101 protein-coding genes are annotated in these 109,412 nt (G+C 64.8%); 73 read left to right on the forward strand and 28 right to left on the reverse strand.

Features of this window, described 5'->3' with window-relative positions; genetic code table 11:
* Positions 1-129: 129 nt before the first annotated feature.
* The 4 genes from ACREB4_RS10155 to ACREB4_RS10170 all read right to left on the reverse strand — a co-directional run bounded on the left by ACREB4_RS10155 (position 130) and on the right by ACREB4_RS10170 (position 3,319).
* The gene (locus ACREB4_RS10155; protein WP_431588095.1) at positions 130-573 is read right to left on the reverse strand and encodes an OsmC family peroxiredoxin; all 444 of its coding nucleotides are present in this window, start codon (positions 571-573) and stop codon (positions 130-132) included.
* Positions 574-615: 42 nt separating this feature from the next.
* On the reverse strand, positions 616-1,686 hold the full coding sequence (locus ACREB4_RS10160; protein ID WP_431588096.1) for a flavodoxin family protein: 1,071 nt from the start codon (positions 1,684-1,686) through the stop codon (positions 616-618).
* A 119-nt stretch (positions 1,687-1,805) separates the two neighbouring features.
* Positions 1,806-2,510 (reverse strand): 4'-phosphopantetheinyl transferase family protein, encoded by a 705-nt coding sequence (locus ACREB4_RS10165; protein ID WP_431588097.1) that lies wholly within the window; start codon positions 2,508-2,510, stop codon positions 1,806-1,808.
* 8 nt (positions 2,511-2,518) lie between these two features.
* Complete coding sequence (locus ACREB4_RS10170) at positions 2,519-3,319, reverse strand: methyltransferase, TIGR04325 family (RefSeq protein ID WP_431588098.1); 801 nt, start codon at positions 3,317-3,319, stop codon at positions 2,519-2,521.
* A gap of 97 nt (positions 3,320-3,416) precedes the next feature.
* On the opposite strand from ACREB4_RS10170, the gene ACREB4_RS10175 reads away from it, so the two are divergent.
* Complete coding sequence (locus tag ACREB4_RS10175; protein ID WP_431588099.1) at positions 3,417-4,514, forward strand: SGNH/GDSL hydrolase family protein; 1,098 nt, start codon at positions 3,417-3,419, stop codon at positions 4,512-4,514.
* 15 nt (positions 4,515-4,529) lie between these two features.
* Here ACREB4_RS10175 and ACREB4_RS10180 read toward each other — a convergent pair whose 3' ends face one another.
* The 5 genes from ACREB4_RS10180 to ACREB4_RS10200 form a co-directional block, all read right to left on the reverse strand.
* On the reverse strand, positions 4,530-5,399 hold the full coding sequence (locus tag ACREB4_RS10180) for a cupin-like domain-containing protein (RefSeq protein WP_431588100.1): 870 nt from the start codon (positions 5,397-5,399) through the stop codon (positions 4,530-4,532).
* Positions 5,400-5,406: 7 nt separating this feature from the next.
* Positions 5,407-6,240: an alpha/beta fold hydrolase gene (locus tag ACREB4_RS10185; RefSeq protein WP_431588101.1), complete on the reverse strand. Its 834-nt coding sequence runs from the start codon at positions 6,238-6,240 to the stop codon at positions 5,407-5,409.
* Positions 6,237-7,040, reverse strand: a complete 804-nt coding sequence (locus ACREB4_RS10190) for a serine aminopeptidase domain-containing protein (protein ID WP_431588102.1) — start codon at positions 7,038-7,040, stop codon at positions 6,237-6,239. Before ACREB4_RS10190 ends, ACREB4_RS10185 begins: the two co-directional genes overlap by 4 nt.
* A 21-nt stretch (positions 7,041-7,061) precedes the next feature.
* Complete coding sequence (locus ACREB4_RS10195) at positions 7,062-19,550, reverse strand: amino acid adenylation domain-containing protein (RefSeq protein WP_431588103.1); 12,489 nt, start codon at positions 19,548-19,550, stop codon at positions 7,062-7,064.
* A 187-nt stretch (positions 19,551-19,737) separates the two neighbouring features.
* Entirely contained in the window at positions 19,738-20,619 is an 882-nt protein-coding gene (locus tag ACREB4_RS10200; protein WP_431588104.1) for an alpha/beta hydrolase, read from the reverse strand.
* A gap of 16 nt (positions 20,620-20,635) precedes the next feature.
* Here ACREB4_RS10200 and ACREB4_RS10205 point away from each other — a divergent pair, with 16 nt between their 5' ends.
* The 10 genes from ACREB4_RS10205 (at position 20,636) to ACREB4_RS10250 (ending at position 29,782) form a co-directional block, all read left to right on the forward strand.
* Positions 20,636-21,328 (forward strand): CerR family C-terminal domain-containing protein, encoded by a 693-nt coding sequence (locus ACREB4_RS10205; RefSeq protein ID WP_431588105.1) that lies wholly within the window; start codon positions 20,636-20,638, stop codon positions 21,326-21,328.
* A gap of 21 nt (positions 21,329-21,349) precedes the next feature.
* Entirely contained in the window at positions 21,350-22,501 is a 1,152-nt protein-coding gene (locus ACREB4_RS10210; RefSeq protein ID WP_431588106.1) for an efflux RND transporter periplasmic adaptor subunit, read from the forward strand.
* Positions 22,498-25,599: an efflux RND transporter permease subunit gene (locus ACREB4_RS10215; protein ID WP_431588107.1), complete on the forward strand. Its 3,102-nt coding sequence runs from the start codon at positions 22,498-22,500 to the stop codon at positions 25,597-25,599. The genes ACREB4_RS10210 and ACREB4_RS10215 overlap by 4 nt, the downstream gene beginning before the upstream one ends.
* Before the next feature lie 12 nt (positions 25,600-25,611).
* Positions 25,612-26,850: a DUF2252 family protein gene (locus ACREB4_RS10220; protein WP_431588108.1), complete on the forward strand. Its 1,239-nt coding sequence runs from the start codon at positions 25,612-25,614 to the stop codon at positions 26,848-26,850.
* A gap of 4 nt (positions 26,851-26,854) precedes the next feature.
* Positions 26,855-27,253 carry a VOC family protein gene (locus ACREB4_RS10225; protein WP_431588109.1) on the forward strand — a complete coding sequence of 133 codons (399 nt, stop codon included), beginning with the start codon at positions 26,855-26,857 and terminating at the stop codon, positions 27,251-27,253.
* 45 nt (positions 27,254-27,298) lie between these two features.
* On the forward strand, positions 27,299-27,862 hold the full coding sequence (locus ACREB4_RS10230) for a hypothetical protein (protein WP_431588110.1): 564 nt from the start codon (positions 27,299-27,301) through the stop codon (positions 27,860-27,862).
* A gap of 108 nt (positions 27,863-27,970) precedes the next feature.
* Positions 27,971-28,468 carry a hypothetical protein gene (locus ACREB4_RS10235; RefSeq protein ID WP_431588111.1) on the forward strand — a complete coding sequence of 166 codons (498 nt, stop codon included), beginning with the start codon at positions 27,971-27,973 and terminating at the stop codon, positions 28,466-28,468.
* A 29-nt stretch (positions 28,469-28,497) separates the two neighbouring features.
* Positions 28,498-28,836 carry a tRNA-binding protein gene (locus tag ACREB4_RS10240; protein ID WP_431588191.1) on the forward strand — a complete coding sequence of 113 codons (339 nt, stop codon included), beginning with the start codon at positions 28,498-28,500 and terminating at the stop codon, positions 28,834-28,836.
* A gap of 10 nt (positions 28,837-28,846) precedes the next feature.
* A complete protein-coding gene (locus ACREB4_RS10245) occupies positions 28,847-29,251 on the forward strand; it encodes a GFA family protein (RefSeq protein ID WP_431588112.1) in 405 nt (134 codons plus the stop codon).
* Positions 29,252-29,374: 123 nt separating this feature from the next.
* Positions 29,375-29,782, forward strand: coding sequence for a PaaI family thioesterase (locus ACREB4_RS10250; protein ID WP_431588113.1), 408 nt, complete (start codon positions 29,375-29,377; stop codon positions 29,780-29,782).
* 4 nt (positions 29,783-29,786) lie between these two features.
* On the opposite strand, the gene ACREB4_RS10255 is transcribed toward ACREB4_RS10250, so the two are convergent.
* Complete coding sequence (locus tag ACREB4_RS10255; RefSeq protein ID WP_431588114.1) at positions 29,787-30,635, reverse strand: class I SAM-dependent methyltransferase; 849 nt, start codon at positions 30,633-30,635, stop codon at positions 29,787-29,789.
* 60 nt (positions 30,636-30,695) lie between these two features.
* Between ACREB4_RS10255 and ACREB4_RS10260 the strand changes: the two genes are divergently transcribed.
* The 3 genes from ACREB4_RS10260 (at position 30,696) to ACREB4_RS10270 (ending at position 32,119) form a co-directional block, all read left to right on the forward strand.
* Entirely contained in the window at positions 30,696-31,133 is a 438-nt protein-coding gene (locus ACREB4_RS10260) for a helix-turn-helix domain-containing protein (RefSeq protein WP_431588115.1), read from the forward strand.
* 119 nt (positions 31,134-31,252) lie between these two features.
* Positions 31,253-31,702 (forward strand): SRPBCC family protein, encoded by a 450-nt coding sequence (locus ACREB4_RS10265; RefSeq protein WP_431588116.1) that lies wholly within the window; start codon positions 31,253-31,255, stop codon positions 31,700-31,702.
* An 81-nt stretch (positions 31,703-31,783) separates the two neighbouring features.
* Complete coding sequence (locus tag ACREB4_RS10270; RefSeq protein WP_431588117.1) at positions 31,784-32,119, forward strand: TfoX/Sxy family protein; 336 nt, start codon at positions 31,784-31,786, stop codon at positions 32,117-32,119.
* 67 nt (positions 32,120-32,186) lie between these two features.
* On the opposite strand, the gene ACREB4_RS10275 is transcribed toward ACREB4_RS10270, so the two are convergent.
* Positions 32,187-33,371 (reverse strand): acetyl-CoA C-acyltransferase family protein, encoded by a 1,185-nt coding sequence (locus ACREB4_RS10275; RefSeq protein ID WP_431588118.1) that lies wholly within the window; start codon positions 33,369-33,371, stop codon positions 32,187-32,189.
* 89 nt (positions 33,372-33,460) lie between these two features.
* A complete protein-coding gene (locus tag ACREB4_RS10280) occupies positions 33,461-34,405 on the reverse strand; it encodes a LysR family transcriptional regulator (RefSeq protein WP_431588119.1) in 945 nt (314 codons plus the stop codon).
* A gap of 119 nt (positions 34,406-34,524) precedes the next feature.
* Here ACREB4_RS10280 and ACREB4_RS10285 point away from each other — a divergent pair, with 119 nt between their 5' ends.
* From ACREB4_RS10285 to ACREB4_RS10315, 7 genes are read left to right on the forward strand one after another with little or no spacing between them, the layout of a single operon-like run.
* Positions 34,525-36,009 (forward strand): form I ribulose bisphosphate carboxylase large subunit, encoded by a 1,485-nt coding sequence (locus tag ACREB4_RS10285; RefSeq protein ID WP_431588120.1) that lies wholly within the window; start codon positions 34,525-34,527, stop codon positions 36,007-36,009.
* Between the two features lie 20 nt (positions 36,010-36,029).
* Positions 36,030-36,473 (forward strand): ribulose bisphosphate carboxylase small subunit, encoded by a 444-nt coding sequence (locus tag ACREB4_RS10290; RefSeq protein WP_431588121.1) that lies wholly within the window; start codon positions 36,030-36,032, stop codon positions 36,471-36,473.
* A gap of 25 nt (positions 36,474-36,498) precedes the next feature.
* The gene (gene cbbX / locus ACREB4_RS10295) at positions 36,499-37,488 is read left to right on the forward strand and encodes a CbbX protein (RefSeq protein ID WP_431588122.1); all 990 of its coding nucleotides are present in this window, start codon (positions 36,499-36,501) and stop codon (positions 37,486-37,488) included.
* A 54-nt stretch (positions 37,489-37,542) separates the two neighbouring features.
* Positions 37,543-38,664, forward strand: coding sequence for a class 1 fructose-bisphosphatase (locus ACREB4_RS10300; protein WP_431588123.1), 1,122 nt, complete (start codon positions 37,543-37,545; stop codon positions 38,662-38,664).
* A 12-nt stretch (positions 38,665-38,676) separates the two neighbouring features.
* Positions 38,677-39,552: a phosphoribulokinase gene (locus ACREB4_RS10305; protein ID WP_431588124.1), complete on the forward strand. Its 876-nt coding sequence runs from the start codon at positions 38,677-38,679 to the stop codon at positions 39,550-39,552.
* A gap of 16 nt (positions 39,553-39,568) precedes the next feature.
* Positions 39,569-40,261 (forward strand): phosphoglycolate phosphatase, encoded by a 693-nt coding sequence (gene gph, locus ACREB4_RS10310; protein ID WP_431588125.1) that lies wholly within the window; start codon positions 39,569-39,571, stop codon positions 40,259-40,261.
* Between the two features lie 34 nt (positions 40,262-40,295).
* Complete coding sequence (locus tag ACREB4_RS10315; RefSeq protein ID WP_431588126.1) at positions 40,296-40,889, forward strand: thioredoxin family protein; 594 nt, start codon at positions 40,296-40,298, stop codon at positions 40,887-40,889.
* A 7-nt stretch (positions 40,890-40,896) separates the two neighbouring features.
* Here the strand turns inward: ACREB4_RS10315 and ACREB4_RS10320 are convergent, their stop codons facing one another.
* Positions 40,897-41,178, reverse strand: a complete 282-nt coding sequence (locus ACREB4_RS10320) for a DUF427 domain-containing protein (RefSeq protein ID WP_431588127.1) — start codon at positions 41,176-41,178, stop codon at positions 40,897-40,899.
* Between the two features lie 83 nt (positions 41,179-41,261).
* On the opposite strand from ACREB4_RS10320, the gene ACREB4_RS10325 reads away from it, so the two are divergent.
* Both ACREB4_RS10325 and egtD read left to right on the forward strand, forming a co-directional pair.
* Positions 41,262-42,602 carry an SUMF1/EgtB/PvdO family nonheme iron enzyme gene (locus ACREB4_RS10325; RefSeq protein ID WP_431588128.1) on the forward strand — a complete coding sequence of 447 codons (1,341 nt, stop codon included), beginning with the start codon at positions 41,262-41,264 and terminating at the stop codon, positions 42,600-42,602.
* Between the two features lie 23 nt (positions 42,603-42,625).
* Positions 42,626-43,594 carry an L-histidine N(alpha)-methyltransferase gene (gene egtD / locus ACREB4_RS10330; protein ID WP_431588129.1) on the forward strand — a complete coding sequence of 323 codons (969 nt, stop codon included), beginning with the start codon at positions 42,626-42,628 and terminating at the stop codon, positions 43,592-43,594.
* A gap of 19 nt (positions 43,595-43,613) precedes the next feature.
* Here egtD and ACREB4_RS10335 read toward each other — a convergent pair whose 3' ends face one another.
* Together ACREB4_RS10335 and edd are read right to left on the reverse strand one after the other, a co-directional pair.
* Positions 43,614-44,261, reverse strand: a complete 648-nt coding sequence (locus tag ACREB4_RS10335) for a bifunctional 4-hydroxy-2-oxoglutarate aldolase/2-dehydro-3-deoxy-phosphogluconate aldolase (protein ID WP_431588130.1) — start codon at positions 44,259-44,261, stop codon at positions 43,614-43,616.
* Entirely contained in the window at positions 44,258-46,099 is a 1,842-nt protein-coding gene (gene edd / locus ACREB4_RS10340; protein ID WP_431588131.1) for a phosphogluconate dehydratase, read from the reverse strand. The genes ACREB4_RS10335 and edd overlap by 4 nt, the downstream gene beginning before the upstream one ends.
* Before the next feature lie 65 nt (positions 46,100-46,164).
* Here edd and ACREB4_RS10345 point away from each other — a divergent pair, with 65 nt between their 5' ends.
* The 3 genes from ACREB4_RS10345 to ACREB4_RS10355 all read left to right on the forward strand — a co-directional run bounded on the left by ACREB4_RS10345 (position 46,165) and on the right by ACREB4_RS10355 (position 49,844).
* Positions 46,165-46,386, forward strand: coding sequence for a hypothetical protein (locus ACREB4_RS10345; RefSeq protein WP_431588132.1), 222 nt, complete (start codon positions 46,165-46,167; stop codon positions 46,384-46,386).
* Between the two features lie 4 nt (positions 46,387-46,390).
* Complete coding sequence (locus ACREB4_RS10350; protein ID WP_431588133.1) at positions 46,391-47,212, forward strand: hypothetical protein; 822 nt, start codon at positions 46,391-46,393, stop codon at positions 47,210-47,212.
* A gap of 154 nt (positions 47,213-47,366) precedes the next feature.
* Positions 47,367-49,844, forward strand: a complete 2,478-nt coding sequence (locus tag ACREB4_RS10355) for a DEAD/DEAH box helicase (RefSeq protein ID WP_431588192.1) — start codon at positions 47,367-47,369, stop codon at positions 49,842-49,844.
* Here ACREB4_RS10355 and ACREB4_RS10360 read toward each other — a convergent pair.
* Positions 49,801-50,643 carry a hypothetical protein gene (locus tag ACREB4_RS10360; RefSeq protein WP_431588134.1) on the reverse strand — a complete coding sequence of 281 codons (843 nt, stop codon included), beginning with the start codon at positions 50,641-50,643 and terminating at the stop codon, positions 49,801-49,803. The genes ACREB4_RS10355 and ACREB4_RS10360 overlap by 44 nt on opposite strands.
* Before the next feature lie 196 nt (positions 50,644-50,839).
* On the opposite strand from ACREB4_RS10360, the gene ACREB4_RS10365 reads away from it, so the two are divergent.
* The 3 genes from ACREB4_RS10365 (at position 50,840) to ACREB4_RS10375 (ending at position 56,664) form a co-directional block, all read left to right on the forward strand.
* Positions 50,840-54,940, forward strand: a complete 4,101-nt coding sequence (locus ACREB4_RS10365; RefSeq protein ID WP_431588135.1) for a hypothetical protein — start codon at positions 50,840-50,842, stop codon at positions 54,938-54,940.
* Positions 54,941-54,969: 29 nt separating this feature from the next.
* The gene (locus ACREB4_RS10370; protein WP_431588136.1) at positions 54,970-55,875 is read left to right on the forward strand and encodes a recombination-associated protein RdgC; all 906 of its coding nucleotides are present in this window, start codon (positions 54,970-54,972) and stop codon (positions 55,873-55,875) included.
* A 102-nt stretch (positions 55,876-55,977) separates the two neighbouring features.
* Positions 55,978-56,664 carry an OmpA family protein gene (locus tag ACREB4_RS10375; protein WP_431588137.1) on the forward strand — a complete coding sequence of 229 codons (687 nt, stop codon included), beginning with the start codon at positions 55,978-55,980 and terminating at the stop codon, positions 56,662-56,664.
* 128 nt (positions 56,665-56,792) lie between these two features.
* Here the strand turns inward: ACREB4_RS10375 and ACREB4_RS10380 are convergent, their stop codons facing one another.
* Positions 56,793-57,674 carry a metal-dependent hydrolase gene (locus tag ACREB4_RS10380; RefSeq protein ID WP_431588138.1) on the reverse strand — a complete coding sequence of 294 codons (882 nt, stop codon included), beginning with the start codon at positions 57,672-57,674 and terminating at the stop codon, positions 56,793-56,795.
* Between the two features lie 160 nt (positions 57,675-57,834).
* Between ACREB4_RS10380 and ACREB4_RS10385 the strand changes: the two genes are divergently transcribed.
* From ACREB4_RS10385 to ACREB4_RS10400, 4 genes are all read left to right on the forward strand, one after another.
* Positions 57,835-58,842: an AraC family transcriptional regulator ligand-binding domain-containing protein gene (locus tag ACREB4_RS10385; RefSeq protein ID WP_431588139.1), complete on the forward strand. Its 1,008-nt coding sequence runs from the start codon at positions 57,835-57,837 to the stop codon at positions 58,840-58,842.
* Between the two features lie 62 nt (positions 58,843-58,904).
* Complete coding sequence (locus ACREB4_RS10390) at positions 58,905-60,071, forward strand: HPP family protein (protein ID WP_431588140.1); 1,167 nt, start codon at positions 58,905-58,907, stop codon at positions 60,069-60,071.
* A gap of 58 nt (positions 60,072-60,129) precedes the next feature.
* Positions 60,130-60,552, forward strand: coding sequence for a MarR family winged helix-turn-helix transcriptional regulator (locus ACREB4_RS10395; RefSeq protein ID WP_431588141.1), 423 nt, complete (start codon positions 60,130-60,132; stop codon positions 60,550-60,552).
* Positions 60,552-62,312, forward strand: a complete 1,761-nt coding sequence (locus tag ACREB4_RS10400; protein WP_431588142.1) for a chloride channel protein — start codon at positions 60,552-60,554, stop codon at positions 62,310-62,312. Before ACREB4_RS10395 ends, ACREB4_RS10400 begins: the two co-directional genes overlap by 1 nt.
* 12 nt (positions 62,313-62,324) lie before the next feature.
* On the opposite strand, the gene ACREB4_RS10405 is transcribed toward ACREB4_RS10400, so the two are convergent.
* Complete coding sequence (locus ACREB4_RS10405; RefSeq protein WP_431588143.1) at positions 62,325-63,215, reverse strand: GAF domain-containing protein; 891 nt, start codon at positions 63,213-63,215, stop codon at positions 62,325-62,327.
* 46 nt (positions 63,216-63,261) lie between these two features.
* Here ACREB4_RS10405 and pgl point away from each other — a divergent pair, with 46 nt between their 5' ends.
* From pgl to ACREB4_RS10425, 4 genes are all read left to right on the forward strand, one after another.
* Positions 63,262-63,978, forward strand: coding sequence for a 6-phosphogluconolactonase (pgl, locus tag ACREB4_RS10410; RefSeq protein WP_431588144.1), 717 nt, complete (start codon positions 63,262-63,264; stop codon positions 63,976-63,978).
* 230 nt (positions 63,979-64,208) lie between these two features.
* Entirely contained in the window at positions 64,209-64,697 is a 489-nt protein-coding gene (locus tag ACREB4_RS10415) for a methyltransferase family protein (protein WP_431588145.1), read from the forward strand.
* A gap of 234 nt (positions 64,698-64,931) precedes the next feature.
* Positions 64,932-66,131: a tyrosine-type recombinase/integrase gene (locus ACREB4_RS10420; protein ID WP_431588146.1), complete on the forward strand. Its 1,200-nt coding sequence runs from the start codon at positions 64,932-64,934 to the stop codon at positions 66,129-66,131.
* A complete protein-coding gene (locus tag ACREB4_RS10425; RefSeq protein WP_431588147.1) occupies positions 66,128-67,192 on the forward strand; it encodes a PDDEXK nuclease domain-containing protein in 1,065 nt (354 codons plus the stop codon). The genes ACREB4_RS10420 and ACREB4_RS10425 overlap by 4 nt, the downstream gene beginning before the upstream one ends.
* An 87-nt stretch (positions 67,193-67,279) precedes the next feature.
* Here ACREB4_RS10425 and ACREB4_RS10430 read toward each other — a convergent pair whose 3' ends face one another.
* From ACREB4_RS10430 to ACREB4_RS10440, 3 genes are all read right to left on the reverse strand, one after another.
* Positions 67,280-67,888, reverse strand: coding sequence for a hypothetical protein (locus ACREB4_RS10430; RefSeq protein ID WP_431588148.1), 609 nt, complete (start codon positions 67,886-67,888; stop codon positions 67,280-67,282).
* Between the two features lie 22 nt (positions 67,889-67,910).
* Entirely contained in the window at positions 67,911-68,729 is an 819-nt protein-coding gene (locus ACREB4_RS10435) for a hypothetical protein (RefSeq protein WP_431588149.1), read from the reverse strand.
* Between the two features lie 82 nt (positions 68,730-68,811).
* The gene (locus ACREB4_RS10440) at positions 68,812-70,305 is read right to left on the reverse strand and encodes a glyoxalase superfamily protein (RefSeq protein ID WP_431588150.1); all 1,494 of its coding nucleotides are present in this window, start codon (positions 70,303-70,305) and stop codon (positions 68,812-68,814) included.
* 482 nt (positions 70,306-70,787) lie between these two features.
* On the opposite strand from ACREB4_RS10440, the gene ACREB4_RS10445 reads away from it, so the two are divergent.
* The 5 genes from ACREB4_RS10445 to ACREB4_RS10465 all read left to right on the forward strand — a co-directional run bounded on the left by ACREB4_RS10445 (position 70,788) and on the right by ACREB4_RS10465 (position 76,170).
* Entirely contained in the window at positions 70,788-71,135 is a 348-nt protein-coding gene (locus ACREB4_RS10445; RefSeq protein WP_431588151.1) for a DUF2958 domain-containing protein, read from the forward strand.
* A gap of 737 nt (positions 71,136-71,872) precedes the next feature.
* Positions 71,873-72,700 carry a DUF932 domain-containing protein gene (locus ACREB4_RS10450; RefSeq protein ID WP_431588152.1) on the forward strand — a complete coding sequence of 276 codons (828 nt, stop codon included), beginning with the start codon at positions 71,873-71,875 and terminating at the stop codon, positions 72,698-72,700.
* A gap of 79 nt (positions 72,701-72,779) precedes the next feature.
* Positions 72,780-74,822, forward strand: coding sequence for a ParB N-terminal domain-containing protein (locus ACREB4_RS10455; protein WP_431588153.1), 2,043 nt, complete (start codon positions 72,780-72,782; stop codon positions 74,820-74,822).
* 64 nt (positions 74,823-74,886) lie between these two features.
* On the forward strand, positions 74,887-75,099 hold the full coding sequence (locus ACREB4_RS10460) for a hypothetical protein (RefSeq protein ID WP_431588154.1): 213 nt from the start codon (positions 74,887-74,889) through the stop codon (positions 75,097-75,099).
* 756 nt (positions 75,100-75,855) lie between these two features.
* A complete protein-coding gene (locus ACREB4_RS10465) occupies positions 75,856-76,170 on the forward strand; it encodes a DUF736 domain-containing protein (RefSeq protein WP_431588155.1) in 315 nt (104 codons plus the stop codon).
* A 314-nt stretch (positions 76,171-76,484) separates the two neighbouring features.
* On the opposite strand, the gene ACREB4_RS10470 is transcribed toward ACREB4_RS10465, so the two are convergent.
* Positions 76,485-77,642, reverse strand: a complete 1,158-nt coding sequence (locus ACREB4_RS10470) for an epoxide hydrolase family protein (RefSeq protein ID WP_431588156.1) — start codon at positions 77,640-77,642, stop codon at positions 76,485-76,487.
* Positions 77,643-77,742: 100 nt separating this feature from the next.
* On the opposite strand from ACREB4_RS10470, the gene ACREB4_RS10475 reads away from it, so the two are divergent.
* Complete coding sequence (locus ACREB4_RS10475) at positions 77,743-78,339, forward strand: TetR/AcrR family transcriptional regulator (RefSeq protein ID WP_431588157.1); 597 nt, start codon at positions 77,743-77,745, stop codon at positions 78,337-78,339.
* 47 nt (positions 78,340-78,386) lie between these two features.
* On the opposite strand, the gene ACREB4_RS10480 is transcribed toward ACREB4_RS10475, so the two are convergent.
* On the reverse strand, positions 78,387-78,680 hold the full coding sequence (locus tag ACREB4_RS10480; RefSeq protein WP_431588158.1) for a helix-turn-helix domain-containing protein: 294 nt from the start codon (positions 78,678-78,680) through the stop codon (positions 78,387-78,389).
* Between the two features lie 317 nt (positions 78,681-78,997).
* Here ACREB4_RS10480 and ACREB4_RS10485 point away from each other — a divergent pair, with 317 nt between their 5' ends.
* From ACREB4_RS10485 to ACREB4_RS10500, 4 genes are all read left to right on the forward strand, one after another.
* Positions 78,998-79,348 carry a DUF2958 domain-containing protein gene (locus ACREB4_RS10485; RefSeq protein WP_431588159.1) on the forward strand — a complete coding sequence of 117 codons (351 nt, stop codon included), beginning with the start codon at positions 78,998-79,000 and terminating at the stop codon, positions 79,346-79,348.
* A gap of 352 nt (positions 79,349-79,700) precedes the next feature.
* A complete protein-coding gene (locus tag ACREB4_RS10490) occupies positions 79,701-80,456 on the forward strand; it encodes a DUF2285 domain-containing protein (protein WP_431588160.1) in 756 nt (251 codons plus the stop codon).
* A 125-nt stretch (positions 80,457-80,581) separates the two neighbouring features.
* The gene (locus tag ACREB4_RS10495) at positions 80,582-80,863 is read left to right on the forward strand and encodes a helix-turn-helix transcriptional regulator (protein ID WP_431588161.1); all 282 of its coding nucleotides are present in this window, start codon (positions 80,582-80,584) and stop codon (positions 80,861-80,863) included.
* 86 nt (positions 80,864-80,949) lie between these two features.
* Positions 80,950-81,723 carry a replication initiator protein A gene (locus ACREB4_RS10500; RefSeq protein WP_431588193.1) on the forward strand — a complete coding sequence of 258 codons (774 nt, stop codon included), beginning with the start codon at positions 80,950-80,952 and terminating at the stop codon, positions 81,721-81,723.
* Positions 81,724-81,885: 162 nt separating this feature from the next.
* Here ACREB4_RS10500 and ACREB4_RS10505 read toward each other — a convergent pair whose 3' ends face one another.
* The gene (locus tag ACREB4_RS10505) at positions 81,886-82,014 is read right to left on the reverse strand and encodes a hypothetical protein (RefSeq protein ID WP_431588162.1); all 129 of its coding nucleotides are present in this window, start codon (positions 82,012-82,014) and stop codon (positions 81,886-81,888) included.
* Here ACREB4_RS10505 and parA point away from each other — a divergent pair.
* The 5 genes from parA (at position 82,013) to ACREB4_RS10530 (ending at position 86,423) form a co-directional block, all read left to right on the forward strand.
* Positions 82,013-82,651, forward strand: a complete 639-nt coding sequence (parA, locus tag ACREB4_RS10510; protein ID WP_431588163.1) for a ParA family partition ATPase — start codon at positions 82,013-82,015, stop codon at positions 82,649-82,651. The genes ACREB4_RS10505 and parA overlap by 2 nt on opposite strands.
* The gene (locus tag ACREB4_RS10515; protein ID WP_431588164.1) at positions 82,648-82,899 is read left to right on the forward strand and encodes a chromosome partitioning protein ParB; all 252 of its coding nucleotides are present in this window, start codon (positions 82,648-82,650) and stop codon (positions 82,897-82,899) included. The genes parA and ACREB4_RS10515 overlap by 4 nt, the downstream gene beginning before the upstream one ends.
* Positions 82,896-83,441: a DUF2840 domain-containing protein gene (locus tag ACREB4_RS10520; RefSeq protein ID WP_431588165.1), complete on the forward strand. Its 546-nt coding sequence runs from the start codon at positions 82,896-82,898 to the stop codon at positions 83,439-83,441. Before ACREB4_RS10515 ends, ACREB4_RS10520 begins: the two co-directional genes overlap by 4 nt.
* The gene (locus ACREB4_RS10525) at positions 83,438-84,025 is read left to right on the forward strand and encodes a S26 family signal peptidase (protein ID WP_431588166.1); all 588 of its coding nucleotides are present in this window, start codon (positions 83,438-83,440) and stop codon (positions 84,023-84,025) included. The genes ACREB4_RS10520 and ACREB4_RS10525 overlap by 4 nt, the downstream gene beginning before the upstream one ends.
* Before the next feature lie 436 nt (positions 84,026-84,461).
* Positions 84,462-86,423 (forward strand): relaxase/mobilization nuclease domain-containing protein, encoded by a 1,962-nt coding sequence (locus ACREB4_RS10530; protein ID WP_431588167.1) that lies wholly within the window; start codon positions 84,462-84,464, stop codon positions 86,421-86,423.
* Positions 86,424-86,579: 156 nt separating this feature from the next.
* On the opposite strand, the gene ACREB4_RS10535 is transcribed toward ACREB4_RS10530, so the two are convergent.
* Entirely contained in the window at positions 86,580-86,954 is a 375-nt protein-coding gene (locus ACREB4_RS10535; RefSeq protein WP_431588168.1) for a winged helix-turn-helix transcriptional regulator, read from the reverse strand.
* Between the two features lie 165 nt (positions 86,955-87,119).
* Between ACREB4_RS10535 and ACREB4_RS10540 the strand changes: the two genes are divergently transcribed.
* A complete protein-coding gene (locus tag ACREB4_RS10540; RefSeq protein ID WP_431588169.1) occupies positions 87,120-88,058 on the forward strand; it encodes an alpha/beta hydrolase family protein in 939 nt (312 codons plus the stop codon).
* 268 nt (positions 88,059-88,326) lie between these two features.
* Here ACREB4_RS10540 and ACREB4_RS10545 read toward each other — a convergent pair whose 3' ends face one another.
* Both ACREB4_RS10545 and ACREB4_RS10550 read right to left on the reverse strand, forming a co-directional pair.
* Complete coding sequence (locus tag ACREB4_RS10545) at positions 88,327-88,695, reverse strand: TetR family transcriptional regulator C-terminal domain-containing protein (RefSeq protein WP_431588170.1); 369 nt, start codon at positions 88,693-88,695, stop codon at positions 88,327-88,329.
* Between the two features lie 21 nt (positions 88,696-88,716).
* The gene (locus ACREB4_RS10550) at positions 88,717-89,613 is read right to left on the reverse strand and encodes a LysR family transcriptional regulator (protein WP_431588171.1); all 897 of its coding nucleotides are present in this window, start codon (positions 89,611-89,613) and stop codon (positions 88,717-88,719) included.
* Between the two features lie 184 nt (positions 89,614-89,797).
* On the opposite strand from ACREB4_RS10550, the gene ACREB4_RS10555 reads away from it, so the two are divergent.
* Positions 89,798-90,715 (forward strand): SDR family NAD(P)-dependent oxidoreductase, encoded by a 918-nt coding sequence (locus tag ACREB4_RS10555; RefSeq protein WP_431588172.1) that lies wholly within the window; start codon positions 89,798-89,800, stop codon positions 90,713-90,715.
* A 563-nt stretch (positions 90,716-91,278) separates the two neighbouring features.
* Here ACREB4_RS10555 and ACREB4_RS10560 read toward each other — a convergent pair.
* Positions 91,279-91,602 carry a winged helix-turn-helix transcriptional regulator gene (locus ACREB4_RS10560; RefSeq protein WP_431588173.1) on the reverse strand — a complete coding sequence of 108 codons (324 nt, stop codon included), beginning with the start codon at positions 91,600-91,602 and terminating at the stop codon, positions 91,279-91,281.
* A gap of 176 nt (positions 91,603-91,778) precedes the next feature.
* Between ACREB4_RS10560 and ACREB4_RS10565 the strand changes: the two genes are divergently transcribed.
* From ACREB4_RS10565 to ACREB4_RS10655, 19 genes are all read left to right on the forward strand, one after another.
* Positions 91,779-92,456, forward strand: a complete 678-nt coding sequence (locus ACREB4_RS10565) for an FMN-dependent NADH-azoreductase (RefSeq protein ID WP_431588174.1) — start codon at positions 91,779-91,781, stop codon at positions 92,454-92,456.
* A 21-nt stretch (positions 92,457-92,477) separates the two neighbouring features.
* Positions 92,478-93,095 (forward strand): DsbA family oxidoreductase, encoded by a 618-nt coding sequence (locus ACREB4_RS10570; protein WP_431588175.1) that lies wholly within the window; start codon positions 92,478-92,480, stop codon positions 93,093-93,095.
* Positions 93,096-93,123: 28 nt separating this feature from the next.
* Positions 93,124-94,038: an SDR family oxidoreductase gene (locus tag ACREB4_RS10575; RefSeq protein WP_431588176.1), complete on the forward strand. Its 915-nt coding sequence runs from the start codon at positions 93,124-93,126 to the stop codon at positions 94,036-94,038.
* Between the two features lie 81 nt (positions 94,039-94,119).
* Positions 94,120-95,340: an MFS transporter gene (locus tag ACREB4_RS10580; RefSeq protein WP_431588177.1), complete on the forward strand. Its 1,221-nt coding sequence runs from the start codon at positions 94,120-94,122 to the stop codon at positions 95,338-95,340.
* Positions 95,341-95,471: 131 nt separating this feature from the next.
* On the forward strand, positions 95,472-96,416 hold the full coding sequence (locus ACREB4_RS10585) for a LysR family transcriptional regulator (RefSeq protein ID WP_431588178.1): 945 nt from the start codon (positions 95,472-95,474) through the stop codon (positions 96,414-96,416).
* Entirely contained in the window at positions 96,413-96,661 is a 249-nt protein-coding gene (locus tag ACREB4_RS10590) for an EexN family lipoprotein (protein ID WP_431588179.1), read from the forward strand. Before ACREB4_RS10585 ends, ACREB4_RS10590 begins: the two co-directional genes overlap by 4 nt.
* 220 nt (positions 96,662-96,881) lie before the next feature.
* Complete coding sequence (locus tag ACREB4_RS10595) at positions 96,882-98,885, forward strand: conjugal transfer protein TraG (RefSeq protein ID WP_431588180.1); 2,004 nt, start codon at positions 96,882-96,884, stop codon at positions 98,883-98,885.
* A complete protein-coding gene (locus ACREB4_RS10600) occupies positions 98,882-99,346 on the forward strand; it encodes a CopG family transcriptional regulator (RefSeq protein WP_431588181.1) in 465 nt (154 codons plus the stop codon). The genes ACREB4_RS10595 and ACREB4_RS10600 overlap by 4 nt, the downstream gene beginning before the upstream one ends.
* Positions 99,343-100,380 (forward strand): P-type conjugative transfer ATPase TrbB, encoded by a 1,038-nt coding sequence (trbB, locus tag ACREB4_RS10605; protein WP_431588182.1) that lies wholly within the window; start codon positions 99,343-99,345, stop codon positions 100,378-100,380. Before ACREB4_RS10600 ends, trbB begins: the two co-directional genes overlap by 4 nt.
* On the forward strand, positions 100,377-100,760 hold the full coding sequence (locus ACREB4_RS10610; RefSeq protein WP_431588183.1) for a TrbC/VirB2 family protein: 384 nt from the start codon (positions 100,377-100,379) through the stop codon (positions 100,758-100,760). The genes trbB and ACREB4_RS10610 overlap by 4 nt, the downstream gene beginning before the upstream one ends.
* Positions 100,757-101,026 (forward strand): VirB3 family type IV secretion system protein, encoded by a 270-nt coding sequence (locus ACREB4_RS10615; RefSeq protein ID WP_431588184.1) that lies wholly within the window; start codon positions 100,757-100,759, stop codon positions 101,024-101,026. The genes ACREB4_RS10610 and ACREB4_RS10615 overlap by 4 nt, the downstream gene beginning before the upstream one ends.
* Positions 101,027-101,038: 12 nt before the next feature.
* Complete coding sequence (trbE, locus tag ACREB4_RS10620) at positions 101,039-103,489, forward strand: conjugal transfer protein TrbE (RefSeq protein ID WP_431588185.1); 2,451 nt, start codon at positions 101,039-101,041, stop codon at positions 103,487-103,489.
* A complete protein-coding gene (trbJ, locus tag ACREB4_RS10625) occupies positions 103,486-104,214 on the forward strand; it encodes a P-type conjugative transfer protein TrbJ (protein WP_431588186.1) in 729 nt (242 codons plus the stop codon). Before trbE ends, trbJ begins: the two co-directional genes overlap by 4 nt.
* 11 nt (positions 104,215-104,225) lie before the next feature.
* Positions 104,226-104,519 (forward strand): hypothetical protein, encoded by a 294-nt coding sequence (locus tag ACREB4_RS10630; RefSeq protein WP_431588187.1) that lies wholly within the window; start codon positions 104,226-104,228, stop codon positions 104,517-104,519.
* Entirely contained in the window at positions 104,516-105,901 is a 1,386-nt protein-coding gene (gene trbL, locus ACREB4_RS10635) for a P-type conjugative transfer protein TrbL (RefSeq protein ID WP_177127009.1), read from the forward strand. Before ACREB4_RS10630 ends, trbL begins: the two co-directional genes overlap by 4 nt.
* Positions 105,902-105,913: 12 nt before the next feature.
* Positions 105,914-106,618: a conjugal transfer protein TrbF gene (trbF, locus tag ACREB4_RS10640; RefSeq protein WP_062794347.1), complete on the forward strand. Its 705-nt coding sequence runs from the start codon at positions 105,914-105,916 to the stop codon at positions 106,616-106,618.
* Complete coding sequence (trbG, locus tag ACREB4_RS10645) at positions 106,615-107,604, forward strand: P-type conjugative transfer protein TrbG (RefSeq protein ID WP_431588188.1); 990 nt, start codon at positions 106,615-106,617, stop codon at positions 107,602-107,604. The genes trbF and trbG overlap by 4 nt, the downstream gene beginning before the upstream one ends.
* A gap of 2 nt (positions 107,605-107,606) precedes the next feature.
* A complete protein-coding gene (locus ACREB4_RS10650; protein WP_431588189.1) occupies positions 107,607-108,890 on the forward strand; it encodes a TrbI/VirB10 family protein in 1,284 nt (427 codons plus the stop codon).
* Positions 108,887-109,132 carry a DUF2274 domain-containing protein gene (locus tag ACREB4_RS10655; protein WP_431588190.1) on the forward strand — a complete coding sequence of 82 codons (246 nt, stop codon included), beginning with the start codon at positions 108,887-108,889 and terminating at the stop codon, positions 109,130-109,132. Before ACREB4_RS10650 ends, ACREB4_RS10655 begins: the two co-directional genes overlap by 4 nt.
* The last annotated feature ends 280 nt before the right edge of the window (positions 109,133-109,412 follow it).

Genomic DNA, 109,412 nt, shown 5'->3' on the forward strand with positions numbered 1-109,412 from the left:
TGCGCCTGGACAGCGACGGTTCGCCGCGCCGGGTCTGGAGGACCCCGCCGCAGTGGCCCGTGCGTTGCTGCCGCGAGGAAGACCTGAAGATCCTGGAAATGGTCGACCCCGCGGTGGGGGCCATGGCGCCTAGGAGTGGACCAGGGTCGCTTTCAAACTGATCTCGGGCACGCTGGCCAGTGCCTTTGAAAGGGGGCAGTTGGCCTTGGCGGCCTGCGCGATCTGCTGGAATGCCGCCTCGTCCAGACCCGGTACGTCGGCGGTGAGTTGCAGGGCGATGCGGTCGATGATGAAGCCGTCGCCTTGCACCTTCAAATGCACATTGGCCTGGGTGTCCACTTTGGCGGTGGCGAAGCCGGCCTTGTCGCAAGCGAAAGAAAACGCCATCGTGAAACAGGCGGCATGGGCGGCGCCCAGCAGCTCTTCGGGATTGGTGCCGCTGCGGTCGTCGCCGAAACGGCTGGCGAAGCCGTAGGGGTAGTCCTTCAGCGCGTTGGTCTGGGGCGTGCTGATCTTGCCCAGGCCTTCCTTGCCCCGGCCCTCCCAATGAACGTTGGCGGTCTTGTCTGACATGGCGTCTCTCCTGTGATGGTGGATGAAGCCAGGCCAGTCTATCTATTTCGGGCGTGGCCTGTTCAGCGTGTGGTCGGGCTGGCTGAGTCGCCCGCCGCGCAGCTCGCCCACGGCATTCATCACCGCCCGGGCCACGTTGCGAACTTCTTCCTGCAAGGCGGTGTCCCGGTCGAGGGCTTCGTGGCTGTTCCAATAGGGTTCGTAGTAGCCGACGTAACGGTCGAGCTTGGCATGGGCGCCCGCGTCGATCAGGCCCATCCAGTCCAGCCAGTCGCTCAGGTTGCGGCGCTGCGATTCGATGCCGGCCACATCGCCGTGCACCACCAGGCCATAGACGCGGCCCGCCAAGTGTTTGGGAAAATCCCAACCGTCCTTTTCGATCTGTTTGGCTTGCGCCGCCTTCTTGCCATGCGTGCTGGAGGGGTCGGGGTTGCCGCCATCGGCGCACACCAGGCGGTCGATCATCAGCTTGAGCGGGCTGGGCGACTGGTACCAGTAGGTCGGGGCCAGGATGACCACGCCATGGGCAGACACCCACCGCTCGTAGATCTCGGCCATCCAGTCGTCGGCCTGGTCGAGGGCATGGTTGGGATAGCAGCTGCACGGCCAATGGCACAGGGGCATGGCGGTGCCCACACAGCCTTTGCAGGGGTGGATCGCCCGGCCGTACTCGCTGGTGATCAGGCTGAGGTCCAGCACGTCGGCGTGGGCGCCGGCTTGTTGCACCACGTCGCGCACCAGGGTGCTCAGGCGCCAGGTCTTGGACATCTCACCTGGGCAGGTGCCGTCGTTGCGCGCCCCGCCAGCGATGACGAGCACGCGCGACGGGTTGGAAGGCGCGTTCCAATGCGCTTGCGCGTCCTTCAGCCTCTGGCGGGTTTCCAGCCACTGAACCGACACTTCGTACGTGGGATCGGCGAAGCCCGGACCGGCGGCCCGCGTGATTGGGGCTTTTCGACCATCCTGGTAGGCCTGCCAGGCGATCTCTTCCAGCCGGGCAATGGCCTCGGCCTCGGCCGCGTAGGCCGGGTCCATGTAGCGGACCATGAAGCGTTCGTGGAAGACCTCGCGGCTCAGGTGTTCGCCGGTCTGGCCTTGGCGGATGTCGATCATGGCTGGGCCCCCACGCCGATTGGCTGCAAGGCCTTCAGTATCGGCAGGCGCGCTGACCTGGGCCGTCGGAAGGCGCCGCGATGTGGGTGGCGTGCCGTCCTACAGAGGCCGTTGGGGCTTCACATGGCCAAGGGGCTGTGGGCGTCGTCCAGCCTGGCGTAGGCGGCCAGGCCCGCGATGGGGAGTCCGATGCACCCTACGCGCATCCGGCAAGGCTGGCCGTCGACGGCGATGAAGGTGCCTTGTTCAAGTTGGCCCAGGCCTGCCTCGAACTCGCCAGGCTCGATCGACAGGCCACTGCCGAGGGCTTTCAGGCAGGCCTCCTTGCGGGTCCAGCAGCGGAAGAAAGCTTCCAGCTGTTGGTCGGGCGGGGTGTGTGCGAAGGCGGCGTACTCGGTCGCGCTGAAGTTGCGCTGGGCCAGCACCTCGGCATCGTCCATGGGCGTCACGATTTCGATGTCGATGCCAATGGGGTGGTCGGGGCACACGCCGATCAAAGCCCAGCCCGCGCTGTGGCTCATGTTGAATTGGGGCGCGCCCGCATGCACCAGGCGCGGCTTGCCGTGGGTCCCCTCGGTGAAAACCAGGCTGGCCGGGTCCAGGCCGGTGGCGTGGCCCAGGATCTGCCGCAAGGCCACGTGGCTGGCCCGGTAGCGCCGGGCATGCACGTCGAAGCGGAAGCGCGCGGCCCTGTCCTGCTCGCTGGCGTGGAGCACCGTGGTGTCCCAGTGGTTGGCGTCCGCGTCGAGGTCGACCAGCCACAGGGCGATGTCCAGCCCGGGGGGCGTGGGCAGGGCGACGATGCCAGGGCTGCTGACGTTCATGGCCAGGCTCACGCGCCCTTCAGTCGGAAATACAAGCCGCTGTAGGTGTCGAAGAAGTCCTCGTCGAAGCCCAGCGAGGTGAAGGTCCGTTCGGGCACGTCCCAGGCATCGACCTGTTCGTAGCCCTGCGCTTCGATGGCCGAGATGAAGGCCTGGCGGTTGAAAACATGGTGGGGCACGAAGGAGCCAAAGCCGATGTTCTGCGTCGAGACGAAGGCGGGGGCTTGCGTCAAAGGCAACTTGTTGAGCAAAAGGTGCCTGGGTTTGCGGCGAGCCCGCGCGAGCAAGGCCGGCAGGTTGTTGGTTTCCATGAACTCCAGCGCACCGGCGGCGATCCAGATGTCGCTGTCCAGCCAGTCAGAGGGCCAGTCGGCCGAGAAATGCAGATCGTGCACGTTGCGCGCCTTGGCGAGGTCCTGGCCCTCCTGGATGAAGGCCGGCAGTTCATGGACGCGCCATTGAAGCCCTTCGGGGTAGCTCAGGTAGCGCTTGTAAGCATAGAACTGGTTGCCGATGGACCCGCCAATGTCGAGGACCGTGCTGCTGCCTTGCTCGAATGCATCCCGAAGCCAGAAGATCACGGGGTAGTCGAAGGGCCAGATGCGGTGCGAACGTTCGTTCACGTACTCATCGGTGAACTGCTCGTGGCCGAACTCCGGTGAGGGTGGCAGCCAGTCGCGGGCTTGTGCGAAGCTGTCGAAATGGCCGCTGTGAAAACCGACGCCAGGTCTGGAGAAGTACTTGCGGATGGCACGCTTGCGCAGCCAGGAACGGAGCAGCGGCAATCGTTTGAGGGTGGCAAGTTGCATGGTTGATCAGGCCTGGTACTGCAGGTTCAGGGTTGAGGGATGAGGTACATTCCGAGCGCGCTGACGGGTGGGCCCGGCGCAGTCGGAGCGTGATGGCATGAAGAAATTCGTTGGGTGGGCACTGTTGGTGGTCGGCGTGGGTGCCAGCGCCCTGCTGCTGCCGGTGGACGAGTGGTGGCAGCGCCGAGGGGCATCGCCGCTGGCGCCTGGCGCCGTGAGCTTTGGCGTGCTGGGCGATTCCGACAGCCATGCGTACCACGACGACCTGAACTTCGCGGCCCAAAAGAGGGCGCGCGGCGGAGCCTTGAGGCAGCGCACCTGGCAGTGGACCGAAATATTGGCGCATTTGAGGTCCGGCCAACTGGACCCGGGGCCTTGGGGCACCTGGGGCACGCGTTGGCGCCGACTGTCCATCTTGCGTGACGCGCTGGGCCTGGATGGGCGGTTTCCGGTCAAGCAGGACTACCTCTACAACCAAGCCTATTCGGGTGCGGTTTGTGAACACCTCAATGCGCCACAGCATGACCAGACTGGGCGTTTGCTGACCGCCATGCACCGGGTGCCGGAGCGTTGGAAGGACGGCGTGGTGCTGATCCGCATCGGCACGAACGACTTTGGCGTGCAGGACAGCCTGGAGGCCTTGTCGCGCGACCCGGAAGCCCCGGAGCCTGTCGCCTTGATCGACGCTTGTGTGCGGGAGATCCGCACTTCGGTGGAACGCTTGCGCCGGTCTCATCCCACTGTGCGCATCGTGCTGGTCGGGATCTTCAACAACGCCGAGTGGGAGCGCTTCCACGCGCTGTGGCGGTCGCCGCAAGCCTTGGCCAACATCCACCAAGGCCTGGCGCGGTTTGACCGTGGCCTGCGGGCGATCGCTCAGGGTGATCCTCGCATCGCCTTCTTTGACGAGCAGGCCTGGTTCGCCGCCTTGTGGGGCAGCCGCATGCCTTCCGGCGACCCGGCCGCTTACAAGACCGTGCGTTTCGGTCCGCATTTCGAGGTCGTCAACACAGGTGGTGACGAACCTTGGCACGCCACCCTGGCCGATGGGCATGCTGGCACGGTGTGGAATGCCCTGTGGGCGCAGGCCCTCGTGTCGCAACTCAACGGCCAGTTCGGGCTGGCCGTCAAACCCTTGCAGACGGACGAACTGATCAACTTCGTCGATCCGGATGGGCGATTTGGTATGCGTTGACATGCCAGGCAGACGTCAACCCTCGAAGCCGCGCATCTGTCGGTAGCGTTGCCACATCGACGATTTCATGGCGTCTCGCCAGGCCGACTGGCCGACGCTGGCCGGCGTCAGGCTCACCTTGTTCAATTGCTTGCGGAGCACGTGGTTGAACGAGATCGCATTGCGCCAGCGGATGCTTTCGTCGGTGTTGAAGATGATGGACATCGAGATCGACACGTCCTCCGGGCCATTGCACACGTGGTGACCAGCGATGAACGGGATGTGCAGGGCCTCGCCAGGGCTGAACTGGAAGGCCGTCGAGAACTCGTCGATCCGGCTGGACCAGGGCAGCTTGGTTTTCTCCCGGACCACATAGGCTTCACGGTCTGGTTGCGACACCACGCGGTCGTCCCAGGGCATGCCCACCGTGACCGTCTTGCTGCCCCTGAACTGCATCAGGAAGGTGGAGTAGCGGTCGATGTGGAAGGGCGTGATGCTGTTGGGCGAGGCGATGAACAGGTAGAGCTGCGTGTCGATGGGGATCTGCCCGACGCCGCGTGCCCGCATCAGCGTGGCGACCTCGCCGCACAGCGCCTTGTACAGATCGGCAAAGGAGGGGTCAACCTCAGGCGAGCGGACCATGATGTAGGCGTCCGAGGTCCGGATGGAGTCGATGGTTTCCTCCAGCGTGCGGTCCCTGGGTTTTTTGCGGAAGGTCGACTCGAAGTCATCCGCCACGTCCAGCAAGCCTTTGGAATACATCACCTGTTGCTGCGGCAAGGTGGGCAGCACACGCGAGAGGTTCTCCAACGACAGCGCGGGATGCTCCAGCAACTGGTGGTGGAACTTGAACGGCTGCCGGTCCAGCAGTTCGCTCTTGATGTCTTCGGCAAAGCAATGGTTCATGGTGTCGTCAATCGAACTGGTTGGCGAAGCGGCTCACCGACTCGATGAGTTGGTGCTGTGCGGTCAGCGTCGAGGCTGTGTGGTCAACGTCGGGGAGCAATTCGTTCGGGACGCGCGCCACGGCGCCGTAAGGCTTGAACGCATCGCGCCATTGGGCGGGGTAGTTGTGACTCCAGAACACGCCGCCCGAATAAACGATTTGAAGCCTGACCTGCTTGGCGATCAACGACTGGATTTCCGCCGCGAACTCGGCCTTCGGCGGCTTGCCATAGGTTTCCTCGATCGATGGCACCGGGACCTGGCGGTTCTCCGCTTTCGTGGTCAGGCGGTTCACGATCTTCATGCCCCAGCGCCGCAGCGTGGGGCCGGGCTGCTGCCGCAGTTGGCGAATGGAACGGACCCAGTAAGTGCGGAGCGTGGGGTAGGTGTGCGTGTCCATCAGCCACAGCGCCGAGAGGCGTTCGTCTTGAAGCGCCGCCGCCACGCCGTGGTGGGCCCCGGAACAGATGCCGGCCAGGGCAAAGCGCTTGGCGGAGGTGATCCGTTGCAGGTGGTCCATGGCCGCCTGGAGGTCCAGGACCGCTTGCTGCTCGAACGATTGCGGGCTCTCGGCGTTCTGGCTGTCACCTTGGCCCGACAGGTCGATGCGCAGGACGGTGAAGCCCTGCGCCGCGAGGTGCCTGGCGAGCTTGACGTTGATGCGGTGTGGCCCCATGCGGTGAATCACACCTGCGTTCAGCAGCAGGATCGCCGTGGACTTCGCCGGGGCGGACGTGAGCGGGAGCGTCAAGGTGCCGGTCAGGCGGCCGCCATGGCCGAAGTTGAGGATGTTCTCGTTCATGCCAGGTTCCCCGTCGAGGCGGCCACGAGCTGTCGCAAAAGTTCGGGTGGTGCCAGCGCCGATCCGCCCGCTTCTTCGGTGTGCCAGGCGATGTCGGTGCTGGTGGGCCTGTGTTGCCATTGCGCGCCGCGCGCCCGGCAGGCCTCGGACAGGTGCGCGGTGCTGGTGGCATCTTCGGCCCGTGACAGCTGGATGCAGGCTTCCTTGCAAACGGGGTTCAGCTGATGGATGGACAGTTCGCCGAGCTGTTTCAGCCAGAGCTCACTCACGCCGAAGCCCAGGATCTCGTCCCGCACCGTCGTGGACGGCCGTTGGGTGTGCAGGAGCGGCGAGTAAAGCTCCCGCGCGTGCGCCTCGCCCAACTCCCGCAGGTAGGCGGGGCCGTCCAGGATTGGCTCCCAGAGGATCAGGCGATCCGGCGGCTGATCCTCGCAGCGCTCGGAGGCCAGGATGGCCAAGGTGGCGCCCAGGCGGGTGCCCAGCCAAGCGGTCCGTTGGGCACGGGTGCGCAGCTTCAATTCGCCATGGGCTACCAGGATGTCGTCGCGCCATTGGGTGAGGGTGGCGTCCTGGTCGGCGCCCGAGGATTCACCCGTGCCAAAGTAGTCGAAGCGCATCACGTGCACGCCCTGGCGGCTCAGGTGGTCGGCCAGCAGGCGGTGCAGGCGGTGCGTGCGCACGGCTTCCTGCCCGAAAGGGGGGCAAAGCAGCACCTGCGATGAGAGCCGTTGTGAGGCGGTGGGCGGGTGGTAGACACCATAAAGGCGGCGGGCCGGTGGGCCGAAGAAAAATGGGTTCATGTCAGGCTGTGAATGACGTCCTCACCGGCCCAGCAGGCGGTTGATCCAGCTGTTCTTGGCCGTGGCCGAGTCGCCACTGGTGGTGGGCGAAGAGGGCGTGCTGCCGTTGGCCAGGGCCGGTTTGGCGGTGGGCACGTCCTGTGCGATGGTGGCTTCCTGTGCGGCCAGTTGACCCAGGGTCTCGAAAATCAGGCGACGCACGCTCACGTTGACGCCGGTGCGGCGCCTGATTTCGGTGACGGCGCGCATGGCCAGCAGTGAATGCCCGCCCAGGTCGAAGAAGTTGTCGTCCAGGCCGATGTCGTCCTCGCCAATCAGTTCTTGCCACACTTGAGCGATCGCTTTTTCAAGCGCTGTGACGGGCAAGGGCTTGCTGGAGATGACGGGCCTGGTGTCCATCGATGCTTCGGTTTGTGTCGCTTGCTTCAAGCGGCCGAGGTGTTCCAGTTCGCCGTGCTCATGCCACTGCCCGAGGTCGCCGGTGCGGTACAGCCCGGCAGGGGCGGCGGTGTCGGTCAGGCCCGCACCACCGATGCAGATCTCGCCCGGCGTGCCGATGGCGCAGGCTTGTCCTTGGGCGTCCAGCACCTGGACCTGGGTGTTGGCGATGGGCTGGCCGATGCGGATGCCGCGTTCGGGGTGGACCACTGGCCAGCAGGTCGACCACACCGTGGTCTCCGCCAGCCCGTACAGGTTCCACAGGGCGGCGCTGCGGGTAAGCAGTTGCGATGCCAAAGGCGCCGGCAAGGACTCGCCACCCGAGAGGGCCACGAAGCGGGGGTGGCCCTGCCAGCCCGCGTCGACCAAGGCCTGCCATGTGCTGGGGGTGGCCTGCATGACGTCGATGTCGTCGTCGAGTTGGGCCTTCAGCAGGCGCGGGTCGCGCAACGCGTCCGCGGGGCACAGCGCGACTTCGGCCCCGACCAGCAAGGGCAGGAAGAGTTCGGGCACGGACAGGCCGGAACTCAGCGGGTTCACCGCCAACAGCCTTTGCCCGGGCTTCAAACCGAGCTTTTGCGCGAGGCTTTGAAGGAGGTTCGTGACGCCGCGGTGCCGCAGGGTCACGCGTCGCCTGGCCTGCCCGGTGGTGCCTGGTGTGAGGACGATGCAAACCGGATCGGTGTCGGTCGCATCATGGGCCTGGTCTGGCGCCAGTGGGGTGTCGGCTTGGGCCCGGAGCAGCCGCTCGTCCAGGTCCATCAGCAAGGTTTTGTCCCGGGGCCAGGACAGCGCCTGCACCGTGTCGGAGCGGCCGATGACCCAGCTCGGCTTGACATCCTGGAAGGTGCTGGCCAGTGGCTGGTCGGACTCCATCGGGTCGAGGGGCAGGTAGGCGGCTCCAGCCTGGAGAATGCCCAGGATGGCCGTCAGGAGCTCGGGGCGGCGTGGCATGCAGACGCCCACGAACTGGCCGCGGCCAATGCCCTGGGCGCGCAGGAAATGGCTCACCTGGTTGGCCTGGGCCCACAGCTCGGCATGGCTGAGTGGCCGTTCACCGGTCTGGCCGAGGGCGATGTCCTTGGACTGGACAGGCGCTTGCTGGCGCAGCAGATCGACCACATTGGTGACTGGGGCCGAAGGCGTTCCGCCGGTGCTGTCGGGCGACAAGTCGTAGTCGGCGAGAGGACGGTGGGGGTCGGTCACGATCTGCCGCAGCAGCTTTTCAAGGCTGGCCGCGAAGATGCCAACCGTGTCTTTCTCGAGGACATCGGCGTTGAACGTGAAGACGAATTCGATGTGGTTGCGCGTTTCGACGCACCACAAGGAGAGGTCTTGCGCGGCCCCCAGCATGGGGGTGGGCATGCGCTGGTGGTCGACATTGCCCCAGCGGGTGGTGCGCTCACGCACATCCTGGTAAGAGAAGGACACCTGGTGCACCGGTGGGCGGCTCAGGTCACGCGGCACCTGGAGTGCCTGGACCAAGTGATCGAAGGGCACGTCCGGGAAGGAGAAGGCATCGACGACCTTGCGGTGGACGGCGGCCAGCCAAGCTTGGAGCGACATGCCCGCCTGGGGTTGCATGCGCAGGGGCAGCATGTTGACGAAGAAGCCCATCAGAGGCTCCAGCGCGGGCTGCTCCCGGCCGCGCACGGGGGTGCCGATGACGAAGTCGTCTTGCTGGCTCACACGGTGCAGTGCCAGCGCGTAGGCCGCCAGCAAGGTGATGTAGAGCGTGCGGCCCTGGTGCTGGGCTTGAGCGCGCAGCGCATCGGTCACGTCCTTGGCCAGGTTGAACTGGAATGAGCCGCCCCGGCCCGACATGAAGTCGGGACGAGGATGGTCCAGGGGCAACTCGATGGCGGGGGGCAGGGGCGTCAGCTGTTCGCGCCAGTAGCCCAGTTGCCGTTGCAACTCGGGGCCACTCATCCAGTCGTTGTGCCAGGCGGCGAAGTCGCCGTAGCTCACGGTGATCGGGGGCAAGCTGGGCTCGCGGCCCTCGAGGCAAGCGCTGTACAGCTCAGGCAAGTCGACATAGAGCAGGTCGAAGGACCAGGCATCCCAGATCAGGTGGTGGGCCTGGAACAGCAGGCCGTGTTCTTCGGGTGCCAGCCGGAACAGCCTGGCGGTGAAGAGCGGGCCCTTTTCCACGTCGTAGGGGGTTTCGACCAGTTCGGCGATGACCTTGTTCATCGCCGGCTTGCGCTCGGCTTCAGGCAGGTGGCTGAAATCGTCGAAGGGCAAGAGGCTGAAGTCCAGGGTTGGCAGGATGCGCTGCACGTCGCCTTCGGGGGCGCGTTCGACGATGGTGCGCAACACGCTCTGGCGCTGGATCAACAGGTGCCAGGCGCGGTTGAACGCCTCCACGTTCAGCGGGCCCAGCAGGCGGTGGCCGGTCGGGATGCTGTGGACGACGGTGCCCGGGGTCACGTTCTCCAGGAACCACACGCGTTCCTGCATCTGCGACAGCGGCGCCGTGGATTGGTCGGCCCGGACGGGGATCGTGTCCGCGTTGCCACTGCCAGCCTTGGCCGTGGGGGCTTGCGCCTGTTTCAGGACCACCAAGGCCTGCGCCAGCTTGGCAGGTGTCGGGTGGTCGAAGATCATCCGAAGGCCGGGACGGTGCCCCAGCGCGGTGGCCAGGGCGGCGGACAACTTGGCGGCCATCAGTGAATGACCGCCTTGTTCAAAGAAGTGGTCGTGGTCCTGCAGGCGTTCGCGGCCCAGCAGCTTGCCCATTTCCTGGGCCACCGTGACCGTGGCTTCGGCGATGGGGCCCGAGGCCGTCGTGTAGGCCGGCGCTGTCGTGGGAGGCTGCACCGGCGGTGCGCTGGCCTTGGACACGGGCAAGGGCAAGGCCTTGCGGTCGATCTTGTTGTTGGGCAGCAGTGGCAGCTTGGGCAGGACCAGGATGGTGCGGGGCACCATGTAGTCCGGCAAGGTCTGGCGCAGGCTGGTCCTCAAGGCGGCGCTGTCCAGCGCGGCATTGGTTTGCGGCACCACGTAGCCGATGAGGGCCACGTCACCCGGGCTGACTTCCGCCGCGTTCACCACGGCGCGGGCCACCCCGGCCTGGGCTTCGAGCTGGGCTTCGATCTCGCCGAGTTCGATGCGGTAGCCGCGGATCTTGACCTGGAAGTCCATGCGGCCCAGGTGTTCGAGTTGCCCATCTTCGCGCCAGCGGCCCAGGTCGCCGGTCCGGTACACGCGTTGCGCCGGGCGCGGGCCCCAGGGGATGCTCACGAAACGGTCCGAGGTGAGGTCGGGGCGCCCGTGGTAGCCCAGGGCGACGCCATCGCCACCGATGCAGAGTTCGCCTTCCTGCCCGATGGGCACGGGTCGCATCGCCTCGTCAAGGATCCACACTTGGGTGTTGTCGATGGGGCGGCCGATGGTGATCTTGGCGTCGGGGTCGCGCACGGGGGACAGCGTGGACCACACGGTGGTCTCGGTGGGCCCGTACATGTTCCAGACTTCGATGCCCTTGGCCAGCAAGGCGCTGGCCAAGGCGGGGGGCAACGGTTCGCCGCCGACCAGGGCCCGGAAGCCGCTGGGTGGCTGCCAGCCCGCGTCCAGCAGCAGGTGCCAGGTGGTGGGCGTGGCCTGCATGACGTTCACCCGCTCCTGAAGGGCCAGGGCCATCAGTGTTTCGCCATCCATGGCATCGTCGCGCGTGGCGAGCACCACGGTGCCGCCAGTGACCAGGGGCAGCAGCAGTTCCAGCACCGCGATGTCGAAGCTCAGGGTGGTCACGGCCAGCAGGCGGTCACCGGCCTTGAAGCCGGGTTCCCGTTGCATGCTGCTCAGGAAGTTGCAAACGGCGCCATGCGGCACCGACACGCCCTTGGGCCGGCCGGTGGAGCCGGAGGTGTAGATCACGTAGGCCGCGGCCTGGGAGTCGATCGAGGCGGGCAGGGCCGTGTTGGGGGCCTGGGCCACGAGCGAGGCATCGTCGTCCAGGCGCAGTTGCAGGGCGCGCGGCAGGCCGCTGGCTTCGGCGCAGGTGGAGTGCGTCACGACCAGGGTCAGGCCCGAATCCTCGGCCATCATTTTCAGGCGTTCGGTGGGGAAGCCCGGGTCCATGGGCACGTAGGCCGCGCCGGTCTTGAGCACGCCGATCAGGGCGGGCAGCAAGTGCTGGCCGCGGGGGAGGCTGATGCCCACGCGCTGGCCGGCGCAGACGCCACGGTTTTGCAGGACTCGGGCGATCTGGTTGGACCGTGACTCGAGGTCCTGGTAGCTCAGCTGGCCTTCGCTGGTGACCACGGCGGTGGCACTGGGCGTCAGCTTGGCTTGGCGCGACACCCAGGTTTCGACGCGGGCCTGCGGATCGAGTGGTCGGTCGGTCTGGTTCCAGGCCAACAGGCGTGGATCGAGCTGGACTGTGGCGGCGCCGGACGAAGCCAGCTGGGCCATGAGCTGGTCCGCCAGTTGTTGGGCCCGGCCCAGGCTCAGGTATTCGCTGCTGTGGTGCAGGTCGAGGGTGAGCGCATCGGCCTGCTCGTAGAAATTGAAGAACAGTTCGCTGAGCAGGCCGGCCTTGCGGCCTTCGTGCATCTGCGCTTTGAGCGGCGCCCAACCCGACAAGTCCACCTTTGGGTTGAGGTTGAAGTAGATGCTGCTCAAGGGCGGACGGCTGCCTTCCGCCTGCAGGCCCAGTGCGCGTGCGGCGGTGCCCTGGGTCATGAGGGGGTGGTCCATCGCGTCCATGAGCGCGCCCTTGACGCGGGCGATGCGCGCCTTGAAGGGCTCGCCTTCCGGCAGCTTCAAACGCACGGGCAGGTCGAGGACGCCATCGGCCAGCAAGGGCGCATGGCGCTCGAGGTTCTGTGCTGCGTAGGGGATGCTGACCACGATGTCGCGCTGGCCGCTTTCCTGCGCGATCAAGTCGGCCACGGTGTTCAGCAGCCATTGGAACAGGGTGGCGCCATGGGCCTTGGCCTGTTCGCGCAGCGCGGTCAGGTGGGCGCCGTCCAGGCGGGCCCTGGCGGTGTTGGCGGCGAAGGTGCGCGGACCGGATGGCGTCTTGTCGCCGAGCGAGATGGGCGTGGGCGGGCCTTGCAGAACCTGCTGCCAGTGGGCCACGCTGGCCTGTCCGTCCGGGCCCTTGAAGCGAGTTTGTTCACCTTGGGCGAAGGCGAGGGGCGAGGCGGGGGCCGCCCAATCGGGCTGCCGGCCCGAGGCCCGGGCGCGGTAGGCCTGCGCCAGCTCCACGTTGAAAACGCTGGAGGCCCACCCGTCGAAGATGAGGTGGCTGGCCACCAGGTGGACCACCACGCGGCCATCGGCCAGGTGAAGGATGCTGGCGCGGGCCAGCGGTGCCTGGTCGAGCGGAAGGTCGGTCGCGTTGGCCTGCTGGCAGTGCTGGTCGAGGGCCTGGTCGCTGTCGGACTGGGCACGCAGATCGATCTCGGCGATGGGCACCGTGGCCTGGGGATCGATGATCTGCCGCGGCTCGTCCAGGTCGAAGCGCAGTTTGAAGGCGGTGTGCCGTTGCAAGACGTCTTGCAGGGCCGACTTCAAGGCGGCGGCATCCACCGTTCCCGAGAGCGTGATGCACAGGGACTCGTTGAGCGCGCGCCGTGCGGCCGGGTCGTAGATGGCCGCCAGCCAGCGTTCGGTCTGGCCGGGTGACAAGGGGGCTTCGCTGGACGCGGGCAAGCTGGCGCCGGGGCCGCCGCCATCGGTGGACGGGATCAGGCCCAGGGCCATCAACTCGTCCAGCGCCTTGAGGAAGGTGTCGACGATGCGGTCGGTGTGCGCGTCGGTCATGCCTTCGGTGACGAAGTGGCCGAACTGCTCGTACAGGTGCAGGCCGTGGAAGCGCGCCAGGTAATAGAACAGGCTGATGTTGGGAACGCCATCGTCCCACTGCAGGCGCCACAGCGAGGCACAGTGCACGGCCTTGACCGGCGCGCCACGCTGCGCGAACGCGGCGTTCAGCTGGTCGATCATGCGTTGTGTGCGGTCATTGAGCGCGCGGTAGAACTCGCGGCCGCCGCGCTTGAGGTGCAGCAGGGTGGCATGTGCCGCGGCCAGGGCCAGTGGGTGGCGCACGAAGGTGCCGGCGAAATAGGTCACGCCGGCTTCGGGGTAGGAGTCGTCGCCGTATTGCCAGTGGCCGCCGTCCAGGGCGTCCAGCCAGTTGGCATTGCCGGCGATGGCGGCGAAGGGCAGGCCGCCACCGATCACCTTGCCATAGGTGGCGATGTCGGCGCGCACGCCGTAGAACTCCTGCGCGCCGCCGGGGGCCACGCGGAAGCCCGTCACCACCTCGTCGAAGATCAGGGCGCAGCCCGCCTGGTCGGCGATCTCGCGCAGGGACTTCACGAATTCGCGCGGTTGCACGGTGGGGTACTTGTTCTGGATCGGCTCGGTCATGATGGCCGCCAGCTCGGTGCCGCGTTCGCGCAGCACGCGCAGTGAATCCTCGCTGTTCCAGTCCAGCACCAGGATGTTCTCGACCGCGTTGGCCAGGATGCCGGGCGCCGCCGACAGCGAGCGCAATTGCTTGGTGCCGCGCACGATGACTTCGTCGAAGATCCCGTGGTACGAATTGGTGAAGATGGCGATGGTCTTGCGGCCGGTCACGGTGCGCGCGATGCGCATGGCGCCCATCACGGCTTCGGAGCCCGTGTTGCAGAAGCCCACGCGCTCCATGCCGGTGAATTCAGAGATGAGGTCGGCCACTTCGGCCGCCAGCGGGTGCTGCGGGCCCACTTCCAGGCCCAGTTGCAACTGCGCCTGCATGGCGCCGATCACGGCTTCGGGTTGGTAGCCCAGCAGGTTGCCCCCGAAGCAGGACAGCAGGTCGATGTACTCGTTGCCGTCGAGGTCCCAGAGGCTGGCCCCTTTCGAGCGGTTGACGACGATGGGGTAGACCAGGTCTTTCCACAGCGGGTTGAAGCCGGTGACCACGCGCGGGTCTGCCATCACCTTGCGGTGCTTCTGGCTGAAGTCTTTCGATTGGCCGGTGCGCTGGTTGTAGCGCTGGATGAAGCTGTCAAGCCATTGGCTTTGCTCGGGCGTGAAGTTGGTCTGCGCCTGCAGCGTGATGCGGGCCGAGGCGCCAAAGGGTTTCTCGACCAGCGAGGTCTTGCCGGGCTGGGCGGGTTCGATCGCCGCCACGGCCGTGGTTGGCGAGGCCGCTGGCATGCGTGGTGCGGGCGCGAGGGTGGCCTGCGGTGTGGCGGGGGCGCCGCCTTGTCCGGACAGCAAGGCCAGTTGCTGTGCCATCAACTGCATCTGTTGCTGGATGAGCTGGTGCACGGCGTCGCCCGCCACCGTGGGTTGGTGCGTGGCGAAGATGGCCTGGGCCATGGGCGCCGTTGGCAGGGCCGTGGTGGCCACGGCAGGGGGGGCGAACTGGTCCGCTGGCAACTGGGCATCCAGGAACTGGCCAAGCTTGGCCAGCGTGTCCAGGTCCTCCATCAGGCGGCGGAAGCGCAGCTTGAGGCCGAACACGCGCTCCAGCTCCAGGGTGGCCTGTGTCAGCGAAAGGGAATCCAGGTCCAGGTTGACGAAGGTGGTGTCGCGGTCGATGGCCTCCGCTGGGATGCCGGAAACGTCACTGAGGATGCGCGTGAGTTCTTGTTCAAGGCGGGGCAGACGGCTCATGGGGCGGGCATCCTCTTGGATGAGAGAAAGGGGAGCGGCCGCGGTGCTGGTCGCGACAGGCTGGCGAACGAACCAATGCGGTTCGCCTTTGAAGGGATAGCCGGGCAGGCCGGTGCGGCGGGCATTGGCCGGCACGGGCCAGGCCAGTTCGACACCAGCGCACCACAGCGCGCCCAGGCCGGCCAGCGCCCGCTCGGCCGGGGCCCCGGGATCCTGGGCCGGGCCCAGCAAGGGCACCACGCGTGGCGCCCCATTCTGAGCGGTTCGGTGCTGGCGCACCAGCGCGGTCAGGGCCTGGCCGGGGCCCACTTCCACGAAAAGGGTGTTGTCGCCCTGGTCCAACTGGGACTGCACGGCGCGGCTGAACTGCACGGTGGCGCGCACCTGGCGCGCCCAGTACTGCGGATCGACGGCCTCGCGTTCTTGCAGCAGCTGGCCGCTGATGCAGGAGTGCATCGGGATCGATGGCGCGCGCAGCGTGCTCCGGGCGAGGGCTTGCGCCACCCGGGGCAAGGCACCGTCCATGCTCGCGCTGTGGAAGGCGTGTGACACCTTCAGGCGCGTCGTGCCGATGTCCTGCGCTTCGAGGCGTTTGGCGAATTCGTCGATGGCATCGAAGGGGCCGGCCACCACCGTGAGCGACGGCGCATTCGCGGCGGCGATTTCCACGCCGGGCGGCATCAGGCTGCGCACCAGGTCCGCGCTGGCGCGCACGGCCAGCATGGCCCCGGCGGGCTGTTCGAACATGGCCTGGCCTCGTGCCAGGACCGCCGCCATGGCATCGGCCAGTGACAGCACACCCGCGTGGCAGGCTGCGACGTACTCGCCAATGCTGTGGCCGATCATGGCCTGGGGCCGGATGCCCAGGCTGTCCAGCCAGGCGGTCAAGGCGTGGGACACGCAGAACAGCGCGGGCTGGGCGTGCCGGGTTTCGGCCAGTTTGGCCGAGGCTTCGGGGTCGCCCGGGTCGGCCAGCACCAGCCACCGGTGCAGGTCCTGGGCCAAAGCGGCCGGCGTGGCGGCCAGGCATTGGTCCAAGGCCTCGCGGAAGGCGGGGGCTTCGTCGTACAGCTGCCGCGCCATGCCAGGGTGTTGCGAACCCTGGCCGGGGAACAGAAAGACCACACGGGGTTTGACCAAGGTGGATTGCGCGGTCTTGATTTGCCGCAGCGCCGTCACGGCCTGGGCCGCATTGCGCGCCACCACGGCCACGCGGTGCCCCATGGGCTGGCGGCCGCGCGACAAGGTGGCCATGGCCTGGTTCAAGCAGGTGCGGGGATGCCGCTCCAGGTGGTCGGCCAGGTCGCGGGCCCTTTGCAGCGCCGCTTCGGCCGTCTTGGCGGACAAGGGCAGCAGGCTGAGTTGGTCCGCATCGGACTCGGCCTGGCTCAACGCCTGGGGCGATTCTTCCAGCACGACGTGGGCATTCGTCCCACCCACGCCAAACGAGCTGACGGCCGCGCGGCGGACCTGTGGGCCGCGAGGCCAGTCCTTGGCCGCCCCCAGCACCTGGAAAGGCGTGTTGGCGAAGTCGATCTGAGGATTGGGCCGGCGATAGTGCAAGGTGCCCGGGATGCGTTCGCGGTGCAGGGCCAAGGTGGTCTTGATCAGGCCGATGACGCCCGCCGCCGCCACGGTGTGACCCAGGTGGCCCTTGACCGAGCCGATCTGGCAGAACTGCCGGTCTTGGGTGTCGCGCGACCAGGCGCGGCTCAGCGCCGCGATCTCGATGGGGTCGCCGAGCGAGGTGCCCGTGCCGTGGGCTTCGACATAGCCGATGCTGCGCGCATTGACGCCCGCGTGGTCCAGCGCGGTGGTGATGGCTTCGGCCTGCCCGCTGACGCTGGGCGCGGTGAAGCTGGCCTTGTCGCCGCCGTCGTTGTTGATGCCCACGCCCTTGACGACCGCGTACACCGTGTCGCCATCGGCCAGGGCCTGTGACAGGCGCTTGAGCACGACCACACCGCCGCCGCTGGCGAACACGGTGCCCGAGGCCTCGGCGTCGAAAGGCCGGCAGCGGCCATCGGAGGACTCCATGCTGCCTTCCACGTACAGGTAGCCGCCGGGCTGTGGCACGACCACGGTCACGCCGCCAGCCAGGGCCACGTCGCACTGGCCTTGCGCCAGGGCATGCCAGGCCTGGGTCACGGCCACCAGCGAGGTGGAGCAAGCCGTGTGGATGGACACCGCCGGGCCGCGCAGGTTCAGGCGGTTGGCGGCGCGCGTGGCGATGTAGTCCTTCTCGTTGGCCAGCATGGTGGCGAACTCGCCGTGGCGCTGGATCAGCTCGGGCTGTTCGGCACGCATGGCCGGGAGGTAGGTGTTGTTGGCGCTGCCGGCGTACACGCCGATGCGGTCCTGCACGCGGCTGGGGTCGATGGCGGCGTTTTCGAGCGCCGACCAGCACAGCTCCAGGAACAGTCGCTGCTGCGGGTCGATGACGGTGGCCTCGCGGGGAGAGATGCCGAAGAAGGCCGCGTCGAAGCGGTCGGCGTCTTCCAGCACGCCTCGCGCTGCCACGAAGTTGGGGCGCTTGCGCAGGTCTTCGGGCACCGACGGGTCGAGCTCGTGCGGGGCGAAGCGGCGCACGCTTTCCCGGTCGGTCAGCAGGTTGGACCAGAAGGTGTCCAGATCGTGGGCGTTGTCGGCGCGCACCGCCATGCCGATGATGGCGATGCCATCCTGCGCGGCCAAGACGGGTGGCACCGCGCGACGTTGGGGTGCCGCCGTGCCTTGCAGGCTTTGCGCCATGCCGGCAATGGTGGGCCGGTCGTAGACCTCGGCCACCGACAGGTTCAAGCCCAGTTGCTTGACCCGTCCGACGAAGCGCATCACCAGCAGTGACCGGGCCCCGGCGTCGAACACATTGGTGTCATCCGCCAGCTCGCTCACCCCCAGCAGTTCTTGCCAGAGGCTGCGCAGTTGCTCGGCCACGGGCAGCCTGGACAGGTCGGCCCCGACGCTGGCTGCCATGGTGGGCAAGGGCATGCCGCGGCGGTCGATCTTGCCGCTGGGGGTGGTGGGCAGCCGGTCCAGCACGATGAAACGCACGGGCACCATGTAGTCGGGCAGGCGTTCGCGCAGCCATTGCCGCAGGACCTTGGACAACTGTGGCGGCACCGGGCCGGAGGGGCGCAGCACCACGTGGGCCACCAATTGGCGGCCTGAACCCGGAACGTCCGGCGCGGTCACGGCGGCGTCCTGGATGGCCTCGTGGGCCATCAGGGCCAGCTCGATGTCGCCAGGCTCGATGCGGAAACCGTCCACCTTCAGTTGCTGGTCGATGCGGCCCTGGTAGGTCAGCACGCCGTCTGGCGCGCGGCTGACCAGGTCGCCCGTGGCGTACCAGCGTCCGTTCAACTGCGCGGGGCTGTCCAGGAAGCGCTCGGCGCTCAGTTCGGCCTGGCCCAGATAGCCTTGTGCCAGGGTTTCACCGCCCAGCAGCAGTTCACCGGTCTCGGTGGCGCTGAGGGTGCCGGTGTCCGGGTCGCGCAGGGCCACCTGCACATGGGGCAGGGCGGTGCCGATGGCGGGGATGCCAGGCCAGGCCGATGGTGGGCCGGACAACTCGAAGGCGGTCACCACATGGCTTTCGGTGGGGCCGTAGTGGTTGTGCAGCACCGCTTGTGGCAGGCGCTCGAACAAGGCGCGGATGGTGGGCGTGACTTGCAATTGCTCGCCCGCGCTGACCGCGTCCCGCAGGGTCAGGGCCGGTTTGCCTTCGGCATGTGCGTCCTCGTCAGCCTGGGCCAGCATCTGCAAGGCCACGTAGGGCAGGAAAATGCGCTCAACCCCTTGCTCCTGCAAGGCCTGGCGAAGCAGGGCCGGGTCGCGCCGGTGCAGGTCGGGGATGAGCACCAGGGTGCCGCCACAGGCCAGGGTCGAGAAGATTTCCTGGAAATGCACGTCGAAAGACAACGGTGCGAACTGCAAGGTGCGGGCGGCCAGGCCCAGTCGCGGGTGCTTGGCGTGCCACTGGATCAGATGGCGCAAGGGCAGGGTGCCCATGGCCACGCCCTTGGGGCGGCCGGTGGACCCGGAGGTGAACAGCACGTAGGCGAGGTCGGCGGTGGCCGCGTGTGGCGGCGTGGCCTGCCGGGCAGTGACCGAGCCCAGCGTGGGCACAGGTCCGACCAAAGACGCCAGGGCCGACAGGGCCTCGGCCTCTCCGACGACGGCGCGGACCTGGGCATCCCCCAGCATGGCTTGGAGTCGGTCGGCGGGATAACTCAGGTCCAGGGGCACATAGGCCAGCTCGGCCTCGATGGCGGCCAGGATGGCGATGATGGTGTCGGCCGAACGCGTGGCGGCGATGGCGATGCGATCGCCGGCCCCCAGTCCGGCTTCGCGCATCTGCTTGGCTTGCTGGCACACCTGTGCGAGCAGCTGGGCATGGCTGAGCCGATTTCCCGAGAATTCCAGCGCGATGGCATTGGGATTCCTGTCCGCGGCCATGCGAAGCCAATGGCTCAAGGCGGGTGGAGAGGGGACAATTTTCCTGCTGGGTATTTCTTGTGTGGCCATGGGCACCGTCGTTCATCTACCGAAGAACGTTGAAAAACAAAATCGACCCTGGGGGCCGAGCTTGTTTCAAGGAGTATCTTGAAAATGATACGACAGTCGAGATTAACCGGACCATCCCCTAAAACTGTGTCATCAAGTACCTTTTCACCATTTGAGCAGTTTGGTTTGGCGTTTCCTGCATGAAACAGTGCCCGCCCGGAGTAATCACATCACCCACATTTGGATTGATCGATTTCCATTGTTGTACCGATGCCTCGATGAACGGGAAGGTGTGCTCGGCCCGGATCACCTGAACCGGCGCGTCGATCCTGTTCAAGGCGCCCCAGAGGCCATGCGCCACCGAGCTGAAAATCTCGGACTCCCGCTCGGGCGAGCATTTCAGCTCGACGCCGCCATCGGCCGAGGGGCGCAAGGCATGATCGACGAAGGCCTGCAAGGCTTCTTCCGCCCAGTTTTTATAAACGCCTCGTCCTCTGAGCGATTCCCGCGCGCTGTCCCGGTCGGGCCAATGGCGTCGGCGGGCGCGGGCTTTTCGCGCCAATTCGCTGTGGCTGGCCAGGCCGGTCCACTGGGTCATTTGCGCGGCCCAAAGCACATGGGGTTGCAGGATGACGGGATCCAACACCACCGCACGTTCGAATAACTCCGGATATTGGGACAGGATCAGGCAACTCAGCACACCGCCGAAACTGTGGCCCAGGGCATGGCGAGGCACGTTTTTGAACAGCGGCAGGTGGGCCTTCAGGGCTTCCACGGCCAGCTCGGCGCTTCGGTTCCAACCCACGAAGTTCCCACCTGGGTCGCTGTCGCCATGGCCCTGGGCGTCGCTCAGCCACAGGTCGAAATCGTGTGACAAGGGCGCGAGCATGGGCGTGTAGGCCCGGCCGCAAAAACCGTTGCCGTGGATGAAATGCAAGAGCGGTTTGCCCGTGGGCGGCGTGTGCCAACCCCTCAGCGCGAACCCTTCTCGTCCGGTGTAAACCCAAGGTGTCAACTGCATGGGTTAGCATGGTCGCATGAAAATCAATCAAGCGCTTGATTTGGATGAGGCGGGCCTGCAGGAGCGCGGCGCCCGGGCCCGGGAGCGCTTGCTGCAGGAAGCCATGCGCATCTTCGCCGACAAAGGCTTCGCCAAAGCCTCGACGCGCGAAATCTGCCAGGCGGCCGGCACCAATGTCGCGTCCATCCATTACTACTTTGGCGACAAGGCGGGGTTGTACCGCGCGGTGTTGTTGTGTCCCATCGAAGCCTTGACGTCGGAGTTCGCCAATTTCGACGACCCGGCCTTGTCGCTGGAAGAAGCCCTGCGCTGCCTGATGGCGGCCTTCCTGAGCCCGGTTGGGCACGGCGAGGGTGACGAGCACGCCGAACATGGCATGCGCCTGCACCTGCGTGAAATGGTGGAGCCGAGCGCCACCTACAAAGAATTGATCGCCCAGCACATCCAGCCGCACCACCAACGCGTGGTCGGCCTGCTGGCGAAGCATGTCGGCGTGCCTGGCGCCGACGACGATGCCCTGCACCAACTCGCCTTCGCCTTGTTGGCCATGGTGCAGGACTACTGCCTATCGCGCGAGTTCATGAAGGTGCTGGCGCCAGCCCTGCTCGATGGTGAAGCGGCCGTGCGCAAAGTGTTGGACCGCCTTGTGGGCTATGGTGTCGCGCTGGTTGCTCATGAGCGCGCCATGCGTGCCGTGGCAACTGACTAAAAATTCTGAGGGAACGAGAACATGTCGAACTGGTTGAGCAACAAAGGCAAGTGGGTGGCGGTGGCCGCCGTGGTCGTGGCGGGGGGGCTATGGTGGCATTTCCACCAAGCCGATGCGCCAGCTGGCGGTTCAGGCGGGGCCGCGGCCGCTTCCGATGCGGCCGCATCGCGCCAGGTCAAGCCCGCGCTGAGTGTTCAAGTGGTGTCACCGCAATCCGCGCAATGGCCCGCCAACCTGACGGCCAATGGCTCGATCGCGGCCTGGCAGGAGGCCATCATCGGCTCCGAGCTGTCCGGCCTGCGCGTGGCGACCGTGCTGGTCAACGTGGGTGACCGCGTCAAGCGCGGCCAGTCCCTGGCCACCTTGCAAAGCGATGCCGTGGTGGCCGATGCCAACACCGCCCGCGCCAACCTGGCCGAGGCGCAAGCCCTGCTGGTCGAGGCCAAGAGCAATGCCGACCGCTCGCGCAATTTGCGCGGCAGCGGCGCCATCAGCGCACAAGAGGCGCAACGCGACCTCACCGCCGAACAGACCGCCCAGGCCCGCATGGAGTCGCTCAAGGCCCGCCTGGCCGCCGATGAACTGCGCTTGCGCCAGACCAATGTGGTCGCGCCCGACGATGGCGTGATTTCGGCCCGCACGGCCACGGTCGGCTCGCTGGCACAAGCCGGCCAGGAGTTGTTCCGCCTGATTCGTCAAGGACGCCTGGAATGGCGCGCCGAATTGCCTTCGTCTGACCTGGTCCGCATCAAGCCGGGCATGCCGGCCTGGGCCACCCCACCCGGTGGTTCACCCGTGCAGGGCACGGTGCGCATGGTCGCGCCCACGGTGGACGCCGCCACCCGCAACGGCCTGGTCTACGTCGACCTGCCAGCCAGCGCGGTCGATGCGGGCGCGCGCGCCGGCATGTTCGCCAATGGCCGTTTCGAAACCGGCCAGTCCGCGGGCTTGACGCTGCCGCAAAGCGCCGTGCTGCTGCGCGACGGTTTCAGCTATGTCTTCACCGTGAACGAGCAAGGCCTGGTCAGCCAGGTCAAGGTGCAAGTCGGTCGCCGCCAGGGCGACCGCATCGAGGTCACGCAGGGCCTGAAGGCCGATGCGCGCGTCGTGGCCTCAGGCGTGGGTTTCCTGACCGACGGTGACACCGTGCGGGTCGTGAAAGGCCAGTCATGAACGTCTCAACCTGGTCGATCAAGAACCCGATACCCGCCATCCTCCTGTTCATGATGCTCACCGTGGTGGGCCTCATGGGCTTTTCGGGGATGAAGATCCAGAGCTTTCCCGACATCGACCTGCCCACCGTCACGGTGACTGCGTCCTTGCCGGGCGCAGCGCCCGCGCAGCTTGAAACCGAAGTCGCGCGCAAGCTCGAGAACTCCATCGCCACGCTGCAGGGCATCAAGCACATTTACACCAAGGTCCAGGACGGCACCGTCATCGTCACGGTCGAGTTCCGCCTTGAAAAGCCCACGCAGGAAGCCGTGGACGATGTGCGCGATGCCGTCTCTCGCGTGCGTTCCGACTTGCCTGGCGATTTGCGCGATCCGGTCATCTCCAAGATGAACCTGTCGGGCGCGCCCATCCTGACCTACACGGTCGCGTCCAAGCGCATGGACGACGAGGCCTTGTCCTGGTTCGTCGACAACGACGTGACCAAGCGCCTGCTGGCCGTCAAAGGCGTCGGTGCCGTGGCGCGCGTGGGTGGCGTGAGCCGCGAGGTGCGTGTCGAACTCGACCCAGCGCGCTTGCTGGCCCTCAATGCCTCGGCGGCCGATGTGTCGCGTCAGTTGCGCAACATCCAGCAAGAAGCCTCGGGCGGGCGCATGGACGTGGGCGGCGCCGAGCAATCGGTGCGCACGGTGGCCACGGTGCAGTCGGCCGCCGAACTCGCCGCGATGGACGTCACCTTGACCGATGGCCGCCACGTGCGCCTGGACCAGATCGCCACCGTGAGCGATACCACCGCTGAACAGCGTTCGGCCGCCTTGCTCAACGGCGAGCGCGTGGTGGGCTTCGAGATCACGCGCGCGCTCAAGGCCGGCGAAGTGGACGTGGCCGTGGGCGTCCGTGCCGCGCTCGAAGAAATCAAGGCCAAGAACCCCGACATCGTCATCACCGAAGCCTTCAACTTCGTCGATCCGGTGGAAGAGAACTACCACGGCTCGATGACCTTGCTGTACGAAGGCGCCGCGCTGGCCGTGATCGTGGTGTGGCTCTTTCTGCGCGACTGGCGCGCCACGCTGGTGGCCGCCACCGCCTTGCCCTTGTCGGTGATCCCGGCCTTCGGCGTGATGAACCTGCTGGGCTTCACGGTCAACACCGTGTCCTTGCTGTCCTTGTCGCTGGTGGTGGGCATCCTGGTGGACGATGCCATCGTCGAGATCGAGAACATCATGCGCCACCTGCGCATGGGCAAGACGCCATTGCAGGCGGCCACCGAGGCGGCCGATGAAATCGGCATGGCCGTGATCGCGACCACTTTCACGCTGATCGCGGTGTTCCTGCCCACGGCGTTCATGGGCGGCGTGCCCGGCAAGTTCTTCGTGCAGTTCGGTTGGACGGCGGCGATCGCCGTGTTCTTCTCCCTGGTCGTGGCGCGCATGCTGACGCCCATGATGGCGGCCTACTTCCTGAAAGCCCCCAAGGAAGAACACAAGGATCCCAAGTGGATGGGCATGTACCTGGGCTGGGCCCGCTGGTGCCTCAAGCACCGCGTCATGACGATGCTGGTGGTGGCCGTGTTCATGGTCTGCTCCTTCATGCTGGCGGGGCGCCTGCCCACGGGCTTCATCCCGCCCGATGACCTGTCTCAAACGCAGGTGAGCATCCAGTTGCCGCCGGGCAGCAATTTCGAGCAGACCTACAAGCTGGCCGAAGAGGCTCGCAAGATTGTTCAGCGCAACGAGCACGTCAAGCTGGTCTACACGGCCATCGGTGGCGGTGCCTCGGGCAGCGATCCTTTCGCCCCGGCGGGTGCAGCCGAGGTGCGCAAGGCCACGCTCACCATCAACATGACGCACCGCAATGACCGCCCTGGCATCAGCAAGCAGGACATCGAGCAGCAACTGCGCGCGGCCTTGGTCGAGCTGCCTGGCGCACGCATCAACGTGGGCTTTGGCGGCTCGTCCGAGAAGTACGTGCTGGTGCTGGCGGGTGAAGATGGACGCGCCTTGTCGGAACATGCTTCGCTGGTCGAACGCCAGTTGCGGACCATCCCCGGCATCGGCAATGTCACGTCCACCTCCAGCCTGGTGCGGCCTGAACTGATCGTGCGGCCCGATCCCGCCAAGGCTGCCGACCTGGGCGTGAGCACGGCCTCGATCGCCGACACCCTGCGCATCGCCACCCTGGGCGACTACGAGCAGGGCCTGCCCAAGATGAACCTGTCGCAGCGGCAAGTGCCGGTGGTGGTGCGCCTGCCGGACGCGGCCAAGACCGACCTGGAGCTGATCTCGCGCCTGCCGGTGCCGGGTGCGCGCGGCCCGGTGCCCCTGGGCAATGTGGCCACGCTGACCATGGCCAGCGGCCCCGCCCAGATCGACCGCTACGACCGCCTGCGCAACATCAATTTCGAGATCGAGCTGAACCAGCAGCCGCTGGGTGCGGTCGAGAAGCAGGCCCTGGCCCTGCCCAGCCTGCAAAACCTGCCCCCCGGCATCACGCAGACCACGGTGGGCGACGCCGAAGCCATGGCCGAGTTGTTCGCCAGCTTCGGCCTGGCCATGCTGACTGGTGTGCTGTGCATCTACGTGGTGCTGGTGCTGCTGTTCAAGGACTTCGTGCAACCCATGACCATCCTGATGGCCCTGGTGCTGTCGATCCCGGGCGCCTTCGTGGCCCTGTTCGTCACGCAAACGGCGCTGTCCATGCCCTCCATGATCGGCTTGATCATGCTGATGGGCATCGCCACCAAGAACTCGATTCTGCTGGTGGACTACGTGCTCATCGCCCGCAACGAGCATGGCCTGGGCCGTTGGGAAGCCGTGGTCGACGCCTGCCACAAGCGCGCCCAGCCCATCATCATGACCACCATCGCGATGGGCGCCGGCATGTTGCCGATCGCCCTGGGCATTGGCGTGGACCCGAGCTTCCGGGCGCCCATGGCCATCGTGGTGATCGGTGGCCTGATCACCTCGACCTTCCTGAGCCTCTTGGTGATCCCGGTGGTGTTCACGTTGGTGGATGGCTTGATCCGCCGCGTCAAGGGCTGGATGCACCGGCGGCGTGAGGCGGCTCATCCGCCCGTCAAGGTCATCGAGCGGGAAGTGTGAACCGGACGCGCCATGGCTAACACAGCGAAGACCACGACCATCGATTTCGAACAGCGCAGTGAGCACCTCAAGGCCCTGCGCAATCTGAAGATGGCCCGTTCTGCGCACAGCTATGTGCGCGGCAACACCAAGCGCTTCTACGAGTGGCTGGACGCTCGGCAGAAGAACGACTTGCCCGAGGGACCGGCCGTGTGGATCTGCGGCGACTGCCACGTGGGCAACCTCGGGCCGCTGGCCAATGTCAGCGCCCAGGTGCAGATGCAGATCCGAGACGTCGACCAAACCGTCATCGGCAACCCGGCCCACGACCTCATCAGACTGGGCCTGTCGTTGGCGATGGCGGCACGTGGCTCCGACCTGCCAGGCGTCACCACCGCGGTCATGGTCGAAAGCCTGGTGGATGGGTATGCCTCGGCCATCGAGGCCGAGTTCCTCGATGCCCAGGCTGCCACGGTCGATGAGCCCGAGCAGCCCCTGTCCATCAAGGTTGCGATGCAGTCGGCCGTCTCGCGGTCGTGGAAAGAACTGGCCAGCGAACGCCTGAAGGACAGCGCCAGGCTGCCCCTTGGCAAGCGTTTCTGGAAACTGACCAAGGATGAAGACAAGGCCATTGCCCAGTTGTTCGAGAAGGGCGCCGTGTCGCGCCTGGCGACCATGCTCAGTTCCCGGCCCGACCAGGTGCCTGTGCACGTGGTGGACGCCGCCTACTGGGTCAAGGGCTGCAGTTCGCTGGGCAACCTTCGCTACGCGGTGATCCTCGGCATCGGCCAGGCCAAGGCCAAGGACTTCGAGTTGTGCCTGATCGACATCAAGCAGGCCATGCCCGCATCGGCGCCTTCCGCCTCGTCCGCCAAGATGCCGGTCGATCACGCCCGGCGCGTGGTCGAAGGCGCGCGCCACCTGTCACCGCATTTGGGCGAGCGCATGATGGCCACCGAGTTGTTGGGCAAGCCGGTGTTCTTGCGTGAACTGATGCCGCAAGACCTGAAGCTGGAGATCGCGCGCCTGGGCCCGACCGAGGCCATCGAGGTGAGCCGCTACCTGGCGGGGATCGTCGGCAAGGCCCACGCCAGGCAGATGGATTCGCAGACTGCCAGGCGCTGGGTCGCCGAGCTGCGCAAAAGCCGCAGCAAGACCCTGGACGCGCCTTCCTGGTTATGGCACAGCATCGTCGATCTGGTCGCCAACCACGAAGCGGGCTACCTGGAGCATTGCCGGCGCTACAGCCTGACGCAGGAACTCGAGGCCTGACTTGATGTTCTCGCATGTCATGGTGGGTGTCACCGACTTTGATCGCGCCTTGGCGTTCTACACGCCGGTCATGGCTGCGCTGGGCGTCCAGTTTCGCTTCATTGAAGACGAGCGGCCCTGGGCCGGTTGGCAATCGTCACCCGATCCTCGGCCCCTGTTCCTGATCGGCCGGCCGCACAACCAACAGGCCCACCAGGCTGGCAATGGGCAGACGGTGGCTTTCCTGGCGCAAAGCCGTGAGCAGGTCGACGCCGTGCACGCGGTGGCCCTGGCCCATGGTGGTTGTTGCGAAGGCCCGCCGGGCCTGCGACCCCAGTACCACGCGCACTACTACGGCGCGTATTTCAAAGATCCGGACGGCAACAAGCTGGCCGTGGCTTGCCACCGCCCCTGCCTTGCCTGAACATAGCGCGCATACCGCGCGAGCAGGGCCACCAGGGAGCAGCCAATGACACCCGATTCCGACAGACCCGACCGGATCGACCGCCTGATTGAGCAAGTTCAAGCCTTGGCTCGACAAATCGAAGGGCAGTCGCACCGGGCGCACGACGCATCCAGCGCGCCAAAGCCGCCCGATTTCTGGGGCCGCGCGGCCCAGACCGTGGGAAGTTTTCTACTGGCCGTGTCGCTGACGCTCGGCGTTCAGCACGAGGCGCACAACTCGCCAGCCGCGCAAATGGCCCAGCCGGTGGTGCAGGTGGCCCACGAATCACCGCTTCAACGGGGCATGGTTGATCAACTGGCCTCTGACGCCGACCGCCTGAGCGATTGGATCAAGTCGAACGAGCCGGATGGGCAGGCCTCTTTGTCCGAGATCGCCGCCGCGCTGTCCAAGGACTTGAAAACCATCATTCGGTACCCGTGCGCTGAGGACGTGGAAGACGAAGCGGTAGAGGTGCTGCTGCAACTGCAGCTTCAATCGGTGAAGAAGGTGGCAGCCGATCAGCCCATCACGTCGACCGAGCACCGTGTCAAAAGGTTGGTGACCTTGCTCAAGAACGTGTGCATTTGAAATTGGAACGGGGCATTAAACTTGCGGGACGTCGTGAGAACAAGTTTTCGAAGCAGATGGAGCCATCATGCATCTGCTAACAAAGTACGTCCTGTAAAAAATATACCCATGAAATATATCAATATAACCATTGTTTTAACACTCGCCCTGACAGGTTGTGCCTCGCTCCAGCCCAAGCCCTACAAGGAACCCAGCACAGGCCAAACGGCAACGCTCACCATCGCCAATAAATCAGATGCTCGGCTCAGGGTCTGGCAAATGAACAACGCAGAAAACTGCTCTCAAACGTCTTATGTGAACGGCGCGCCGGGATTGCCTGCCCAGACGTCGTTGAAACTTAAATATGCAGCGGACCAGAAAATTGCTTTCTACATCACCGGTCTGCAAGAAAGTACCTTCCAAAAAAAGCAATGCTCTTTCATATTTTCCACCAAACTGACGCCTGATGAACAATACCTCCTGATCTATTCGTTTGAAGAGGACAACTGCAGGTTGGTGGAAGCCAAAATGCAAGCCGATGGCACACCCATCAGGCAGAGTTTTCTGGTTCAGCGAGAGTACACCGCAGGCGGAGAGCTTTTTGGATGGTGTAAATCTGAACATTGAATCCAAGCGTGCGAACGCTGACTACCTCCATGGACGAAATCACCTGGAACGACTTCACCAAAATCGAACTGCGCGTCGGCCGCATTGTCACCGCCGAAGCATTCGCCGAGGCCCGCACACCCGCCTACAAGCTGCAGGTGGATTTTGGCCCCGAGCTCGGCATCAAGAAATCAAGCGCACAAATCACCGGCCTCTACCAGCCTGAAGACCTGATCGGCAAGCTGGTGGTGGCGGTCGTCAACTTCCCCAGGAAGCAGATCGGCCCGCTGATGTCCGAGTGCCTGGTCACCGGCTTCCACAACGAGCAGGGCGAGGTCGCGCTGTGCGTGCCGGACCAGCCCGTGCCCCTGGGCACCAAGCTTTTGTGAGCACCCCATCATGAAAAAACTCTCGGGACAATGCCTCTGCGGCGCCGTGCGCTACGAGGTCAACGACAACTTCCAGTACTCGGGCTTTTGCCATTGCTCCGATTGCCGACGCTTTTCGGGCTCGGCCTCGTCCGCCATGGCGGGCATCCCGAGCGGTGAATTCCGTTTCACCTCGAGGCTCGACGCGGTCAAGCAGTACGCCAAAACCGAGCACACCACGCTGGCCTTTTGCGGCATTTGCGGCTCCAGCCTGTACGCGGCCAAGACGCAGCGCGGCATGATCCACCTCCGCCTGGGCACGCTGGACGAGGCCCCATCTCTGGGCCCGCAGTTCCACTCCTACGTCGCTTCCAAGGCCGAATGGGACACCAGCCTGGGCGATGGCCTGCCGCAATACCCCGCCGGGCGCGCGTGACACCGCACCACCGTGCCGCCTCTTGCTGATCTTCGCCAGCAAGACCGACGCATCTTGGTCGACGCGGGCATACTTTGGCGGTCGCCAAAAGCCAGGCGATGGCCCTGGCAAGTTGAGGAATCAATGGACATCCCCACCGACTTCAGCCCCCTGACCCGCAGCAGTCCGGTGCTCGACCTGCTTGGCCCCATTTACGCCAAAGGGCAGGGCGCCGACCTAGTCCTCGGACTGCGCGTCGAAGCCAAGCACTGCAATGCCCGGGGCACCATCCACGGCGGCATCCTGGCCACCCTGGCCGACGTGGCGCTGGGCTACGCCACCGCTTTCTCCGCCAACCCACCCGTGCCCTTGGTCACCGCCAGCCTCACGCTCGATTTCACCGGCACCGCCAAGATCAATGACTGGCTGGAAACCAGCGTGGACATCCAGAAGAAGGGTTCACGCCTGGCTTTCGCCAACGGCTTCATCCACGTGGGCGCGGAGCGGATTGTTCGCGCCAGTGCCGTGTTCGCCGTGACTTCATCGGTTTAGCAAGTCAGGCCGGGGTGGCAGCGAAGCGAGCGGGTGCCCGTGCACTGACCTTCCAGCACGCCGCCGTGAAGCGCACGGTGTCGCCTTGCACATAGGGTTCGAAGGCGGTGCGGACCTGGTCGATCACCTGGTCTCGGCGCCTTCCTTCCACGGTCGGCAGCAAACGGCCCAGTGGGCCCAATTGGGTCAGGTAGCGGACCAGGCCGCTTTCCGGGAAGGTGCAAAGCACGTCCAGCGGTTCGGCATGGATGTCGGCCCAGCCGCTGGTTTCCAGAATGTGATGCATCCGGCTTGCCCGGGCGAATGCGAACTGGCCGGGCTCATCGGGCTGACGCGCCGGGATCTTCGGCAGCAAGGGCGCCGCCGCGCGCTCGGCGGTGGTCATGAAGGGGTTCTCCTCGGCGCTTCGCCAGGCCAGGAACGTCATGGTCGCGTGGTCGCGCGCGGCACGCCGAAGGTTGGTGAAGGCCGCCACGGCGTCATTGAAGAACATGACCCCGAAACGGGACATGATGTGGTCGAAGCCCGCGGGTTCGAAGGCGTGGCCTTGCGCGTCGTCCAGCACGAAGGTGGCGCTGGACCCATCCGCTTGGGCCCGCGCCCGCGCCGCGGCGATCATGGGTGCCGAGATGTCGATGCCAAGGCCATGCCCCGCTGTGTCAGCCAGACGCCTGGCCACCGCGAGCGTGGTGGTGCCGGTGCCGCAGCCCACGTCCAGCACGCGCTGGCCAGCGTGCCGCGGGATCGCGTCGACCAGCAGGTCTTCGAGTGGCTTGAACATCGCGTCCAGCAAGTCTTGCGCATCAACCCAGGCTTGCCCGGCGGTCCCGTTCCAGATGGCGTTTTGTTCCATGGTGCTTCCTTTCTCTTGTTTTCAAAAAGTGGAAGTGCTACTGTGCAACTTCAAGTCGACTTGAAGTCAAGAGGGGGACGGGTGGACATTGCCGAAGTGGCTAAGCGGTCGGGCTTGCCTGCCTCGACCTTGCGATTTTATGAAGAGAAGGGCTTGATCGCCTCCATGGGCCGACATGGCCTGCGCCGCTCATTCGACCCAGGTGTGCTGGAGCGCCTGGCCTTGATCGCGCTGGGCCGTGCCTCGGGTTTCTCGCTGGCCGAGATTGCCGACATGTTCACGCCTGAAGGGCAATTGAGCATCGACCGGAAGATGCTGCTGACGAAGGCGGACGACCTGGACAAGACCATCAAAAAGCTCAGCGCCATGCGCGATGGCCTGCGGCACGCGGCGGTCTGCAAGGCGCCCAGCCACCTGGAGTGCGCGACCTTTCGCCGCATACTCCGGGCTGCCGCCAACGGTGCCCTCGCGGAAAAACAAAGGTCGACCTTCGAATGAAACACCGCTCCACGATGTGCGATTTCCTCGCCGAGGATGTTCATGTCGATTCCGGCCATCCTCCTTCGTCGTGCTTCAGAGGGCCATCCTCTGCTTTCTTTTTTCTGGAGTGACTCACCATGACCACGACCAACACTGTCCGCCTGCACCGCGTCATCCGCGCCACCCCCGAGCGCATCTACCGTGCTTTTTTGGACGGGGATGCCATGAGCAAATGGCTCCCCCCGCACGGTTTCACCGGCAAGGTCCATCAGATGGATGCCAAGGTGGGCGGCAGCTACCGCATGTCGTTCACCAACTTCAGTTCGGGCAACAGCCACGCTTTCGGTGGCAGGTACCTGGAACTGGTGCCCCATGAAAAGCTGCGCTACACGGCCGTGTTCGAAGACCCCAACCTGCCTGGCGAAATGCAGACCACCGTCACCTTGAAGCAGGTGTCTTGCGGCACCGAAATCAACGTGGTGCAGGAAGGCATCCCGGCCATCATCCCCGCCGAGGGCTGCTACCTGGGCTGGCAGGAGTCGCTGACCTTGCTGATCCAGTTGGTCGAACCCGAGATCCCTGGCTGAACGTGAGTCACCGCTTGCGCGAAGTGACGTGAGCACGGCGATTGCTTCGCTGGCAGACTGGCAATTTCACCGGAGAAAGCCATGGCCACCGACCAAAGCTTTGTCGACTACATCTGCGAGCAGGCCGGCTTGGGCCCGCACCTGAGCTACCGCAAGATGTTTGGCGAATACGCCTTGTACCTGGATGAGAAGGTCGTGGCCTTTGTCTGCGACAACCTGCTGTACCTCAAGCCCACCGAGGAAGGCCGGGCCGTGTTGGGCACGGTGTCGGAACACCCGCCTTACCCCGGCGCCAAGCTGTACTTTCGCCTGGGCGACGAACTGGACGACTGGCATTTGCTGCAACGCGCGCTCAAGGTGACGGCCGATGCCTTGCCCCGCCCCAAGCCCAAAGCCAAGCCCAAGAAGACCGCGTGAGGCACCAAAAAGCCCGGGGCGGCATCACCGCTCCCGGGCTTTGGCGTGGGCCTGATCGACGCGCTGATTACACGCGTTCGATGACCATCGCAATGCCTTGGCCACCGCCAATGCACATCGTGATCAGGGCGTAGCGGCCCTTGATGCGTTCCAGTTCATACAGCGCCTTGGTCACCAGGATGGCACCGGTGGCGCCCACGGGGTGGCCCAGCGAGATGCCCGAACCATTGGGGTTGGTCTTCTCGTTGGGAAAGCCCATTTCCTTGGACACGGCGCAGGCTTGCGCGGCGAAGGCTTCGTTGGACTCGATCACGTCCAGGTCGGCCACGGTCAGGCCGGCCTTGGCCAGCGCGGCCTTCGAAGCGGGCACGGGGCCGATGCCCATGTACTCGGGCTCGACTCCGGCGTGGCCGTAGGACACCAGGCGGGCCAGGACCTTGAGGCCCAGTTCCTTGGCCTTCTCGGCCGAGGCCATCACCACCGCAGCGGCGCCATCGTTCAAACCGGAAGCGTTGCCGGCGGTCACGGTGCCTTCTTCCTTCTTGAAAGCGGGCTTCATCTTGGACAGCGATTCAGCGGTGGTCTCGCCCTTCACATGCTCGTCGGTGGCGAAGAGCGTGGTGCCCTTGCGGGTTTGCAGTTCCACCGGAACGATCTGTTCCTTGAAGTAGCCGGCTTCGATGGCGGCGGCGGCACGCTGCTGGCTTTGGGCAGCGTAAGCGTCTTGCTGTTCGCGGGTGATGTCGTAGCGAGCAGCCACGTTTTCAGCGGTGATGCCCATGTGGATGTGCTTGCGCGGGTCGTGCAGGGCGCCCAGCATGAAGTCCAGCATCTTGACGTCGCCCATGCGCGCGCCCCAGCGGTTGCTGGTGACCAGGTAAGCACCACGGCTCATGGACTCGGCACCGGCGCCGATGGCCACGTCGCAATCACCCAGCAGGATGGATTGCGCGGCCGACACGACGGCTTGCAGGCCCGAACCGCACAGGCGGTTCACGTTGAAGGCGGGGGTCTCTTGCGGCACGCCAGCGTTCAGCGCGGCCACGCGGCTGATGTAGGCGTCTTGCGGCACGCTGGGGATCACATTGCCCAGCACCACGTGGCCCACGTCCTTGGGTTGCACGCCAGCGCGTTCCAGCGCGGTCTTGATGACCAGGGCACCCAGGTCGGCGGGGGGCACGTCCTTGAGCGAACCGCCGAAGGCGCCGATGGCGGTGCGGGCGGCGCCCACGAAAACGACTTCACGAGTCATGGTGTTTTCCTTCAAGAAGGGAGGTGGGGATGTGGTCGGAATGGTTGTCAGATTATGCCGCGTTGCAGCAGGCATCCGCCGAAGGCCGCTCATCCTGGGTTTTGGGACGCCAGCAAGGCCGAATCCTGCTCGCCCATGATGGCTTCGGCATGCTCCAGCACGAAGTAGCGGAAAGCCTCGGCGGCCGGTGACAGCACTTTCGACACCTCGTGCACGATGTTCCAGGTTCGCATCAGCGGGGTGTCCTCGAAATCGACCCGCCTCAGCAGGCCATTGCGCAACTCGGGCGCCACCGCATGCAATGACAAAAAGCCGATGCCGAGTCCGGCCGTGACCGCCGCCTTGATGGTCTCGTTGCTCGCGATCTCCATGCCGATGCGCGGTGCCATCTGATGGTGTTTCAGGTAGTTGTCCAGCACCTCGCGGATCTCTGAGCCCACCTCGCGCGCGATGATGGGGTGGTTCATCAGCGTGTTGAGGGGTGGGTGCCCCACGCCCAGCAAGGGGTGCCCCGGCGGACAAACGAACACCATGGCGTGGCCCGCGAAAGGCTCGGCGCGCATGGCGTATTCCTTGGGCGGGCGGCCCATCACCGCCAGGTCGATTTCATTGCTGTGCATGCGCGCCATCAGCTTGGTGATGTCGCGGGTCACGTCCAGTTTGACGTCCACCCCTGGATGTTCAACGCGAAAACGCGCCAGCAGCTGCGGCAGGAAATAACCCGCCGTGCTGATCAGGCCAATGGTGAGCACCCCGGTCTGCACCCCCTTGAACCGGGCCATCACGTTGTCAGCATCTTTCAAAGTTGAAAGCAAACGTTTGGCGTAGACCAGGAAATATTCACCTCCCATGGTCAGCTGGATGTTGCGCCCTTGCCGCTCGAACAGGGGCATGCCGACATGGCTTTCCAACTCCTTGACCTGCATGGTCACCGCAGGGGGCGAGAGGTGGAGCACCTCGGCCGCGCGGCCGAAACTGAGCTGCCGGGCGACCTCCGTGAAGACCCTTAATTGCCTAAAAGTCACGCTTCTCATTAAGCAATACCTGAAGTGAATCCAAAGAATAACTGAATTTACCTTAGGTAGGTCCCGTCCTACATTGAATTCAACCCCTCGCTTTTTGTCCGCTTTTCAATTCCCACAGAGGATTCAACATGAACAAACCAGTGGAAGCCGGTGTCGTGAACGCCGATCAGATCACCGACCAGAAAAAGCGCTACAGCGCGGGCGTGCTCAAGTACCGCCAGATGGGTTACTGGGATTCCGACTACGAGCCCAAGGACACCGACGTCCTTTGTCTGTTCCGCATCACCCCCCAAGACGGCGTGGACCCGATCGAAGCCGCCGCCGCTGTGGCTGGTGAATCGTCCACCGCCACCTGGACGGTGGTGTGGACCGACCGCCTGACCGCCTGCGACAGCTACCGCGCCAAGGCCTACCGTGTCGAACCCGTGCCCAACAACCCGGGCCAGTACTTTGCCTATGTGGCCTACGACATCATCCTGTTCGAAGAAGGCTCGATCGCCAACATGACGGCGTCCCTCATCGGCAATGTCTTCAGCTTCAAGCCCTTGAAGGCGGCGCGCCTGGAAGACATCCGCGTGCCCGTGGCTTACGTCAAGACTTTCAAGGGTCCACCGACCGGCCTGATCGTCGAGCGCGAGCGCCTGGACAAGTTTGGCCGCCCGCTGCTGGGCGCCACCACCAAGCCCAAGCTGGGGCTGTCGGGCCGCAACTATGGCCGCGTGGTGTACGAAGGATTGAAGGGCGGCCTCGATTTCATGAAGGACGACGAGAACATCAACTCGCAACCCTTCATGCACTGGCGTGACCGCTTCCTCTTCGTGATGGACGCCGTCAACAAAGCCAGCGCCGCCACCGGCGAGGTCAAGGGCAGCTACCTGAACGTGACCGCCGCCACCATGGAAGACATGTACGAGCGCGCCGAGTTCGCCAAGAGCCTGGGCTCGGTCATCGTGATGGTCGACCTGGTGATCGGCTACACGGCCATCCAGTCGATGGCCAACTGGTGCCGCAAGAACGACATGATCATGCACATGCACCGTGCGGGCCATGGCACCTACACGCGCCAGAAGAACCACGGCGTGAGCTTCCGCGTGATCGCCAAGTGGCTGCGCCTGGCGGGCTGCGACCACCTGCACACCGGCACCGCCGTCGGCAAGCTCGAAGGTGATCCGATGACCGTGCAGGGCTACTACAACGTCTGCCGCGACAGCGTCACCCGCATGGACCTGCCGCGCGGCCTGTTCTTCGACCAGGACTGGGCCGACCTGAAGAAGGTCATGCCCGTGGCCTCGGGCGGCATCCATGCCGGCCAGATGCACCAGCTGATCGACCTGTTCGGTGACGACGTGGTGCTGCAGTTCGGCGGCGGCACCATCGGCCACCCGGCGGGCATCCAGGCCGGTGCCGTGGCCAACCGCGTGGCGCTGGAGTGCATGGTCAAGGCTCGCAACGAGGGGCGCGACATCCTCAACGAAGGCCCGGACATCCTGCGCAAGGCCGCGCAGTTTTGCACCCCCCTGAAGCAGGCGCTCGACACCTGGGGTGACATCACCTTCAACTACCAGTCGACCGACACCTCCGATTACGCCGTGACGCCTGGCGTCTCTAACTAAGCCATTGGGAGAACAGCACCATGATGACCAACCCCACCGGCCGCCTCACGCAAGGCCAGTTCAGCTTCCTGCCGGACCTGACCGACGAAGAGATCGCCCTGCAGATCGAGTACGGCCTGCGCAAGGGCTACGCCTGGAGCGTGGAGTACACCGATGATCCGCACCCGCGCAATACCTACTGGGAGATGTACGGCAACCCCATGTTCGACCTGAAGGATGCCGCAGGCGTCGTCACCGAACTGAAGGCCTGCCGCGACACCTTCGGCCGCGGCCACTACATCCGCCTGATGGCGTTTGACTCCACCCGCGGCGTCGAGACCATCGTCATGAGCTTCATCGTCAACCGCCCCAAGAACGAGCCCGGCTTCCGCCTGGAACGCCACGAGGTCGACAGCCGCCAGGTGCGCTACACCATGAGCGCCTACGCCCTGAGCGAGCCGGAAGGCGAACGCTACAGCGATTGATGCAGCAGACGACCAGGACCCGCCCATGAACGCGCCGCTCTACACCATCCCCGGCAGCACCCAGCGTGCTGCTGCTTCCGACGTGCCCGCCATGACCACACCTGTGGCTGCTGCGGCAGTACCGCCCACCGACGCAGCCCCTGCGCCCCGAACGGTGGCGGAGGTGCTGGCCCAAAGCCGCATCGACGATGTGATGGACGAACTGGACCGCGACCTGGTGGGCCTGGCCCCGGTCAAGACCCGCATCCGCGACATCGCGGCCCTGCTGGTGATCGACAAGCTGCGCGCGGGCTTCGGCTTGTCGGCGCAGAGCCCGTCGCTGCACATGTGCTTCACTGGCAACCCGGGCACCGGCAAGACCACGGTGGCCTTGCGCATGGCCGAGATCCTGCACCGCCTGGGTTACGTGCGCAAAGGCCACCTGGTGGCCGTGACGCGCGACGACCTGGTCGGCCAGTACATCGGCCACACGGCGCCCAAGACCAAGGAAGTGCTCAAGAAGGCGATGGGCGGCGTGCTCTTCATCGACGAGGCCTACTACCTCTACAAGCCCGAGAACGAGCGCGACTACGGGCAGGAAGCCATCGAGATCCTCTTGCAGGTGATGGAGAACCAGCGCGACGACCTGGTCGTGATCCTGGCGGGCTACAAGGACCGCATGGACCACTTCTTCCAGAGCAACCCGGGCATGTCCTCCCGGATCGCGCACCACCTGGACTTCCCCGATTACGCGGTGAACGAGTTGCTCAGCATTGGCGACAAGATGCTGGACCAGCAGCACTACTGCTTTGGCGAAGGCGCCCGCGAGGCCTTCGACGACTACCTGGGCCGCCGCCTGGAGCAGCCCCATTTCGCCAATGCCCGCAGTGTGCGCAATGCCCTGGACCGTGCCCGATTGCGCCAGGCCAGCCGCCTGTTCGAAGACCGCGACCGCGTGCTGACCCGCGATGACCTGACCACCATCGAGGTGGCCGACATCCGGTCCAGCCGCCTGTTTGCCGTGCCCACCACCTGAATGGACGGATCTGTTTCGCCGAACACACCATAAGAATTCACAGAGGACCCCACCATGAACAACCCGCCCAAACTGCCCATCCCTTGTCCGTCTCCGGCTGTGGATCTGGCAGAAGTCCTGGCCCTGAACCTCTCGGGCCTGCCCGCGGATGTGGGCAAGGCCTTGTCGGACACTTTGCTGGCCATCGCGCAGGCGTGTGCCCAGATCAGCGAGGTCGCGGCGCAAGGGGCCTTGGCGGGCGCGCATGGCCTGGCCTCGTCCAGCAACTCCCAAGGCGAGGACCAGAAGAAGCTGGACGTGATGGCCGACGAAGTGATGTCTGATGCGATGGCGGCCTGCCCGCACGTGGCCGGCTGGGCCAGCGAAGAGCATGAGATGCCTTTCGTGTCCGACGACCACGGCAACCAGGGCCGCTACCTGGTGCTGTTCGATCCGCTGGACGGTTCGTCCAACATCGAGGCCAACATTTCGGTGGGCACGATCTTCTCGGTCCTGCCGCACCCCTACCGCGGCACCACGCCGGGCGAGATGGGCTTCCTGCAGCCGGGCCACCAGCAACTGGCCGCGGGCTATGTGCTCTACGGGCCTTGCACGGTGATGGTGCTGACCTGTCGCCAGGGCGTCCAGATGTTCACGCTGGACCGCCGCAGCCTGCAGGGCGAAGGGCCCGCGCGCTGGGTGCTCACACAGTCCGATGTGCGCATCCCCGTCGCCACGCGCGAGTTCGCCATCAACGCGTCCAACCAGCGCTTCTGGGAAAAGCCCGTGCAGCGCTACGTGGCCGAATGCATCGCGGGTGAATCGGGCCCGCGCCACAAAGACTTCAACATGCGCTGGGTGGCCAGCCTGGTCGCCGAAGTGCACCGCATCATGACGCGCGGCGGCGTCTTCCTGTACCCGCGCGACGAGCGCGAACCGCGCCGGGCCGGACGCCTGCGCCACATGTACGAGGCCTCGCCCATGGCCTTGCTGGTCGAACAGGCCGGTGGCCGCGCCGTCACCGGCACGCACGATCTGCTGGAGATCGTGCCCGACACCTTGCACCAGCGCGTGCCCGTCATCCTGGGCTCGGCCGACGAGATCGACCGCATCGTCAGCTACCACGCCGACCCGAGCGAGAACGTGTCCTGGCAGCTCTTCAAGACGCGCTCGCTCTTCGTGCAGCCGCAAGCCTGAGCGGGGCCGACCATGTCCCGCAAACACCCCATCATCGTGGTGACTGGCTCCAGCGGCGCCGGCACCAGCACCGTCAAAAGCACCTTCGACGCCATTTTTCGCCGCGAAGGCATCACGCCCGCCGTGATTGAGGGCGACGCCTTTCACCGCTACTCGCGCAGTGAGATGAAGCTGAAAGTGGCCGACTACGAACGCGAAGGCATCGCGCTCAGCCACTTCGGCCCCATGGCCAACGAGTGGGAAGAACTGGGCAAGCAGTACCAGGCCTTCGGCGAAACCGGCCGCTGCAAGACGCGCTACTACTTGCACAACGAGGCCGAGGCCCACCCCTATGGGCAAGAGCCCGGTACCTTCACGCCCTGGCTGGACACCCCGGTGGACACCGACGTGCTGTTCTACGAAGGCCTGCACGGCTGCGTCAAGACCGACGAGGTCGACTTGGTGCGGCATGTCGATTTGAAGATCGGCGTGGTCCCCATCATCAACCTGGAGTGGATCCAGAAGATCCACCGCGACACCAAGTTCCGCGGCTACAGCAAGGAAGCGGTGTCCGACACAATTCTGCGCCGCATGCACGATTACGTGCACTACATCTGCCCGCAGTTCGCCGAGACCGACATCAACTTCCAGCGCGTGCCGGTGGTCGACACCTCGAATCCTTTCATCGCCCGCGACGTGCCCACGGCCGGTGAGAGCATGACGGTGATCCGCTTCCGCAGCCCGCGCGGCATCGACTTCCCCTACCTGCTGTCGATGATCTCGGATTCGTTCATGTCGCGCGCCAACACCATCGTGGTGCCGGGCGGCAAGATGGACTTGGCCATGCAACTCATCCTCACCCCCATGATCCTGCGGCTGATGGAAATCCGCCGCGCACAGATGCGTTAACAAAGCTGCATTAAAAATGAGCATTCAACTGATCACCTTCGACCTGGACGGCACCATGGTCGACACCGCGGCCGAAATCGCCGAAGCCGCCAACCGCACCCTGGCCGAGATCGGCCTGCCCAGGCGCCCGCTGGGCGATGTCACCAAGCTCATTGGCCACGGCACGCGCGAGCTGATGAAGGGTCTGCTGAGGGAGGCCACGGAGGCGGGCGAGAGCAAGGTGGTGGCCAAGCTGGACGTCGAATCCGTCATGCACTGTTTTGAACGCCACTACAACGACACCACGGGCACCGACAGCCAGCTTTACCCCGGCTGCCTGGACGGTTTGGAGCGTCTGCGCACCGCCGGTGTGCGCCTGGCCTGTGTCACCAACAAGGAGGTGCGCTTTGCCCACAAGGTGCTGGAGGTGACGGGCTTGGCCCACTTCTTCCAGATCGTCCTGGGCGGGGACAGCCTGGCGGAAAAAAAACCCCATCCCTTGGTGATTGAGTATTGCCTTGGCGCGCTGAATGTGGATAAATCACACACAGCGCACGTGGGCGATTCCTCGATCGATGTGGAAACCGCCAAGCGTGCCGGCGTGACCGCTTGGGCTGTTCCATACGGCTACAACGGCGGCCAGCCCATTGAAGATTCCCACCCAGACGGCGTGTTCACCGACATCGCCCGAATCGCCGACCATGTGCTCAACCTGCGCATGGCCGCCTGAGTAGTTTTGTCAACCGACGACTGAGGAGATATTCATGGCCGTGACGACCCCCATCGCTGACATTGGTTGGCATGCCGCGCCTTTCCGCCTGAAGGGCGTGGACGGCAAAATGCATTCGCTCAAAGACCTGTCAGGCCGAAAAGGCACGCTGGTGATCTTCATCTGCAACCACTGCCCCTATGTGAAGGCCGTGTTGCCCCGCATCATCCGAGACGCGCGCGAACTGCTGCCGCTGGGCGTCAACACCATCGCCATCAACTCGAACGACGAGTCCACCTACCCGGAAGACAGTTTCGAGAACATGCAGCGCATCGCGGCCGAGATGGATTTCCCTTTCCATTACCTGCACGATGAAACCCAGGAAGTGGCGCGCGCGTATGGCGCCGTTTGCACCCCTGACTTCTACGCTTTCGATGGTGGCGGTGTGCTGCACTACCGTGGCCGCCTGGACGCCTCGGGCCGCGAGCCCGCGCCTGAAGACGCACCGCGCGAATTGTTCGACGCCATGCGGCTGATCGCCTATTACGGCTATGGCCCCGGCGACCAGTACCCCAGCATCGGTTGCTCCATCAAATGGCGCGAGACCGAAACTGAAGCCGATCACGAGTCGATCAAGGCCGCCGCCTGACTTCTGCTCACTCTTCGATCAGGACGCCGCGTTCGAAGGCCACGCGGCCCTTGATCTCTTCGGCTGCTTCCTTGGGCGCGGGGTAAAACCAGACTGCGTCCTGCTTGGCATCGCCATCCACGAACAAGGTGTAGTAGCTGGCCTCACCCTTCCACGAGCACATGGTACGTCGATTGCTCGAAAGCACGTACTCGCGCTTGAGCGCGCTTTCGGGGAAGTAATGGTTGCCTTCGACCACCACGATGTCATCACTCTCGGCGACGACCACGCCATTCCAGATTGCTTTCATGTTCCGCTCCTGATGACCCCTGTCATCCATGGTGGCACTGTACTTCGGTTATCGTGGCCGCCATCCGCGCTTGCCTGCACGCCATGAACCGAGCCGAACTGATTGCCCTTGATCGTCCCGATGTTCGGCCGCCGTTGCTGGCGCGCTGGCGGCAAGCCCGTTCCATCACCGATGCCTTGTTCGCCAGCCTGGACGATGACACGCTGTACCAGCGGCCCATCGCCGAACGGCACCGCATCGTTTTCTACCTGGGTCACCTTGAAGCCTTCGACTGGAACCTGCTGACGCACCGGCGAACCGTGGTGGCGCCCGTCAACACCGGCTTCAACCAGTTGTTCGCCTTTGGCATCGACCCGGTGGGCACCGGTTTGCCGCAAGATCTGCCAGGCGACTGGCCAGAATTGCCAGACATCCTGGCCTACCGGCAAGCGGTGCGCGATGCCTTGGACGAATTCGTCGACACATTGCCCGTGAGCTGGGCAGGGCCCTGGGCGGGTGGTGGTGGCCGCCATTTCGACGCGGCTTGCCTGCTCAATGTGGCGATCGAGCACCGCCTGATGCACGCCGAAACGCTGGCCTACATGCTGCATCGCTTGCCAGTGGGCGCCATGCGCGCCCCAGCTTTGGCCGATGAGAACCTGCCAGCGCCGCAAGCCAACACTTCTGACCCTGCCATGGTCAACATTCCGCGGGGGCAGGTGGTGCTGGGCGAGTCGCGTGACAACGTCCATGCCTTCGGTTGGGACAATGAATTTCCGGCGCACGAGGTTGAGGTGCCGGCCTTCGCCATGGATCAGCACATGGTCACGAATGGCCAGTACCTGGACTTCATGACCGATGGTGGCTACGAGCGTGCTGAATTCTGGCAGGCCGAGGATTGGGCCTGGCGATCCAGCCAAGACATTCGCCAACCCGTGTTCTGGCGATCCGACCGTGGCGGTTGGTGGCTGCGCGCCATGCACCAGGAGATTCCCATGCCGTTGGATTGGCCGGTCTACGTCAGTCACGCCGAGGCCAGAGCCTATGCACATTGGGCTGGCAAGGCCCTGCCCACCGAGGCGCAGTGGATGCGCGCGGCCATGGGGAGCGATCCCTTGCAGGGAGAGGGCCAGTGCAACGCCGATTTCCGGCGCTGGGACCCCGAGCCTGTGCAGGCCTCCAGGCAACTCAGCGAGTTTGGCGTGGCCGGCTTGTTCGGCAATGGTTGGGAATGGACATCCACCCCCTTTGCGCCAGCCGAAGGCTTCGAAGCCTTTCCTTTCTACCCTGGGTATTCCAAGGACTTTTTCGATGGGCAGCACTTCGTCCTGAAGGGCGGCTCACCCAGAACCGCGGCCTGCATGCTCAGGCCGTCCTTTCGCAATTGGTTTCAGCCGCACTACCAGCATGTTTACGCAGGCTTGCGTTGCGTCAGCGTGGATTGACTCCCCCATCAAGGAAGATCGGCATGTCCCACACCGCTCCCCAGCATCCTGCCCAGGTGGATGCGTTCGCCACCGATGTCTATGGTGGTCTGACGCAGTCGCCTCAGAAAACCTTGCCCTCCAAGTACCTGTACGACGCCGTCGGCTCGGCCTTGTTCGAGGTGATCACCCACCTGCCGGAATACGGCCTGACCCGTGCGGACGAACGCCTGGTCAAGCGACATGCGCCGGACGTGCTGGACGCCTTGGGCCCCATCGACACCGTGGTGGAGTTGGGCAGTGGCAGCGGCCGCAAGACGCGCTGGATGCTGGAGGCTTGCGCGCGTCGCCACCCTTGCACCTACTTCCCCATCGAGATCTCGGCCACGGCCTTGGCGCAATGCAGCCAGGCGCTGAGCGACATCGCGGGCATCAAGGTCAAGGGCATCGAAGGCGAGTACCTTCAAGGGCTGCAGCAAGTGGCGTCGACGCGGGGAGATTCGCCCATGCTGGTGCTGTTCCTGGGCAGCACCATCGGGAACTTCGCGCGGCCCGATGCCGTGCGGTTTCTGGGCGAGGTTCGCAAACTGTTGCGCCCTGGCGATGCCATGCTGCTGGGCACCGACCTGGTCAAGCCAAGGCAGGCCTTGATCGAGGCCTACGATGATCCCTTGGGGGTCACGGCGGCCTTCAACTTGAACTTGCTGGCCCGGATGAACCGCGAACTGGGCGCCAGTTTCGACCTTCGCAGGTTCCAGCACGAGGCGCGGTTCAACGAGGACACGAGCGCGATCGAGATGCACATTCGTTCGTGTGTGAAACAGTCCGTGGCGATCCCTGGGGCCGGCCTGACGGTGGACCTGGAGGTCGGGGAGACCATCTGGACCGAGATCAGCCGCAAGTACCTGGCGGCCGATGTGCTGAGCATGGGCGCCAAGGCAGGTTTTGCGTCGGGTGGGCAATGGGTCGACGAAGCATGGCCCTTCGCCGAAACCTTGCTGGTCGCCGCCTAGAAAATCGGCAGGTTGGAAATCAGCAGGTCAGGCGGCCCAGGCCACTGGAGGCGTGGGCCAGCACCTCGATGGCCGACCAGTCACCGGCATCGACCTTGGCCGCCGGCGCCAGCCAAGAGCCACCCACGCAGGCCACATTGGGCAGGGCCAGGAAGTCGGGGGCGGTCTCGACCGTGATGCCACCGGTGGGGCAGAACAGCGCATCGGCGAAGGGGCCGGCCAGGGCTTTGAGCATCGCCACGCCACCTGCTTGCTGGGCCGGGAAAAACTTGAAGCACTCGAAGCCCGAATCCATGGCGGTCATCAGCTCGCTGGCCGTGGCCACGCCTGGGAGCAGTGGGATGGCCGCTTTCTGAGCAAACTGGGCCAGGGCCGGGGTCAAGCCAGGTGACACCGCGAACTGCGCGCCCGCCCGGGCGACGTCGTCCCATTGCTTGGCGGTGGTGACGGTGCCGGCGGCGATCACGGCCTCGGGCACCTCGCGGGCCAGCGTCTCGATCACTTCCAGGGCATTGGGCGTGCGCAGCGTGATTTCGAGCACCTTCAGGCCCCCGGCCAGCAAGGCGCGCGCCATGGGCACGGCGTCGGCGGTGCGGTGGATGACCAGCACGGGAATCACGGGACTCAGGCGCATCACGGCCGCCAGCATGTGGTTCTTGTTGCTCATGATTGGGTGGTGGGTAAACCGAATGACATGGCGCCTTGCTCGGCGCCGGTGACGGCGTGGCGGAAGGTGCCGAACAACTCGCGACCGCTGCCATGCGTGTTGGCGGACAGGTCGGTGACCGGGGCTTCTCGCGCGGCCCATTCGGCCTCGTCGACCAAGGCGGTCAAGATGCCGGCCTCGGCGTCGAGCCGGATGAGGTCGCCATCGCGGACCTTGCCCAAGGGTCCGCCAGCCAGCACCTCGGGAGTGATGTGGATGGCGGCGGGCACCTTGCCCGAGGCGCCGGACATGCGGCCGTCGGTGACCAGGGCGACGTTGAAGCCCTTGTCCTGCAGATTGGCCAGGGTGGGGGTGAGCGAGTGCAGTTCGGGCATGCCGTTGGCGCGTGGTCCCTGGAAGCGCACCACGGCCACGAAATGGCGTTCGAGTTCGCCGCGCTTGTAGGCCTCGATCAGGGCTTCCTGGTGGTCGAAAACCAGGGCGGGCGCTTCGACCAGGCGGTGTTCCGGCTTGACGGCGGATACCTTGATGACCGAGCGCCCCAGGTTGCCGTTGAGCACCTTCAGGCCGCCGTCTGCCGAGAACGGCGTGGAAAAGGTGGTGAGCACGGCGTTGTTGCCGCTGTCCGGAGGCACGGGTTGCCACTGCAGCTGCTCGTTGTTCAGCACAGGGGTCTGCGTGTAGTGGTGCAAACCACGGCCCATGGCGGTCAGCACCTGGGGGTGCAGCAGGCCGGCGTCGAGCAGTTCACGGACCAGGAAGGCCATGCCACCCGCGGTGTGGAACTCGTTGACGTCGGCGTTGCCATTGGGATAGACGCGGGCCAAGAGCGGCACGATGTCCGACAGCGCGTCGAAATCGTCCCAGTCGATGATGACGCCGGCGGCCCGGGCCATGGCCACCAGGTGCAGCGTGTGGTTGGTGGACCCGCCGGTGGACAGCAGCCCGACGATGCCATTGACGATGGCCTCTTCATCGATGACCTTGCCCAGCGGGATGTGCTCCTGGCCCAGGTGCGTGATGCGGGCGACGCGGTGGGCGGCTTCTCGGGTCAGCGCTTCGCGCAGCGGCGTGTTGGGCGACACGAAGGCCGAGCCGGGCAGGTGCAGGCCCATCACTTCCATCAGCATCTGGTTGCTGTTGGCGGTGCCGTAGAAGGTGCAGGTGCCGGCCGAGTGGTAGGACTTCTCTTCGGCTTCCAGCAGGGCTTCTTTGCCGATCTCGCCGGCTGCGAACTTTTGGCGGACCTTCGCCTTGTCGGCATTGGACTGGCCCGTGCCCATCGGGCCGGCCGGCACGAAGATGACGGGCAGGTGGCCGAAGCTCAGGGCGCCGATCAGCAGGCCGGGCACGATCTTGTCGCACACGCCCAGGCAGAGCACGGCGTCGAACATGTTGTGGGACAAAGCCACGGCCGTGGACATGGCGATGACGTCGCGCGAGAACAGCGACAACTCCATGCCCGGCTGGCCTTGTGTGACGCCATCGCACATGGCGGGCACGCCACCTGCGAATTGCGCGGTGGCGCCGGCCTCGCGCGCGGCTTCTTTGATCCAGGCGGGGTAGGCCTCGAAGGGCTGGTGAGCCGAGAGCATGTCGTTGTAGGCCGAGACGATGGCGATGTTGGGCTTGCGCTGTTCGCGCAACCAGATCTTGTCGCCTGCAGGCGCGGCCGCGTAGCCGTGGGCCAGGTTGGTGCAACCCAGTTGCGCACGGCCCGCCTGGTTGGATCGGCCGGCGTCCTCGATGCCCTTCAGGTAGCGCTGCCGTGTAGGCGCGCTGCGCTGGCGAATGCGCTCGGTGACGGCCAGGAGCTGGGAGTGGGTAGGTGCGGTCATGCGATGACTTAAGATGCCTCGTGCCCAATTCTGGCACCACATCGTCCGTTGAGAACATTTGAATCATGAATCCAGTCAAGGTCATTGGCATTGTGTTGATCCTGGCAGGCACGCTGGGCTTGGTGTATGGCGGCGTCAGCTACACGCGGGAACGCCAGGCGGCCAAGATCGGCCCCATCGAGTTCTCGATGAGCCAGAAAGAAACCGTGGCCATCCCCACGTGGTTGAGCGTGGGCGCGATCGTGGTCGGGGCGGCTTCCCTGTTGTTGTCGTCCAGCAAACGCTGAGCCCATGGCGACAGCGCTTGCCACAGAAAAAGCCGAGCAGGCCGCAGGGATTCTGGTGGCCAGGCGTGTGTCGGGTGAGCAAGGGGCAAGGCTGCCCGAGGCTTGCCGGCCGGTGTCCGAGGCCGAGGCTTTCGACATCCAGGCGGCGGTGACCAGGCGGCTGGGCGCGCCGGTCGCGGCCTGGAAATGCGCACTGCCGGTGGACGGCCGCCGCGTGGCGGCGCCGATCTATTCAAGCACCGTTCACAGCGGCAGCCCTTGCATGGCCATCGCGCGTGGTGACCTGGTGAAGGTGGAGCCCGAACTGGCTTTCGTCCTGGGGCAGGATCTTCCGGCCCGCGCCACGCCTTACACCGACGACGAGGTGGACGCCGCGATCGCGCGCACCCACCTGGCCCTTGAGTTGATCGACAGCCGCTACACCCCCGACCTGGCGGCCCAAGCCAGTTTCGATGAAAAATTGGCCGATGGCCTGGTCAACCAGGGCCTGTTCCTGGGGCCCGAAGTCGGTGCGGCGGCCTCGCGTGTGGCCACCGAGCTGGCGATCCTGGTTCAGCACGCGGCGGGCCAGGCGCCCACCAAGCTGGCGGGGCGGCATCCCAATGGCCTGCCGCGTGCCCCTTTGTATTGGCTGGTTGAATTTTTGCGCGAAGGCGGGCAGGGCTTGCGTGCCGGCCAGGCCGTGATCACAGGTTCTTACGCCGGCAGCTTCACCGTGCCTCTGGGCGAAGCCATTGCCATCCGTTATGGCGAACTGGGGGTCTTGAACGTGCGCTTCGAGCGCCTGACAGGTGGTCCGTTCGGTGAGCCGTCCCCGCCACAGTGAGGCCGTGCGGGCCTGGGTGGACGCGCTGCGCCGCCAGGCCGACAAGGCCACCTTGATGCAGCTGCCACCCTTGCTGGGCGAGGACGCCGCAAGGGTCATGGCCTTGCTGCGGGCCAGTGCCGATGACCCGATCCCGGATGAACTCATCGGGTCGATGCAGGTGCAGGGCGCCGAGGCGATCGGGCATTTCCGCCCGCGCTTGACCTTGCAGACCCTGACGCGTGGCGATGGCCTTCTGGGCATGAAGCCTTCTGGCCTGTTCGGTCCGCGCGGCGGCAGCGTGACTGTGGCGCGCATCGACTGGACCTATGCCACCGACGATGGCCTCCGCTGGGAAACGCCGGCGCCCACCGCCGTGCTGAACAGCCGCGCCAAACCGTCGCAGCCGCTGCTGGGCGACGATGGGCAAGCCCTGACGATGCGCCGCGACCTGGGCGCCGAAGCCGACGCCTTGGACAGCATCCGCGCGCTGGGTTTCCACCCGCTGCCTGCCGACGCCTTGCAGTGGCGCATGAAACCCGTGGCAGGCGAGCACGGGCACCTCTGGTCGCTCTTGCAGGAGGAATTTTTCGGCGATTTCTGGGCCGACCAGGCGCCTGCCTTGCAAGCCCAGGGTTGGCTGATGGTGGTGCGCCCTGGTTTCGCGCACGAGAGCGTGCCCGTCGAAGCCTGGCGCCTGATCGTCGACCAGGACACGGGCGAGGTGCTGGGCAAGGAAGTGGCCTCGCGCTTGCGCAGTCGGACGCCTGAACCGGACGGGTTGGGCTTGGCGCGGCGCGAAGGGTCCTGGCTTTTGTCACTCGGGGTCGACATCGATGGCCAGACCTTGGACTTGTCGCCCCTGTTGGCCGACCTGCTGCGACGCGACGCGCACTGGCTCGACGCGGGCAAGGTGGCGGCCATCGATGGCGCCTCGCTGGTGTCGTTGCGGGCACCGGGGGGCAAGCGCATCCACGCGCTGGCCGAACCGCTCAAGGTCATCGTGGGCGCCATGCTCGACCTGCTGACCGACCCCCGCCGAGTCGAAGGACCTCTGCGCCTGTCCCCGTGGGAGGCGCACCGCCTGGACGACCTGCGCTTGAGCCTGCTGGACACGCAAGCCCGGCGCGCCGGGGCCCAAGGTGCGTGGCAGTTGCAAGGCGACGCGGGTTTGCAGGCCTTGGCGCAACGCCTTCAAGGCGCGGGCGAACCAAAGCCCGTGGCCGCACCCCAAGGCCTGAACATCACACTTCGGCCCTATCAGTTGCATGGCGTGGCCTGGTTGCAGTACCTGCGCGAACACCACCTGGCAGGCATCCTGGCCGACGACATGGGCCTGGGCAAGACGGCCCAGGCGCTGGCCCACATCCTGATCGAGCAGCACGCCGGGCGGCTCGACCGGCCGGTGCTGGTGGTGGTGCCGACCTCCCTGGTGTTCAACTGGCAGGCCGAGGCCCAGCGCATGGCCCCTGGCTTGAAAGTGCTGACCCTGCAAGGCGCCAAGCGTGCCGACGACTTTGCCCGCATGCCCGAGCACGACATCGTGCTGACCACCTACCCCTTGCTGTGGCGTGACATCCGCTTGCTGGAAGCGCAGCCCTTCCACCTGGTGATCCTGGACGAGGCGCAGACCGTGAAGAACGCGTCCAGCCATAGCGCGCGTGCCGTGCGGCGCCTGCACACCCGCCACCGGCTGTGCATGACCGGCACGCCGCTGGAGAACCACCTGGGCGAGTTGTGGGCCCAGTTCGATTTCCTGATGCCCGGTTTCCTGGGCGATTCGCGCAGCTTCCACCGACTGTGGCGCAAGCCCATCGAAGTGGGCGGCGAAAGCCTTCGGGCCGAACTGCTGGCCAAGCGCGTGCGCCCGTTCATCCTGCGTCGCCGCAAGCAGGATGTGGCCACCGAGTTGCCGCCCAAGACCGAGGTGATCAAGCGTTTGCAGCTGCAGGGCCGACAGCGCGACCTGTATGAAAGCGTGCGCCTGGCGGCGGATGAGCAGGTGCGCCGTGTCATGCAGCGCAAGGGCTTCGCCGGGGCGCAGATCACCATCCTGGATGCTTTGCTCAAGCTGCGGCAGGTGTGCTGCGACCCCTACCTGGTCAAAGGTGAGCAAACCCCCCGGACCATGGAGCGCGCCAAGCTCGAACTGCTGCGCGACATGCTGCCCGAACTGGTCGACGAAGGCCGGCGCGTGCTGGTGTTCTCGCAGTTCACCGAGATGCTGGGCCTGATCGAGGAAGCGCTGGACGAACTGCAACTGCCTTGGTTGGCCTTGACCGGCCAGACCCCGCCATCACAGCGCGGTGAGGTGGTCGCGCGTTTCCAGAACAAGGAAGTGCCCATCCTGCTGGTCAGCCTGAAGGCCGGGGGCGTGGGCCTGAACCTCACCGCTGCGGACACCGTGATCCATGTCGACCCCTGGTGGAACCCGGCGGTGGAAGAACAGGCCACCGCCCGCGCGCACCGCATCGGGCAGGACCAGCCGGTCTTCGTCTACAAGCTGGTGGTGGAGGGCAGCATCGAAGAGCGCATCCTGGAGCTGCAGTCGCGCAAGGCAACCCTGGCCGAAGGCGTGCTGGGCAGCGACGGCGCGGCCGCGCCCAAGTTCAGCGCCTCCGACCTGTCGGACCTGCTGGCGCCCCTGGCCTGAGCCGAGCCTTCTGGGCTTGGCGGAACCCCAGGTCATGCGACTTGGGCGCATGTGCATATGAGCAGGCCCCGTGCGCGACCAGGGCGGCCGCCATGGTCGCCAGCAGGTGCTTGAGCGTGTGGCCGCTCAAGCACAGCAGTTGGTCAAAGATGGTGTGGTCGGCCAGCTCGCAAGCCTTGGCCATCACGTAGCAAACCATGGCCAGCAGGAAGACGCGGCGTTGTGCGCGAGGCACCCCGGCTTGCCATTGAACAAGAGGGATCAGCACCAGCGGCATCAGTTGCAGCAGCAGGTAAGGGCGCAGATCACCGCCCCCCTGCAGGTCCGTGAAACGCCACCAGGCCACGCTGCACGTGCTCAGCAAGGCCAGCACCGGCGTGACCCAGCGTTGGCCCGCCAGGTGCTCGCGCCAGATGGCCGAGAGCAGCCCGGCACAGGCCAGCGCGATGGGCAGGCGGTCCCACACGAGTCGGCCATTGTCGGGGGCCAGGTGATACCAGCCCGAGCCCAAGGCTGTGAGCACCAAGGACGCGAAGAACAGCTGGTAGCCGGCGCGGCCCGGCGTGTTGGCCGGCCTGCCGTGATTCAGCCGAAACAGGCCCCACACGCCGACGAGCGCAAAGCCGATGTTGGACAACACATCGGCGGCATGGGGGATGCTCAGCCAGGCGCGTTGGTCGGCGAAGTGGTGGTAGTCGGCCAGCTGGGCGATCGGGCCGTGCAGCCCCATGGCCGTGATGGCGATGAGCAGCACCAGGCCTGGCAGAAGGTGGCGTGATCGATTTGGGTTCAATGGCATGCAAGCGCTCCCTGGCGGCGTTGTGGGGGTTGAAAGGTGGCCGCACTGTGCCCAGCGATGCAGGGCTTGGAAAGCGATTCCTGGCAGGTGGACCCGCGCAAGTCCGCTGGTATCGATTGGCGGTACCGGCCGGTCTTTCCGGCAAATGCGCGCCAATTTCTGGCAGAGTCCGCAGCAGATCAACACAGGGGTGGGTATGCGCTTCATTTCCAGGTCGGCGTTTGCAGCCATCGGGGCCTTCTTGAGCAGCGTGGCGATCGCGGCGCCTTTGGCCAAAAACGAGGTGCCTGCCAGCCTGAAGGACTGGCTGCCCTGGGCCATGCATGGGCAAGAGGCCTTGTTGTGCCCGGCGCCTTACAACGGCGAGCAGGGCAAGGCCTGTGTCTGGCCATCCCGGCTGGAGTTGCGCGCAGGGGCCGATGCCGCCAGCTTCCGCTTCGAGGTGACGGTGTTTGGCAAGGCCGCCTTGGTGGCCCTGCCCGGCGAGCCCGCGAACTGGCCTCAGGATGTCAAGGCCGATGGGCGGGCATTGGCCGTCTCGGAATCCGATGGACACCCGGTCGCCCTGCTGGAACCCGGCAAGCATGTGCTCGAAGGTGGCATCGCCTGGAAGGGCATGCCTCAAGATTTGCTGTTGCCCCAGGGCGTGGGCAGCGTGGTGTTGTGGGTCGATGGCGCCTCCGTCAGCCGGGCGCCGGACACCGAGGGCCGCGTGTGGCTGAAGCAGTCACCCCAGACCGCGCAAAGCACCGATGCCTACACCGTTCACACCACGCGTCTGGTGGACGACCAGGTGCCCTTGCGCGTGACCACGCACTACGACATCGCCATTTCGGGCAAAGCCCGAGAGATCGAGCTGCCCGTGGCCCTGCTGCCGGGCCTGGTGGCCGAATCGATCGACAGCGCCTTGCCGGTGCGCTTGCAGGACAGCGGCCAATTGTTGGTGCAGGGGCGTCCCGGCAACTGGTCGATCGAGGTGCGCGGACGGTTGATGTCGCCAGTGCAGGCCCTGACCCTGCCCAAGGGCGCGGCATCGCCCGAAGAGATCTGGTCCTTCTCGGCCCACAACGACGTGCGCCTGGTGAGCGTGGAGGGCGCCGTGTCGGTCGATCCCAAGCAGGTGGTGATGCCCGAGCCCTGGCGCGCGTACCCCGCGTACCGTTTGCGCCCCGGCGACACCCTCAAGCTGGTGCAGACCCGCCGGGGCAACCCCGTGCCCAACCCGGACAGCCTGGCCATCGTCCGCGAGCTTTGGCTGGATTTCGACGGCCAGGGCTACACGGTCCACGATGAGATCAAGGGCACCTTGTCGCGTTCATCCCGGTTGGACCTGGCGATGCCGGGCCTGCTGGGCCGGGCTTCGGTCAATGGCGACGATCAGCCCATCACGCGCCTGAAGGAAAAAGGCCCCGATGGCCTGGAAGTGCGCAGCGGCACCGCCACCCTGAGCGCCGACAGCCGCGTGACCGGCGGCGTGCGCCACTTGCCGGCCTCGGGCTGGGCGGTCGATTTCAACCAGGCTTCCGCGGTGCTGAACCTGCCACCCGGCTGGCGCTTGTTGCACGCATCGGGTGTGGACAGCGCCGACGGTTCCTGGGTGTCGCGCTGGACTTTGTGGGACTTTTTCTTCGTGTTGCTGAGCGCCTTGGCCGCTGGCAGACTGTTTGGCTGGAAGCGGGGCGCCCTCCTGGGCCTGGCCCTGGTGTTGACTTGGCACATGCCCGGTGCGCCCCAGTCCCTGTGGCTGGTGTTGCTGGGCTTGCATGCCTTGAGCAAGGTCTTGCCAGCGGGGCGTTTGCTGACCGTGTCGACCTGGGCCGAGCGTGGCTGCACGGCCTTGATCGCCCTGGTGCTGCTGCCTTACGCGGTTCAGCAGGTGCGCTTGTCCATGTACCCGGCGCTGGAGCGGTCCTGGCAAACCATGGGCGATGAACAGCCAGACCGCCGCCGCGCGCAGGCCGATGCGTCGGCGCCAGCCCCGGCACCCGCCGCCGAGCAGGCCGATGAAATCGCCGAAGGCGCTGGCAGCAACAGCTACCGCGTGGGCAAGTCCCTGGTGTCGCCCATGTCCTCGCCCTTGGCAAAGCCCGCGCCACGCATCGATGAGATGGACCCGGCCGCCAAGGTGCAGACCGGGCCGGGCCTGCCCGCTTGGCACTGGAACGCCCACCGCCTTGTTTGGCAAGGGCCGGTGCAGGCTTCTCAGGCATTGGGCTTGACCTTGCTGCCGCCCGCCGGCACGGTGGTCTTGCGCCTGGGTGGGCTGGCTTTGCTGGTGGCGGCCTGGATCGGTCTGGCCGGACGGGGGCCGGGCGGCGTGGCGTGGCCCACCCGGCTTGGGCGACCTGAACATGGCGTGGCGGCCACCCTGGCGGCCTGGGCCTGCGTGGCCTTGTTCATGGGCCTGGGCGCCCCTGGCCAGGCGAAGGCCGCGCCTCCAGCCGAGCCCGAAGCCGTGGCTGCCCCGCCCAGCGACTTGCTGGAAGAACTGCGTGGCAAGCTGACCGCGCCGCCCGACTGCATGCCCCGCTGTGCCGATGTGCCGCGCCTGTGGGTGAATGCCGCCGGCCCGCGCATCCAGTTGCGTCTGGAGGTTCACGCGCTGGCCGATGTGACCCTGCCCCTGCCCGGGCAAGGCGCCAATTGGCGACCGGCGTCCATCACCGTGGATGGGCGGCCCGCCGTCGTTCGCCGCGATGCGGCGGGTGCCTTGTGGATCGCTTTGAACAAGGGGGTGAACCAGGTCGTGCTGGACGCCGACGTGGGCAACGCCTCCTCGCTCGACATCTCCTTGCCCATGCCCGTGCGCGAGGTCAAGTCCCAGATGCAGGGTTGGACCCTGGCCGGCCTGGACGCCCGTGGCCTGGCTTCGGGCGCCTTGAGCTTGTCGCGCGAGCAGACCTCCTCACAGGCCGAGGACCGAGGCACGCAACGCGATGCCCTGCCGCCTTTCGTGCGCGTGGAAAGAACACTGCACCTGGGGCTGCGCTGGACGGTCGAAACGCGCATCCAGCGCGCCTCGCCCAGCCTGGCCCCCATCCGCGTGCAGGTTCCCCTGGTGACGGGCGAGTCCGTGAACGACGCCGCCGTCGGTGTTCAGGATGGCGTGGCCACCGTGCAGTTGGGGGCCAGCGATGAAATCACCTTCGTCAGCACTTTGAAGGAATCCTCGCGGCTGGCCTTGAACAGCGGCAAGGCGGTGAACCAGGTCGAGGTGTGGAAGCTCGACACCTCGACCCAGTGGCATGTGAAGCTGTCGGGCATCGCGCCCGTGGTGCACCAGGAAGGCGGACGCTGGATGCCGACCTGGCAGCCCTGGCCGGGTGAGCAGGTCATCGTCGAAGTTTCCAAGCCTTCCGGTGTGGCGGGCCAGACCTTCACGGTCGACCGCGTCGACACCAGCATGAGCCCGGGTGCCCGTGCCACGGACGTGTCGGCGCAAGTGTCCCTTCGGTCGAGCCAGGGCGGCAACCACCGTGTTCAACTGCCCGCGGGGGCCGAACTGCTCGGCGTGTCGGTGGATGGCCTGGTGCTGCCCGTGCAGCAGCAGGCCGGCGCGGTCATGCTGCCCATCACGCCCGGTGCCCACGCGGTCAAGCTGGATTGGCGCGAGCCCCGTGGCATGGGTTGGTGGTTCCAGTCGCAGGTGCTGGACCTGGGCGCGGCCGGCGTCAACGACCGGCTCTTGGTCCAGGTGCCCGCCGACCGCGTGGTGCTGGCCGTGGGTGGTCCGACCGTCGGGCCCGCCGTCCTGTTCTGGGGCGTCTTGGTCGTCATCGTGGCGGTGGCCTGGGGCCTGGGCCGCTTGCACCTCACGCCGCTGAGCGCCGTGTCCTGGGTGATGCTGGGGCTGGGCATCGCGCAGATGTCCTTGCTCGGCATGGCCCTGGTGGTGGGCTGGTTCCTGGTGATGGAGGGGCGCCGCCGCTTCGGGCCCGGGGTGGTGAGTCGGCGCTGGTTCATCACCTTGCAGATCGTGGTGGCCCTGTGGGGCGTGCTGGCCGCCGGCGTGCTGCTCGAAACCGTGCGCGTGGGGTTGCTGGGGTATCCGGACCTGATGGTGCTGGGCAATGGCTCCGATGCTTCGCACCTGCACTGGTACGCCGACCGGTTCAGCGCGGGCACCGCCCAGGCGTGGGTGCTGTCGATGCCGGTCTTCGTTTACCGCATTGCCATGTTGTTGTGGGCGCTGTGGTTGTCGGCGTCCATGTTGCGGTGGGTGAAATGGGCGTGGGCTTGTTTCAGCGCGGGCGGCTATTGGCGGGATAATCCGCAGCCGCCCGCCGCTGGCGTTTGACCCTGACCCCCACAACCACAAGGACCCCTGTGTTCAAGAATTTGACGGTGTATCGCATCGGGCCGGATTGGTCCGCCTCGGTGGCAGAGATGGAAGAACGCCTGCACAAGGCGCGGTTCGTGCCCTGTGGCCTGACCCAGCAGCAATCCTCTGGCTGGGTCGAACCGCGTGGCATCAAGCACGCGCCGCTGGTCGAAAAGATCGCGGGGCAATTGCTGCTCAAGCTCATGATCGAACAGCGCGTGCTGCCCGGCGCGGTGGTCAAGCGCCGCGTGGACGAGATCACCGCCAAGATCGAGCAGGACACAGGCCGCAAGCCCGGCAAAAAGCAGACGAAGGAGATCAAGGAGCAGGCCATGCTGGAACTGCTGCCCATGGCCTTCACCAAGCAGGCGTCCATCCACGTGTGGATCGACCCTGAGCAGCGCCTTTTGCTGGTTGATTCCAGCAGCCAGGGCAAGGCCGACGAGGTGGTCGGCTTCCTGGTCAAGACGCTGGAAACCATCGCCATCAGCCAGTTGCACACCCAGCAATCGGCGGCCGTGGGCATGGCCGAATGGCTGGTCAGCGGCGAGCCCCCGGCCAGCTTCACGGTCGACCGCGATTGCGAGCTCAAGTCGGCCGACGAAATGAAGTCCGTGGTGCGCTATGCCCGCCACCTGCTCGACATCGACGAGGTGCGCCAGCACATCACCAGCGGCAAGGTGCCCACCAAGCTGGGCATGAGCTGGGAAGGGCGCGTCTCGTTCCTGCTGACCGACACGATGCAGGTCAAGAAGCTGACCTTCCTGGACGTGGTGTTCGAGGGCCAGAAGGCCGCGAGCAAAGACGAAGCTTTTGATGCCGACGCGGCCATCGCCACGGGCGAACTCAGCCAGTTGCTGCCCGATTTGATCGACGCCCTCGGTGGCGAACACGCCATCGGTGGTGTGTAAAGTCAAACCGTGTCGGCGCAGTCTTACAAGACTGCGCGCCATGGGCTGATGGTGTGGCCTCAAGGTTTGTCCACAATCGTGGAATAACCGGAGAACACCACCATGACCTCAATTTCGCACATCCCTACCTCTGGTCGCTTCGCACAACGAGCCCTCGTCATCGTCTCGATGACCGCCTTGTTGGGCGCTTGCGCCGACATGACCGACACCCAACGCCGAACTGGAACAGGCGCCGCCATTGGTGCCGCCACGGGGGCCGTGATCGGTTCGACCACGGGTGGCAAGGCCGGCACGGGTGCCTTGATCGGGGGCGCGATCGGCGCCATTGCCGGCAATGTCTGGTCGCGTCACATGGAGTCGCAACAACGCGCCATGGAACAGGCCACCCAAGGCACCGGGGTCGAAGTGACCCGCACCAACGACAACCAGCTCAAGCTGAACGTTCCGGCCGACGTGTCTTTCGACGTGGGCCGCGCCGACATCAAGCCTGAACTGCGCAGCGTGCTCGAGCAGTTCGCGGGTGGCCTCAAGAGCCAGCCCAACACCTTGGTCAACATCGTGGGCCACACGGACAGCACGGGCTCGGACGCCGTGAACGAACCCTTGTCGCGTGAACGCGCACAAAGCGTCAAGGCCTTCCTGGTGGACCGTGGCGTGGGCAGTGCCCGCGTCGACACCGCGGGTCGCGGTGCGCGTGAACCTGTGGCCGACAACGGCAGCGCTGATGGGCGCGCCCGCAACCGCCGCGTGGAAATCTTTCTGCGCGAACCCGCCAGCGGTGCCAGCTGATCGACCTTAATTGGTGACGCGCATGAACCAGCCATGCTCGGCCAGGGCGGCGACGCCCCTGGCCCGGCCGGATTCCATGTCGGACAAATCCACCGTGCCTTCGTGGACCACGCACACGGTGCGCTTGGTCAGGCGAGGCCGGCCTGGAACAGGGCATCGCCCGCCAGCATTGGGTCCTTCGTTTCCTCGTAAGCCTTGATCCAGACCGGGTAGCTGTGGATGACCGCGTGCTGCCAGGGATGGAAACCGGGCTTGAAGTAAGCCAGCAGCTTGGGCATGTTCTTGGAGAACAAGCCATTGATGCCATAGAGGAAGTTCAGGCCCTTCAGCGTCATGAAGAAACGCTGGGTGCGGCTGAAGCCATCGTCGCGCAAGAAGCGGTTGGTCAGGCGCAGGCTGTCTTTCACGACCTTGTACATGGCGTGGACCAAAGCCGTGCATCGCAGCACATAGCCCACCTTGGCCACCTTCATCATCACATCGTAGGCCACGGCCTTGTGCTCCATCTCTTCGATGGCGTGCCAGGCCCACATGGCGCGGACTTTCTCGTCGGCGGGCGCCATCACTTCCTTTTCGGCGAAGAGCGACTCGGCCATCATCGCGGTGAAGTGCTCGAAGGCGGCGGTCAGGGCCAGGTTGTACTCGGGCGAGTATTTCTTGGTGTAGTTGTCGAACAGGTTCTTCACCTCGACCACCAGTCCATCGACGCTCAAACCTTGCTGGCGCAACACGGCGTTGTACTGCGTGTGCGCGATGCCATGCTGGCCTTCCTGGCGGGTGAAGTCCTTCACGTCCTGTGCCAACTTCGGGTCGGCGATGAGGTGGCGGAAGGCGCGCACGCTGGTGATGAAGTAGCGTTCGCCATCCGGAAAAGCGGCTTGCATGCCGTCGAACACGCGGGTCTTGAACGGGTCGCCTCCAAACCAGAATCGCGGCATCTTGTCGTCGAGCTGGAAGTCCAGTTTCTCGCGCGGGATGATGTGCTCGGGTTTGCTGGGATGGGGGATCATGGTGTCGTCCTCTGGGTTCGCTACTGCAGCCTTCAGTCTAGGAATGGCTGCGCCGGTGGGACATGGCTCACGGCGACAGCGAGGAACCAACAGCGACATGCCATGATGGCCTGGTCTTGCTACAGTCGCGGTCGTCACGGGTAAACACTGAAGAACATGCATGGGCGGTGATTTCCTCAATTTCTACGTCATGTCGACCTTGTCCAAGGCCGGGGCAAGGTGCGGCTTCAACATGCAGGATGCGGTCAACCGCGCGCAGATCAACGTCGAGGTGCTGGACAACAGCCACCTCTCCAATCTGAGCCTCGGGGCGCTGCGCCGCTTGTTCGAAGTCTGCGAGGCCGCGACCGAGACCGCCTACTTCCCCCTGGTGCTGGGCGACACCTATGGCTTCGACGCCATCCCCGAGGTCGACACTTTCATCTCGACCTGCGCCACCTTGCGCGTGGGCATGATGGCGCTGGACTGGATGCCGCACATCGTGCACCCCGCCTTGCGCATCACCACCCGCGAAGAGGGCTCGGCCTTCAACGTGACGCTGGGTGTGGAAGGCGACGAGCCCGTGCACCCTGGCGTGGTCGAGGCGGCGCTGACCTGCATCGTGAAGTTCGCCCGGATGATCTCGCCGCGCGAGGATCCCTTGCGCGAGGTGTGGTTCCAGCATGGCCCGCAGGTTGATCCGCGCGTGTACGGCTCCTACTTCGGCGTGCCGGTGCGCTTCAACCAAAGCGAGAACCGGCTCATCAACGATGCCAAGGGGCTCGACAGGCCGCTCAAGGGCGGTTTTCCGGCTTTGAACGCCAAGGCGCAACTGATGGTCGAGCAACGACTCAAGAAGCTGAGCGAGCAGGGCAGCCTGACCACGCGCCTGGAGCAGTTGCTGTCCTTGCGTGGCGACCTGCTGGGCGCCAAGGTCGACGAGGTGGCCGCCTTGCTCGACCTGCACCCACGGACCTTGCAACGCCGCCTGAGGGAGGAGGGCGAAGGCTTTGCCGAGGTGCAGGCCCGGGTCCGCCACGAGCGTGCCCGCAAGCTCTTGCAAGAGACCGATCTGGACATCGAGGCCATCGGCGTCAAGCTGGGTTTCCAGGACCGGCACAGCTTCACGCGCGCCTTCACGCGCTGGGCAGGTGTCTCTCCCGCCCAGTTTCGCCGGCCGCCAGTTTGACGGTGTGGGGTGCCTGGCGCGTATGCTAGGTGCCCGCTCAGTCCACGTTCGTGCCTTTGCCCATGACCACACCCACTTCGGAAGCCACCTCATCGTCTCTGGCCACACGGCTGTCCCACTGGTTGTCCGCTTTCTGGCCCGCGCCCGTGCAGGTCAACGCCCAGGAGCGTTTGCGCGGGGTGGTGGGGGCCGTGCTCGGCGTCCTGTTCGCGGCCTGCTTGAGTCGGCTGTTCGGGGAGGGCGATCCGGCCGTGCCTTGGCTGGTCGCGCCCATCGGAGCGAGCGCGGTGCTGGTGTTCGGCGTGCCCGCCAGCCCCTTGGCGCAGCCCTGGTCGGTGGTGGGCGGCAACACGGTCTCGGCCCTGGTGGGCATCGCCTGCGCCAACTTGATCCATGAGCCGGCCGTGGCCGGGGCCGTGGCGGTCAGCCTGGCCATCGCGGCCATGTTCAGCCTGCGCTGCCTGCACCCGCCGGGTGGCGCCATGGCCTTGATCGCGGTGCTCACGCACGCCACGGGCTTCCACTGGGCCGTGTTCCCGGCCTTGACCAATTCGGCCCTGCTGGTGGCGGCGGGCATCGCCTACAACTCGGCCACGGGCCGGCGCTATCCACACGTGCAGGCGCCAGTGCGGCCCGGCACCCCTGGCGCGCCACCGGCCCGTTTCAGTTCCGCCGACATCGACGTGGTGTTGAGCCGCTACAACCAGGTGCTGGACATCAGCCGGGGCGACCTTGAAAACCTGCTGCAGGCCGCCGAAATGGAGGCCTACCGCCGCCAGCTCGGCGAGATCCGCTGCGCCGACATCATGTCGCGCGAGCTGATCTCGGTGGAGTTCGGCACCTCGCTGCAGGACGCCTGGACCTTGTTGCGCAAGCATGGGGTCAAGGCACTGCCCGTGGTCGACAAGCTCAACCGCATCGTCGGCATCCTCACCTTGGCCGACTTCATGCGGCATGCCAAGCTCGACCTGCACGAAGGCTTCGGCGAGCGCCTGCGCGACTTCATCAAGCGCACCACCACCATGCATTCCGACAAGCCCGAGGTGGTGGGTCAGATCATGACCCGCCAGGTGCGCGTGGCCAGCGCCGACCGCCACGTGGTCGAGCTGATGCCTTTGTTCTCGGAAGGCGGACACCACCACATCCCCATCATTGGCGAGAAGAACCGGCTGGTGGGCATCATCACGCAATCGGATTTCGTGAAGGCCCTGCACCGCGCGGTACTCTGAGCATGAATACATCATGGCGTGATACATTTTTGGCTCGCCGCCCGGAGCCCAATGCACCATGCCCCTGTCCGACCGCCAACTGACCAAGGCCGATTTCGAAGTCCTGTCCGAGTTCCGTTTCCAGATGCGGCGATTCGAGCGCTTCTCTGAAAACGCCGCGCAGGCCGAGGGCATCACGCCCTTGCAGTACCTTTTGCTCCTGCACATCAAGGGCTTCCCGGGGCGGGCCTGGGCGCTCGTCGGTGAGCTGGCCGAGCGCTTGCAGGTGCAGCATCACGCGGCCGTGGCCTTGGTCACGCGCTGCGAGGCCCTGGCACTGGTCGAGCGACGTCCCAGCCAGGTGGACCGCCGCCAGGTCGAAGTGCACCTGCTGCCCAAAGGCACCCGCCTGCTGACCCGCCTGGCCGCCTTGCACCGCGCCGAACTCAAGTCGCTCGGCGGGGCTTTCCAGATCCCGACCATCGACTACAGAGGGATGTGATGAGCAGCCTGCCGCTCAAGCGCGATTTCATGGCCAACACCCGTTTGTGGCGCATCGCCATGCTGGCGGCGTTGATCGGGGCCTTGGCCTCCGTGGGCGCCGCGGTCTTGCTCAAGCTGATTCGCTTCTTCACCAACCTGTTCTTTTTCCAGGCCTGGTCCCTGGCCGACCGTTCACCGGCCACGCATGAGCTGGGGGCCTGGGTCATCGCAGTGCCTGTGCTGGGTGGGTTGCTCATCGGCCTGATCGCCCGCTTTGGCTCTGAAAAAATCAGGGGCCACGGCATCCCGGAAGCCATCGAAGCCATCCTGTTTGGCCAGGGCAAGATGTCGCCCAGGATCGCGGTGCTCAAGCCCTTGTCCTCGGGCATCGCCATCGGCAGTGGTGGGCCTTTTGGTGCCGAGGGGCCCATCATCATGACCGGCGGTGCCATCGGATCATTGATCGCGCAGTACTTCCACCTCACCGCCGCCGAGCGCAAGACCCTGCTGGTCGCCGGGGCCACCGCTGGCATGACCGCGGTGTTCGGCACGCCTGTGGCCGCCGTGCTGCTGGCCGTCGAACTGCTGTTGTTCGAATGGCGGCCGCGGAGCTTCTTGCCGGTGGCGCTGGCCTGCGCCATTGCCGGATTCAGCCGCTCCTGGCTGATGGAGCCGGGACCTTTGTTTCCCTTGCAAACCGCCCCGCCCGGGGCGCTGGCCCTGCTGTCCTGCGCGGTGGCGGGTGTTGTGTGTGGGGCCTTGTCCGCGGTGTTGTCGATCTCGCTCTACAAGGTGGAAGACTGGTTTGGACAACTGGGCCTGCCCTGGATGTGGTGGCCTGCCTTGGGCGGCCTGGCAGTGGGCCTCGGAGGCTATTTTCAGCCAAGGGCCCTGGGGGTGGGCTATGACGTGATCGGCGACCTGCTGCACCACCACCTGGGGCTGAGCGCGGTCCTGGCCTTGCTGGGCGTCAAGGCCACCATCTGGGTGATTTCGCTGGGCTCTGGCACCTCGGGAGGGGTGCTGGCGCCCTTGCTGATGCTGGGGGCAGGGATGGGCGTGGTGCTGGGGCCCTGGCTGCCCGGTGGCGAGCCTGCCTTGTGGCCACTGGTGTGCATGGCCGCCACCTTGGCGGGCGTGTTGGGCGCACCGCTCACCGCCACCGTTTTCGCCTTCGGGCTGACCCACGACAGCAACGCCTTGCTGCCCCTGCTGACCGCCACCTTGATGGCCCATGGCTTCACGGTGATGACCATGCGCCGTTCCATCATGACCGAGAAGATCGCACGGCGCGGCCGGCACGTTCACCGCGAATACGGTGTCGATCCGCTGGAGCGGCATTTCGTGGAAGAGGTGATGACCCGGGAGGTGCGCACCATCGAGGCGTCCTGCCGCCTATCCCACGCGCTAACGCATTATTTCGGAGGCACGCAGCCACACCGGGCCTTTCCTGTCGTGAGCCGCGACGGCGTGTTCATCGGCATGCTGGACCGCGAAGGCCTGAGCGCAGGCTTGAAGGCCCTGGACAGCCAAGCCAGCGTGGCTGACCTGTTCGAGCCGCAGGGCGGGCCGGCCTGCCTGGCAATGCCTGGGGAGAGCTGCCGGGCCGTGGCCGCGCGCCTCGCATTGCATGGCCTGGAACGGTTGCCCGTGGTGGCCGACATGGGGTCCCGTCGCCTGGTCGGGCTGGTGGCACGCAGCGATCTGATCAAACTTTCCAGGGCCTACCACGACGAAGACGAGAAGCGGGAGCAGGTGCGCCAACTGCCCTGGCGGTGACGGTGGCGGTGCTCAAAGCGACAAGGCCAGCACCTCGCACACCTCGCCATCGGCCACGACGGGGATGTTGATCGTGCTGTCGTCGATCGTGGGCACGCCCGTGAGGAAGGCGCGCGCCACGGGGCTGGTGCTCACGGTGTCCAGCGCAATGGTGTCCGTCAGTCCGGACAGGTTGCCCTGGGTTTCGCTGAAACCGAAACCGCGCTGCAATTGTTCACGGCCTGCATCCGGTGTCCAGCTTTCCATCTTCTGCGCGATGGGGGTGCCCAACACCGACAGCAAGGTCAGGACATAGGCTTCGTCGGTGCGCGTGGGGCAGGGCAGGGCCAGCCCGCGCGTGATGCCGGACTCGGCCGCCGTGGCGCCACGCAGGAAACGCGGGGAGGCCCCCAGGTCTTCCATGAACACGGCGGCGCCCCGTTGCCAGGCTAAGCCCGGCAGGCCGGTGCCGCGGGGCAGGAAGGTGTCCTTGGACAGCACTTCGAAGGAGTCGGACGCCGTGCCGTAGTAGCCATCGACGAGGGTCATGTCCGTGGTCACGCGCGGACTGTTGTGCCACAGCTCGATCGCGCCCGAGCGCGCCTCTTCGTTGCCGCCAAACAGCACCACGACGGCTTTCAGCACGCTGCCCACGAACAGCGGCAGGGCGATGGCGCAACCCAGGCCGGCTTCCTGCGCTGCGGCGGCCCGCAGGAAATGCGGGCTGTCGAAATCCTTCAGCAAGATGGGGCGGCCTTCTTGCCAGGCCAAGCCGGGCAGCCCCTCGCCCACGGCGAAACGCAGCGAAGGCGTGGCGGTGGCGAAAACCTTGGCGGGCCCGAACAAGCCACCACCGAACTCCAGGTGGGTCTGGTCCTGGCTGGGCAGCCAGATTTCAACGATGCGGATGAATGAGGCTTTCATGCGAATCCATCGAGCAAGTTTTACGCCATGTTTGTTAAAGTGAGCCATGCCTGAATCGCCTTGCCACCTGCACGAAGCCCCGGACGCCGACACCTTGGCCGCTGATCTGGCGCGGTTTGTGTCCCAGCGTTTGCAGGCCGGTTTGGACCAGCGCGGCCAGGCCTTGCTGGTGGTGTCGGGCGGCAGCACGCCCGTGCCCTTTTTCGAGGCGCTGTCCCTGGCCGATCTCGATTGGGGCCGCGTCAGCATCACCCTGGCCGACGAGCGCTGGGTGCCTCCCGACCATGCCGACAGCAACGAACGCCTGGTGCGCGCGCACCTGCTGAAAGGCCCCGCGGCCGCCGCGCATTTCCTCCCACTCAAATCGTCCGATGTGGCCGTGGCGCAAGGACGGTCCCAGGTCGAGGCCGCCATCGAGGCCTTGTCCTGGCCTGCCGACGTGGTGGTGCTGGGCATGGGCTCGGACGCGCACACGGCCTCCCTGTTCCCGGGTTCGCCCGAGTTGCCCACAGCCCTGGACGACACCTTGCCGGCCCGTTGCCTGGCGGTCGGCGCACCAGCGCTGCCCAATGTGCCGGTGGACCGGCTCAGCCTGAGCAGGCGAGCCCTGCTCGACACCCGCCATCTGGTGGTGCACGTGACCGGCGCGGCCAAGCGCCAGTTGTTGGACCAAGCCCTGCAGCCCGGGCCCATGGAGGCCATGCCGATCAGGTTGGCTTGGTCTCGGCCCGATATTCCCTGCCATCTTTTTCATTCAAATTGAATATTGATTTTCCGGCGCCTGATTTAGGATTACGGGAAACTACTCTGCCAAAAACAAATACAATCTGCGATAATCCGTTAGGCGTTATGTATTAAGGTATATTCAAGATGTTTTCGATGGATGGTTATCACGCGCTCCCATTTGTGGCGCCTTATGCTTGGGCTTTCTGGGCCGTCATTGCCTGGGCCTATTTCATGGAGGGTTTGCAGCACAAGCGCACCCAGAAAAGAATGGCCAAGCACGACGGGGCAGATAAATATTCTGGCCTGGTGATTTCCATCGGCTCGACCATTTTGCAATTGGCGGCTTTCGCGCTGACCTTCTACGCCCCCTGGAACATCGCTGAGCCCGAAGTCTTCGTTTATTTCTGGGCGGGTCTGGCCCTGATCGTCACCGGCATGCTGCTGCGCATGCACTGCTGGCGCGTGCTGGGTGAATTCTTCACCCCCACCGTGACCATCGCCAAGGAGCACAAGGTGGTCGACAAGGGCGCCTACAAGTGGGTGCGTCACCCTTCGTATTCGGGCGCGATCATGACCTCGGTCGGCATTGGCCTGGCTTTGGGCAACTACGGCAGCATCGCCGTCATGGTGGTCGGCACCATCGCCGTCTACATCTACCGCATCGAGGCCGAGGAAACCGCGCTGGAAGGCGCCTTGGGCGAGGCCTATGCCAAGTTCAAGAGCAACCGCCGCCGCCTCATTCCCTTCGTGTATTGATTCGGCGCGGCTGGACCGCTCCAACAAAAACGCCGCTGAATCCAGCGGCGTTTTTTTATTTCACGATGACTCCAGCACCGAAATTCGCTGGACTACGCCACAGCCCGATACAGCAGGTTTATCAATAACTTAGGCGAGTTCAACATATGCCGGTGCTTTCCGAAACCTGACCTGACTTCCGACCGCCTGACTCCTATCCGGCTCTTGGAATCCGGGTCTTTCCGAGGAGTCATCATGGCTAAGATCAAACTCACTAAGTCCGCTGTCGATGCGGCACAACCCCAGGCGCAGGCCGTCGAACTCCGGGACACGTTGGTCCCCGGCTTCTTGTGCAAGATCACCCCAGCGGGCCGCAAGGTGTTCATGCTCCAGTACCGCACGAACGCCGGCGAGAGGCGCAAGCCCTCGCTGGGGCTGTACGGGGAACTGACCGTCGAGCAAGCGCGGTCGCTGGCGCAGGAGTGGCTGGCCCAGGTTCGCCGGGGCGGCGATCCTGCCGCAGAGAAGGCCGAGGCGCGTCAGGCACCCACCATCGCGGAGTTGTGCAAGAAGTTCATGGAGGACTACTCCAAGAAACGCAACAAGCTCAGCACCCAGGCCGGCTATCAGGCCGTTATCAATCGCAACATCATTCCGCTGCTGGGCCGCAAGAAAGTTCAGGACGTGAAGCGTCCCGACATCGCCGGGCTGATGGAAAAGCTCTCGTACAAGCAGACCGAGGCGAACAAGGTTTTCAGCGTCTTGCGCAAGATGTTCAACATGGCAGAGGTATGGGGCTATCGACCCGACGGCACCAACCCGTGCCGTCACGTCCCGATGTTCCCCGCCGGTAAATCCACCCACCTCATCAGCGATGAAGAAATGGGCAACTTGTTCCGGCAGCTCGACAGGATCGAGTCGGAGGGGTTGGAGAACTACGTCATCCCTCTGGGCATCCGCCTGCAATTCGAGTTCGCTGGCCGCCGCTCGGAAATCATCGCGCTGGAATGGAACTGGGTTGACCTGCAGAACCGGCGCGTCGTCTGGCCTGACAGCAAAACCGGCGGCATGTCCAAGCCCATGAGCGAGGAAGCCTATCGGCTACTCTCGACGGCACCCCGGCAAGAAGGCAGCCGCTACGTGCTGCCTTCTCCGAGCCACGCCGGCAAGCATCTGACCACGGGCGAGTACTACGGTGGCTGGAGCCGAGCGCTCAAGGCGGCTGGCGCCACGCACGTGGGCACGCACGGCATCCGCCACCGTTCGGCCACCGACATTGCCAATTCGGGCATCCCGGTCAAGGTCGGCATGGCGCTGACGGCGCACAAGACCGTCGTGATGTTCATGCGCTACGTCCACACCGAGGACAAGCCGGTGCGAGACGCGGCCGAACTGGTGGCGAATCGTCGCAAGACGATCACCGGGATGCAACAAGCCAAGGAGGTAGTGGCGTGACCCGGCGCAAGGCGTCTGTCGCGTCGCCAGCAGCGCCGGTGGCGCTGCTGGGCGACATCCGGGCACTGATCGAGGCGTCGCACCAGCGCGCCGCCTCGGCGGTCAATGCCGAGCTGACCTTGCTGTTCTGGCGCATCGGTCAGCGCATCCATACGGAAGTGCTGGCCGGGCAGCGGGCCGGGTACGGCGAGGAAATCCTGCCAACCTTGGCCGAGCAGCTTGCCCGTGACTACGGGCGGGGTTTCGGGGAGAAGAACCTGCGCCGGATGGTCAAGTTCGCCGCCACGTTCCCTGACGAACCAATTGTCGCGACACTGTCGCGACAATTGAGCTGGTCGCATTTCGTCCTGCTGCTGGCGCTCAAGGAGCCGATGCAGCGGGACTACTACGCGCAGATGGCCGGCGTCGAACGGTGGAGCGTTCGGACACTGCGCGAGCGCATCGACTCGATGCTGTACGAACGCACGGCTTTATCCAAGAAGCCGGACGCGATGATTGTGCAGGAACTGGCGACTATGCGCGACGCGCAGCGCATCTCGCCCAGCTTGGTCATGCGTGACCCGTACATCCTCGACTTCCTGGGCCTGCGCGACACCTGGCAGGAAGGCGACTTGGAGGCAGCGATCATCCGCGAGATGGAATCCTTCCTGCTGGAGCTGGGCGTGGGCTTCACCTTTGTCGCCCGGCAGAAGCGCATCCAAATCGACAACGACGATTTTCACCTTGACCTGCTGTTCTACAACCGCAAGCTGCGCCGACTGGTAGCGGTGGAATTGAAGGTCGGGGAGTTCAAGGCCGCCTACAAGGGGCAGATGGAGCTTTACCTGCGCTGGCTCGACAAGCACGAACGAGAGCCGGAAGAAGCCTCGCCGCTCGGCATCATTCTTTGCACCGGCAAGAAGTCCGAGCAGATCGAACTGCTCGAACTGGACAAGTCCGGTATCCACGTCGCCGAGTACCTGACCACTTTGCCGCCACGTGCCGCGCTCGTAGAGCGGCTACAGTTAGCGACCCAGCGGGCACAATTGCATATCGAGCAACGCTACAAGGGTCAGCTTTGACAGACTCGACATGCAAAACTAGACGCCAGCTAGAAGCGCGCGATCGCGCGCTTGAATGGCGGCCGAGACCGCTGTGGAATCATTGGGTCAAATTGGACTCGACCGGTCATAGACTAGGCGCTTCTCGGCGTCCCCTGCGACGACATCGAATTCGTTGTGAAAGCTTAGATAGTCGGAGATCTTGATTTCTTCCATCACGGCATCGTGCTCATCCATATCTTCAGGCTCGCAATCGTCTGGCAACGGCGCCTCAAGTAACAGATCAATGTCGCCCACGGTGTCGGCCTGAACGAGAAAACTGCCGAACACATGCACTCGTTCGATAAAAATGCGCGCCCCCGGCCTTGCGTTGACGGTCTTCACCGCATCTAGGAACTCATCGAGGAGTACGCGCGCCCGGTCAAGTGGCAATCTTTCTCGATCTTCGGCTTGCGCCAAGGCCATGCCAAGCGTGGTCGGCGTCAATTTTTCGTTGTCGATATACCCCTCGTCGACCAGCGTGGAAAGAAGCGCTGCACCAGCGGCATCGGATAGACCTAGCTCCTTAGCGAGAAAATCGCCATTGAGTGTTTTGCGCTCAATCTTGAACTCGCCATTCTCGAATGACGTTGGAGTTTCAGCGTCCAGAAAGGCACGTAACGCATCACGCACCTGTAAGGCGTCTATCCCACCGATTGCTTTGCCACGAATTTCCATCGTCCGTCCTCCTTGATGCCGCTCAGTGACCGTTGTTAAGACGACGGAGCAAGGTCCGGCCAGTGATGAGGGCAAGGTGCAGTCGGAACGTGCTGTGATCTTCGTCCGAGAGGCCAGGATGCGATCCATCGGTATGCAGCATCTTGAACAAGCCGTTCAAATAATTCTTTCCGTCGCTAGTCCATTCATTCCTGTTGATCGACAGGAATCCACGCTCCGCCAACCAGGCGCGGCGATTCTCGCTCGAAGGCAGTTCGGCAGCTTTCTTCGGATCAATGTGCGAGGCAATGTCGCTGAGCAAGCCTTCCAGGAAGGTGCGAATCTGACTATTCGCCGCTGCCCAATCGCCGCGCGTGTGCGCGTCGATGGCTTGGTCGATGTGTCCCAACGGCACGTTGAACCCGAACTGCTTCAGCAGTTGGTGAACCTCGTCATCGGCCGCAGGAAGATCCACTTCGCCAGGCAACGCTGCGCGCAGCAAGGGCGTTCGTGTGTCTTCATCCCACGAGACAACGTAGCCGTCGAGCGCCAGGCCCCGCAGAAATCGCTCCTGCTCGGCCTTCGCGTACTGCGGCACGGTCACTCCAACTGCCTCGCGTACCGCAGCTTCGGCCAAGGTCACAGGCCCGTCCAAGGTGCTGACGATCTGCGTCGCACGTTGGTTGACGATCCGCGCCAGCAAAGCGCTCTTTGCGGTCACGCTCTTTGCCGGTCCCGGAGGAATTTCGTCGTCCAGCCGGAGCCGCACCGCGAGTTGGTCGAACTTTGCCTGTGTCAGCATTTCCCCGAGGAATTCGACCGCCGCAACAATGGTTGGGCGAGTAAATGGATGGGACTTCATTTCTGTCTGCTTCCTTTGTTGTTGCGGGGCCGTCCAGCGACTTCCATTGCCGCTGTCGGCCCCTTTTTTTGCAGCTACCTCTTTATGCCTGTACGACTTTGCGTGAGGACAAGTATTCATCCACGTTGTGACGACGAAGGGCCTTTTTGGCTTGTGCGGGTGTCACTTCACCGGTGGCCAGCAAGGCATCCAACTGCTCTTGCCACCGCACAGTGCGGTGCGCCTCCATGTGTTCCGCCAGCCTGTCGATGTCGTCATCCTTAGGCGCTGGTGACGCCCCGCCAATAAAGGCATCGCAAACCGTCACTGTCTTTGATTTCGCAGGCACGTCGGCAGCGCATAGGACGGCCGTAATGACATCGAGCGCATTCGGCTTGTCGATCTGATCCGGCAGGCTGCTCATCCAGGCGCCGGCAACTTCAGTCGAATACGAACGAATCAAGAAGCACACTTCATGCGCATGCCGGGCGATTGCTTCACCGGCACCGTGATGGGATGACTCGATCACCATGCGACGGTAGCCGTGCGCATAAGCGCTCTCGATCGAAGGAAAAACCGGAAGCCCCTCGAAATGCGGCGACAACGGAGAATCGTCTTTCCCATAGCCGGGTCTAAATGTCGGCTGTATGCGAACGGCCGGCCCTGCGTGCTCGGTCAGAGGCAACACAGCTTCCAGCAAGGCCTTGCGCACTGTGTCACCCGGCGTGATGCCGAGCACTATGATCCCGTAAGGACGCTTTGCTACTGCCTGCCTGAGTGCATCTTCGAGCACCTGCGGCAAGCGCTGGCTCGTCGTGAAGTGCTGCGTTATTGGTGGTGCCAGCCGTCGCTGAACGAACGGCTGCACCACTTGAAGATCGCCTGACTCGGTAACGACACCGAGCACGTCCACGGGATCACTGTCGAGACCTTCATCGTCAGGCCGCAGCAGCAGTTCGATGTCGCTGTGCAGATTCTCGGGCAGTGGTGTCTCCGCCAACACGACGACGCGCAACGAGGACGAATGGGCGAGATTGGCGGCCGTATTCAGGCGATCCTTGTTGTCGTTCCATGATTCCTGCGTCAACGGCACTGGACCAACCACGACCAGCGTGCCGCTGGGCAGTCGATTCATGCCGCGCGAGAACAGGCCGTTCTCACCCAGGTCGATGGCTGCATCCGAAGACTGACCGGCTTCCTCTGCGTAGAGCAGCGCGCCATTGGTGGCGGCCGCGTACTTGGCGATGGCCGCGTCGATGGCATCCTGCGAAGTCGTCACGTACAGGCCGGGCACGGGGCCTTCGGGCCAGATATTCGGGACGCTAACATTGATTGGCTCAAGCGCCTGATGCAGTTCATCGACAGGCAGGATCAGGGTATGCAACTTGGCAATGCGTTTGGCGAGCCGGTCGGCCGAGCTACTGTCCCACTGCGCGGCAGCCAGACGTGCCGGGAAAGCATTGACTTCTGGCCAGTTGCGCAAGCCGGGAATGGCTGCGACCAGATCGAGCGCCTGGCCGTGTTTGAGGGTGAGGTTGTGGCGTTCGAGGTACGCGCGCAGGCGTTCCGCGAACACCTTGAGCTTCTGGGTGTCCATATTGATCTCCATCGGGCGTCGAGCCGGTACACGCGTTGCGGGCCGCCCAAGGAATCAAAATGGATTGGGTGAGGCTCTAAATGCTCCGTCTTCGTCGTACCCCGAAGGGCGCGTGCGGCAGGTGACGGCAACCAACCTGAACAATACCACGGGATGCTATGGGCGCCAATAAGTGCGTCCCGGCGTACCGCCGTCGGGCTCGCGGGCTGCGCCCCGCGCTTCGTGCCGAATCGCGGCCATCCGGCTTTGATCCCTGACGCCTTCGGCCCTCGCGGGCCCGCGCGCTCCGCTTGCCAACAAGCAATGTTGCGAGGGTGTGGGGCGTCTTGCTGTTCCCTTCACCGTATCACGGCGTTCTCGCCGTAAAGGGCATCGCGCCGCTGGCGCTTGCGGCCTGTGGCCGTCTGCGACCCCTGACGGCTTGCGCTGCGCCGTGCTGGCGACGGTTCCGGGCAATTCCGCCCGTGCAACCGGAGATCGCCATGAACGCACTCATCGCTGACGAACAACGCTTCCTGCTGCTGGCCAATGGCCGCGAATCACTCCAGAACCCGGACTTCGATCCGGCCCCTGTGGTCAAACTGTTCACGCCGGATGCCGGCGCGACCTGGTTGCTGACCGAGATCGACCCGGACGATGACGACCACGCCTTCGGTTTGTGCGACCTGGGCCTGGGAATGCCCGAACTTGGCTGGGTCAGCTTGCAGGAGCTGTCGACCGTCCGGGGACGGCTCGGCCTGCCGATCGAGCGAGACTTGCACTTCTGTGCGGAGAAACGCTTGAGCGCCTACGCACGTGAAGCGCGGTTGGCGGGGCGGATCATCGTGTGACCTAGCAAGCGTGTCGTCCTTCGGACGACACGCTTTTTTTCTGCTGCGCCTACTGCAGATACCTTCGCGCCTTTGGCGCTGCGCGCTCACGCTTGCGCTCCAGGGGAAAGCCCTGCGAGCTATCCCCGCCGCGCTCCGCTTGGCGCCCCTGCAAAGCCCGCCGAACCGGCTGCGCCGGATCGGCAATACCGAAGCCGTGGCGGTTCATCGTTCGGTTCAGGAGATCCACGCTGCATCTTCGCTTCTGCATGTGCGTCACCCGGCCGGAAAGGCATGGCCGGGTCGCGCTCTCGTGCTTCGCATCGAGCTTCGCTGCGCGAGTCTCGCCCCCTTCGGGCTTCCATCGCTGACGCCTACGGCCCGGCTTCCAGCTTCGGGCCTGCGCGCTTCGCTTGCGTGCGGTCGGCACAAAGGGATGGCCGTTGCCTGTCCAGCCATCTTTCCTGACCTCATCACCTTGCTCGCGACTGTAGCCCGCGGCCGTGTGCCGTCAAGGCGCGCATGGCCGTGTCCTCGGCTTCGCCTGCGGGCCGCACCAACCCTGCGCTTGTCTCCTTGACGGCCCCCGTCCGCGCGCTCCTGACCGTCGCGGGCGATGAACTCAGGAAAGACGGTGGCAACGAGGCCAACCGGGTTCTTCGTGCCGACCGCACCGAACAGCCGAAAGGCTGGGCTCCGAATCTAGGAATCCGGTGTGCGGTTTGAACAGCCAACCCTTCTTTGTCAGGAGAAAGACCATGCAACTCGCATCCCGTTTCGCTTCCCATTCGCCGACGCTGCGCAGCGATTCCCCGCTGTCCGACGACCAAATCCGCCGCGTGGCCCCGTCCATCTTCGCGGACGCCCCGCATGAAAGCCGTTCCGAACGGTACGCCTACATCCCCACCGCCGCCGTGCTGGCGGAACTGCGCAAGGAAGGGTTTGAACCCTTCATGGCAGCGCAGACCCGCGTGCGGCACGACGACCGCCGCGAATACACCAAACACATGCTGCGCCTGCGCCATGCCAGCCAGATCAACGGCGCGGAAGCCAACGAAATCGTGCTGTTGAACTCCCATGACGGCACGAGCAGCTATCAGATGCTGGCCGGGATGTTCCGGTTTGTTTGCAGCAATGGCCTTGTCTGCGGCGACACGGTGGCGGACGTGCGCGTGCCGCATAAAGGCGACGTGGCCGGACACGTCATCGAAGGCGCTTACGAAGTGTTGAGCGGCTTCGACCGGGTGAAGGAATCCCGCGATGCCATGCACGCCATCACCTTGAACGATGGCGAATCCGAAGTGTTCGCCCGTGCCGCGCTGGCCCTCAAGTACGACGACCCCGACAAGCCCGCGCCCATCACGGAATCGCAAATCCTGATGCCGCGCCGCTTCGACGACCGCCGCCCGGACTTGTGGAGTGTGTTCAACCGCACGCAAGAAAACCTGACCCAAGGCGGATTGCGCGGGCGCAGCGCCAACGGACGCCGTCAGCAGACCCGTCCGGTGCAGGGCATTGACCAAAACATCCGACTGAATCGCGCGCTTTGGCTGCTGGCCGATGGCATGCGCCAGTTGAAGGCCTGAATCCCCACGCGGCAGGGGCAGGCAGCAGCCCTTGCCGCTTCTTTCGCTGCTGCATCCCTAACCGCAAGGAGTTATCACCATGAACGCCGTTACTCAAACCGAAACCCGCGCCATCGAAGCCGCCGCGCCGCTGGAAGTGGCCGATCCGACCAAGAACCTGATTCTGGTTCCACTCTCGCAGTTGCTGCCGCGCCGCTCCAAGCGCAATGTACGCACGACCCCGCGCCTGTCCATCCCTGAACTGGCCGCGAGCATCGCCCGCATCGGCCTGCTGCAAAACCTCGTCGTCATCCTCGCAGCTGATGGCGAGCAATATGAAGTGGTGGCCGGTGATCGCCGTCTTACCGCCTTGAAGCTGCTGGCGAAGAAGAAGCGCATCGCCGCCGACTATGAGGTGCCGTGCCTGCTGGTGCCCGATGCCTCGGCGCGCACCGTGAGCCTTGCCGAAAACCTGCTGCGCGAGCAGATGCACCCCGCCGACCAGTTCGAGGCGTTCGCCGCGCTGGTCAAGGAAGGCCGCCCCATCGAAGACATTGCCGCAGACTTCGGCGTGTCCCCGCTGGTGGTGCAACGCCGCTTGAAGTTGGCCAACGTCTCGCCGCGCCTGATGGCCGACTATCGGGCCGGTGGCGTGACGCTGGAACAGTTGATGGCCCTGACCATCACCGACGACCACGCCGCGCAGCAAGCCGCGTTCTACGCCGCGCCCGAATGGCAGCGCAGCGCATCTGCACTGCGCGAGCGTCTGACGGAACGCGAAATCGACGCCACGCATCCGCTGGTGCGCTTCGCCGGGCTGGACACCTACACGGCGGCGGGCGGCGGCATCCGCCGCGACCTGTTCGCGGAAGGCGATGCCGGAACCTACCTGACCGATGCCGCGCTGCTGGAAACGCTGGTGAGTGGCAAGCTGGATGCGCTGGCCGGGGACGTGCGCGCCGAGGGTTGGGCGTGGGTGGAAGCCGTGCCGCACATGAGCTATGCCGAGCGGCAGGCGTTCCAGAACGCGCCGCGCCAGCGCCGCGAAGCGAGCGCCCGCGAAGCCCGCCGCATCGCATCGCTGCAAACCCGCCTCGACAAGATCGACGCCGAACTGGAGGAAGCCTACGACGCCGAGGACGAGGACAAGACCGAGGCGCTGGAACCGCGCCGCGAACAGGTGGCCGGGGAACTGCAAGCCGTGGAGGATGCCTTGAAAGGCTACGCCCCGGACGTGCGCGCCGTGGCCGGTGCCATCGTCACGCTCGACCGCGAGGGAGAAGCCGTGATACACCGTGGCCTGCTGCGCGAAGCCGAGGCCAAGGCGCTGCGCACATTGGAAAAGCTGCGGCAGGGTTTCGGCAGCGCGGAAGGCGACGCCGGGAACGACGACGAAGGCGAGGATGCCGAGCAGCCCAAGGCCGCGAGCCTGTCCGACCGGCTGGCGCAGCGGTTGAGCGCGCACCGTACCGCCGCACTGCAAATCGAAGTCGCCCGGCATCCGCGCGTCGCGCTGGCCGCGCTGGTGCATGGCATGGTGCAGACCATCGTGCAGGACAGCCACTACGGCCACGACTTGCCGCTGGGCGTGCGCCTGACCGTGCAAGACCGGCTGGAAGGCATGGCCCCCGACTGGCCCGATTCGCCCGCCGCCGTGGCCCTGCGCGCGTTGCGGCAAGTCGCGGGCGAGGCGTTGCCGCAGGACAGCGCCGAACTGTTCGCCGCACTGTTGGCGATGGAGCAAGACGAACTGGTGCGGTTGCTGGCGGTAGGCATGGCGGCGACCGTGGACGTGGTGACGCCCCACGCCACGGTGCAGCAACCGGGCGCGGAACTGGCGCAGGCCGTGGGGCTGGACATGGCCGCATGGTGGAAGCCGACTGCTGAAGGCTACTTCAAGCACGTTTCCAAGGCAGTGATTCTGGAAGCCGTGGGCGAGTTCGCGCCGTCGCACGTTACCCGGTTGGCGAAGTTGAAGAAGGGCGACATTGCCAGCGAGGCCGAACGGCTGGCTGATGGCACCGGCTGGATGCCCGCCGTGTTCAGGAGCGGATACCACACGGAGTCGCAGGAAGGCACTCAGGACGTGGATGCGCCGGAAGATGCTACCGACGAAGCGGAAGCCGACGCGCTCGCCGCATGACCTTTGCCACCGCCAAGCGCCCCGGCACTGTTCGGGGCGCTTCGGCAGGCTAGGAGCTTTACCCATGAACAGCCAGAACCCGACCACTCGCCCGCGCATTGCGGCGACCTATGCCCCCGGCACGGTGCGCGCCCGCCGTTGGCATGGCGATGGGGACGTGCGCGGCTACCGTCCCTCTAGCGGTTGTACGGCTTGCGCCGACCTGATCGACATACACCCCATCAGCGGCCAGCCCTTGCCGCGTTCGGTGTGGTGGATCATCGAAACCAAGCAATAGCAGCATCCCCCGGCGCATCGCGCCGGGGGATGTTTCCCAAAATCCGGGCGCGGCGGTCGCCCGCCGCACCCGGTTTCAACGTCCAAAGCAAAATCGCTACGTCGCCGCCTTCGGCAGGCGGCGACGTAGCGAGCGCACAAGTGCCTTGCACGCGGTACTGCGATCGATGCCCGCCGATGTGGGCAGTGTTTCGATGACGCCCCGCCGCAATGGGCGGGACATGTGGGGCTACGCCCCGGCTTGCTGCGGTAGGTTGCGCAAAAGCAAGCCGTCCACGACGCTGGCGGTTCGTCGCCTGTACGTCACGAAGGACGGTCACCGACACACGCGCCCGGCCTTGCTTATGGAACTTCCACGCCACGCCTCACGCACGGGGCCGCAAGCTGCGGCAGGGGCGTTCCCGCCTTGTCGCTGGGATGTTGGCCTTGCCGCATCAGGGCACAGGCGGGTAAAGCCGTCACGCGGGGATGTCGAGTCGACCATGTCTCCTTTCGGGAACGGTCGGCCTGTGCGTCCTTGGTCTGTTGTGAATCCTGGCGAGGGCACGGCTGCGCCTTGGGCTTCATGGCCGCAACCTTCCCGCGCAAACAATTTCCCCGCCGCTGCGCGGCTTCCTCGCGAGGACAAATTGTTTGCGCTTCCAGGTTCTCCACGGTGTTGCGACCGCTGCGCGGTGCGGCCCGCCCATCCTGCGCCGGCCGGATCACAACAAGGACGCACTGGCGCGATCTTGTTCAACCCGAAAGGAAAATCACCATGGCTAACATCGGCACTTTCACCGCAGACAAAGACGGTTTCACCGGCACACTCCGCACCCTGACGCTCAACGTCAAGGTCAAGCTGGTTCCCAACGACAAGGGCGACAAGGAGAACGCCCCTGACTTTCGCCTTCAGGCGGCCGGCCACGACATCGGCGCGGCGTGGAAGAAGACCAGCGAGGCCAGGCGGGATTATCTGTCCGTGACCCTCGACGATCCTTCGTTTCCGGTGACGGTCTATGCCCGCCTGATCGAAAGCGAGGACGGCACGCACGACCTGATCTGGTCGCGCAGCAAGCCGCAGGCGGCCTGACGGCCACCCACCGCGCGCCGCCCACTGCGGCGGGGCGCCGTGCTGCTGGCGCAGCACGTCACGCACGCGCCTATGGCGAGCGCATTTCCTCAAAACGCAGGCGTCGGAGAGACGCGCCGACATGACGTGCAAGATTTGCCCGGTCATGTATCCGGCTTCTTCTGAAAGCAGGAAGGCGGTGGTCGCTGCGATTTCATCGGGCTTTCACGAAGCGTCCCATCGACACGTCCGCAAGATAGTGTCGCTCATCCAACGCAAAGCGTTGCGCGATGTCGTGCAAAGCCGCGTGCTTGGCGTTACGCCAAGAGGTCGTCTCAGCGCAATTGGGTGAAGGTTGCGCGAATGTCGGCGACAAGGATGTCCGGCTGTTCGAGGGCGAAGAAGTGTCCGCCTTCGCTCGGTTCGTTGAAGTAAACGATGTCGGCGTAGCGGCGTTCGAGCTGGCGCCGGGACTTCCGGACAGCTTCCTTGGGGGGCATGGTGAAGCCGACCGGGGTGCGGATTGGATCGTCTATGCGAGCGGGTGATGACCAGCCCGACTGAACCATCTCCCAGTAGAGGCGGGCTGCACTGGCGCCGGAGTTCGGCAGCCAGTAGAGCATGATGTCGTCGAGCATCTCGTCATAGGTGAACGACGCCTCGGCATCGCCAGGAGTGCCGCACGTGTCCTGGAACATAGCGTAGATCCAAGCCGCCAGACCGATCGGTGAGTCCGCGAGGGAGTAGCCGATCGTCTGCGGCCGAGTTTGCTGCTCCTTCGCGTAACCGGACAGTTCATCCCAGAAGTGCTTCGCATCGCGGAGTGCCTCCCGCTCGGCGGGAGTCGCGTTCTCTATTTCGTCAGGGGTCGGCGGGAACATCGCGAAGTTCAGGTGAGAACCGATGAAGCCGGTGGGTCGCAGTTTGGCAATCTCGTCGGTGACGGCGCAGCCGAGATCACCTCCCTGAGCACCCCACCGCTCGTAACCGAGGCGTTGCATCAGCTCTACCCATGCGCGGGCGATACGAGGGATGTTCCAGCCGACCTCGGATGGCTTGGCGGAGAACCCGAATCCGGGGAGGACGGGGATCACCAAGTGGAAGGCGCTGTGTGGGTCGGCACCGTAGAAAGCCGGGTCGCTGAGCGGGCCGATTAACTTCCGGAACTCCAGCACCGAGCCTGGCCAGCCGTGGGTAAGCACGAGTGGAAGCGCGTCGGGCTCGGGCGAGCGAATGTGCAGGAAGTCGATGGAAAGTCCGTCGATCGTTGTCCGATGGATACCCCAGCCGTTGAGTTCGGACTCGACTCGGCGCCAGTCGTAGCCGTTCGCCCAATAGTCTGCAAGTGCGCGGAGCTTGGCGGGCACGGGTCCCTGGCTTATGTCGTCCACAGTAGCGCCCTCCGGCCAGCGAATGCGCGCAAGGCGGTCACGCAGGTCCTGCAGTTGTTCCTCGGGAACAGCAATGGTCTTGGCTTCAATTGCGGTGCTCATTCGGCTTGGCTCTCTTTCGAGTGTTGCTCGTGTCCTGTTCATGATAGCATGTACGATACGGTATCGTACATGTCAAAATCGCCCAAGTGGTGAGGATCAAATGGAGATAAGCAACAGTTCAAGATCACTGCACGGCGTTCGAGGCGAGCCGCGCGAACGCGCGATCATGGACGCCGTCGTGGAATTGATCGCCGAAGTCGGCTACGAACGAATCAGCATGGACTCGATCGCTGCCCGCGCCCGTGCCTCGAAAACAACGATATATCGTCGATGGGCCGACAAGGCCGAACTCGTGGCCGATGCGCTTCGCCGTCGAGCCGAAGGCGACGTCGCCACACCGCCCGATACTGGCAGTATCCGCGGCGATCTTCTCGCCAACGCAGAGGCCATCGCGACATCGATCGCCGGCAGCGGAGGACCGTCGTTCCTCGGCCTGGTCGAGGGTATCCGCGACGACCCTGTGCTACGGGAACTCGTTCGCCGGCAGATCGATACAGCCAGTGAACGGTTCGGCGCGACACTCATCGAGCACGCACGCGCCCGCGGTGAGCACATCCACGCGAAACGCGTGGCCGCCGTGTTCGGTCTCATGGTCTCGCAATTCTTCCTTGGCGCCCTCCTGCGTTCGGGCGAGACCGGGGCGCACGAGCGAGGCAGGCTCGTCGATGACATCCTGCTGCCACTGTTGACGGAGTAGGCAGCAATTAGACGATTGGGGCGCTGGGAGTTCGATTTTCTGCAACTCTAAGGCGCATCGCATTCTTTCAAGATTGCCTCCAGCTCTTGGCGCACTTGCGCCAAGAGCTGATCGGCTTTGTGCGCGCTGTCGCCGGCGTAGGCCAGCGTCAGCAGTGTGAGGGGATGCACTTCCATGACCTCGCACAGCTCGGTCAGTTTGTGCAGGGTCGGGCTTTTCAGGTCGCGTTCCAGTGAACTCATATAGGTGCGGCTCGACACGTCAGAAAACGCTTCCTGGCTCAAGCCACGCGCTTTTCTGACCGTCCGTATTGCCGTTGCCAATGAGTTTTTAGCCGCCACCAATGGTTTTCCCTATAAAACCAAGATGACAACCCATTGCGCCCTATAGGGCTACAATCTATAGTGTTCAATTGGTGTTGTTGTTTTCCGTATTCGTGCCTTTAAGGAAATCGCATCTGAGGATTTCGCCGGAACCGGGGAGCCGCATTCGTGCCTTTCCTGACATCCACAATTCCGCGTTTGCGTTTCTGTGCATGTACGGATTCGATAGCTTGCGCATCCGTGCTTGCGCACGAAAGCGCATATCCGGCTTGGTGGTTCTGTGCTTCGCCGGAAAAGCGTGTTCGTGCATTCGCAGATACGTGGGATTCCCGCCCATGACCCAGCCGCTCACCACCGCCGACGAACGCGCACGACTGCTCGCCAACGGCGCGGCGCGCGCCGTTGGCGAGAGCATCGACCCGCTGCCGGTGGTTCGACTGTTCACGCCCGATGCGCATGCGACCTGGCTGCTGGCCGCGCTCGACCCAGCCGATGGCGATACCGCCTGGGGACTGATCGACCTCGGCATCGGTATGCCCGCACTGGGGACGGTCAAGCTATCCGACCTGACGGGCATCGTCGGGCCGCAGCAGCGACCCATCCTGCGCGACCTGTATTTCCGCGCCTCGCGGCCGTTATCGGAATACACCCGTCTGGCGCAGCGCGATGGTTCGATCCCCGACTGACGAACCACTTGCTCCCGGCTGCAGGCGATCCAGACACAGGCCGTTGTGGCGTACTGTGTCTTTCTCAGTCTGACTCAAGACGGCTGGGGTCTGAATCAGCACTCTTGCACCAAGAGTGTGCGGCTTGACCTAGAAAGACATGATGTGTGTCGCGGGCTGCGGCACGGTGTCAGTGCCGCGCCCCATTTCCGGGATGCGCGGCCGTCGCACTCGGACGAACCCCGCAAGATTTCGGAGCCAATCGGTCTTGACCACTGCCAGCTTAGCCTTCCTTGATGACGGTTTTCGATAACGCAATAGCTCCTGTCTTCGACGCCCATAGCGACGTTCCTGTCCAACAGGAGGTTGCGTTATGGCTGATCGAAGCACCGAGCCCTGGTATCCAACCGCCGCGTATCTTTACGTGCTGCACCTCGACGGCCTCGCGCTGGCTTGGGAGTACCTGCGCCGCCATCCCGACTACCGGCGCGACTGGCTACGCCGTCGCAACAGGCCGAATGCGGGGCACGCCTGGGGGCTGCGCCTGCTGGAAGACCCCGCGCTGGATGCGCGCGACGCGCATCCAGCCTGGTTCCCCGACCATGACGCCGTGCTCCTGCTCTACCCCGACGCCGACCCGCCACCCGATGCCGATGCCTTCGAGTTCTGGCGCATCCCGGGCCACAAGCATCTGATCCACGACGGCAAGCGCTTGGTGCTGGTGGCACGATGGCCCGGCTGCTGCGTGCGGCTCGCACTAGCACCTGGCCTGACCGATGGCATGGCCTATCTCTATGCCGTCCGCGCGTGTGCTGCGCCCTGCGGGCGCTACCACACGATAGCGGCCGAACTGGACACCCTGGCCGCAGTCGCGGAAACCACGCCTGCGGCAGTGGCCCGTTCACGGCCCACGCCTGCGGCGCTGCTGGAGTTGCACACGCTCCAGGCACTCGACGCAACCCTGGCGGGTGCGTCCTTGCGCGAAACAGCCGCTGGGCTGTTCGGCATCGAAGCCGTGGCCGGCGGCTGGTACGCCGACGGTGGCCTTCGTTCGCGCGTGCGCCGCTTGGTGCAGCGCGGCCGATTGCTGATGCGCGGCGGCTATCGCCGTTTGGCACAGCTCGAATGACCTGGGGAGGGTCGCTTTGCCTTCACTGCAAAACGACCCTCTGCGCTCCGCGCCTCTTTCTTGAGACTGCCTCCATCCGGTCGCGTTGTGTGGCCGGGCGTTCCTAACCGATGGAGGTTCTCACCATGCGACCCGCTCCCTTGCAACCTGTCGCCGCTCCCGCTCCCGCGCCGGCGCAGCCTCAACGCTATCTCACCAATGATGAGGCCGCCGACTACCTGCGCCTCTCGCCGCGCACGCTGGAGAAACAGCGCGTGATCGGCAACGGGCCGAAGTTCCGCAAGTTCGGCCGGCGCGTCATGTACGCGGTGGCCGACCTTGATGCCTGGGCCGACCAACACAGCTACGAAACCACGTCCGACCCGGAATACGCCGAGCACCACTCGGCCGACAGCCGTGCGCGCTGATCGGTGGCTCGCCGGTGGCCATCGCCCTGTCCAACCCATCGCGGGAGCGGGAACAGCTCGATCTGTTCCGCGCATTGCCGGGCGACATGGCGCCGCGCGACAGCCAGGACCTGATGGCCTTTCCATTTTTCTCGCTGTCGAAATCGCGGCGCACGGCGCCGATCGACTTTCGCAGCGGCAACGTCACGATACGCGTGGAAGGGACGCTGGAGCATGGCATCGCCACCATCTGGGACGCGGACATCCTGATATGGGCCGCTTCGCAAATCGTGGAAGCGCGCGACGCGGGCATCCGACCATCGCGCCTGATGCAGGCAACGCCCTACGAGATCCTGCGCTTCATCGGACGCGGAACGTCGCTGCGCGACTACCAGCGCCTCAAGGCTGCGCTGGATCGCTTGCAGTCGACAACGGTAGCCACGTCCATCCGAGAAACGACGGGGCGGCGGCTGCATCGCTTCTCTTGGATCAACGAGTGGAAAGAGTTGGCGGACGCCCGCGGCACGCCGCTGGGCATCGAACTAATTCTGCCGGACTGGTTTTACGCGGGCGTACTCGACGCGGCGCTGGTGCTCACCATCGACCCGGCGTACTTCCGGCTCACGGGTGGCATCGAGCGATGGCTGTACCGACTGGTGCGCAAGCATGGCGGCCGACAGGAAGCTGGCTGGCAGTTCGACTTCCGACACCTGTATCGCAAGTCTGGCAGCAGCACGCGGTTTTCGGATTTCGCCTACGACCTGCGCGTCTTAGTGGCGCGGCAATCGCTGCCAGGCTACGTCATGGGCATCGAACGGATGCCGGGCGATCGGACGGAGCTATTGACCTTCCGGCCCGTGCCGTTCACGGCACGGGGATAACTGCGGGACAACCTGTGGACGGGCTCGTGCTATCAGGAGTAACGGGTATCGTGCTATCGGGAGTACGCCTATCGTGCTATCAGGAGTACGAATCGCCCGCAAAGCCAATAACGGCGCGGGTCTCGGCGCCCCTTAACTTACCTAACTTAAATTCTCTAACTTTTAGTAGAAGCGCGCCGTTTCGGTGGACAACTGCCGAAAGGCAAAAACCAAAGCAACTCCAAAAGCAAAAACAACCCCGGTTTTCAGGGCAAAAGCAGGCTGGCTTTCCTGATCGGAGGGCCGCGCCATGATCGTTGCCTTGCTCAATCAAAAAGGCGGCGTAGGCAAGACGACGCTCGCCACGCACATCGCCGGTGAGCTGGCGATGCGCGGACAAACGGTCATCCTGCTGGATGCCGATCCGCAGGGTTCATCGCTGGACTGGACACAGCGCAGAAGTCAGCAAGGTCTGCCCAGGCTATTCAGTGCCGTCGGCCTGGCACGCGAGACGCTGCACCAGGAGGCCCCAGAACTCGCCAGGCGGGCCGATCACGTCATCATCGACGGGCCGCCTCGTATCGCCGCCTTGGCGCGCTCCGCGCTGCTGGCGGCCGAGCGTGTGCTGATCCCGGTGCAGCCCAGTCCTTACGACCTGTGGGCCAGTGCCGAGATGGTGGCGTTGATCCGCGAAGCGCAAGTGTTCCGACCTGCGCTGCGCGCGGCCTTCGTCATCAACCGGCGCGTCAGCACCACCATCATCGGCCGGGAGGCGCGGCAGTCGCTGGCCGAACAGCCGCTGCCGGCGCTGCGTTCGGAAGTGCATCAGCGCATCGTGTTTGCCGACAGCGTGGCCGCCGGCCGGCTCGCACGCGAGACGGCACCTGACAGCGCCGCCGCGCGCGAGATCGCCGCGCTCACCGATGAGCTGCTGCGGTGGCCGACATGACGAATGCGCGCGGCAAACGCATCGGCATCGGCGCACGTCCGCCGGCGAATCCCCACGCCGAGGCGTGGATTCGCCAGGGTGACGCCGATGCTTTGCAAAAGGGCGACCTCTACACCGCGCGCCTGACCCTCGACATCACGCCCGCCATGCGCGCGCGCATCAAGGTGTCTGCCTTCACGCGTGGCGTGACGGTGGCCGAACTGCTGCGCGCACTGCTGGAACGCGAGTTTCCGGAGAACTCCCAATGAACGTGCAACCTTCGGCGGCCACGGCTGCCACAACCAACACAAATCCGCCTTCGCTCGCGATGCTCGCCAGACGGGCCGGCACCGTACCGTTGACCCGCGTATCGCTCGCCTACGTCGAGCGGCGCATCGACCTCTATCTGCGCTTCGGAGAACCGTCACGCATCGTCCGGCTTGACCAGTGGCGCCGTGTCGCGGCGTTCTTGTCGGGGGCCGTGTTTTGTCGCATCCGGTGGCAGGCCAATGACTACGGCACGATCCGTTGGGAACTCATGGTGATGCAGGCTTGCACGTCGCTAGATGCGGCGCAGCGCATCCCCGGCGTGCTGCCCGGCGCGCGGTTGCTGCTGCACGCCGAAGGCGAACCCGCCGTCCGCGCTGTGTTTGCGCAGCTCGACGCCATCGAGGCGCTGGGCATTGCGCCAGCCGACGTGTCGCCCGCGTACTGGCGCACGCTCGGCAACCGGCTCGCTGCGCGCTTCCCGCTACCCGAATACACCTCCGAGCGACATGCGGCCTGGCTGGCCGGGAGGGCATTGCCATGACGACGCTTTCCACATCCAGCATCGCACCGCATCCTCGTTCGCGCCTGCGCGCTCGCCTCGCGCTGACGGGCTTCGCCGCTGCCGGCCTCGCTGCGCTGGCCTGGGCCGCGTTCGTGTCGCCGCTACCGCGTCTGACCTACAACCCGTCCGACAGTGTGGCGGTCGGCTGGTATCGCATCGAACCGTTCGGCCATCGGGCCGCCTCGCTGCCACGTCCGTTGTCCGTGGATAGCATCGTGCTTGTCCCACTGCCGGCCGAAGCGGCCGCACTCGCTGCGCAGCGCGGCTACCTGCCGGTGCGCGTGCCGTTGCTCAAGCGAGTGGGCGCCGTGTCACCGCAGGAGGTGTGCGTCGCGTCAGGTATCGTTCGCATCGACGGCGTGCCTGCGGCTGCCGTGCTGCCGGCCGATCGGCTGGGCCGCCCGCTGCCGTCCTGGCAGCAGTGCCGCCGTCTTGAACCTGACGAACTGTTCCTGTTGAGCGTGACCAACCCGGCGTCGTTCGACAGCCGCTATTTCGGGCCGGTTGCTGCATCCACCGTGATCGGTGTTGCGCATCCGGTCTGGCTGGAGACGCATCGATGATGGCCACCGATTCGCTGCGCTTCATCGTGCCACCCGACGTGTCGTCTCACTGGTCGTCACCGTATTGTCGCGCGTGCAGTACAAGCGCATCCGTGCGGCACTTCGCGCAACATCCGGCACCGCCTTCCCATGTGCAGGCGTCTTGCCTCGAACGCGCCCGGCCTGTGGCCGTGGCCGCGTTCGTCGGCGGGCTGGCTGTGGGCAGCGCAGCACCGCCGGAACGCCGAGGCCCAGAGCGAAAGCGAAGGGCAAAGGCGGAAGGCAAGATAAAAGGTCGCGGCACTCCGTCGCGCGAAAAGCCAGTCTGCACGTGGGGGTGGCGCGGCACGCGCCAGAGGGCGGCGGCGTGCCGTGAAGGTGCGCAGCGCCGCATCGGCGCTGATGAAGCCGCGTGCTTTGTCCGCTGGACTGCGACGGTCTTGGATGGAGCCGCCCCATGAGCCAACACGACGACGACCGTTTCCGCGTCCGGCCTAGTGCGCCGAAACAGCGTGGCGATGCCTACGTCAACAAGGTGCTGCGGCAGGCCAACAAGGCCGGCGCGAAGCTCAGCAAGACAGCCGGCAAGGTTGGCCAGCGGCCCGGTTCCCGGCTGGGGCGCGGCCACGTTGCGGCGCGCTTTGCCGGTCGGGGACTTGGGGCGAACGCCCGGCGCGTGACGATCAAGGCCCGGCTGGTGAATCTGGCACAGGCCGGCCCGCGCTCGACTGCCGCGCACCTGCGCTACATCGAGCGCGAAGGCGTCGATCGCCAAGGCGGGCCGGGCCACGCCTACGGGCCGGCGACCGATGATGCCGACCTCGAAGCGTTCAAGGAACGCGGCGAAAGCGACCGCCACCAGTTTCGTTTCATCGTCTCGCCGGAGGATGCCGAACAGCTCGACGACCTGCGCACCTACACCCGGCACCTGATGGCGCACATGGAGGCCGATCTGGGCACGCGCCTGGAGTGGGTGGCTGTGGATCACTGGAACACCGACAACCCGCACACGCATGTTGTCCTGCGCGGCAAGGACGACACGGGCAAAGACCTCATCATTTCGCGCGACTACATCGCCGAAGGGATGCGCCATCGGGCATCGGAACTGGCGACCGAATGGCTGGGGCCGCGCACCGAGCTGGAGGTGCAGCGCGCCATGCAGCGCGAAGTCGAACAGGAGCGGTGGACGGGGCTGGATCGCACCTTGCAGCGCGAGGCCAGCGACGATGACATGGTGCGTATCGAACGCTTCGCCGAAACCCCGCTGCAACGCCAGCGGCAAATGCTGATCGGCCGCCTGCAACACTTGCAGCGCATGGGTCTGGCGACGGAGCCGCAGCCCGGCGCGTGGGCTGTCCATGCTGATGCCGAGCCGATCCTGCGGGCGATGGGCGAGCGCGGCGACATCATCCGCACCATGCAGCGAGCCATGAGCGGCAAGCGGCGCGAGCTGGCCGTGTTCCAGCCCGGCAAAGATGGCCACGCCGTTGTCGGTCGCGTCGTCGGCAAGGGGTTGGCCGACGAGCTGTACGACAAGGGCTATCTGATCGTCGATGGCACGGATGGCAAGGCGCACTACGTCGCGCTACCGCCGCGCGCGAAGCTGGAGCAGTACCCGGCTGGCGCCGTGGTGGAAGTGAAAGGCTCGGCCGACGTGCGCGCCGCCGACCACAACATCGCCGCGCTGGCGGTCGATAGCATCTACCGCACCGACCATCACCTTGCTGTCGCTCAGGGCCAGGCCGCACCTGACCGCGACCCGCGCGAGGTGGTGGCCGCGCACGTGCGCCGGCTCGAAGCCTTGCGCCGCGTCGGCATCGTGGAACGCGAGGCCGAAGGCGTCTGGCGAGTCCCCAACGATCTAGCCGAGCGAGGCCGCCAGTACGACGCGCAGCGACTCGGCGGTGGCGTGGCGGTGGAACTGAAATCACACCTGCCGATCGAGCGGCAGGCCCGCGTGGTTGGCGCCACCTGGCTCGACCAGCAGTTGATCGGCGGCGGCAAGGGGCTGGGCGACCTGGGCTTTGGTGCCGAGGTCAAAGACGCGCTGCGCCAGCGTGCCGACTTCCTGATCGAACAGGGATTGGCCGAGCATCGCGGGCAACGCGTCGCGCTCGCGCGCAGTTTACTAGCGACGCTGCGAGGGCGCGAACTAGCGCAGACCACGAAGGACATTGCCGCCGAAACAGGCTTGGAGCACCGACCCGTGGCAGACGGGCAGCGTGTGGCCGGCATCTACAGGCGCAGCATCATCCTCGCCAGCGGGCGCTATGTGATGCTCGATGACGGCGTGGGATTCAGCCTAGTGCCGTGGAAACCAGTGATCGAGCAACGGTTAGGGCAACAACTCTCTGCCACAGTGCGAGACGGCTCCGTATCGTGGGGGTTGGGCCGACAACGTGGCCCAACTATTGGCTGACTCGGCCAATCCCCTGGAAGACGGCCTGGGCACGCGCCTGGAACGAGTCGCTGTCGATCACTGGAACACCGATAACCCCATACGCATGGCGGCCTGTGCTCTTGCAGGGCCACCCGTTTCTCGCAAGGGCGTGCCTCGATGACGACTGAGTAATGATCATAGACAGCGATCGGCATCATATAGCTGCCGGTTTGCATGGATATCTCCGCGATGTGCAAGCGCCCATTCGGCCAACTGCCTCACGGGCTTCGATAGCGAATGTCCGAGGGCGGTCAACGCATAGGCCACTTGTGGTGGAGTTGTTGTACGGACATTGCGCTCGACCATGCCGTCCCGCTCTAACATTTTAAGCGTCCGCGTCAGCATCTGCTGCGAAATACCATCGATACAGCGCTTGATGTCGTTGAATCGTCGAGGCCGGTCGCACAGGGCTACGACGACCTGCATCGTCCACTTGTCCCCAACACGGTTCAGAACTTCGCTGACTCCACTGCAATCCGCGGCAGCGTTGATTGGCTTGGTCACATTCATTTGACTTGATCCTTAAAATATGCTTTTGACGAGGCTGTGACAGTCACATACGCTCCTAATCATCAATAGAGACCGGTGGAAGCTTGGAGGAAGATCGATCGAATGCGCGAGCCGGTGAATATCAGTCAGGACTTTGTCAAGTATCCGTAGAGAAAGGAAAAAGTGATGAATGTGTCAGTCCACGCCAGAGATGCAAACATGATCGCGCCGATCCCCGTCGTGTCCGTGCGCTCGGTGGTGCTGTCGGCTCCGGGCCGCGGCGAAGACCTGCAGGTTCGTGTTTCGGCTCCCATTGCTGGGCGGGCATTGCCGGTCATCGTCTTCTCGCATGGTCACGGTTCCTCTATGGACGGCTATGCGCCATTGACCGACTTCTGGGCTGCGCGAGGCTTCGCCGTGATTCAGCCGACCCACTTGGACTCCAAGAGGCTCGGCCTTCCGGCGGATGATCTGCGCGGGCCTCTGATCTGGCGCTATCGCGTCGAGGACGTGAAGCGCATTCTCGATAATCTCGACCTTATCGAGAAAGCCTTGCCGGGCTTGGCCGGCCGCCTTGATCGCACTCGCATTGCGGCAGCAGGGCACTCGTTCGGCGGGCAGACAACAGAACTGCTGCTCGGTGCGCGAATGGCTGGGCCAGGCGACGACGCGGGGAAGGATATGTCCGATCGACGGATCAAGGCCGGCTTGTTGCTGGCCGCAGGCGGAGATGGCGGAACGAGTTTAAGTGCATTCGCGGTCCAACACCTGCCGTATCTGGATACGAGCTTTGCCGCGATGACCACACCAACACTCGTCGTTGCGGGCGATAGCGACCACTCCCCGCTTACCGTCCGGGGCCCCGACTGGTTCGCTGACCCATATTTCTTGAGTCCCGGCGGCAAGGCGCTGTTGACGCTGTTTGGCGGCGAGCACATGCTGGGCGGGATCTCCGGGTACGAAGTTACCGAAACGACGGATGAGAATCCTGGTAGGGTCGCTCTTGTCCAGCAGATGACCTGGGCCTTCCTCCGTAGTGCGCTTTACCCCGAAGACCCTGCATGGTCCGCAGCGTGTAACGCCTTGGATCGACCTGATGCATTGGGTCGGGTTGAATGCAAATGAAGCATCGCCGCGTTGGCCGCCGCCGGCCGTGTATCGCACCGATCATCACTCGCCTCGCGCAAAGTCGGGCCACGCCTGATCGACGCCCGCGTGAGGGGCTCGGAAGGGAAGCGCTTGTCAGGATGTGGCCGATGGAGCGCACGGCACAGTGGCTGGCAAGGCTGCGATTCTTGCCCGAGGCGGTGCTCGATCAGATGCAGCCTCCCGCGTGTCTTCGCGGGGAGACGTCAGATTCTGAGCCTTATTTTGGTCCACACTCATTGGCGAGTTAGAGCTTTGGCCAAGCGTTCATCACAACGTTCGCCATTGCGAGCAGATCCCGCCGATCTGTTCCGTCGCGGGCGAGCACTGACAGTCCCTGGATCAGTGCGATGACCATAGTGGCAAGGCTCTGGCTGTCGGTTCCTGCAGGCAAGAGTCCTTGCGATACATCCAGGTCGATCCGACTCTTGAGGTGCGACTGAATCTCCCGCCGCACTTGTGCGACTTCACTCTGCACGTCTGCCGATGCGTCTGAACCACTGGCAGTGGCGCTGGCGAGCAAGCAACCGCACGGTGTCAACTCACCGGTGAACGCTTCTGCAGCTGTGACCAACATCCGCTGCGCCGCCTCGCGCGATGTCGGCGCTTCGGCCAATGCCTGCTCACTGTGGACGAGCTACGGCGCAAGCGGAATCTTGATCGTATCGACGAATGCGCGGAGCGCCGAGGGAATGTTCCGGTTGCCTGGGTAATAGAGATATGCGCCAGGAAAACCGGGGCACCAATCGTCGAGCAGGTTGATGAGCTGACCGGCTTTGAGTGCGTCACGTACCGAACTCTCGAACACGTAGGCGACGCCGAGCCCCGCGAGCGCAGCTTCAATCATCAGACCTTCCTGATTCAAGATCAGAATCCCTGGTACGTCGATCGCCAGCGTCTGGCCGCGTTTCTCAAACTCCCATGCAAGGAGCTTCCCGCTAGGGAGCCGGACCCGGATGCACTCGTGCGACTGGAGGTCATCAGGGGTCTGCGGCCGGTTGTGCTGTGTGAGGTACCTCGGTGAAGCCACTGCGATGCCGCGCGCCTGGCCACCGATCTGTATCGCGATCATGTCGCGAGGAATGGTACCGCCTAGCCGCACGCCGGCATCGAAGCCCTCTTTGACGATGTCGACGAACCGACCTTCGGTCACGAGGTCAAGCTCGATCTTCGGGAATTTCTTCTGAAACGCGGGGACGATTTCGCGGAGCAGGAGTCGAACTCCCTGCTCCGGCGCGTTGATGCGGACGCGGCCTGTAGCCTTACCCCGAAATTCATCAACTTCACCCAGCGCGCTGCGGAGTTCCTCCAGGGCGGGACGCAAACGAGCGAGAAGCCTTTCTCCTGCTTGTGTGGGAGCCACGCTGCGGGTCGTGCGGTGAAGCAAACGCACACCCATGTGCTCTTCGAGGCGACGCATCAGGTGACTGACCGTCGACGGCGAGATTTCGAGCACGTCTGCTGCCTGCCGAAAGGAGCGCAACGTCGCTACTTGGGCGAAAGCGTTCAGTTCCGCGATGTCCGGCTTTGTCATTGGTGTAAATTTAGCATGACATCATGCTGATTATTGCGATTGTGCAATGAGTGGATTGCTTGTCTACTGACTTCAACCTCATCGGGCGAACGATGCACGACATCCAGACCATCCTGATCATCGGGCGCTACCCGGCGATGCAAGGGCAGCAGCGGCGCGCTTCGCGTCCAGAAGGAGACGCCACATGTCTTTGTTTGCAATGTTCAAATCAGCAGGGCCGACCGGCTTCGGTTACGGGTCGACGGCGGAGCAGGTCACCGAAGGGCTCTCGCTCGCCGGCCAGACGATTCTGGTGACGGGCTGCAACTCGGGCATCGGCCAGGAGGCGTGTCGGGTGCTGGCGTTGCGGGGCGCCCTGGTATTGGCGACGGCGCGCACCAAGGAGAAGGCCGCCGCGAGCTGCGCGACGTTTCCCGGCAAGGCGATCGGCTACGCCTGTGAACTCTCGAAACCTTCTTCCGTGCGGAAGTGCGTTGCAGCGGTCAAGGAAGACGGTCATCGGCTCGACGCCATCATCTGCAACGCGGGCATCATGATGCTGCCGAAGCTCGAGAAGTCGCACGGCTACGAACTGCAGTTCTTCACCAACCACATCGGGCACTTCATGCTGGTGACAGGCCTACTCGATCAGCTCAAGGACGAGGGCCGAGTCGTGATGCTCAGCAGCGAGGGCCATCGACAGGCGCCCATCGGAGGCATCGTGTTCGAGAATCTCTCGGGTGACAAGGGATACCGGCCGTTGACGGCCTACGGCCAGTCGAAGATGGCCAACCTGCTTTTCGCCAAGGAGTTGCAGCGGCGTTTCGCCGGCACCAGGAAGACCGCCTATGCGGTGCACCCCGGCGTCGTTGCCACCAATCTCGCCCGCAACCTCGGGCCGGTGCTTAGTTGGGTGCTGGCGGCCACCGGGCCGTTTTTTCTCAAGTCGGTCGGCGAGGGTGCCGCTACCGAGATCTTCGCCGCGGTCAACGCGAAGGCGCTGCCCTTGGCGGGCAGCTACCTCTCTGACTCGAATGTGAAGAAGCCCCGCGCCGATGCAGAAGACGCCGCGCTTGCCACCCGGCTATGGGCGGAGTCAGAGGAGATCGTCAAGGCACTCTAACAATGAAGATCGCGGCCATCGCGTAGCGATTCTGCACGATCTCACGGTTTCCACGATAGCAGCAGGTCGGGTCTGGATTTGAGCTTGATCGCCTTCGGCCACTGTTCTGGTTGCTACAAAGATAGACTCCTCACTACCGGCCAAGATGAATGTCGCAACACCGGACATAGTCATTGTCGCCTCCCCACGCAAGCTGTTTGAATGGCATGCCGGTACGATAGCTGGCGTAGTTACAGCAAACGCCGGGGTGGGTGCAGGCATTGGCGGCGTACGCGGGCGTCAGAGGAAGTCGCACGATCACCTTATAACGTTCGGGAAGTGGCTCTGACCCAGTGCCCCGCAGCATCCGGCGCAACCAGTCTCTGTAAGAATTGCCGGGCAGCTTCCTAAAAGCCGAAGTGGCGGTGCGCAACATCCGCTCAATCAGCCACCAGTTCGGCGGGCGCGGCGCGACTCCCGGTCAACCGAGACCTGGACGCTTTCGATTTTGCCCAGACACCGCTCAACGAGGCGCAGATCGGGGAGTTGTATCGTGGGTATTTCCTCGACCACGCCCGCAACTTTTACGCCATTCCATCGTATGCCTGACGAGCGCTATTGATCGCTGCATGGCTGCGATCGGCCCATTGGACAAGCACGTTCAAGGGTTCGAGAATCGTTTCGCCTAGAGGCGTCAGTCGGTACTCGACGCTGGGCGGCTTTGTCGGGAACACCGTCCGCGCGATCAGTCCGTCGCGCTCCAGATCCCGGAACGTCTGCGTCAGCATTCGCTTGGAGATGTCCGGGATCGCGCGTTGAATGGCGCTGAAACGATGCGGTCCGTCCGCCAAAGTGACCAGGACAAGCGTCGACCACTTGTCGCCGATCCGGTCGAGAACATCTCGCACCGGGCACTGTGGATCGACCGACCATTTGGGTCGGTCCCTATGTTTGATTGAAGACCGACCTAGTACGCCGGCGGTTACTTCTAGCTCACCCTGTCCCAAAATTCTGCCTCCTTCACGTCTCGATATGGTCTCATTATAATACCTAGTCTCTACTAAAAACCACTAGGAAGAACATCATGTCCGTTACCTCCAAGCCCTTTGTCACTGACGCCACCGGCCAGCTCGGTGGGAACGCGGTGAGGCTATTGCATATCGACACAAGCATTAAAGCTACAGGATCGTTAAGCCGCGAAATGTCGGCTGCGGCTGTGGGGCGCCTGAAGCGTGAAGCTCCGAACATTTCGGTCCACTACCGCGATCTCGCCGCCCATCCGCTCGGCGATCTTACCGAACGTGTTTTCGCCTCCCACGCAAAGGGCGCGGACATCAGAGATCTCGATCAGGCCGAACTCAGCGACCTCGCCGAAAGCGGGAAGGTTCTCGATGAGTTTCTGATCAGCGAGGTGATCGTCATCGGCGTCCCTCTGTACAACCTCACTGTTCCAACCTCGCTCAAGGCCTGGATCGACCGAATGCTGGTCGCCGGGAAAACGTTCAGCTATGGCGCAAGCGGTGTGATCGGGCTGGCGCGCGGCAAGCGCGTGATCGTGCTTCTGGCGCGCGGCGGACTTTATGGCGAGGGATCGCCGAACGCGCACCATGAACATGCAGAAACCTATCTGCGATCCATCTTCACGATGATCGGTGTGGAAAACCTGGAGGTGATCGTCGCCGATGGGGTCGACATCAGTCCTGAGCTGCGCGCAGCCGCGCTCGAGCGCGCGATGAGCAGCATCGCCGCGCTGGCGGCTTGATCCCAATATCGGAGATATAACATGCTCAAGATAGATCTTTATTCAGACCCCATCTGCCCCTGGTGCATCATCGGGACGCATCGGCTCGATAAGGTTCTGCGGGAACGCTTTCCCGGGCTCGACGTCGATATCGAACACCGTCCATTCGAGCTTCATCCAGGGGCACCGTCGGAAGGGTTTCGGATCGACGAATATTTTCGACGCAAAGGCATATCAGACCTGGCGAGCGCCTTCGCTCGCCCCGAAGCAGAGGCGCGCGCCTCCGGTCTCGTTCTGAATCTCAGCAAGCAGCACTTCGGCTATCGCACCGTCCATGCCCATACGCTGCTGAGGCATGCCCGCAACCGCGGAACGCAGCACGATCTTTCAACGGCATTAATGGACGCGAACTTTCACGCGGCCCGCAACATCTCCGACAAGGATGTCCTGGCGGAGATCGCCGCTCCGCATGGCTTCACGGCCGTGGAAGTGCAAGCCATCCTGGCTGATCCCGCGGAGCAGGCGGAAACCGAAAGGCAAACCGCCGCGTCCAGAGCCATGGGCGTCCGTTCCGTGCCCACCTTCTATATCGGAGGGATTGTCATGGGCGGCGGCTCGGAGGACGAGATTGCGGCGGCCATTGAACAGGCACGCCGCTGACCCGTTTTAGATCACAAGGAAGAAGTTTATGTCTGTTACCACCAAGCTTTTTGTCACTGGTGCCACCGGGCAACTCGGCGGGCACGTCATCGACGCGCTGCTCGAAACGGTGCCCGCGAGCGCGATCGTCGCGGGTGTGCGTGATCCGGCCAAGGATGAGGCGATCGCAAATGCACTGCGCCGAATGGGCGTAGAGGTTCGTACCGCCGACTATGCCCGACCGGAAACGCTGACCACTGCGTTTGCCGGCGTGGACCGGCTTCTGCTGATTTCCAGCAGCGAGAACGGCAAGCGCAAGGTACAGCACCGAAACGTCATCGACGCCGCGAAGGATGCCGGTGTCGGTCTGATCGCCTATACCAGCATCCTGCACGCGGACACCTCACCGCTGTTCCTCGCTGAAGAGCATCGCGACACGGAAGCGGCTCTGGCGGAAGCTGGCGTGCCGTTCGTGCTTCTGCGCAACGGCTGGTACACGGAGGTCTATACGTGGCGGCTGCCGCTCGCCTTGAAGCGAGGCGTTCTCATGGGCGCAGCGGGAGATGGGCGCATCTCATCCGCAGCGCGTGCCGACTATGCCAGGGCTGCGGCGACCGTTTTGGCCGGCGGCAACCACGCGGGTCGCATCTATGAACTCGCGGGCGACGCGTCCTTCACGCTGGCCGAACTCGCCGCCGTGGTGGCCAAAGCTTCGGGTAGGCCGATGACCTACCAGAACCTGACGCAGGAAGCGTTCCGATCGTCGGTCCTGGGCGCTGGCCTCCCGGAGATCGTGGCCAGGATTCTGTCGGACACGGATGCGGGCGTTGCGAAGGGAGCGCTGTTTGACGACGGCGGCGCACTTGCCCGGTTGATCGGTCGGTCGATCACTCCCTTTCAGGCCACGATCACCGGCTTCGTGCACAACCAGCAGACGTCCAGCGGGTCATCGAGTCATGCATAAGCCGGTCTTCCACCGAGAACTCGTCTACGGACGCCCGGCTGGCTTCCTGAACGCGATCAAGGCCCTTGATCCGACGTTGACATGACCAAGACAATCAGGGTGCCTTCAGCCGCTACGAAGCAACCGGGACTTGCCCACGCGGTCCTGGCCCTGGGTGGATTCGCTATCGGGACGACGGAGTTCGCGACTATGAGCTTCCTGCCAGCCTTCGCGTCCGAGCTTGGTGTCGATGCACCGACGGGTGGTTACGTCGTCAGCGCTTATGCGCTCGGCGTCGTCGTGGGCGCGCCGCTGCTGGCCGTGTTCGGCGCACGCCTCAATCGCCGCCTTCTCCTGATTTTTCTGCTGACCTGGTTTGGTCTTGGCAACTGCCTTAGCGCAATGGCATCGAGCTTCGACGCCCTAGTGGCGCTTCGGTTCATCACGGCAATTCCCCACGGAGCCTATTTTGGAATCGCTGTTCTTGTTGCGGCCGGCATGGTTCAGGAGGTGAGACGGGGAGTCGCGATTGGACGCGTTCTGCTGGGTCTCACTCTCGCCACCATGATCGGAGCGCCGGTAGCGAACGTCATCTCGCAATGGCTGGGTTGGCGTTGGGGTTTCGGAGCGCTGGGCCTGCTTTCGTGCATGGCCGCCGCGCTGATTCTCTTCGTCATCCCGATCCAGGAGAGGATAGTTGGCGCGTCTGCGTTGGGAGAGCTGGAGGCACTGCGCCGTCCGCAAGTCTGGTTGAGCCTCGGGATCGGCGCTATCGGCTTCGGGGGGCTCTTCGCCGTCTACACCTATCTCACGTCAACGCTGGAGCTGGTGACGAAATCGTCAGCGGTTGCAACCCCAGTCGTCTTGGCCGTTTTCGGGGCTGGCATGACGTGCGGCAACCTGGCCGCCCCCTACCTCGCAAAGCGCGGCCCAATGCCCGCTGCCGGCGTTCTGTTGGCATGGAGCGCATTCGCGCTCGCGCTCTATCCGTTGACTGTCGACCATGTGTGGTCGGTCGGGGTTGCGGTGTTTGCGATTGGTTGGGGTGGCGGCCTTGGCACTCTGTTGCAGATGCGCCTCATGGATGTCGCCGGTGATGCCCAAGGACTGGCTGCATCACTCAATCACGCCGCCTTTAACGTGGCAAATGCCCTAGGCCCTTACTTGGGCGGGCTCGCCATTGCCGCAGGCTACGGCTGGGCATCCACGGGATGGGTTGGTTGCGGTCTGGCTCTGGGCGGTCTCGCAATGTGGAGGCTGGCCCTTGCAAACGACCACCGCGCTGCGCAACTTGGCTGCGCGAACTTGACCAAGAAAGCATGAAGTAGGTTGTTTAGAGGAGCGCACATGGCAAGCCTGAACGTCCACTACAGAGCAAGCCATGATCGTCGCCAAACATCTCGGTTTGGCGCGGTTGCCAACCGGCGGCTTCCTTCACGCGGGAGGCTTGCTCGATGGAATTGCGTCATCTCCGGTGTTTTCTGGCTGTCGCGGAAGAACTTCATTTCGCCCGTGCTGCTGAGCGATTGCATATCGAGCAGTCACCGTTGTCGCGTGCCATAAAGGAGTTGGAAGAAAACCTCGGAGTGAAATTGTTCGTTCGCACCACGCGCAGCACTCGGTTGACCCATGCCGGAAAGCTATTTCTTGAGCGTGTGCCCCGTGTCTTCACCGCCTTACAGCAGGCACGCGACAGTGTGAAAGCCGCCGCCAATGGCTTTCACGGCCAGTTGCGAGTTGCTCTCTCGGACGGCATCACGCCACTGCGGTTCTCCACGTTCCTGGCCTTATGTCGCCAAGACGAACCGGAGACCGAGATTCGCTTGTCGGAGGTTCCGTTAGCGCAGCAGATCAAGGGCCTGCACGACGATCTCTACGACGTAGGGTTTGCCCAATCGGACGAAGTTGGCGATGGGATTATCGCGGAGCCAGTTTGGGACGATCAGCTGATGGTGGCGGTGCCTGCTCGCCATCCTCTCTTGAAATACAAACGTGTTCCCTTGGAGGAAGTGCTGCACTATCCGCTCGTGCTCGGCGATCCTCTGGCGTGCGAGGGGCATGCACGTCAGGTAGAGCGCGCCTTGCGACGAGTAGAGCAGGAGCCATTGATTACCGAGCGGGTTACCTCTATCGACTTAATGATGGCTTTGGTATCAGCCGGCTTTGCTCTTGGGTTAGCTGGCGCCTCACAGATCGCGGCCGGCCGCGAGCCGGGCGTAGTGGCCCGTCCGCTGGCTGGCCGCACACCTGTGCTCACCACCTATTTGCTGCGTCTAGATGGCGAGCCTTCGCAGGCACTGGCTCGTTTCATCGAGAGAGTTAGTACCGTCGAAGCGCCCTCTGGACAGAATTCTTCCGCACCACCCCAGTCTGACCTATCGGAGGATGCAGAGACATGAATAAAGGCATTTTCTTGATACTCGTCGTGGCATTGACTGCTTGCGGCAAGCCTGAGCCAGCCGAAACGGTTGAGGCGCTGACGGCTAATCCCGAACGGTTGAAGGAATTGCGCCAACAATGCAAGACGGATGGCGCCAAGTTGGGTGACGAGTTTTGTAATCGCGTCGCTGAGGCGACGAACCGGCGCTTTTTTAATGATGGGAAGACGCCGTACACGCCGCCAAAGGAACGGCCTAAGTTCTGATCGTATGTAAATCGCGATCTATTTCGGATCGCGCTCTCAACGCGCGGCAATGCGCCCGCGTTTGCAGCGTTTTCTTTCTATTCGCCCCCGCGCGAAATCTTGCTTTTTCGTCGACCTTTGTCCCGATAACGGTCTTTGACCGTTCTTGATCTGACCCCGATCCTCGTGTGTGCGGCACGCCTTTGTGCCGTCGGTTGCGCAGGAGAAAGCGGAGGCCAGGATGCAAGGTCAAGGCGTGCTGTTCGGGCAAGTCGGTGTCGTGTTTGGCATCGTGATTGCCGGCGTATGGAGCGCCACGCAGTGGACAGCCGCCGCACTGGGATACCAGCTACGCCTAGGCTCGCCCTGGTTCGATTTCTTTGGCACGCCGGTCTATCACCCCTGGCGATTGTTCGAGTGGTGGTTCTTCTTCGATGCTTATGCGCCCCGGATCTTCGACACGGGCGGCGCGATTGCGGGCGGCAGCGGTTTGGTGGCTGTCGTGGTCGCTATTGCCATGTCCGTGTGGCGCTCGCGGCAATCGAAACTGGTGACGACCTACGGCTCGGCGCGCTGGGCCGACGCCGCTGATATTCGCAACGCGGGACTAACCCAGCCTGCAGGCGTCTTCCTTGGTCGGCATGACGACCAATACCTGCGGCACGAAGGCCCGGAGCACGTCCTGACCTTCGCGCCGACGCGATCCGGCAAGGGCGTCGGCCTGGTGGTTCCTACCCTATTGAGCTGGCCTGCGTCCGCGGTCATCCATGACATCAAGGGTGAGAATTGGCAGATCACAGCAGGCTGGCGTTCGCGCTTCTCGCACTGCCTCCTGTTCAACCCAACTGATCCGAAGTCGGCGGCCTACAACCCTCTGCTCGAAGTCCGGCGGGGCGCGCATGAGGTGCGCGATGTACAGAACATCGCCGACATCTTGGTTGATCCTGAAGGTGCGCTGGAGCGCCGCAACCATTGGGAGAAGACTTCGCACGCGCTCCTGGTCGGTGCCATCCTGCACGTGCTCTATGCGGGAACCGACAAGACACTGCGCGGCGTCGCCAACTTCCTGTCCGATCCGGCGTGCCCGTTCGAGTTGACGCTGCACCGGATGATGACGACGCGGCACCTGGGCGCCGCGCCGCATCCCATCGTCGCATCCGCTGCGCGCGAAGTGCTCAACAAGAGCGACAACGAGCGTTCTGGCGTGCTGTCCACCGCCATGTCGTTCCTCGGCCTGTACCGCGATCCGACGGTGGCCGAAGTCACCTCGCGCTGCGACTGGCGCATCGCCGACCTGATCGCGTCCGAGCATCCCGTCTCGCTGTACCTCGTCGTGCCGCCGTCGGACATCAGCCGCACGAAGCCACTGGTGCGCCTGATCCTCAACCAGATCGGTCGGCGCCTGACCGAATCGCTCGACGGCAGCGATGGCATCGCACGTCGCCACAAGCTGCTGTTGATGCTCGACGAGTTCCCTGCGCTGGGCCGGCTCGACTTCTTCGAGACGGCGCTGGCGTTCATGGCCGGCTACGGCATCCGCAGCTTCCTCATCGCGCAGTCGCTCAACCAGATCGACAAAGCGTATGGGCAGAACCATTCCATCCTCGACAACTGCCATGTGCGCGTGACGTTCGCCACGAACGACGAACGCACCGCCAAACGCATCTCCGAAACGCTCGGCACCGCGACCGAGCTACGCGCACAGCGCAACTACGCTGGCCACCGGCTCGCGCCGTGGCTCGGGCACCTGATGGTGTCGCGGCAGGAAACGGCGCGTCCGCTGTTGACGCCCGGCGAAGTGATGCAACTTCCGCCGGACGATGCCGTGGTGATGGTGTCCAGCTTGGCGCCGATCAAGGCGAAGAAGCTGCGCTACTACGCCGACACCAATTTCAAGCGCCGTGTGCTGCCGCCGCCCACGCTCGCAGCCGGGCGCTACGCCGATGCGCCGCCGCTCCGCCCAGACGACTGGAGCGGCTTGGCTATCCCTGTCGTCCCTGCCGCTTCGACCGCATCGGTGGACTTGACCGACAGCGCAGCCGCTGCCGACGACGGCGGGCCGCGTCGGCAGCCGGAGCTGTCCGAGGTCACCGAATACCTCCCCGACCAAGAGCCATCGACCAGCGACCTGGCGCTGCTCGATGACGACGACTTGCCGTTACCCCTTCCTCGCCAGCTCGACCCGGCCATGCAGCGCACGGCCCGGCTGGCGTCCCTCGACCAACACGACGGAATCGAGCTATGAGCCAATACCGCCTCAACCTGTTCATTCCGCACGAGCACGCCAAGCGACTCGACGAGCTGGCCGCCAAGAAAGGCGTGTCCAAGTCGTCCATCGTCGCGGCGGCACTGGCGTCCTGGCTGTCGCCGGACGCGGGCGACCAGCGTGAGGCGGCCATCGCCAAGCGCCTTGATCGACTGTCGCGCCAGTTCGAGAGGCTGGAGCGCGACCAGAACATCGAGATCGAAACGCTGGCGCTGTTTGTCCGCTACTTCCTGACGGTCAGCACGCCGGTTCCTGAAGCCCATCAAGACGCGGCCCGCGCGCAGGGCAAAGCGCGCTTCGAGCAGTTCGTTGAACAACTCGGCCGCCACCTGATGCGCGGGCGCAGCCTGGTGCGCGACGTGGTGGAGGAACTGCATCCCGACACTTCTCACTTGGATGACGCGGCGGCGCTGGCTGAGGCTCAGGAGCGTACTTCATGAGCGCCATCCCCTCGACTGTCGGGCAGTCCTTCGCCACGACGTCGCTCGACCGGCGCATCCGCATGCTGCGCACGGCGATGGGGCCGTTGATCGCTGCCGCGCTTGAAGACCCGGACGTGGTGGAAATCATGCTCAACCCCGACCGCACACTTTGGGTCGATCGCCTATCGTCGGGCCGCGCGCCGCTGGGCGCAGAACTGTCAGAGGAAGACGGCGAACGCATCATTCGCTTGGTCGCCGCGCATGTTGGCGCGGAAGTCCATCGCGGCCAGCCGCTCTTGAGCGCCGAGCTGCCAGAAACTGGCGAACGCTTCGAGGGCATCCTGCCACCAGCCGCGCCGGGGCCGGCCTTCGCGCTGCGCAAGCGCGCCGTCGGTGTGATTCCGCTGGATCGCTACGTCACCGACGGAATGATGACCGCAGAGCAGGCCGAGCTCCTGCGCCGTGCGGTACGCGAGCGGCAGAACATCCTGATCGCCGGCGGCACCAGCACCGGCAAGACCACGCTCGCCAATGCCTTGCTCGCGGAGATCGCCGCCACCGGCGACCGCGTGCTGGTGCTCGAAGACACCATCGAGTTGCAATGCGCGGCACGCGATCACGTGCCGCTGCGCACCCGCGCTGGCGTCGTGTCGATGACCGAGCTGGTGCGCGCCACGATGCGGCTGCGCCCCGACCGCGTGATCGTCGGCGAGGTGCGCGGCGGCGAGGCGCTGGATCTCATCAAGGTGTGGGGCACCGGCCATCCGGGCGGCATCGCCACGATCCACGCCGGTTCCGCGCTGGGCGCGTTACTGCGCCTGGAGCAACTGATTCTCGAAGTCGCCGTGAATCCGCCGCGGGCGCTCGTCGCCGAGGCCGTCAACGTCGTCATCCACATCGCCGGCCGTGGCCGGCGTCGCCGCATCGAGAGCATTGCCCGCGTCCTTGGCTTTGACGGCGTGGGCTATCGCCTCGCGGATGCGCTGGAGCCGCCGCTTCCAGAGCTGCCGCTTTCTTCCCCATCCCCTGACCACCTTGGAGAACTGCCATGACACAGATGCACGCCCATGCTTTCCGCATTTCCGTAAATCCGGCTTCGATCCTGACTCGCCTGCGGCGCCTGGCCCGCCCCGCGCACCACGGCCTGCTGACCGCCGCCGTGATGCTGACGACGGCTGGCACGGCACGCGCCGCCGGTTCGTCGATGCCCTGGGAAGGCCCGCTCGAATCCATTCTCGAATCCATCCAAGGGCCGGTCGCGCGCATCGTCGCGGTCATCATCATCATCGCCACCGGCCTTGCGCTGGCCTTCGGCGACACGAGCGGCGGCTTCCGCAAGCTGATCCAGATCGTGTTCGGTCTGACCATCGCATTCGCGGCGTCGAGCTTCTTCCTGTCGTTCTTCAGCTTCTCCGGCGGGGCCGTCGTATGAGCACGGCTAGCGACTTACCGGGCTTCGAGGTGCCACTGCACCGCTCGCTGACCGAGCCGATCCTGATGGGCGGCGCGCCGCGCACCGTGGCAATTGCCAACGGGACGCTGGCCGCTGCCGTGGGCCTGGGCCTGCAACTGTGGATTCCCGGCGTCGTGCTCTGGATCGTCGGCCATTCGCTGGCGGTGTGGGGGGCGCGCGTCGATCCGCAATTCATGCAGGTGTTCGCCAAGCACATCAAGCACAAGTCGCTATTGGACGTCTGAGGAGATGCCGCGATGCTGAATCTCGCCGAATACCGCCAGCGCCCCGCATTGCTTGCCGATTGGCTGCCGTGGGCCGGACTGGTCGCACCAGGTGTCGTCTTGAACAAGGACGGCAGTTTCCAGCGCACAGCACGCTTTCGTGGGCCTGATCTGGACAGCGCGACGCAAGGCGAGCTGATCGCGACGACAGCGCGGTTGAACAACGCGCTGCGCCGGCTCGGTGCCGGCTGGGCGCTGTTTGTCGAAGCAGAGCGCCGGACGGCAGCGGACTATCCGCACTCGGATTTCCCCGAACCGTTATCGTGGCTAGTGGACGAGGAGCGCCGCGCGACCTTCGAGGAATCAGGCCACCACTTCGAGAGCGGCTATCACCTCACGCTGCAATACCTGCCGGCGGAAGAATCCCGCGCCCGCGCAGCAAAGCTGCTGTACGAGAACACGCCGACTGGCGGCGTGGACTGGCGCGAACGCATGACCGCGTTCGTCGCGGAAACGGGCCGCGTCTTCGACCTGCTCGATGGCGTGATGCCAGAGATCGACTGGCTTGATGACGCCGAAACGCTGACCTACCTGCACGCGAGCATCTCGACACGGCGCTACCGCATCGGCGTGCCGGACGTGCCGTTCCACCTTGACGCGCTACTGGCCGACACGCCCTTGATCGGCGGCCTCGCACCGATGCTTGGCGACCAGCACCTGCGCATCGCCACGATACGCGGCTTCCCAACCTCGACCTGGCCGGGGATTCTGGACGACCTCAACCGGCTCGGTTTCGCCTACCGCTGGAGCACGCGCTTTTTGTGCATGGACAAGTCGGAGGCCGAAAAGGAACTCGGCCGCCTGCGCCGGCAGTGGTTCGCCAAGCGCAAGAACGTGGTGGCGCTTTTGCGCGAAACCATCTTCCAGCAGGAAAGCCCGTTGGTGGATACCGACGCCAGCAACAAATCGGCGGACGCCGACGCCGCCTTGCAGGAACTGGGCAGCGATCAAGTCGCCTTCGGCTACGTCACTGCAACCGTCACGGTGCTCGATAGCGAGGCCGACACGGCCGACGAGAAGCTGCGCATGGTGGAGCGCGCGATTCAGGGCCGGGGTTTCGTGACGATTCCCGAAACCCTCAATTCGGTAGAGGCATGGCTGTCGTCGGTGCCAGGCAACGCCTACGCCAACGTGCGCCAGCCCATCGTGTCGACGCTGAACCTCGCGCACCTGATGCCGGTGTCGGCGGTGTGGGCCGGGCCGGAGAAGAACGAGCATCTCGATGGCCCGCCGCTGATCGTCACCCGCACCGAAGGCGCGACGCCGTTCCGGCTAGTGACGCACATCGGCGACGTAGGCCATACGCTGATCGCAGGTCCGACGGGCATGGGGAAATCCGTGTTGCTCGCCACGCTGGCGATGCAGTTCCGCCGCTATCCCGGCTCACGCATTTTCGCCTTCGACATGGGTCGCTCCATGCGAGCGACGGCGCTGGGCCTGGGCGGCGAATACTACGACCTCGGCGCTGATGGCGCGATCGCCTTCCAGCCGCTCGCGCGCATCGACCAAGAGGGCTACCGAACCTGGGCCGCCGAATGGGTCGAAGGCCGCCTGTTGCACGAAGGCGTTGCTGTCGGCCCCGATGAGAAGGCCGCCATTTGGTCAGCGCTCGGCAGCCTCGCCGGCGCACCGGTCGAGCAGCGCACGCTCACCGGCTTGTCGGTGCTGCTGCAATCGAACGCGCTGCGGCAGGCGCTCGCGCCCTACGTGCTCGGCGGCGCGCACGGCAAGCTACTTGACGCCGATCACGACCGCCTGGGCGCGGCCGACGTGCAGTGCTTCGAGATGGAGGAGCTGATGCACAGCAAGGCTGCGGTACTAGCCGTGCTGGGCTACCTGTTCGCGCGCTTCGATGAACGGTTCGACGGTGCGCCGACCCTGCTGATCCTCGATGAGTCCTGGCTGTTCCTCGACGACCCGGTATTCGCCGCGCGCATCCGCCAGTGGCTCAAGACGCTGCGCAAGAAGAACGTCAGCGTCATCTTCGCCACGCAGTCGCTCGCCGACATCAAGGATTCGAGCATCGCTCCCGCGATCATCGAAAGCTGCGCCAGCCGCATCTTTCTGCCGAACCCTCAGGCAACCGAGCCGCAGATTCGCACGATCTACGAAGGCTTTGGCCTCAACAGCCGCCAGATCGAGATCGTCGCCACCGCACAGCCCAAACGCGACTACTACTACCAATCCCGTGCAGGCAATCGCCTGTTCGACCTCGACTTGGGGCCCGTCACGCTCGCATTCGCGGGCGCCTCGACGCCCCAGGACCAGCGCGCCATCGACGGCGTGCTTACCGATGCCGGTGCACCGGGCTTTGCCGGTGCCTGGCTGCGCCATCGCGGCCTTGATTGGGCGGCCGACCTGCTGCCGTCCGCACCGTCCGCCGCGTCCTTCCTCGCTCGTCAACCTCTGGAGGTTTCGCCATGAAGATTCGCCTTGTCACCCTCGCTGTTGCCGCGTTGATCGGTGTCATGCCCGCCGCGCAAGCGCAGTGGGTTGTCGTCGATCCGACCAACCTTGTGCAGAACACGTTGACTGCGGTTCGCACGCTGGAGCAAATCAATAACCAGATTCAACAACTGCAGAACCAGGCGCAGTCGCTGATAAATCAGGGGCGCAACCTGGCGAGCCTGCCTTTCAACGTGGTCAACCGGCTGCGCTCGACGCTGGCGACCACCCAGCAACTCATCACGCAGGCGCAAGGGCTGGCGTTCCAAGTGCAGAGCATGGATCAGCAGTTCGCGCAGTTGTACCCGCAGCAGTACGCCGCGACCGTGAGCGGCAATCAGATGTACCAGGACGCGCACCTGCGTTGGCAGAACACGCTCAACGGCTTGCAGACCGCGATGCAGATGCAGGCGCAGGTGTCGCAGAACGTGACCGAAGACGAAAGCGTGTTGACGGATCTCGTAGGCCAAAGCCAGTCGGCCACCGGCGCCTTGCAAGCCATGCAGGCGACCAACCAGCTCTTGGCCTTGCAAGCGAAGCAGTCCATCCAGACGCAACAGCTCCAGCTCACGCAGGGACGCGCGACTTCGCTGGAACTGGCGCGGCAGGCCGCCGCCGTTGAACGTGGCCGCGAAGTGACGCGACGCTTCCTCGGCACCGGCACGGCGTACACGCCGCAGTCGGTCAACTTCTACGGCAACTGACGGGCACGGCCATGAAACGCGCGCCGATCCTGTTCGCCTTCGCGTGCCTGCTGGCCGGCTGCAACCGGCCACAGGCATTGTCGGTCGATGCGCTGGCCGCTGATCCGGCGCGCCTGCACGCGCTGCGTGCGCAGTGCCACCGTGGCGAACACGATGACGTGTTCTGCACGCGGGTGGGCCAGGCCGACCTGCGCCGCTTCCTTTCCGGTCAGGCCGGGCCGGGTGAATACCAAACGCTGGCTGACCTGCCGCCGATCCCGGCCAGCTTCGACGGCCCCAGCACACCGACCGAGGAACGGCCATGAACGACGTTTCCATCATCGACCACTTCCTCAACGTCTTTTCTACCTACATCGACTCCGGCTTCGGCCTGCTGCGCGGCGAAGTCGCGTTCCTGACCGCGACGCTGGTGGCGATCGACATGACCCTCGCCGGGTTGTATTGGGCACTCGGCCATGCGACCGGCCAGGGCGATGACGTGATGGCGAAGCTCATCCGCAAGGTGCTCTACGTTGGCGCCTTCGCCTACATCATCGGCAACTTCAACACGCTGGCCAGCATTGTGTTCCGCTCGTTCGCGGGCTTGGGTCTGACGGCCACCGGCTCGGCCATGAGCATGGAGACGTTCCTGCAACCGGGGCATCTCGCCAAGACCGGCATCGACGCCGCCGCGCCGATCCTGGAGCAGATCAACCAAATGGCCGGTTTTCCGGAAGTCTTCATCAACATCACGCCCATCGTCGTGATGTTCCTCGCCTGGCTGACCGTCATCGTTTGCTTCTTCGTGTTGGCGGTGCAGCTTTTCATCACGCTGATCGAGTTCAAGCTGACCACGCTCGCCGGCTTCGTGCTGGTGCCGTTCGCGCTTTGGAACAAGACCTCGTTCCTCGCTGAAAAGGTGCTCGGCAACGTCGTGTCATCCGGCATCAAAGTGCTGGTGCTGGCCGTCATTGTCGGCATTGGTACAGGGCTGTTCGCAGAGTTCCCGACCACGCCGAGTGAGCCTTCCATAGACCATGCGCTGGTGGTGATGCTGGCGTCGTTGGCAATGCTCGCGCTGGGCATCTTCGGGCCAGGCATCGCCACCGGGCTGATTTCAGGCGGCCCGCAGCTCGGTGCTGGCGCGATGGCTGGTGCTGCCTTGGGCGCGGCGGGGACCGCCGTCGCGGTCGGCGCTGCCGCTACCGGCATCGGTAGCGCTGTGGTGGCTGGAGCGCGTATGGCACCAGCCGCCGCCAGCGCAATCGGTAGCGGCGCCCGCGCCGCTGCCTCGACCGCTGGCAGCGCACGGTCGGCGTTTCAGGCCGGTTCCGCCTCTGCCGGCGGTGGTGCGAAAGGTGCAATGGCGGGCCTCGGCAACGTCGCGAAGACCGGCGCGCAGGCGGTCGGCCAGAAGGCCGCCGCTGGCGCGCGCTCAATCGGGCAGCGCGCCGCTGCCGCGTTCCGCTCGGATGGCGCGAGACAGGCGTCCGGTGGTGGCGCAGCGGCCGGTGCTGCCGCATCAGGCCCGACCGCCGCAGGCGAAGCCTCCGCAAATAGCGCCAACCAACAACAACCCGCCTGGGCCAAGCGGCTGCATCGCCGCCAGCAGATATCCCATGCCGCGACCACTGCCGCACACACGTTGCGCGGCGGGGACGGCGGCGGCTCGGGTAGCGGACCAAGCCTTACCGATTCCGATTCTTGAGGAGAACCAGCCATGCGATTCAAACGACCGCAGGTGCGCTACGCCGATACGCCGCAGCCTGCCACCCCGTATCAAGCTGCCGCGCAGGTATGGGACGAGCGCATCGGCTCGGCCCGGGTGCAGGCGAAGAACTGGCGGCTGATGGCCTTCGGTTGTCTCGCGCTCGCGCTGCTGATGGCGGGCGGCCTCGTTTGGCGCTCGGCGCAGTCCATCGTCACGCCCTACGTGGTGGAGGTGGACAAGACCGGCCAGGTGCGCGCGATCGGCGAGGCCGCCACGCCGTACCGGCCAGCAGATGCACAGGTCGCCTACCACCTGGCGCACTTCATCACGCTGGTTCGGTCGCTGTCGATTGACCCCATCGTGGTACGGCAGAACTGGCTGGATGCCTACGACTACACCACCGATCGCGGCGCAGCGGTACTCAACGACTACGCGCGCACGAATGATCCGTTCGCGCGCGTCGGCAAGGAGTCGGTGACGGTGCAGATCACCAGCGTCGTTCGCGCCAGCGATTCGTCGTTCAACGTGCGCTGGACGGAGCAGCGTTTCGTCAACGGCGCGCCGGCGGGCACCCAACGCTGGAACGCCGTGATTTCCATCGTCCTGCAAACCCCGCGCACCGAGCAACGCCTGCGCAAGAACCCGCTGGGCATCTACGTCAACGGCTTGTCGTGGAGCCGCGAACTGGATGCGTCTGAAGGAGCCAAGCCATGAACCTGCCTATCCGCTTTTACGCTTTTGTGTTGACCTTGGCGGCCCTGACGGGCTGCGCCTCGCAGGGCAAGCCGCCACCGCGCATCTCCCTCGATGAGCCGGTGCTGGCGCAGCCGTTGCCCGAACCACCGAAGCCGGTGGAAGTGGTGGAGGTGCCGAAGGTGCTGCCGATGCCGGCGCAGATGAAGCCGCTGCCTGACGTGGACGAAGCCAAGCCTGCGCCGGAACCGGCCGACGAAACCGTGCGCGTCTCGCGTGCCAACGCCGAGGCGCGCATCGCGCCGACTCGCGAGGGCTACGTCAACGCAATTCAGGTGTGGCCTTTCACCGATGGCGCGCTGTACCAGGTCTATGCCGCACCGGGACGCGTCACCGTCGTATCGCTCCAGCCGGGCGAGGAGCTGGTGACGGTCGCCGCCGGGGACACCGTGCGCTGGATTGTCGGCGATACGTCCAGCGGCGCCGGGGCCGAGCTGCGCGTCAACGTGCTGGTGAAGCCCACCCGGTCGGGCCTCAAGACCAATCTGGTCGTTACCACGAACCGCAGGACGTACCTGCTGGAACTGACCTCGACGGAAAAAGCGTGGATGGCATCGGTGTCCTGGGACTACCCGAAAGACCGGATGTTGGCCTTGCAGCGCCAGTCGCAGGCCGCGCAGGCGACCGCGCCGGTCGATACCGGCCTGTCGTTGGAGAAGATCCGCTTCCGCTACGCGGTCAGCGGCAGCAATCCACCGTGGAAACCGTTGCGCGCTTTCGACGACGGCGAGAAGGTCTATATCCAGTTCCCGGGAGGCATCGCCCAGGGCGAGCTACCTCCCTTGTTCGTGATCGGCGCGCAGGGCGACGGGCAACTGGTGAACTACCGCTTCCGCTCGCCGTACTACATCGTGGATCGGCTGTTCGGCGCAGCCGAACTTCGTCTGGGCGGGGACAAGGGCGAGGTGGTGCGCATCGAGCGCACGGATGGCACGCGGGAGAAATGACCATGAGCCAGGACGAAACCCCAGATGTGCCGATTCCCGACACCGCGCCGAAGGTCGCGCCCGAGAACGTGGCGCTGCGGGCTCAGCCGCGCCCGGTGACACGCTTGAATCGGCGAACGCTGGCGCTGCTGACCGGCGGCCTCGGCGTGGCCGTGCTGGGCGCAACGATGTGGTCATTGCAGCCGACGCATCGGCGCGGCGGCAACGAGCCGGCCGAGCTTTACAACGTCGATCGCGTTTCGCGCTCCGAAGGACTGGACCAGCTTCCCACTGATTACTCCAAGCTACCGCCTAAGGCGCCAGAGTTGGGGCCGCCGTTGCCCGGCGACCTGGGGCCGGCCATCGTGAAGTCTCAGCAGCAGGCGGTGGCCCGCTACTCGCCGCCCGGCCAAGACCCCGGCGCCGCCGAGCGTGACGCGCGGCGCAAGGAGGCTGAAGCGGCAGCGGGATCGTCGGTGTTCTTCCGCTCCAGCAACCAGCGCGCCGCTACCGCGTCGGCGCAGGTTGCCGCTGCCGGCCCGGCATCTGGCTTGACCGGCTTCGATCCGCAGGCCGCTGGGCCGGCCTCGACGGCGGCCCAGCCCGCCGACCCGACTGCCGTGCAGAACCGCCAAGACCAGAAAGAGGCGTTCCAGAAAGCCGGAACTACGGAGACCCGTAATTCAGGCAATCTGCAAATGCCGACTTCGCCGTACCAGGTGATGGCCGGCACGGTGATCGCCGCGGCGCTCGTAACGGGCATCAAGTCCGACCTGCCGGGCGACGTGATCGGCACGGTGACGGAGCCGGTGTACGACACCGCGACCGGCCGCTATCTGCTGATCCCGCAGGGATCGCGCATCTTCGGCAAATACAACAGCCAGGTCGCTTATGGGCAGAGCCGCGTGCAGGTGGTGTGGAACCGGGTCATCCTGCCGGACACGTCATCGCTCACGCTCGACAACCTGGCTGGCACCGACCCGGCCGGCTACGCCGGCCTGGAGGATGGCGTCGATTGGCATTGGGACCGCATCTTTGCAGGCGCGGCACTGACGACGCTACTGGGTGTCGGTGCCGAGCTGGCCGCGCCGGAGAACCGCCAGGGCGGCGATCGCGTCATCATCGCCGGGCGCGACAGCCTGCAGGACAGCGTGAACCAGGCGGGACAGGAGATGACCCGCCGCAACCTCAACATCCAGCCCACCTTGACCGAGCGCCCCGGCCTGCCAGTGCGCATCATCGTCAATCGGGATCTAGTGTTGCGGCCGTACCAGCCGCTGTTCTTCAACCGGGGGACCTCGCAATGAGCACAACGCGCAAACTGCGACTGGGGCCATTGCCCAAGACCGAGAGCGCAAAGCTGACCTTCGCGTGCCCGGTCAGCCTCAAGGCCGACCTCGACCGCTACGCCGCGCTGCATGCGCAGGCCCACGGTGAAGCAGTCGATGCGACGACGCTGATCCCATACATGCTGGAGGCGTTCATGGCCGGAGATCGAGGATTCAGGAAAAGCGGCGGGGCTGAGGTCCCGCGTCCGAAACCGGGCTAACCACGCTTTACTATCATCGGCCACCGCATGACCAACGCGCAGCCCAAGGGCTGCGCGTTCGCTTTCAGCGGCAACGAGGGGATGAGACAATGCCTCGATGGTCGCTTTATCGCCCGCCATGACGCGATGAGGCTTTCTGCCGCGATGCTCCTATGTGGCTCCTAGCCCATAAAGCCCGAAGCCCTGAAAGAGACTTCAATCCGGCCTAACCCGTTGCCCTGTATAGCCTTCTGATGCGGCCTGCATTCATTAAAAACGCTTGACACAGGCCATTTTTTAT

This window comes from Aquabacterium sp. (assembly GCF_050725395.1).
Taxonomy (GTDB): Bacteria; Pseudomonadota; Gammaproteobacteria; order Burkholderiales; family Burkholderiaceae_C; genus Aquabacterium.

What these genes read in the sequence shown, in the direction of transcription:
- trbB (WP_431588182.1), top strand. Translation starts at nt 99,343, where the DNA reads ATGAGCGCCATCCCCTCGACTGTCGGGCAGTCCTTCGCCACGACGTCG.
- ACREB4_RS10165 (WP_431588097.1), bottom strand. Translation starts at nt 2,510, where the DNA reads ATGAACGTCAGCAGCCCTGGCATCGTCGCCCTGCCCACGCCCCCCGGG.
- ACREB4_RS10630 (WP_431588187.1), top strand. Translation starts at nt 104,226, where the DNA reads ATGAAACGCGCGCCGATCCTGTTCGCCTTCGCGTGCCTGCTGGCCGGC.
- ACREB4_RS10305 (WP_431588124.1), top strand. Translation starts at nt 38,677, where the DNA reads ATGTCCCGCAAACACCCCATCATCGTGGTGACTGGCTCCAGCGGCGCC.
- cbbX (WP_431588122.1), top strand. Translation starts at nt 36,499, where the DNA reads ATGAACGCGCCGCTCTACACCATCCCCGGCAGCACCCAGCGTGCTGCT.
- ACREB4_RS10205 (WP_431588105.1), top strand. Translation starts at nt 20,636, where the DNA reads ATGAAAATCAATCAAGCGCTTGATTTGGATGAGGCGGGCCTGCAGGAG.
- ACREB4_RS10595 (WP_431588180.1), top strand. Translation starts at nt 96,882, where the DNA reads ATGCAAGGTCAAGGCGTGCTGTTCGGGCAAGTCGGTGTCGTGTTTGGC.
- ACREB4_RS10355 (WP_431588192.1), top strand. Translation starts at nt 47,367, where the DNA reads ATGCAGGTGCAGGGCGCCGAGGCGATCGGGCATTTCCGCCCGCGCTTG.
- ACREB4_RS10180 (WP_431588100.1), bottom strand. Translation starts at nt 5,399, where the DNA reads ATGAACCATTGCTTTGCCGAAGACATCAAGAGCGAACTGCTGGACCGG.
- ACREB4_RS10385 (WP_431588139.1), top strand. Translation starts at nt 57,835, where the DNA reads ATGGGCGGTGATTTCCTCAATTTCTACGTCATGTCGACCTTGTCCAAG.
- ACREB4_RS10530 (WP_431588167.1), top strand. Translation starts at nt 84,462, where the DNA reads ATGAGCCAACACGACGACGACCGTTTCCGCGTCCGGCCTAGTGCGCCG.
- ACREB4_RS10440 (WP_431588150.1), bottom strand. Translation starts at nt 70,305, where the DNA reads ATGGACACCCAGAAGCTCAAGGTGTTCGCGGAACGCCTGCGCGCGTAC.
- ACREB4_RS10525 (WP_431588166.1), top strand. Translation starts at nt 83,438, where the DNA reads ATGACGACGCTTTCCACATCCAGCATCGCACCGCATCCTCGTTCGCGC.
- ACREB4_RS10335 (WP_431588130.1), bottom strand. Translation starts at nt 44,261, where the DNA reads ATGAGCAACAAGAACCACATGCTGGCGGCCGTGATGCGCCTGAGTCCC.
- ACREB4_RS10190 (WP_431588102.1), bottom strand. Translation starts at nt 7,040, where the DNA reads ATGAACCCATTTTTCTTCGGCCCACCGGCCCGCCGCCTTTATGGTGTC.
- ACREB4_RS10570 (WP_431588175.1), top strand. Translation starts at nt 92,478, where the DNA reads ATGCTCAAGATAGATCTTTATTCAGACCCCATCTGCCCCTGGTGCATC.
- ACREB4_RS10615 (WP_431588184.1), top strand. Translation starts at nt 100,757, where the DNA reads ATGAGCACGGCTAGCGACTTACCGGGCTTCGAGGTGCCACTGCACCGC.
- egtD (WP_431588129.1), top strand. Translation starts at nt 42,626, where the DNA reads ATGTCCCACACCGCTCCCCAGCATCCTGCCCAGGTGGATGCGTTCGCC.
- ACREB4_RS10185 (WP_431588101.1), bottom strand. Translation starts at nt 6,240, where the DNA reads ATGAACGAGAACATCCTCAACTTCGGCCATGGCGGCCGCCTGACCGGC.
- ACREB4_RS10470 (WP_431588156.1), bottom strand. Translation starts at nt 77,642, where the DNA reads ATGAGCACCGCAATTGAAGCCAAGACCATTGCTGTTCCCGAGGAACAA.
- ACREB4_RS10505 (WP_431588162.1), bottom strand. Translation starts at nt 82,014, where the DNA reads ATGGCGCGGCCCTCCGATCAGGAAAGCCAGCCTGCTTTTGCCCTGAAA.
- trbF (WP_062794347.1), top strand. Translation starts at nt 105,914, where the DNA reads ATGCGATTCAAACGACCGCAGGTGCGCTACGCCGATACGCCGCAGCCT.
- ACREB4_RS10590 (WP_431588179.1), top strand. Translation starts at nt 96,413, where the DNA reads ATGAATAAAGGCATTTTCTTGATACTCGTCGTGGCATTGACTGCTTGC.
- ACREB4_RS10415 (WP_431588145.1), top strand. Translation starts at nt 64,209, where the DNA reads ATGGCCAAGCACGACGGGGCAGATAAATATTCTGGCCTGGTGATTTCC.
- ACREB4_RS10465 (WP_431588155.1), top strand. Translation starts at nt 75,856, where the DNA reads ATGGCTAACATCGGCACTTTCACCGCAGACAAAGACGGTTTCACCGGC.
- trbG (WP_431588188.1), top strand. Translation starts at nt 106,615, where the DNA reads ATGAACCTGCCTATCCGCTTTTACGCTTTTGTGTTGACCTTGGCGGCC.
- trbL (WP_177127009.1), top strand. Translation starts at nt 104,516, where the DNA reads ATGAACGACGTTTCCATCATCGACCACTTCCTCAACGTCTTTTCTACC.
- ACREB4_RS10170 (WP_431588098.1), bottom strand. Translation starts at nt 3,319, where the DNA reads ATGCAACTTGCCACCCTCAAACGATTGCCGCTGCTCCGTTCCTGGCTG.
- gph (WP_431588125.1), top strand. Translation starts at nt 39,569, where the DNA reads ATGAGCATTCAACTGATCACCTTCGACCTGGACGGCACCATGGTCGAC.
- ACREB4_RS10195 (WP_431588103.1), bottom strand. Translation starts at nt 19,550, where the DNA reads ATGGCCGCGGACAGGAATCCCAATGCCATCGCGCTGGAATTCTCGGGA.
- ACREB4_RS10540 (WP_431588169.1), top strand. Translation starts at nt 87,120, where the DNA reads ATGAATGTGTCAGTCCACGCCAGAGATGCAAACATGATCGCGCCGATC.
- ACREB4_RS10225 (WP_431588109.1), top strand. Translation starts at nt 26,855, where the DNA reads ATGTTCTCGCATGTCATGGTGGGTGTCACCGACTTTGATCGCGCCTTG.
- ACREB4_RS10315 (WP_431588126.1), top strand. Translation starts at nt 40,296, where the DNA reads ATGGCCGTGACGACCCCCATCGCTGACATTGGTTGGCATGCCGCGCCT.
- ACREB4_RS10250 (WP_431588113.1), top strand. Translation starts at nt 29,375, where the DNA reads ATGGACATCCCCACCGACTTCAGCCCCCTGACCCGCAGCAGTCCGGTG.
- ACREB4_RS10515 (WP_431588164.1), top strand. Translation starts at nt 82,648, where the DNA reads ATGACGAATGCGCGCGGCAAACGCATCGGCATCGGCGCACGTCCGCCG.
- ACREB4_RS10555 (WP_431588172.1), top strand. Translation starts at nt 89,798, where the DNA reads ATGTCTTTGTTTGCAATGTTCAAATCAGCAGGGCCGACCGGCTTCGGT.
- ACREB4_RS10230 (WP_431588110.1), top strand. Translation starts at nt 27,299, where the DNA reads ATGACACCCGATTCCGACAGACCCGACCGGATCGACCGCCTGATTGAG.
- ACREB4_RS10575 (WP_431588176.1), top strand. Translation starts at nt 93,124, where the DNA reads ATGTCTGTTACCACCAAGCTTTTTGTCACTGGTGCCACCGGGCAACTC.
- ACREB4_RS10565 (WP_431588174.1), top strand. Translation starts at nt 91,779, where the DNA reads ATGTCCGTTACCTCCAAGCCCTTTGTCACTGACGCCACCGGCCAGCTC.
- ACREB4_RS10550 (WP_431588171.1), bottom strand. Translation starts at nt 89,613, where the DNA reads ATGACAAAGCCGGACATCGCGGAACTGAACGCTTTCGCCCAAGTAGCG.
- ACREB4_RS10395 (WP_431588141.1), top strand. Translation starts at nt 60,130, where the DNA reads ATGCCCCTGTCCGACCGCCAACTGACCAAGGCCGATTTCGAAGTCCTG.
- ACREB4_RS10380 (WP_431588138.1), bottom strand. Translation starts at nt 57,674, where the DNA reads ATGATCCCCCATCCCAGCAAACCCGAGCACATCATCCCGCGCGAGAAA.
- pgl (WP_431588144.1), top strand. Translation starts at nt 63,262, where the DNA reads ATGCCTGAATCGCCTTGCCACCTGCACGAAGCCCCGGACGCCGACACC.
- ACREB4_RS10365 (WP_431588135.1), top strand. Translation starts at nt 50,840, where the DNA reads ATGCGCTTCATTTCCAGGTCGGCGTTTGCAGCCATCGGGGCCTTCTTG.
- ACREB4_RS10610 (WP_431588183.1), top strand. Translation starts at nt 100,377, where the DNA reads ATGACACAGATGCACGCCCATGCTTTCCGCATTTCCGTAAATCCGGCT.
- ACREB4_RS10360 (WP_431588134.1), bottom strand. Translation starts at nt 50,643, where the DNA reads ATGCCATTGAACCCAAATCGATCACGCCACCTTCTGCCAGGCCTGGTG.
- ACREB4_RS10500 (WP_431588193.1), top strand. Translation starts at nt 80,950, where the DNA reads ATGGCGCCGCGCGACAGCCAGGACCTGATGGCCTTTCCATTTTTCTCG.
- ACREB4_RS10280 (WP_431588119.1), bottom strand. Translation starts at nt 34,405, where the DNA reads ATGAGAAGCGTGACTTTTAGGCAATTAAGGGTCTTCACGGAGGTCGCC.
- ACREB4_RS10220 (WP_431588108.1), top strand. Translation starts at nt 25,612, where the DNA reads ATGGCTAACACAGCGAAGACCACGACCATCGATTTCGAACAGCGCAGT.
- ACREB4_RS10475 (WP_431588157.1), top strand. Translation starts at nt 77,743, where the DNA reads ATGGAGATAAGCAACAGTTCAAGATCACTGCACGGCGTTCGAGGCGAG.
- ACREB4_RS10650 (WP_431588189.1), top strand. Translation starts at nt 107,607, where the DNA reads ATGAGCCAGGACGAAACCCCAGATGTGCCGATTCCCGACACCGCGCCG.
- ACREB4_RS10430 (WP_431588148.1), bottom strand. Translation starts at nt 67,888, where the DNA reads ATGGAAATTCGTGGCAAAGCAATCGGTGGGATAGACGCCTTACAGGTG.
- ACREB4_RS10375 (WP_431588137.1), top strand. Translation starts at nt 55,978, where the DNA reads ATGACCTCAATTTCGCACATCCCTACCTCTGGTCGCTTCGCACAACGA.
- ACREB4_RS10240 (WP_431588191.1), top strand. Translation starts at nt 28,498, where the DNA reads ATGGACGAAATCACCTGGAACGACTTCACCAAAATCGAACTGCGCGTC.
- ACREB4_RS10435 (WP_431588149.1), bottom strand. Translation starts at nt 68,729, where the DNA reads ATGAAGTCCCATCCATTTACTCGCCCAACCATTGTTGCGGCGGTCGAA.
- ACREB4_RS10485 (WP_431588159.1), top strand. Translation starts at nt 78,998, where the DNA reads ATGACCCAGCCGCTCACCACCGCCGACGAACGCGCACGACTGCTCGCC.
- ACREB4_RS10450 (WP_431588152.1), top strand. Translation starts at nt 71,873, where the DNA reads ATGCAACTCGCATCCCGTTTCGCTTCCCATTCGCCGACGCTGCGCAGC.
- parA (WP_431588163.1), top strand. Translation starts at nt 82,013, where the DNA reads ATGATCGTTGCCTTGCTCAATCAAAAAGGCGGCGTAGGCAAGACGACG.
- ACREB4_RS10490 (WP_431588160.1), top strand. Translation starts at nt 79,701, where the DNA reads ATGGCTGATCGAAGCACCGAGCCCTGGTATCCAACCGCCGCGTATCTT.
- ACREB4_RS10345 (WP_431588132.1), top strand. Translation starts at nt 46,165, where the DNA reads ATGAATCCAGTCAAGGTCATTGGCATTGTGTTGATCCTGGCAGGCACG.
- edd (WP_431588131.1), bottom strand. Translation starts at nt 46,099, where the DNA reads ATGACCGCACCTACCCACTCCCAGCTCCTGGCCGTCACCGAGCGCATT.
- ACREB4_RS10455 (WP_431588153.1), top strand. Translation starts at nt 72,780, where the DNA reads ATGAACGCCGTTACTCAAACCGAAACCCGCGCCATCGAAGCCGCCGCG.
- ACREB4_RS10290 (WP_431588121.1), top strand. Translation starts at nt 36,030, where the DNA reads ATGATGACCAACCCCACCGGCCGCCTCACGCAAGGCCAGTTCAGCTTC.
- ACREB4_RS10265 (WP_431588116.1), top strand. Translation starts at nt 31,253, where the DNA reads ATGACCACGACCAACACTGTCCGCCTGCACCGCGTCATCCGCGCCACC.
- ACREB4_RS10275 (WP_431588118.1), bottom strand. Translation starts at nt 33,371, where the DNA reads ATGACTCGTGAAGTCGTTTTCGTGGGCGCCGCCCGCACCGCCATCGGC.
- ACREB4_RS10420 (WP_431588146.1), top strand. Translation starts at nt 64,932, where the DNA reads ATGGCTAAGATCAAACTCACTAAGTCCGCTGTCGATGCGGCACAACCC.
- ACREB4_RS10580 (WP_431588177.1), top strand. Translation starts at nt 94,120, where the DNA reads ATGACCAAGACAATCAGGGTGCCTTCAGCCGCTACGAAGCAACCGGGA.
- ACREB4_RS10400 (WP_431588142.1), top strand. Translation starts at nt 60,552, where the DNA reads ATGAGCAGCCTGCCGCTCAAGCGCGATTTCATGGCCAACACCCGTTTG.
- ACREB4_RS10235 (WP_431588111.1), top strand. Translation starts at nt 27,971, where the DNA reads ATGAAATATATCAATATAACCATTGTTTTAACACTCGCCCTGACAGGT.
- ACREB4_RS10520 (WP_431588165.1), top strand. Translation starts at nt 82,896, where the DNA reads ATGAACGTGCAACCTTCGGCGGCCACGGCTGCCACAACCAACACAAAT.
- ACREB4_RS10325 (WP_431588128.1), top strand. Translation starts at nt 41,262, where the DNA reads ATGAACCGAGCCGAACTGATTGCCCTTGATCGTCCCGATGTTCGGCCG.
- ACREB4_RS10215 (WP_431588107.1), top strand. Translation starts at nt 22,498, where the DNA reads ATGAACGTCTCAACCTGGTCGATCAAGAACCCGATACCCGCCATCCTC.
- ACREB4_RS10255 (WP_431588114.1), bottom strand. Translation starts at nt 30,635, where the DNA reads ATGGAACAAAACGCCATCTGGAACGGGACCGCCGGGCAAGCCTGGGTT.
- ACREB4_RS10535 (WP_431588168.1), bottom strand. Translation starts at nt 86,954, where the DNA reads ATGAATGTGACCAAGCCAATCAACGCTGCCGCGGATTGCAGTGGAGTC.
- ACREB4_RS10155 (WP_431588095.1), bottom strand. Translation starts at nt 573, where the DNA reads ATGTCAGACAAGACCGCCAACGTTCATTGGGAGGGCCGGGGCAAGGAA.
- trbJ (WP_431588186.1), top strand. Translation starts at nt 103,486, where the DNA reads ATGAAGATTCGCCTTGTCACCCTCGCTGTTGCCGCGTTGATCGGTGTC.
- ACREB4_RS10495 (WP_431588161.1), top strand. Translation starts at nt 80,582, where the DNA reads ATGCGACCCGCTCCCTTGCAACCTGTCGCCGCTCCCGCTCCCGCGCCG.
- ACREB4_RS10320 (WP_431588127.1), bottom strand. Translation starts at nt 41,178, where the DNA reads ATGAAAGCAATCTGGAATGGCGTGGTCGTCGCCGAGAGTGATGACATC.
- ACREB4_RS10245 (WP_431588112.1), top strand. Translation starts at nt 28,847, where the DNA reads ATGAAAAAACTCTCGGGACAATGCCTCTGCGGCGCCGTGCGCTACGAG.
- ACREB4_RS10445 (WP_431588151.1), top strand. Translation starts at nt 70,788, where the DNA reads ATGAACGCACTCATCGCTGACGAACAACGCTTCCTGCTGCTGGCCAAT.
- ACREB4_RS10270 (WP_431588117.1), top strand. Translation starts at nt 31,784, where the DNA reads ATGGCCACCGACCAAAGCTTTGTCGACTACATCTGCGAGCAGGCCGGC.
- ACREB4_RS10390 (WP_431588140.1), top strand. Translation starts at nt 58,905, where the DNA reads ATGACCACACCCACTTCGGAAGCCACCTCATCGTCTCTGGCCACACGG.
- ACREB4_RS10350 (WP_431588133.1), top strand. Translation starts at nt 46,391, where the DNA reads ATGGCGACAGCGCTTGCCACAGAAAAAGCCGAGCAGGCCGCAGGGATT.
- ACREB4_RS10300 (WP_431588123.1), top strand. Translation starts at nt 37,543, where the DNA reads ATGAACAACCCGCCCAAACTGCCCATCCCTTGTCCGTCTCCGGCTGTG.
- ACREB4_RS10585 (WP_431588178.1), top strand. Translation starts at nt 95,472, where the DNA reads ATGGAATTGCGTCATCTCCGGTGTTTTCTGGCTGTCGCGGAAGAACTT.
- ACREB4_RS10175 (WP_431588099.1), top strand. Translation starts at nt 3,417, where the DNA reads ATGAAGAAATTCGTTGGGTGGGCACTGTTGGTGGTCGGCGTGGGTGCC.
- ACREB4_RS10285 (WP_431588120.1), top strand. Translation starts at nt 34,525, where the DNA reads ATGAACAAACCAGTGGAAGCCGGTGTCGTGAACGCCGATCAGATCACC.
- ACREB4_RS10405 (WP_431588143.1), bottom strand. Translation starts at nt 63,215, where the DNA reads ATGAAAGCCTCATTCATCCGCATCGTTGAAATCTGGCTGCCCAGCCAG.
- ACREB4_RS10600 (WP_431588181.1), top strand. Translation starts at nt 98,882, where the DNA reads ATGAGCCAATACCGCCTCAACCTGTTCATTCCGCACGAGCACGCCAAG.
- ACREB4_RS10160 (WP_431588096.1), bottom strand. Translation starts at nt 1,686, where the DNA reads ATGATCGACATCCGCCAAGGCCAGACCGGCGAACACCTGAGCCGCGAG.
- ACREB4_RS10655 (WP_431588190.1), top strand. Translation starts at nt 108,887, where the DNA reads ATGAGCACAACGCGCAAACTGCGACTGGGGCCATTGCCCAAGACCGAG.
- ACREB4_RS10200 (WP_431588104.1), bottom strand. Translation starts at nt 20,619, where the DNA reads ATGCAGTTGACACCTTGGGTTTACACCGGACGAGAAGGGTTCGCGCTG.
- ACREB4_RS10210 (WP_431588106.1), top strand. Translation starts at nt 21,350, where the DNA reads ATGTCGAACTGGTTGAGCAACAAAGGCAAGTGGGTGGCGGTGGCCGCC.
- trbE (WP_431588185.1), top strand. Translation starts at nt 101,039, where the DNA reads ATGCTGAATCTCGCCGAATACCGCCAGCGCCCCGCATTGCTTGCCGAT.
- ACREB4_RS10460 (WP_431588154.1), top strand. Translation starts at nt 74,887, where the DNA reads ATGAACAGCCAGAACCCGACCACTCGCCCGCGCATTGCGGCGACCTAT.